This is a genomic window from Acinetobacter bouvetii DSM 14964 = CIP 107468 (genome assembly GCF_000368865.1).
Classification (GTDB): domain Bacteria; phylum Pseudomonadota; class Gammaproteobacteria; order Pseudomonadales; family Moraxellaceae; genus Acinetobacter; species Acinetobacter bouvetii.
Map to the genome: position 1 here is coordinate 542536 of NZ_KB849727.1, position 115343 is coordinate 657878.

110 protein-coding genes (2 of these 110 only partly in view) are annotated in these 115343 nt (G+C 44.6%); 27 read left to right on the forward strand and 83 right to left on the reverse strand.

Annotated features, from left to right (window positions below):
* The 13 genes from F941_RS09630 to F941_RS09690 form a co-directional block, all read right to left on the reverse strand.
* On the reverse strand, nt 1-214 hold the 5' portion of the coding sequence (locus tag F941_RS09630; protein WP_005010592.1) for a GFA family protein. The gene continues 161 nt to the left of window position 1, outside the view; 214 of the gene's 375 nt are visible here — the first part of the coding sequence; it begins with the start codon at nt 212-214; its stop codon lies off the left edge, out of view.
* 111 nt (nt 215-325) lie between these two features.
* Nucleotides 326-1765: a M48 family metalloprotease gene (locus tag F941_RS09635; RefSeq protein WP_026253430.1), complete on the reverse strand. Its 1440-nt coding sequence runs from the start codon at nt 1763-1765 to the stop codon at nt 326-328.
* Nucleotides 1766-1859: 94 nt separating this feature from the next.
* The gene (locus F941_RS09640) at nt 1860-2825 is read right to left on the reverse strand and encodes a 2-hydroxyacid dehydrogenase (protein WP_005010595.1); all 966 of its coding nucleotides are present in this window, start codon (nt 2823-2825) and stop codon (nt 1860-1862) included.
* A 4-nt stretch (nt 2826-2829) separates the two neighbouring features.
* A complete protein-coding gene (locus F941_RS09645; RefSeq protein ID WP_005010596.1) occupies nt 2830-3474 on the reverse strand; it encodes a hypothetical protein in 645 nt (214 codons plus the stop codon).
* A gap of 169 nt (nt 3475-3643) precedes the next feature.
* Entirely contained in the window at nt 3644-5533 is a 1890-nt protein-coding gene (locus F941_RS09650; protein WP_005010597.1) for a M48 family metalloprotease, read from the reverse strand.
* 91 nt (nt 5534-5624) lie between these two features.
* Nucleotides 5625-7166: an amidophosphoribosyltransferase gene (gene purF, locus F941_RS09655; protein WP_005010598.1), complete on the reverse strand. Its 1542-nt coding sequence runs from the start codon at nt 7164-7166 to the stop codon at nt 5625-5627.
* Nucleotides 7167-7190: 24 nt separating this feature from the next.
* Complete coding sequence (locus F941_RS09660; RefSeq protein WP_005010601.1) at nt 7191-7775, reverse strand: CvpA family protein; 585 nt, start codon at nt 7773-7775, stop codon at nt 7191-7193.
* 5 nt (nt 7776-7780) lie between these two features.
* A complete protein-coding gene (locus tag F941_RS09665) occupies nt 7781-8782 on the reverse strand; it encodes a quinone-dependent dihydroorotate dehydrogenase (protein ID WP_005010605.1) in 1002 nt (333 codons plus the stop codon).
* Nucleotides 8783-9331: 549 nt separating this feature from the next.
* On the reverse strand, nt 9332-9811 hold the full coding sequence (gspM, locus tag F941_RS09670; protein ID WP_005010608.1) for a type II secretion system protein GspM: 480 nt from the start codon (nt 9809-9811) through the stop codon (nt 9332-9334).
* Nucleotides 9811-10950: a type II secretion system protein GspL gene (gspL, locus tag F941_RS09675; protein WP_005010611.1), complete on the reverse strand. Its 1140-nt coding sequence runs from the start codon at nt 10948-10950 to the stop codon at nt 9811-9813. The genes gspM and gspL overlap by 1 nt, the downstream gene beginning before the upstream one ends.
* Nucleotides 10951-10980: 30 nt before the next feature.
* Complete coding sequence (locus tag F941_RS09680; protein ID WP_005010614.1) at nt 10981-11436, reverse strand: SixA phosphatase family protein; 456 nt, start codon at nt 11434-11436, stop codon at nt 10981-10983.
* Between the two features lie 88 nt (nt 11437-11524).
* Entirely contained in the window at nt 11525-12598 is a 1074-nt protein-coding gene (locus tag F941_RS09685; protein ID WP_005010616.1) for an NAD(P)H-dependent glycerol-3-phosphate dehydrogenase, read from the reverse strand.
* 37 nt (nt 12599-12635) lie between these two features.
* A complete protein-coding gene (locus F941_RS09690; protein ID WP_005010622.1) occupies nt 12636-13208 on the reverse strand; it encodes a nitroreductase family protein in 573 nt (190 codons plus the stop codon).
* A gap of 215 nt (nt 13209-13423) precedes the next feature.
* Here F941_RS09690 and F941_RS09695 point away from each other — a divergent pair, with 215 nt between their 5' ends.
* Nucleotides 13424-13807, forward strand: a complete 384-nt coding sequence (locus F941_RS09695) for a hypothetical protein (protein ID WP_005010624.1) — start codon at nt 13424-13426, stop codon at nt 13805-13807.
* A gap of 73 nt (nt 13808-13880) precedes the next feature.
* On the opposite strand, the gene rhlB is transcribed toward F941_RS09695, so the two are convergent.
* Both rhlB and F941_RS09705 read right to left on the reverse strand, forming a co-directional pair.
* Entirely contained in the window at nt 13881-15032 is a 1152-nt protein-coding gene (gene rhlB, locus F941_RS09700) for an ATP-dependent RNA helicase RhlB (protein WP_005010627.1), read from the reverse strand.
* Between the two features lie 100 nt (nt 15033-15132).
* Complete coding sequence (locus F941_RS09705; RefSeq protein WP_004648643.1) at nt 15133-15345, reverse strand: cold-shock protein; 213 nt, start codon at nt 15343-15345, stop codon at nt 15133-15135.
* Between the two features lie 384 nt (nt 15346-15729).
* Here F941_RS09705 and F941_RS09710 point away from each other — a divergent pair, with 384 nt between their 5' ends.
* The 7 genes from F941_RS09710 (at nt 15730) to F941_RS09735 (ending at nt 19667) form a co-directional block, all read left to right on the forward strand.
* A complete protein-coding gene (locus F941_RS09710; RefSeq protein ID WP_005010629.1) occupies nt 15730-15966 on the forward strand; it encodes a sulfurtransferase TusA family protein in 237 nt (78 codons plus the stop codon).
* 143 nt (nt 15967-16109) lie between these two features.
* Nucleotides 16110-16979, forward strand: a complete 870-nt coding sequence (gene rpoH, locus F941_RS09715) for an RNA polymerase sigma factor RpoH (RefSeq protein ID WP_005010630.1) — start codon at nt 16110-16112, stop codon at nt 16977-16979.
* A gap of 170 nt (nt 16980-17149) precedes the next feature.
* Nucleotides 17150-17305: a hypothetical protein gene (locus F941_RS16540; RefSeq protein ID WP_018572965.1), complete on the forward strand. Its 156-nt coding sequence runs from the start codon at nt 17150-17152 to the stop codon at nt 17303-17305.
* 158 nt (nt 17306-17463) lie between these two features.
* Complete coding sequence (locus F941_RS09720) at nt 17464-17829, forward strand: DUF423 domain-containing protein (RefSeq protein WP_005010631.1); 366 nt, start codon at nt 17464-17466, stop codon at nt 17827-17829.
* 18 nt (nt 17830-17847) lie between these two features.
* Nucleotides 17848-18045, forward strand: a complete 198-nt coding sequence (gene thiS / locus F941_RS09725) for a sulfur carrier protein ThiS (protein ID WP_005010632.1) — start codon at nt 17848-17850, stop codon at nt 18043-18045.
* An 11-nt stretch (nt 18046-18056) separates the two neighbouring features.
* Complete coding sequence (locus F941_RS09730) at nt 18057-18839, forward strand: thiazole synthase (RefSeq protein WP_005010634.1); 783 nt, start codon at nt 18057-18059, stop codon at nt 18837-18839.
* Between the two features lie 168 nt (nt 18840-19007).
* A complete protein-coding gene (locus F941_RS09735) occupies nt 19008-19667 on the forward strand; it encodes a hypothetical protein (protein WP_018572964.1) in 660 nt (219 codons plus the stop codon).
* Between the two features lie 39 nt (nt 19668-19706).
* On the opposite strand, the gene F941_RS09740 is transcribed toward F941_RS09735, so the two are convergent.
* The 3 genes from F941_RS09740 to F941_RS09750 form a co-directional block, all read right to left on the reverse strand.
* Nucleotides 19707-20021: a putative quinol monooxygenase gene (locus F941_RS09740; protein WP_005010639.1), complete on the reverse strand. Its 315-nt coding sequence runs from the start codon at nt 20019-20021 to the stop codon at nt 19707-19709.
* Between the two features lie 21 nt (nt 20022-20042).
* A complete protein-coding gene (locus F941_RS09745; protein WP_005010643.1) occupies nt 20043-20624 on the reverse strand; it encodes an NAD(P)H-dependent oxidoreductase in 582 nt (193 codons plus the stop codon).
* Nucleotides 20625-20791: 167 nt separating this feature from the next.
* The gene (locus tag F941_RS09750) at nt 20792-21403 is read right to left on the reverse strand and encodes a glutathione binding-like protein (protein WP_005010644.1); all 612 of its coding nucleotides are present in this window, start codon (nt 21401-21403) and stop codon (nt 20792-20794) included.
* A 211-nt stretch (nt 21404-21614) separates the two neighbouring features.
* Here F941_RS09750 and F941_RS09755 point away from each other — a divergent pair, with 211 nt between their 5' ends.
* The 4 genes from F941_RS09755 (at nt 21615) to trmB (ending at nt 26809) form a co-directional block, all read left to right on the forward strand.
* Nucleotides 21615-23060 carry a SulP family inorganic anion transporter gene (locus F941_RS09755; protein ID WP_026253429.1) on the forward strand — a complete coding sequence of 482 codons (1446 nt, stop codon included), beginning with the start codon at nt 21615-21617 and terminating at the stop codon, nt 23058-23060.
* Nucleotides 23061-23153: 93 nt separating this feature from the next.
* Nucleotides 23154-23582, forward strand: coding sequence for an EamA family transporter (locus tag F941_RS09760; RefSeq protein ID WP_005010651.1), 429 nt, complete (start codon nt 23154-23156; stop codon nt 23580-23582).
* Between the two features lie 417 nt (nt 23583-23999).
* The gene (locus F941_RS09765; protein WP_005010652.1) at nt 24000-25943 is read left to right on the forward strand and encodes a sensor histidine kinase; all 1944 of its coding nucleotides are present in this window, start codon (nt 24000-24002) and stop codon (nt 25941-25943) included.
* A gap of 149 nt (nt 25944-26092) precedes the next feature.
* Nucleotides 26093-26809 (forward strand): tRNA (guanosine(46)-N7)-methyltransferase TrmB, encoded by a 717-nt coding sequence (gene trmB, locus F941_RS09770; RefSeq protein WP_005010653.1) that lies wholly within the window; start codon nt 26093-26095, stop codon nt 26807-26809.
* Between the two features lie 66 nt (nt 26810-26875).
* On the opposite strand, the gene F941_RS09775 is transcribed toward trmB, so the two are convergent.
* From F941_RS09775 to F941_RS09820, 10 genes are all read right to left on the reverse strand, one after another.
* The gene (locus F941_RS09775; RefSeq protein WP_005010657.1) at nt 26876-28303 is read right to left on the reverse strand and encodes a coniferyl aldehyde dehydrogenase; all 1428 of its coding nucleotides are present in this window, start codon (nt 28301-28303) and stop codon (nt 26876-26878) included.
* A 71-nt stretch (nt 28304-28374) separates the two neighbouring features.
* Nucleotides 28375-29988 (reverse strand): GMC family oxidoreductase, encoded by a 1614-nt coding sequence (locus F941_RS09780; protein ID WP_005010660.1) that lies wholly within the window; start codon nt 29986-29988, stop codon nt 28375-28377.
* A gap of 133 nt (nt 29989-30121) precedes the next feature.
* Complete coding sequence (locus tag F941_RS09785; RefSeq protein WP_005010664.1) at nt 30122-30793, reverse strand: class I SAM-dependent methyltransferase; 672 nt, start codon at nt 30791-30793, stop codon at nt 30122-30124.
* A gap of 45 nt (nt 30794-30838) precedes the next feature.
* Complete coding sequence (locus F941_RS09790) at nt 30839-31615, reverse strand: Rossmann-like and DUF2520 domain-containing protein (protein WP_005010667.1); 777 nt, start codon at nt 31613-31615, stop codon at nt 30839-30841.
* Between the two features lie 164 nt (nt 31616-31779).
* Nucleotides 31780-32823 carry a hypothetical protein gene (locus F941_RS09795; RefSeq protein WP_005010675.1) on the reverse strand — a complete coding sequence of 348 codons (1044 nt, stop codon included), beginning with the start codon at nt 32821-32823 and terminating at the stop codon, nt 31780-31782.
* A 149-nt stretch (nt 32824-32972) separates the two neighbouring features.
* Nucleotides 32973-34439, reverse strand: coding sequence for an OmpA family protein (locus tag F941_RS09800; protein ID WP_005010677.1), 1467 nt, complete (start codon nt 34437-34439; stop codon nt 32973-32975).
* A gap of 169 nt (nt 34440-34608) precedes the next feature.
* Nucleotides 34609-35844 (reverse strand): dihydroorotase, encoded by a 1236-nt coding sequence (locus F941_RS09805; RefSeq protein WP_005010679.1) that lies wholly within the window; start codon nt 35842-35844, stop codon nt 34609-34611.
* A gap of 9 nt (nt 35845-35853) precedes the next feature.
* A complete protein-coding gene (locus F941_RS09810; protein ID WP_005010682.1) occupies nt 35854-36870 on the reverse strand; it encodes an aspartate carbamoyltransferase catalytic subunit in 1017 nt (338 codons plus the stop codon).
* A gap of 442 nt (nt 36871-37312) precedes the next feature.
* Nucleotides 37313-37696, reverse strand: coding sequence for a hypothetical protein (locus tag F941_RS09815; RefSeq protein WP_005010686.1), 384 nt, complete (start codon nt 37694-37696; stop codon nt 37313-37315).
* 118 nt (nt 37697-37814) lie between these two features.
* The gene (locus F941_RS09820; RefSeq protein WP_005010687.1) at nt 37815-38408 is read right to left on the reverse strand and encodes a LysE family translocator; all 594 of its coding nucleotides are present in this window, start codon (nt 38406-38408) and stop codon (nt 37815-37817) included.
* A 213-nt stretch (nt 38409-38621) separates the two neighbouring features.
* On the opposite strand from F941_RS09820, the gene rlmKL reads away from it, so the two are divergent.
* Nucleotides 38622-40826: a bifunctional 23S rRNA (guanine(2069)-N(7))-methyltransferase RlmK/23S rRNA (guanine(2445)-N(2))-methyltransferase RlmL gene (rlmKL, locus tag F941_RS09825; protein ID WP_005010688.1), complete on the forward strand. Its 2205-nt coding sequence runs from the start codon at nt 38622-38624 to the stop codon at nt 40824-40826.
* A 57-nt stretch (nt 40827-40883) separates the two neighbouring features.
* On the opposite strand, the gene F941_RS09830 is transcribed toward rlmKL, so the two are convergent.
* The 8 genes from F941_RS09830 to crp form a co-directional block, all read right to left on the reverse strand.
* Nucleotides 40884-41321, reverse strand: coding sequence for a hypothetical protein (locus F941_RS09830; protein WP_005010691.1), 438 nt, complete (start codon nt 41319-41321; stop codon nt 40884-40886).
* A gap of 213 nt (nt 41322-41534) precedes the next feature.
* Nucleotides 41535-42827 (reverse strand): DUF945 family protein, encoded by a 1293-nt coding sequence (locus F941_RS09835; protein WP_005010692.1) that lies wholly within the window; start codon nt 42825-42827, stop codon nt 41535-41537.
* 115 nt (nt 42828-42942) lie between these two features.
* Nucleotides 42943-44112 (reverse strand): GNAT family N-acetyltransferase, encoded by a 1170-nt coding sequence (locus tag F941_RS09840; protein WP_005010694.1) that lies wholly within the window; start codon nt 44110-44112, stop codon nt 42943-42945.
* 10 nt (nt 44113-44122) lie between these two features.
* On the reverse strand, nt 44123-45667 hold the full coding sequence (locus F941_RS09845) for a GH3 family acyl-acid amido synthetase (RefSeq protein WP_005010696.1): 1545 nt from the start codon (nt 45665-45667) through the stop codon (nt 44123-44125).
* 2 nt (nt 45668-45669) lie between these two features.
* Nucleotides 45670-46500, reverse strand: a complete 831-nt coding sequence (locus tag F941_RS09850; RefSeq protein ID WP_005010699.1) for a hypothetical protein — start codon at nt 46498-46500, stop codon at nt 45670-45672.
* 233 nt (nt 46501-46733) lie between these two features.
* The gene (clpB, locus tag F941_RS09855) at nt 46734-49313 is read right to left on the reverse strand and encodes an ATP-dependent chaperone ClpB (protein WP_005010701.1); all 2580 of its coding nucleotides are present in this window, start codon (nt 49311-49313) and stop codon (nt 46734-46736) included.
* Nucleotides 49314-49600: 287 nt separating this feature from the next.
* The gene (locus F941_RS09860) at nt 49601-50650 is read right to left on the reverse strand and encodes an NADP(H)-dependent aldo-keto reductase (RefSeq protein WP_005010703.1); all 1050 of its coding nucleotides are present in this window, start codon (nt 50648-50650) and stop codon (nt 49601-49603) included.
* A gap of 218 nt (nt 50651-50868) precedes the next feature.
* Nucleotides 50869-51576, reverse strand: coding sequence for a cAMP-activated global transcriptional regulator CRP (crp, locus tag F941_RS09865; RefSeq protein ID WP_005010706.1), 708 nt, complete (start codon nt 51574-51576; stop codon nt 50869-50871).
* Between the two features lie 147 nt (nt 51577-51723).
* On the opposite strand from crp, the gene F941_RS09870 reads away from it, so the two are divergent.
* Complete coding sequence (locus F941_RS09870; RefSeq protein WP_005010708.1) at nt 51724-52152, forward strand: OsmC family protein; 429 nt, start codon at nt 51724-51726, stop codon at nt 52150-52152.
* A 222-nt stretch (nt 52153-52374) separates the two neighbouring features.
* Here the strand turns inward: F941_RS09870 and F941_RS09875 are convergent, their stop codons facing one another.
* From F941_RS09875 to hrpA, 8 genes are all read right to left on the reverse strand, one after another.
* On the reverse strand, nt 52375-53382 hold the full coding sequence (locus tag F941_RS09875; protein ID WP_005010711.1) for a sensor domain-containing diguanylate cyclase: 1008 nt from the start codon (nt 53380-53382) through the stop codon (nt 52375-52377).
* A 151-nt stretch (nt 53383-53533) separates the two neighbouring features.
* Nucleotides 53534-54454 (reverse strand): LysR family transcriptional regulator, encoded by a 921-nt coding sequence (locus F941_RS09880; RefSeq protein ID WP_005010712.1) that lies wholly within the window; start codon nt 54452-54454, stop codon nt 53534-53536.
* A gap of 191 nt (nt 54455-54645) precedes the next feature.
* Nucleotides 54646-55632, reverse strand: coding sequence for an ion transporter (locus F941_RS09885; RefSeq protein WP_005010714.1), 987 nt, complete (start codon nt 55630-55632; stop codon nt 54646-54648).
* A 93-nt stretch (nt 55633-55725) separates the two neighbouring features.
* Nucleotides 55726-57441 (reverse strand): AAA family ATPase, encoded by a 1716-nt coding sequence (locus F941_RS09890; protein WP_005010715.1) that lies wholly within the window; start codon nt 57439-57441, stop codon nt 55726-55728.
* 139 nt (nt 57442-57580) lie between these two features.
* Complete coding sequence (locus F941_RS09895) at nt 57581-59596, reverse strand: PcfJ domain-containing protein (protein ID WP_005010716.1); 2016 nt, start codon at nt 59594-59596, stop codon at nt 57581-57583.
* Nucleotides 59597-59774: 178 nt separating this feature from the next.
* Complete coding sequence (locus F941_RS09900) at nt 59775-60539, reverse strand: lysophospholipid acyltransferase family protein (protein ID WP_005010719.1); 765 nt, start codon at nt 60537-60539, stop codon at nt 59775-59777.
* Nucleotides 60540-60550: 11 nt separating this feature from the next.
* Nucleotides 60551-61666 (reverse strand): beta-ketoacyl-ACP synthase III, encoded by a 1116-nt coding sequence (locus tag F941_RS09905; protein ID WP_005010721.1) that lies wholly within the window; start codon nt 61664-61666, stop codon nt 60551-60553.
* 30 nt (nt 61667-61696) lie between these two features.
* Nucleotides 61697-65617 carry an ATP-dependent RNA helicase HrpA gene (gene hrpA, locus F941_RS09910; protein WP_005010722.1) on the reverse strand — a complete coding sequence of 1307 codons (3921 nt, stop codon included), beginning with the start codon at nt 65615-65617 and terminating at the stop codon, nt 61697-61699.
* Between the two features lie 411 nt (nt 65618-66028).
* Between hrpA and ahpC the strand changes: the two genes are divergently transcribed.
* A complete protein-coding gene (gene ahpC / locus F941_RS09915; RefSeq protein ID WP_005010724.1) occupies nt 66029-66592 on the forward strand; it encodes an alkyl hydroperoxide reductase subunit C in 564 nt (187 codons plus the stop codon).
* Between the two features lie 115 nt (nt 66593-66707).
* On the opposite strand, the gene F941_RS09920 is transcribed toward ahpC, so the two are convergent.
* Nucleotides 66708-67754 carry a linear amide C-N hydrolase gene (locus F941_RS09920; protein WP_005010727.1) on the reverse strand — a complete coding sequence of 349 codons (1047 nt, stop codon included), beginning with the start codon at nt 67752-67754 and terminating at the stop codon, nt 66708-66710.
* Between the two features lie 498 nt (nt 67755-68252).
* Between F941_RS09920 and F941_RS09925 the strand changes: the two genes are divergently transcribed.
* The gene (locus F941_RS09925; RefSeq protein ID WP_005010728.1) at nt 68253-68459 is read left to right on the forward strand and encodes a hypothetical protein; all 207 of its coding nucleotides are present in this window, start codon (nt 68253-68255) and stop codon (nt 68457-68459) included.
* Between the two features lie 106 nt (nt 68460-68565).
* On the opposite strand, the gene F941_RS09930 is transcribed toward F941_RS09925, so the two are convergent.
* Complete coding sequence (locus F941_RS09930; protein WP_005010729.1) at nt 68566-69156, reverse strand: O-methyltransferase; 591 nt, start codon at nt 69154-69156, stop codon at nt 68566-68568.
* A gap of 49 nt (nt 69157-69205) precedes the next feature.
* Nucleotides 69206-69421 carry a DUF1653 domain-containing protein gene (locus tag F941_RS09935; RefSeq protein ID WP_005010730.1) on the reverse strand — a complete coding sequence of 72 codons (216 nt, stop codon included), beginning with the start codon at nt 69419-69421 and terminating at the stop codon, nt 69206-69208.
* Nucleotides 69422-69643: 222 nt separating this feature from the next.
* Here F941_RS09935 and ahpF point away from each other — a divergent pair, with 222 nt between their 5' ends.
* From ahpF to F941_RS09955, 3 genes are all read left to right on the forward strand, one after another.
* Nucleotides 69644-71209, forward strand: a complete 1566-nt coding sequence (ahpF, locus tag F941_RS09940) for an alkyl hydroperoxide reductase subunit F (protein ID WP_005010731.1) — start codon at nt 69644-69646, stop codon at nt 71207-71209.
* A 477-nt stretch (nt 71210-71686) separates the two neighbouring features.
* Nucleotides 71687-71935 carry a hypothetical protein gene (locus F941_RS09950; protein ID WP_005010743.1) on the forward strand — a complete coding sequence of 83 codons (249 nt, stop codon included), beginning with the start codon at nt 71687-71689 and terminating at the stop codon, nt 71933-71935.
* Between the two features lie 208 nt (nt 71936-72143).
* On the forward strand, nt 72144-72338 hold the full coding sequence (locus F941_RS09955; RefSeq protein ID WP_005010745.1) for a hypothetical protein: 195 nt from the start codon (nt 72144-72146) through the stop codon (nt 72336-72338).
* On the opposite strand, the gene F941_RS09960 is transcribed toward F941_RS09955, so the two are convergent.
* A complete protein-coding gene (locus tag F941_RS09960; protein ID WP_005010748.1) occupies nt 72329-72967 on the reverse strand; it encodes a LysE family transporter in 639 nt (212 codons plus the stop codon). The genes F941_RS09955 and F941_RS09960 overlap by 10 nt on opposite strands.
* Before the next feature lie 140 nt (nt 72968-73107).
* The gene (locus tag F941_RS09965; protein ID WP_005010751.1) at nt 73108-73683 is read right to left on the reverse strand and encodes an FxsA family protein; all 576 of its coding nucleotides are present in this window, start codon (nt 73681-73683) and stop codon (nt 73108-73110) included.
* A 122-nt stretch (nt 73684-73805) separates the two neighbouring features.
* Between F941_RS09965 and ruvC the strand changes: the two genes are divergently transcribed.
* The gene (gene ruvC, locus F941_RS09970) at nt 73806-74351 is read left to right on the forward strand and encodes a crossover junction endodeoxyribonuclease RuvC (RefSeq protein WP_005010753.1); all 546 of its coding nucleotides are present in this window, start codon (nt 73806-73808) and stop codon (nt 74349-74351) included.
* A 91-nt stretch (nt 74352-74442) separates the two neighbouring features.
* Here ruvC and F941_RS09975 read toward each other — a convergent pair whose 3' ends face one another.
* The 3 genes from F941_RS09975 to F941_RS09985 all read right to left on the reverse strand — a co-directional run bounded on the left by F941_RS09975 (nt 74443) and on the right by F941_RS09985 (nt 77149).
* The gene (locus F941_RS09975; protein ID WP_154649282.1) at nt 74443-75300 is read right to left on the reverse strand and encodes a hypothetical protein; all 858 of its coding nucleotides are present in this window, start codon (nt 75298-75300) and stop codon (nt 74443-74445) included.
* A gap of 89 nt (nt 75301-75389) precedes the next feature.
* A complete protein-coding gene (locus tag F941_RS09980; protein WP_005010756.1) occupies nt 75390-75668 on the reverse strand; it encodes an acylphosphatase in 279 nt (92 codons plus the stop codon).
* Between the two features lie 23 nt (nt 75669-75691).
* Entirely contained in the window at nt 75692-77149 is a 1458-nt protein-coding gene (locus F941_RS09985; protein WP_005010760.1) for a bifunctional ADP-dependent NAD(P)H-hydrate dehydratase/NAD(P)H-hydrate epimerase, read from the reverse strand.
* Nucleotides 77150-77171: 22 nt separating this feature from the next.
* Here F941_RS09985 and queG point away from each other — a divergent pair, with 22 nt between their 5' ends.
* Complete coding sequence (queG, locus tag F941_RS09990; protein ID WP_005010762.1) at nt 77172-78260, forward strand: tRNA epoxyqueuosine(34) reductase QueG; 1089 nt, start codon at nt 77172-77174, stop codon at nt 78258-78260.
* 293 nt (nt 78261-78553) lie between these two features.
* Nucleotides 78554-79543 carry a biotin synthase BioB gene (gene bioB / locus F941_RS09995; protein WP_005010766.1) on the forward strand — a complete coding sequence of 330 codons (990 nt, stop codon included), beginning with the start codon at nt 78554-78556 and terminating at the stop codon, nt 79541-79543.
* A gap of 74 nt (nt 79544-79617) precedes the next feature.
* Here the strand turns inward: bioB and F941_RS10000 are convergent, their stop codons facing one another.
* Nucleotides 79618-79845: a hypothetical protein gene (locus tag F941_RS10000; RefSeq protein ID WP_005010767.1), complete on the reverse strand. Its 228-nt coding sequence runs from the start codon at nt 79843-79845 to the stop codon at nt 79618-79620.
* Between the two features lie 557 nt (nt 79846-80402).
* Between F941_RS10000 and F941_RS10005 the strand changes: the two genes are divergently transcribed.
* Together F941_RS10005 and F941_RS10010 are read left to right on the forward strand one after the other, a co-directional pair.
* Nucleotides 80403-80687 carry a hypothetical protein gene (locus F941_RS10005; RefSeq protein ID WP_154649283.1) on the forward strand — a complete coding sequence of 95 codons (285 nt, stop codon included), beginning with the start codon at nt 80403-80405 and terminating at the stop codon, nt 80685-80687.
* 268 nt (nt 80688-80955) lie between these two features.
* Nucleotides 80956-82158, forward strand: a complete 1203-nt coding sequence (locus tag F941_RS10010; protein ID WP_005010776.1) for an MFS transporter — start codon at nt 80956-80958, stop codon at nt 82156-82158.
* Nucleotides 82159-82185: 27 nt separating this feature from the next.
* On the opposite strand, the gene hpaR is transcribed toward F941_RS10010, so the two are convergent.
* From hpaR to F941_RS10065, 11 genes are all read right to left on the reverse strand, one after another.
* The gene (gene hpaR, locus F941_RS10015) at nt 82186-82611 is read right to left on the reverse strand and encodes a homoprotocatechuate degradation operon regulator HpaR (protein WP_005010778.1); all 426 of its coding nucleotides are present in this window, start codon (nt 82609-82611) and stop codon (nt 82186-82188) included.
* A 56-nt stretch (nt 82612-82667) separates the two neighbouring features.
* Complete coding sequence (locus tag F941_RS10020; RefSeq protein ID WP_018572953.1) at nt 82668-83966, reverse strand: OprD family outer membrane porin; 1299 nt, start codon at nt 83964-83966, stop codon at nt 82668-82670.
* A gap of 75 nt (nt 83967-84041) precedes the next feature.
* The gene (locus tag F941_RS10025) at nt 84042-85388 is read right to left on the reverse strand and encodes an MFS transporter (RefSeq protein ID WP_005010787.1); all 1347 of its coding nucleotides are present in this window, start codon (nt 85386-85388) and stop codon (nt 84042-84044) included.
* A 366-nt stretch (nt 85389-85754) separates the two neighbouring features.
* Nucleotides 85755-86525 (reverse strand): helix-turn-helix domain-containing protein, encoded by a 771-nt coding sequence (locus F941_RS10030; protein ID WP_005010788.1) that lies wholly within the window; start codon nt 86523-86525, stop codon nt 85755-85757.
* Nucleotides 86518-87276, reverse strand: a complete 759-nt coding sequence (locus tag F941_RS10035) for an IclR family transcriptional regulator (protein WP_005010791.1) — start codon at nt 87274-87276, stop codon at nt 86518-86520. The genes F941_RS10030 and F941_RS10035 overlap by 8 nt, the downstream gene beginning before the upstream one ends.
* Before the next feature lie 75 nt (nt 87277-87351).
* Nucleotides 87352-88104, reverse strand: coding sequence for an SDR family NAD(P)-dependent oxidoreductase (locus F941_RS10040; RefSeq protein WP_005010795.1), 753 nt, complete (start codon nt 88102-88104; stop codon nt 87352-87354).
* A gap of 30 nt (nt 88105-88134) precedes the next feature.
* Nucleotides 88135-88371 carry a hypothetical protein gene (locus tag F941_RS10045; RefSeq protein ID WP_005010800.1) on the reverse strand — a complete coding sequence of 79 codons (237 nt, stop codon included), beginning with the start codon at nt 88369-88371 and terminating at the stop codon, nt 88135-88137.
* Nucleotides 88372-88456: 85 nt separating this feature from the next.
* Nucleotides 88457-90199 (reverse strand): FAD-dependent oxidoreductase, encoded by a 1743-nt coding sequence (locus F941_RS10050; protein WP_005010802.1) that lies wholly within the window; start codon nt 90197-90199, stop codon nt 88457-88459.
* A 151-nt stretch (nt 90200-90350) separates the two neighbouring features.
* Nucleotides 90351-91292 (reverse strand): p-hydroxyphenylacetate 3-hydroxylase reductase component, encoded by a 942-nt coding sequence (locus tag F941_RS10055; RefSeq protein WP_005010803.1) that lies wholly within the window; start codon nt 91290-91292, stop codon nt 90351-90353.
* A gap of 16 nt (nt 91293-91308) precedes the next feature.
* Nucleotides 91309-92586, reverse strand: coding sequence for a p-hydroxyphenylacetate 3-hydroxylase oxygenase component (locus F941_RS10060; protein WP_005010804.1), 1278 nt, complete (start codon nt 92584-92586; stop codon nt 91309-91311).
* A gap of 299 nt (nt 92587-92885) precedes the next feature.
* Nucleotides 92886-93509, reverse strand: coding sequence for a TetR/AcrR family transcriptional regulator (locus tag F941_RS10065; RefSeq protein WP_005010806.1), 624 nt, complete (start codon nt 93507-93509; stop codon nt 92886-92888).
* 144 nt (nt 93510-93653) lie between these two features.
* On the opposite strand from F941_RS10065, the gene F941_RS10070 reads away from it, so the two are divergent.
* On the forward strand, nt 93654-94790 hold the full coding sequence (locus tag F941_RS10070; RefSeq protein WP_018572949.1) for an MFS transporter: 1137 nt from the start codon (nt 93654-93656) through the stop codon (nt 94788-94790).
* 87 nt (nt 94791-94877) lie between these two features.
* Here F941_RS10070 and F941_RS10075 read toward each other — a convergent pair whose 3' ends face one another.
* The 11 genes from F941_RS10075 to F941_RS10115 form a co-directional block, all read right to left on the reverse strand.
* A complete protein-coding gene (locus tag F941_RS10075) occupies nt 94878-96272 on the reverse strand; it encodes an MFS transporter (RefSeq protein ID WP_005010810.1) in 1395 nt (464 codons plus the stop codon).
* 140 nt (nt 96273-96412) lie between these two features.
* Nucleotides 96413-96589, reverse strand: a complete 177-nt coding sequence (locus F941_RS16625; protein WP_005010813.1) for a hypothetical protein — start codon at nt 96587-96589, stop codon at nt 96413-96415.
* Between the two features lie 207 nt (nt 96590-96796).
* On the reverse strand, nt 96797-96949 hold the full coding sequence (locus tag F941_RS16545; RefSeq protein WP_154649284.1) for a hypothetical protein: 153 nt from the start codon (nt 96947-96949) through the stop codon (nt 96797-96799).
* 68 nt (nt 96950-97017) lie between these two features.
* Entirely contained in the window at nt 97018-98466 is a 1449-nt protein-coding gene (locus F941_RS10080; protein ID WP_005010815.1) for an NAD-dependent succinate-semialdehyde dehydrogenase, read from the reverse strand.
* A gap of 11 nt (nt 98467-98477) precedes the next feature.
* Nucleotides 98478-99281, reverse strand: a complete 804-nt coding sequence (gene hpaI, locus F941_RS10085) for a 4-hydroxy-2-oxoheptanedioate aldolase (protein WP_005010817.1) — start codon at nt 99279-99281, stop codon at nt 98478-98480.
* Nucleotides 99282-99293: 12 nt separating this feature from the next.
* Entirely contained in the window at nt 99294-100097 is an 804-nt protein-coding gene (gene hpaH, locus F941_RS10090; RefSeq protein ID WP_005010818.1) for a 2-oxo-hept-4-ene-1,7-dioate hydratase, read from the reverse strand.
* Nucleotides 100098-100117: 20 nt separating this feature from the next.
* A complete protein-coding gene (locus tag F941_RS10095; RefSeq protein ID WP_005010819.1) occupies nt 100118-100501 on the reverse strand; it encodes a 5-carboxymethyl-2-hydroxymuconate Delta-isomerase in 384 nt (127 codons plus the stop codon).
* A gap of 14 nt (nt 100502-100515) precedes the next feature.
* Nucleotides 100516-101364: a 3,4-dihydroxyphenylacetate 2,3-dioxygenase gene (gene hpaD, locus F941_RS10100; RefSeq protein ID WP_005010821.1), complete on the reverse strand. Its 849-nt coding sequence runs from the start codon at nt 101362-101364 to the stop codon at nt 100516-100518.
* Between the two features lie 53 nt (nt 101365-101417).
* Entirely contained in the window at nt 101418-102878 is a 1461-nt protein-coding gene (gene hpaE, locus F941_RS10105; protein ID WP_005010822.1) for a 5-carboxymethyl-2-hydroxymuconate semialdehyde dehydrogenase, read from the reverse strand.
* Nucleotides 102879-102896: 18 nt separating this feature from the next.
* Nucleotides 102897-103658, reverse strand: a complete 762-nt coding sequence (locus tag F941_RS10110; RefSeq protein ID WP_005010827.1) for a fumarylacetoacetate hydrolase family protein — start codon at nt 103656-103658, stop codon at nt 102897-102899.
* Between the two features lie 3 nt (nt 103659-103661).
* Nucleotides 103662-104321 (reverse strand): fumarylacetoacetate hydrolase family protein, encoded by a 660-nt coding sequence (locus F941_RS10115; protein ID WP_005010828.1) that lies wholly within the window; start codon nt 104319-104321, stop codon nt 103662-103664.
* Between the two features lie 149 nt (nt 104322-104470).
* Here F941_RS10115 and hpaA point away from each other — a divergent pair, with 149 nt between their 5' ends.
* Nucleotides 104471-105367: a 4-hydroxyphenylacetate catabolism regulatory protein HpaA gene (gene hpaA / locus F941_RS10120; protein ID WP_018572946.1), complete on the forward strand. Its 897-nt coding sequence runs from the start codon at nt 104471-104473 to the stop codon at nt 105365-105367.
* Nucleotides 105367-106551, forward strand: coding sequence for a multidrug effflux MFS transporter (locus F941_RS10125; protein WP_005010832.1), 1185 nt, complete (start codon nt 105367-105369; stop codon nt 106549-106551). The genes hpaA and F941_RS10125 overlap by 1 nt, the downstream gene beginning before the upstream one ends.
* A 69-nt stretch (nt 106552-106620) precedes the next feature.
* Here the strand turns inward: F941_RS10125 and F941_RS10130 are convergent, their stop codons facing one another.
* The 8 genes from F941_RS10130 to F941_RS10165 all read right to left on the reverse strand — a co-directional run.
* On the reverse strand, nt 106621-107358 hold the full coding sequence (locus tag F941_RS10130; RefSeq protein ID WP_005010833.1) for a 5'-nucleotidase, lipoprotein e(P4) family: 738 nt from the start codon (nt 107356-107358) through the stop codon (nt 106621-106623).
* 90 nt (nt 107359-107448) lie between these two features.
* Nucleotides 107449-108027 carry a nicotinamide riboside transporter PnuC gene (gene pnuC, locus F941_RS10135; RefSeq protein ID WP_005010834.1) on the reverse strand — a complete coding sequence of 193 codons (579 nt, stop codon included), beginning with the start codon at nt 108025-108027 and terminating at the stop codon, nt 107449-107451.
* Nucleotides 108028-108040: 13 nt separating this feature from the next.
* Nucleotides 108041-110212, reverse strand: a complete 2172-nt coding sequence (locus F941_RS10140) for a TonB-dependent siderophore receptor (protein ID WP_005010836.1) — start codon at nt 110210-110212, stop codon at nt 108041-108043.
* 170 nt (nt 110213-110382) lie between these two features.
* On the reverse strand, nt 110383-111540 hold the full coding sequence (locus F941_RS10145) for a phosphotransferase enzyme family protein (protein ID WP_005010837.1): 1158 nt from the start codon (nt 111538-111540) through the stop codon (nt 110383-110385).
* 276 nt (nt 111541-111816) lie between these two features.
* Entirely contained in the window at nt 111817-112506 is a 690-nt protein-coding gene (locus F941_RS10150) for a GntR family transcriptional regulator (RefSeq protein WP_005010838.1), read from the reverse strand.
* A gap of 521 nt (nt 112507-113027) precedes the next feature.
* Complete coding sequence (locus F941_RS10155) at nt 113028-113513, reverse strand: VOC family protein (RefSeq protein WP_005010839.1); 486 nt, start codon at nt 113511-113513, stop codon at nt 113028-113030.
* 127 nt (nt 113514-113640) lie between these two features.
* Entirely contained in the window at nt 113641-114819 is a 1179-nt protein-coding gene (locus F941_RS10160) for an HlyD family type I secretion periplasmic adaptor subunit (protein WP_005010840.1), read from the reverse strand.
* Nucleotides 114794-115343, reverse strand: partial view of a type I secretion system permease/ATPase gene (locus F941_RS10165; protein ID WP_005010841.1) — the end only. 1598 nt of this gene lie beyond the right edge of the window; the window shows 550 of its 2148 coding nt (coding positions 1599-2148); its start codon lies beyond the right edge, outside the window — the gene reads right to left on this strand; it ends in the stop codon at nt 114794-114796. Before F941_RS10165 ends, F941_RS10160 begins: the two co-directional genes overlap by 26 nt.

Here is a 115343-nt window from a genome sequence, read left to right on the forward strand (position 1 = left end):
AAAATACACGAGCCTTATTAGCTGTATGAAAATATTCCTTTAAAGCCTCACCACCTTGCAGCAGCTGAAACTTGGATTTATCAATTGGAGAGTTCCAGCCGAACAGCGCACCTTGCGCCAGCCTGCAATGCTGACAAAAACACAAAATGCTCCGTTCCAGTTCGGCCTCATACTGATATTTTACAGCACCGCACAAACACTGTCCCTGAATCATTACAGCACTCCATTATTTTGAATTATTATGCTTTAAATTGCGTTTGCTTAATCTTCACCCCTGCTGATCAATGCAGTGAAGACACCTTATGGAGAACTCCAGCGCTTTCACCTAGACAGCCAATTGCCAATCTTTCTGCATTTCTTTTAAGCGCTGGTCTATTACCGTTTCAAGTGACTTGCGCTCTTTGGCTAAACGCTTAGCATGCAATAAAGACTTTATGGCATTTTCTTCATTGCCGGTCCAAAATTCCACTTCCGCACGGTAGCGCAATACATTCACAGACCGCAGCGCAGAAGAATTATCAGCATTTGCAGACTGCTGCATTAGACGCCAGCCGGATACATCACGCGGGTTATTGCGTAAAAATTGACGCACCGTCAACTCCGCTTGAGCCGGCTGCTTATTAAGGATAAGCACTTCTGCATATTTATAATTTAACGCGCGGTTCTCTGGCATAACCGCCGCAGCACTGCTCATTAAACTGAATGCATTTTCAATTTTATTCTGCCCTAAGTAAACATCTGCCTGCAGCAGCGTCATCAGCACATGGCTGGATTTAATATTTTTAGCTTTATCAAGCGCGGTTTGTGCAGCCGAAAAATCACCATGCTGTATGTGAAAAGCAGCCAAGCCCATTAAACCCGCAAAATTATTTTGATTAGCCAACGCCTGCAGCTGCTGTTCGCTGCTCTGGCCAGACAGAACTCGGCTATATTGCTTAATTATTTCAAAATCTTCATTGTCTAAATTTGGCTTTACTTTCGGCAGCTGATTTGCCCTCAGGCGCGCCTCACTCATACGCTGTGTCGTGAGTGGGTGCGTCAGCCAAAAGTCCGGCAAAAAACTGACCTGACTTGTAGCGCGGTTCATGACTTCAAAAAAATCGGCCATGCTTTGCGGGTTATAGCCTGCAGCATACATATACTGCATCCCTATGCGGTCAGCTTCACGTTCTTGGTTTCGGCTATATGTCAGCTGCTTATCCAGCAGTGCCGCCTGCGAACCCAGCATCACAGCAGCGCCCGCATCACCATCCGCCTTGGAAGCAACCAATGCCCCTACCAGAATACCCGCCAATGAAAGCAAGCCCTGCCCCTTAAAGGCTTCTTGAGAGCGGCTATAATGGCGCTGTGTGACATGCGCAATTTCATGCGCCATTACACCAGCCATCTCATCCATGTTACGCGCAGAGTTAATCAAACCCGCATTCAGGGCAAATAATCCGCCAGGCACAGCAAAAGCATTAATTTGCGGATCATTAATAATTAAAAGGCCGACCGGCTGACTGAGCTGTGTCTGGCTTAAAATATGGGAAAATACTGCATACAAACGATCTTCAAGCCAAGGATTTTGCAGAACCGGCATCTGCTTATTGACTTCACGGAATACTTTTTCGCCAATGGCCTTTTCTTTTTGCTGATCAAGCAAACCAACGCCGCTGCCAATATCCGGCACAGCAAATTGAGCTGCCGAATTAAATTCTACCGTTTGACTCTGCGCGAGCATCGAACACAGTCCCAGACTGCAAGCCAGTAAAGTTTTTTTCAATGCCGCGTCCCAATCAAATCTATTTGCTTATCTATTCAGAAATATAGCATTGAAAAATGAGCCATTATGAAAGAAAGTGTTATTAAATTTTTAATTAATCCGCTTTCTTAACAGCGTAGCGAGGCTGCCTGCCCTCCAAAGCATCGACCAAATTCTCATATGCCAATTCAGCCATCCGCTTGCGGGTTTGTGCAGTTGCAGATCCGACATGCGGCAAGGTGACTGCATTATCCAGCTCAAATAACTCTGAAGCCTGCAGCGGCTCCTTTTCATATACATCCAATCCAGCTGCGAAAATACTGCGCGACTTTAAAGCATCAATAAGCGCCTTTTCATCAACCACGGAACCGCGCGAAATATTGACCAGCACCGCATGCGGCTGCATAAGCTGCAATTCGCGCGCGCCAATTAATGATTTGGATGCCGCATTTAAATCAACCGCAATTACAACAAAATCGGAACGGCTTAATAAATCATCCAGACTGCAGAATTCAGCTTTAAACTGTTCGGCTATTTCAAGTTTTTCATGACGGTTATGGTACAGCACATTCATATTGAATCCGTAAAAACCGCGTCTCGCAATCGCAGCGCCGATAGAGCCTAAACCGATAATGCCTAAGGTTTTCCCATAAATATCAACACCAAATTGCTCTGGGCCTGCCGTTCTGGACCATTGCCCCTGCTTCATCCAGGCATCCAATGATGGAACTTTTCTTGCTGCGCTCATTAAAAGCGTAAACGCCAAGTCTGCTGTCGTTTCAGTCAAAACGTGCGGGGTATGCGTCAGCCAAATATGCTTTTGATTTAGATATGACACATCATAATTGTCGTACCCCACACTCACACTGGAAATAATCTTGAGTTTTTCTGCATGTTTTAAATTGCTTTCATTCAGCCTCCGGCCAGCGCCGATCATCCCATCCGCATCACGGCTTTCTTCTAAAATTTGCTGATTGATATCGCCTTTTTTCGGATTAATTTGAACAACATGATATTGCTGTTCCAGTCTCATCAAAATTTCATTATCGATTTGGCTAAAAACAACAACTTTCTTTTTCATGTATTCATGATTCCTTCATTTTATTTTGCATAAATTGCCAAAGGCGTTTTTTCAACAAAGGCTGAATCAGCATTTCCTGCAATGAAGCCAGCTGAATAGAATGGGATGCCTGCAGGTGCGGAATTTCCCCTAAGCACAGCACATTTTTTTCTGTACTGAACACATCTAAAAAGCCTTGTATATAAGATGATGCACCGCGGCCATCCTGCATGTTCTGCCAAGCAAATGGCCATTGCAGATGATGAAATTCTGCAGAAACGGCACGCTGAATATTGCGCCATAATTGCTGCTGATCAGCCGTGATCGCAGTTGCGTCAACCAGCAGCACGCATTGCGGCAACACCATTGCCTCAATTGAAAAAGCGGGAATGTGAACTGCCGAAACTAAGGCTTCTTGCACTGCAGCGGGTGCTGTTTGCTGTTGTTCCGCCTCAGGGGCTGAAAGCACAGGCTCCTGATGGACAGGCGGCTGAGGCCGTTCCGGCTGTTCAGCCACCGCAGGCATGTGCGGCAGGATGATTTCCGAAATAGCTTCTTCAGGCGCCTGATCACGCCATATAGCAGGCTGATGCTGCTGACACAGAGCATCCTTAGGAATCCAAATATCAATTCCCAACGCCGCCATTATGTCACGCTGATGCCCCATCATGCTTTCATCATCACCAAAATTCTAGCCAATATTCTATCGAGATTAGGCGCACTTTGCTGTACTTTTATTTTAATTCAGCTTAAATGGTGCGCATCGTCAATTGTTAAACCGGATCGCCGCAGTCAAAACCCATTTGACGGATACCAACGCCACAGCTTAAACCCATCATTTAGATAATCATCAAGCTGTTTTTCTTTTGCATTAAATCAATCATTTCATCAGTTTCAAAACCTAAGCGCCAATACAGCAGCTCCAGCACATCCAGCTCATCCTGCGTGATAATCCGGTCATTCCATAAGCAAATTTCTGCAACAGCCAAAATACTGAATCGGTCGCGAAGCAAAAGCCCTGCAATATCATTTAGAATTTCCGCTAAATCAATGGGTTCATCTGAAATTTCGCTGTAACGCTCCAGCTCTTTTGAACTTAAAATACGCTTAAGAATTTTTTCACGCACTTCCAGCTGACTGTCACTGTTAATTTGCTGCACATGCAGCAAGGCATCAATCAAACGCACAATACTGGGCTTTACATCCTCTAAAGCTGTCGCTGTATGAATAGGCATCAGGTTCAGCTCAAACTTTACCCGCTCGAGCAGCAAAGCATCCAGCAGCCCAATTTCACCATCTTCCTGAATAATGAGCGCCAGCTTCATAAGGAACTGTCTTGCAATTGTTGCCGGCATACCGCCAATGTTTTTACAGGCTTCTTTAAAAATAGCAATATGGACCCGGCCATCCAAATTCAACAATGAATCGACAATAGCGCGGCTGACTTCCGCTTCCGTCGGAATAAATTCCCGATACTGACGAATCATTAAAATCGCCACCATCACTTCACGCGACCCCGTAGCCGTCTGCATCGCCCGGACAATCAATTCAGGTCGCTGCCAATTGGTGCGGATTTCAGGCTTTAAAGGTTTAATCGCATCTTTAATGGCAAAGCTGATTGGCGACAGCCGCAGCAAAGGCAAAGGCTGAGGTGAACTCCAAGGAATCGTAACATCCGGACTGACTTCTTCCAGCGAACGGAATAAGCTAAACAGCAGCTGATTTTTTAATTTTTTTAGATTTTCCAGCTGTAAATCCTGAATGACACCCGGATTCAACTCAAAAATGCGCTGCGCAATACTGGGATGAATATTCATCCAGTTTTGCGGGCTTAATGCGTTGGCAAAACACATATGAGAGATGGATTCAGCATATTCACTGTGAATTTGAGAACCCGAGTGATGGACATATATCCGCAGCAACGTTTGAATATTGGCATCATTTTGAATTAGACGCTTGGTCTTTTGGTCATTTCGGTATGTGCGCCCGCCCAAGGTAATAAACTTAATAAAGCGGGTAATCAGTATTCCTAAACTCCCTGTAAGCCAAATCAGCGCGCCAATGGCTACAAATACAGTTTCAAATTTATTTTCACGCACATAGCCGTTACGGTAAAAACCGCGTTTCGCAATTTTACTGCCCCACTGGCTGAATGTTGTCAAACCGCTGTATAAAATTTTAAGGCGGGTATTTTCAGCAGCTTCACCCGACAAAATTTTATTAAATTCATGGCTGAGCAAACCATACAACTCCATTTCATCTAAATTCTGCATTGCCCCCCATGTTAAAATGATAGCGGTATCTCGCGGGTAAAAACCCGCAGTTAAGGCATTCACCCCAACTTCATACGGCAGCACATATAAAGCCGGCATATCAATTAAAAATGTATCCGCCAGCTGTTCTGTAATTTTAAGCGCTGCGCTTTCTTCAGGAATGCTTTCTATCAGGCTTAATCGGCGCGCACCCAGCTGCTTTGCCAACGAATGTCCGCCCATTCTAAAAACATAAAATTCATAAATAACAGAAACCGACATGATCAAGATCAGCAGCGCAATTAAATATGGGCTGAGCATATGCCAATAAATTGATTGGGTTGAATCTACATAAAAAACCAATAAGCCGACAATTGTATTAATCAGCACAATCGTTAAAAGCACAGCAACCGCACAAATAGAAGCGGACCAAAACATATTTTTGTTTTTTATAAAAGCATAGCCGACTTTTCTCAATGCAATCCCTTAAAACAACATTGTCTTTTGTTTAACCATCATAAATGAAAAAAGCGGGAAATTCCCGCTTTTCATAGAGTTTTTGAAGTGATTACTCTTCGCGAACCCCTGTTAAGTCAACCGATGCCGCGTCGATATTAACATCAATATACTTGTCATTGTTTTCCAGCTTCGCCGAATCGCTGCGCTGTTTCTCCAATGCGTCCAAGTAAGCTTCATCAATGCCGCCCGCAACATACACGCCATTGAATACAGAACAGTCAAACTCTTGAAGTTCAGGAACTTTCGTCGTGCGCACAGCCGCTTTTAAGTCTTCCAAATCCTGAAAGACCAACCGGTCCGCACCGATAATTTCACGGATTTCTTCAACACTGCGGTTTGATGCAATCAGCTCAGATTTAGCAGGCATATCAATGCCGTATACATTTGGATATTTCACCATAGGCGCAGCAGAGGCAAAGAATACTTTTTTCGCACCTGCATCACGCGCCATCTGGATAATTTCGTTACATGTTGTGCCGCGGACAATAGAGTCATCCACCAGCAAGACATTTTTGCCTTGGAACTCCAATTCAACCGGGTTCAATTTTTGGCGAACTGACTTTTTACGCAGCTGCTGACCCGGCATAATGAAGGTACGGCCGATATAACGGTTCTTCATGAAGCCTTCGCGGAATTTCACACCCAAGGTATTTGCCAGCTCAAGCGCAGAAGTGCGTGATGTATCCGGAATTGGGATCACGACATCAATATCATGCTCTTCACCCCATTCACGCAAGATTTTCTGCGCAAGCTTCTCACCCATTTTTAAACGTGCTTTATACACTGAAATGCCGTCAATGGTTGCATCTGGACGCGCAAAATAAACGTATTCAAAAATGCATGGGCGGTATTCAGGTTCTGATGCGCACTGTTTCGTGAACATCTCACCCTGCGCCGTAATGAAGATCGCTTCGCCGGGCGCAATATCACGCTCAACTTTAAAGCCAAGGGCAGTAATCGCGACCGATTCAGAAGCAATAATATACTCTTTGCCCTGCTCTGTTTCACGAGAGCCATAGATCAGCGGGCGAATACCATTTGGATCGCGGAAGCCCACCAAGCCTTGCCCGGTAATCATCGTGACCACAGCATAGCCGCCCTTGCAGCGCTCATGCACGCGGGAAACCACATCAAAGATGTCTTCCGCTGACGCAGTCAATTTGCTGCGTTTTTGCAGCTCATGCGCAAAAACATTGAGCAGCACTTCTGAATCAGAATCCGTATTCATGTGGCGCAAATCTGTTTTAAACAGGTCCTCATGAATTTCCGCCGCATTGGTTAAGTTGCCGTTATGCGCCAATGTAATGCCGTAAGGCGAGTTTACATAAAATGGCTGGGCCTCAGCACTGCTTGAAGAACCCGCAGTTGGATAACGCACATGGCCAATACCGTAGTTCCCCTGCAAAGCGCGCATATGACGTGTATGAAACACATCACGCACCATACCGGTGTCCTTGCGAAGGAATAAGCGACCTTCATGGCAAGTTACGATCCCAGCGGCATCTTGTCCACGATGCTGTAACATCGTTAATGCATCAAACAACATTTGGTTAACGGGTGATTTACCAGCTATACCAACTACTCCACACATAGCAACCTCGCAGACAAGCTAGGATTAATAAAAAGGATTATTTGTTGACTTAACTTCAGACGGCGTTTTTTTAGCAGCCGCCTCAGATGAAAGTTCCGAAGACTTTGACTGGTCTTCAGAATGAATATGATGCATGGCCTCATTGGCAGCATCTTTGGACATTTGCGCAGCCCAAGGTGCATATGGCAATAATGCTTGAATAAATTTTGATTGCTTCCAGTGCGGTGAACTTTCCACCCAAGGCCCGACGCCTTGAATTGTAATCAGCACCACCAGCAAGCCCTTTAGGCCTCCAAATACACCGCCTGCCAAACGGTTTAACGGGCCTAATTTCAGGCTTTTTAAAATACCGTTCAGCAAGGATGTGGCTATCCATGTGAGGACAACAATCACCAGTACAATAAATGCAAAGGCCGCAATTTTTTGAACCACTGGATCCGAACTGAGCGCAAGCATCGAAGGCGCCAAAATGGATGCATATTTTGCCGCAACAATTAATGCCAGAATCCATCCTGCCAAGTTCGCAAAGGCTTTAATAAATCCTTGACGCAAACCGTTAAGCCCTCCAATGAGCAATATAATCAGTATAAAGATATCAATGGCATTCATAATCTTTATAGCGCGTCGACGCAGTCTTTAACAAGCCTAGGTCCAGTATATATGAGACCGCTGTAGACTTGTACAAGGGTGGCGCCGGCATTCTTTTTCGCCGCAGCATCTTCGCCTGACAAAATACCGCCCACGCCAATTAATGGAATTTGACCTTGCAGCGCTTTCGCAAAAGCCGCCAAACATGCTGTGCTTTTTGCAAATACTGGAGCACCAGATAAACCGCCCGCTTCATCGCCATGTTTCAGGTTTTCAACGCCTTCGCGCGACAAAGTGGTGTTGGTTACAATCAAACCGTCTATTTTAAATTGCAGCAATTGATTGCTGATGAACTGAATATCTTCCTGTTCTAAATCAGGCGCGACTTTAAGCACTAAAGGAACATAATGCTGATATTCTTCAGCCAATTCAAGCTGGCGCTTTTTCAGGGTTTCCAGCAATTCTGTTAAAGCCTCGCCGCTTTGCAGGCTGCGCAGATTTTTAGTATTGGGGGATGAAATATTAACCGTAATATATGATGCGTAATTGTAAACTTTTTCGAGGCAAATCAAATAATCATCAACCGCATTTTCAACCGGTGTCGCTGCATTTTTTCCGATATTAATGCCCAGAACACCTTTAAATTTCGCGGCTTTGACATTTTCAATCAGCTGATCTACGCCATCATTATTAAAACCCATGCGGTTAATGATGGCTTTGGCTTCCGGCAAACGGAAAAGGCGGGGTTCAGGATTGCCAGGCTGAGGCTTTGGCGTAATGGTGCCAATTTCGATAAAACCAAAACCCTGAGCTGCCAAGGCATCAATATAAGCGCCATTTTTATCCAGACCTGCCGCCAAACCGACCGGATTTGGAAACTCGATACCCATGCAGGTCACCGGTTTTGCAGCAACGGCCTGACGCATCAAGCCCATTTTATAGGATGATTTCAAAAGGGATAATGTCAGCTCATGTGCACGCTCTGGTGCTAAAGAAAACAACAAAGGGCGGGCAAGAGAATACAACATATCGGCAAAAGTCTACTGCTTTTTAAGTCGCCATATTATAGGCATAGCCACACTAAAACACCATGCTTGATAAAAGCTTATTTGATAAAGTTCTGATTTTATTGTTTCAATAATATACAACTTCATTCGATATTCTTCGCGGCATAATGCCGGAAAGAATATCCATCCAATTTATCACTGAATCCCAGCCGAGCAGCAGAACTCACACGATAGCTGGCATTTGCTGAAAAACCGCCTTTAAATACGCATTATGATCAATAGTTATACCTGACACATCCGTCGCGATAGCCTGTTCGCCATTATAGATGAATGTGCCGATGGAGAACGACTCTTAGCGGCAAGCAGCTGGCTGCGTAAACTCCTATTGCTAAGGCCTTTGCTGGCTGACTAACACTGGAAAAACGGCTTTCCAGATCAGTCCTGCTGTCAATTTACTTTTGTGATGCAGCCAATGCATCCGCACTTTTCACCGCGGCTTCAGCCGCACCCAGCTCTTTAACCCCAAAAGCAGAAGAACCGTTCATGCACTTGATCAGGCATCAACACGCATTAATGCACAACCGCAGTCAATTTAATCTGACCCGCTTCAGAATTTAACTCCATTTTTTCAATACTCAGGCCCATCTGCGCCATTTGGGTTAAAAAGTTAGCCAGTACAGCATAATTTTCATGCATGGCCGCAATTTGAATTTGATCGCCAGACTGCTGCGATGCAACTGACAGCCCCTGCTGCTGCGCGGCCCGCTGCACCTTATCTGCGGCAGATAAAACAGTATCACCCGCTGGCTTCATCGTCACTGCATTACTTTGCATCCAGACCATCGTATCTTTCAAATCATTGAGGCGCTTTTGCTGATATTCCGCCGCTTTATGCATATAAAAAAGCGCAGAACCCGCCGCCGCAACAATGACAAAGGCCGCTGTAAATACCACCATCACCCGCTCGCGCACAGAAAGGCCATCCAGATAATCCGTAACCTGTTCAACACGCTGATCAATACGGTGCTGTAAATTTTCTAATGCTTTCATTATTGTATTTTCACCAATCCCACCACACCGGAAGCGCTGGGCTGAATATTCCCCAATTCAGCTTTAAAGCCCTGCTGATTCAGCTGCTGGATTAAATTTTGCAGCAGTTCAGCTGAGCCTGCTTTCAGTTCCATATTTAAGGCCGATGCGTCATAAGATACACGGTTTGCCGTAATCTGCTGCTGCATCAGCAAAGGCCCAACGCGGCTAAGCAAAGATAAAGCCTGCGTACTGCCTGTTTGGCTTTGACGCAATTGCGCCTCAAACTGGCTTTTCAAGGTTTGCTCTGTCACCGGATAGCTTTGGCCAAACCAATATTTAAACTGATCAACCGCTTGCACTGCCATCGCATTCGCTACTTTTTTGTTTTGATGCCAGCGCACAGCATCATAACCAAACTGCACCACAAGCAGCCCAAGCAGTACAGCGGCGCAAGCTTTCCAATAACCCGATACTCCCTGCTGGTTTTTCGCTTTCGGCAGCACATTAAATGGATGCTGCTTAGGCTTTTTAATAACCGGGACTTCATAGTGGAAACTTTCTATCTGCTCTGCCGTCACAACCGCCTGCAGGCTATTCATCTGCTCTGCCGTCAGATTCGCAACCTGATATAAAGGCTGGGCTTGCTGATAATCTAAAAACAAGGATAAATCATCGACCGTTTTTCCCAAAAACTCATTTTCACGGACCAGCAAATGACCATTAATATTTGCTAAAACAGCTTGCCCCGCTTTCGGCTCAGGCAGCAGCAAAAAATCTGGCAGCAACGCGGTCACATTCATAGGAATTAAGGTCAAAGCATGCTGCAGGGTTTCTACTTTAGCATTCGCGATGCCAAAAACCGTTAACTGCTCTGGGTTTTGAAAATGGTGCAGCACTTTCATCAAGTCCAAAGGCAAAATAACATACTCTTCCAGCAAGTATTTCACGCCATCTGCGCCGAGTTTTTTATACTGCGCCTTAGGAAAACTCTGCTGAATAATCTGCGCATCCCTGCTTGGAAAAAAAACGACTGCTTCTTTGCCATGATGCTCTTTCAGATCTTGAATTAACTGCTCAAGATTAGAGGACTGTTTCCAGCATTCTCCATCTGACCACTGCCAAACCCCATTGGCTTCAGGTGTCCACAAATACAACATCGGTTTTGCTCTGCCGTTATAATTAATTTATTATGCTGCTGGTATAAAGCTTTTAATTTGTGTCGATAGTCCTGGCGCAATCACCGCCTGCTCATAAATTCGGGCTTCTGCCAGTGCAAAAGGCTGAAATGGCTCTGCCTGCAATATAGATGCAATATGTGCAACTACATTCATGTGGCACACCACAGCAACAGATTCATAGGGCAGATGCGAAAGCCACTCTACAGCCGTGCGCGCATCATCATCGGGTTTAATTGTATTGCAAATCACCACGGGTACATCTGGAAAATGCTGGCTCAAATGCGCAAGTGTTTCCTGCGCGCGAAGCAAAGGACTCACCACAAACACTTCAGGCTGAATCACACCTTTCAAAAAAGCCGCTGTTTGCTCAGCTTGCAGATGCCCTCTCGGCGTTAACGGACGCTTGGCATCATTCCCCATAACCGGCGGCGCTGCTTCCCCATGACGAACTAAAGTCAGTTGCATAAAATTTCCTTTTTTCTATGCTGCATTATAGCTTCTGTGTATGACAATTCATGCTGTCATTCTCAACAAAAGGCATATCACCTTCAAATTAAGCCTGCTGATGCGGCAAGACAAATTCTACATCACTGCGGTGGCCATTTTTCATTAATGACAGCGCAATACTCAGCGGCGGCGCGCCTTCAAAAATCACATTATACAACGCGCTGGTGATTGGCATATATACATTCAATTCTTCTGAACGCGCTTTCACTTGAACAATAGTGTTGATCCCTTCCGCCGTTTGGCCCAATTCCTGCGTTGCCTGCTCCAGGCTTTTGCCCGAACCCAATGCATAACCCACTTGGTAATTGCGGCTCAGCGGGCTGCTGCAGGTCGCAAACAGATCACCCACACCCGATAAGCCCAAGAAGGTTAATGGATTTGCACCAAGCTCGACTGCAAAACGGCTCATTTCAGCCAAAGCGCGGGTTAAAATCATGCTTTTGGTGTTTTCACCGACACCGTAAGCAGCTGCCATCCCCATTGCCACAGCGTAAATATTTTTCAATGCCCCGCCAAGTTCCACACCATTCACATCATCACTGGCAAATACACGGAACAATGCGCTATGCAAAGCTTGCTGCACAGCGTAGCGCACCATTTCCGACTGGCTGGCGATAACTGTTCCCGCTGGCTGCCCTGCAACAATTTCTTTTGCCAAATTTGGTCCAGACAGCACCCCATAAGGCACTTCAGGCAATACTTCGCGGATAATATCACTCATAAAGCTGAAGGTTTTCGCCTCAATACCCTTGGTTAAAGACACCACCGCCTGAGAGGTGATAAAAGGCTTAATCTGCTCCAGAACACTGCGGAAGGAATGGCTCGGAATTGCCACAAAAATTATGTCGCGGTTGCACACGGCTTCTTCTAAATCCGAAGTCGCGCGAAGTCCAGCTTCAAGCTGAAAATCTGGAAGATAGCGCTTATTGATATGTGACGTATTGATATCTGCCGCCGCAGCTTCATCACGAATCCAGATCATGGTATTGCAGCCGTTGCGCACTGCTGTATTGGCCATTGCCGTACCAAAACTGCCGCCGCCCAATACTGTCACTCTCAACGCTGTTTTATCCGCTGGCGCAACTGACTCAACCAAATCTGAAAATTTAAGTTCTGACATTGTTTTTATTTCCCAATACGTTCAATTTAAACGTTTATTACTTCCAATCACTGACAAATTCTGAAACATTAATGGCTGAACGCGGCGGAATCGCCTTGAATGCCGTTCCAATATAAATAATCCCTGCAATTAAATCAGATTCGTTCAAGCCCAACGATTGCTTGAACAGTTTAGACTCAACCACTGCGCCGCTGCGCCACATGGTCGAAAAGCCTTGCGCCTGCAGTGACAGCAGAAAATTCTGTATTGCCGCGCCGGAACTTAAAATTTGTTCAAAATGCGGCACCTTTGGATGATCCTGCAATTTTGTTAAAGCCAGAACCAGCAATGGCGCCCGAAAAGGATGATGCTTCACCCGCTCCAGCTGCGCTTCTTCGGTTTGTCCTGTATCTGCCAGCGCTTGGGAAAGCAGCTCGCCAAATGCCTCACGCTCTGATTCCGCCACCACAACAAAACGGGTCGGCTTTAACCGGTGATGATCTGGCGCTGTCAATGCCGCAGCAAAAGCCATTTCCAGTTGCGCAGCATTGGGTGCAGGCTCAACCAAATGCCCAATGGATTGGCGCTGATGAATATTTTGATGAACTGTTTCAACCGCAATATCTGACATTGATTTTATATATCACTTAAATAAGGCTAAGCTCAAGATTAGCATATTCTCAAGCACTTACTCCATATGGAATAAATCTGTCAGTTTCAAATTTGATAAGCATTTACACCATACAGTTCATCAATGAAAAGCAGCATAATTTATACAGGTTTTATGCATCGTTTTTTCAAAGCTATGTTCAAATAGATAAATTCTTAATCACAACGGGGAAAACAATGAAAAAACAATTCGCCATCTGCTCTTCTATCGCTTCAGCGCTTTTACTCAGCGCCTGCGCATCTAATACGCCAACACAGTCTCTCGCTATTCAAAAAGCCAATAATCAATATGAAGTGACAGGTGTCGGAAAATCCTCACTGATTTCTAAAAATAACGCCATCAGCGCAGCCAACAGCACTTGCGGCAAAAATGCAGTCCCTGTGATCTCTGATGAAAAAAGCGAATACAATGGCGCCTTAAAAGGCGTGCTGGATGAAAAAACGGGGCAAATGGTGCAAGCTGCAGCCAGTGTTTTAGGCACCATTACCGGCAACAGCGGCAATCTCAGCAAAGATGATGATTACCAAACGGTACTGACGTTTACCTGCAAAGCCAAATAATTCAGATACTGCATGTTTCAATGCTTAAAATAAAAAAACCGCTCAATGAGCGGTTTTTTTTACCATTACAGAATCAGCAGTAACCTTCCAAGCGGGTTAATGGCAATTTCTGTCCAATGGCTTTTTCAATTTCCGGCAGGTAAAAAGCATCGTCTTCCGACAAGAAGCTGATGCTGACACCGCGCGAACCAGCACGGCCAGTACGCCCGATACGGTGTACATAATCATCGGACTGTTCCGGCAACGTATAATTAATCACGTGTGAAACACCATCCACATGAATACCGCGGCCTGCAACATCGGTTGCAATCATAATATTGTGCTTGCCATTTTTAAACTGATCCAGCATTTTCAAGCGCTTGTCCTGTGCAATTTCGCCGGACAGCATGACCACTTTATAGCCATCTTTTTTCAAATGATCGTATAGTTTGCGCACTTGATCTCTGCGGTTGGCAAAGATCATCACTTTTTCAATCGGCTCGTCACGCAAAATCTCTTCAAGCAGTTTGTATTTATCTGATTTTGCAACCATATAAACACGCTGCTCCACATCTGCATTGGTTTTCTTTTCAGGTTCAATTTCAACAGTGACTGGCTCAAACAGCCACTGCTGCGCCAAATTCAGCACGTCATAGCTGAAAGTTGCAGAGAACATGAGCGTCTGGCGCTGCTCTTTGCGCGGCGAAAAACGCACGATGCGCTTGACTGAAGGAATAAAGCCCATATCCAGCAGGCGGTCTGCTTCATCAATCACTAAAAATTCAATTTGATCCAGCCAAACTTCTTTTTGCTCGACCAAATCAATCAGGCGGCCAGGTGTCGCCACAATAATATCGACAAAGTTTTTAGCCAGCTGGGCTTTTTGCTTATCAAAATCTACCCCGCCCAGCAAAGTTACTACATGCAGGTCCGTAAATTTTGTTAATTCTTTTGCATCGCTCTCAATTTGCAAAGCCAGCTCACGCGTAGGCGCCAAAATCAGCGCACGAGGTTCTCCGCGAAAGCGCTGCGTCTGAATCGGGTTATTCAGCAGATCATTAATCACACTGACCAAAAATGCAGCTGTTTTCCCTGTTCCCGTTTGCGCACGGCCAATTGCATCATGCCCCGCTAAAGTATATTTCAAAACTTTTTGCTGGATTGGCGTCATTTCCTTGAAACCCAAGGCGTCAATTGCCTGTTTCAACTGCGGATGTAAATTTAAGGTTTCAAAACCAGATGACATATAAATGCGCTCGAACGTTAGTAATCACAAAAAACTTGGAACAGTATAAACAAAAAACGCCCCAATTTACATTGGAGCGTTTTTAAGACCTTTTAGACGATTAGTCTAAAGGCTGAACTTCTTCAGCCTGGAAGCCTTTTTGACCTTTTACTACGCTGAATTCAACGCGTTGGCCATCACGAAGTGAACGGTGGCCGTCACCTTGGATAGCGCGGAAGTGAACGAATACATCGTCGCCGCCGTTACGTTGAATAAAGCCGAAACCTTTAGTGTCGTTGAACCATTTAACAACGCCTTGTTCACGTGCTGTCATAAGTTAATCCTCATTGTATAGCATAAAAAGGACAACCCGGTGTTGCAAACAGCAGAGCAAACAAGTTTAAAAATCTTTTTATTTCTAAGCTTGTAATCATTCTGTAAAACTATTAACAAAATCCCGGTTACATCCATTTGAAATAGGGCGACAAACAACTTTTGCTTATCTGAAATCCTAAATTCGGATCGAGCTTAACATGGGTTACTGACAAATAATAGAATTTTTTTCATCAATCTTAATTTTATCTCATAATTTTTTTCATAAGCTTCGAGTTTATTTTACTAATGAGCCATTTATAAAAAAATTTCAGCCTTATTGGGATTTGGCATTCAATTTGCTAATATTCATGTCCTTTTTTAAAAATCATGAACGGATTTTAAAATGAGTGAAAATTCAGCTGCCTGTATTATTATTGTGGATGCGATGGGCAGACCTTGCCCGATGCCCCTGCTGATGCTTAAAAAAGCATTAAAAAGCAATGCTGGGAAAAATTTCTTATTAATGTCGTCAGATCCGCATAGTCAGCAAGATGTTTCACGCTACTGCCAACTGCACGCATTAAAGTGTCAGCCTAGCAAAATTTCTGATTCTGAATATCACTACTTAATTGAATCTTAAATATTTTCGTTTAGACTAAAAGCTTCCTCAATCGTATTAAAGTTTACATTTCTCTACCCAATTTCCCATAATTCAGGTAAATATTAGATTAAGATAAAACTTAATTATTGGGCGAGAACCCATTTGACTCTTAAGGAGAACACATGCGTGACAGCAGCAATCAATTGATGCCCCTGTCATTATCAGCACCTGGGGTGAATCTTGGTGCTTATATCAGTACTGTCAACCAGATTCCTATTCTTACAGCTGAACAAGAAAAAGAGCTGGCAGAACGCTATTATTATGATCAAGATTTAGACGCAGCTAAAATGCTGGTCATGTCTCATTTGCGTTTTGTTGTTCATATTGCACGCAGTTATGCGGGTTATGGCCTGCCGCAAGGCGATTTAATCCAAGAAGGCAATTTAGGCTTAATGAAAGCTGTAAAGCGTTTTGACCCGAACATGGGTGTACGTTTAGTGTCTTTTGCTGTGCATTGGATTAAAGCTGAAATTCATGAGTACGTGATCCGCAACTGGCGTATTGTCAAAATTGCGACAACGAAAGCGCAGCGTAAATTATTTTTCAACTTGCGCAGCCTAAAAAAGTCATCTAAAAAATTAACATTGGCAGAAGCGCAGTCTATTGCAAAAGATTTAAATGTAACTGCTGAGCAAGTGCTGGAAATGGAAGGCCGTTTAACGGCTTATGATGCTGCATTTGAAGCGCAAGGCGATGATGATGATGAAGGCTCAACTCATGTGGCGCCTGCGCTGTATTTAGAAGACAACCGTTATGATCCAGCGCGTCTGGTCGAAAATGAAGACTATGAAGAACAGAGCACGTCAGCATTGCATGACGCAATGGACCAGCTAGATGACCGTTCCCGCAATATTCTGCAGCGCCGCTGGCTGGACGATGAAAAATCAACTTTGCATGAATTAGCGGCTGAATATAATGTTTCTGCAGAGCGCATCCGTCAGCTTGAAAAAAACGCGATGGAAAAAATTAAAGTCGCGATGTCATCCAACTAAAGAATTAGGCTAATTAAGCTTCTATAAAAAAGCGCTTCGGCGCTTTTTTATTGTCTAAATTTTTCTTATCCTGCGCAAAAAATAATGACACCTGTATGTATTCAATAAAATAAAGGCTGGCTATGACCATTATATATCAACAAAACTCCGCGCTTTAAAAAAAGCATTCAATGCCCCTATGCTATCCGGCGCCCATCTGCAACTTCGATTGGCGGCACTTTGGTGCGCGCAGTCAACAGTCTGACTTAGGCAATGGCTGGAAATCTACCGGCTTAGCGCAAGCGTTGATGCAAATGGCGCAATGTCCTACAGCAATTCCCCTGTGATGGTTTACATCTCTGACCGCTGAATTTCAGCTTTACTGACGATTCCACATTGAATACATGTGCCCAAGCCTAATATTAAAAAATGGCAGTTTTCGGCTTACCCGCCTGCCCTAAATATGCTATGGTTGAGCGCAAATTTTACCAAGGGCATCTTGTGTATGTGGATTGGAATTTCTGCAATTAACCTCGCTCTGGCCGTGATGCTTGGCGCATTCGGCGCACACGGTTTAAAAAAAATTGCATCGCCTGAACAGCTTGCCTGGTGGCAAACTGCAACAGATTATTTCTTTTATCATGCCTTGGGCCTTCTTGCCTTAGCCATCATCAGCAAAATCATTCCGCAGCTTCCCATAAAAGCCAGCTTTTGGCTGATTCAAATGGGCATCCTCTTTTTTTGCGGTTCACTCTATGTCATGGCTTTAGGCCTGCCCCGCATATTAGGCGCCATCACCCCGATTGGCGGTGCGCTGATGATTTTAGGCTGGCTGATTTTGGCTTGGAACGCATTTAAATTCGCAAAATAACCCCGTAGAGATTTTTGCATGCACATCTACCTGAATGGCGAGCCGCAGCAAACTGCTTGCCGCAATTTATTGGAACTCATTCAAGAACTCGCACTGGAAGGCAAGCGCTTTGCCGTCGAGAAAAATGAAATGATTATTCCGAAAAGCAGATTAGAACAGACCGCCATTTGCGATGAAGATCGCATCGAAATAATTCATGCCGTCGGCGGCGGCTAAATGGAGTCCCCATGGAAGACACTTTTAAAATCGGTTCACGTACTTTCAATTCACGCCTATTGGTCGGTACGGGAAAATATAAAGATTTGCACGAAACAGATTTAGCCATTCAAGCCAGCGGCGCTGAAATCGTGACCGTGGCAATCCGCCGTGTCAATATTGGCCAGCATCCAGATCAGCCAAACTTACTGTCCGTTGTCCCGCCTGAGAAATATACAATCCTGCCAAATACAGCAGGCTGTTTTGATGCCGACAGTGCAATCCGCACCTGCATGCTGGCGCGTGAATTGCTGGATGGCCATAACCTTGTGAAACTGGAAGTGCTGGGAGATGAAAAAACCCTTTATCCCAATATCACTGAAACCTTAAAAGCTGCCCGCACCTTAATTGATGATGGCTTTGAAATTATGGTCTACACCTCAGACGACCCTATTGTGGCTCAGGAACTTGAAAGCATGGGCTGCGTGGCCATTATGCCGTTGGGCAGCTTAATTGGCTCTGGCCTTGGAATTTTAAATCCGCACACCCTTTCAATTATTAAAGAAAATGCCAAAGTGCCGGTATTGGTGGATGCTGGCGTAGGGACAGCCAGTGATGCAGCCATTGCCATGGAACTAGGCTGTGACGGTGTACTGATGAATACGGCGATTGCCGCCGCGCAAAATCCAGTGCTGATGGCTTCTGCAATGAAAAAAGCCGTCGAAGCTGGCCGTGAAGCATTTTTAGCAGGCCGCATGCCGCGCAAGCGCATGGCCAATGCCAGCTCGCCAGAAACTGGGTATTTCTTTAAATAATCAGCAAAAATACCAAATAAAAGGATTCTTCGGAATCCTTTTATCCTTGATTGCTTTCAAATTTTATTTCCAGCATTTGATATGCTGCTGCATGTTCTACAAAAAATTTAAAAGGGCCAAAACATGCTATTAAAACAACGACTCTTCTGTTTTATTGCCGCGTCTTTAATGATCAGCAGCATTTCAGCACAAAAGCCTGCTTCAACAAGCTATCAGTCCTTTATTCCTGAACATTGGAAAGTCCTCAAAACAACCCAAGGCGACTTGAATGCGGACGGACTGCCCGATCTTGCTGTCATTATCGAAGATACTGACCCGAAAAAGATTGTCTTAAATGAAAACTTGGGCAGTGACAAACTCAACCTGAATCCGCGGAAATTGATGGTGCTGCTGCAGTCACAGCAAGGCTATCAGCTGGCTGCCAGCAACCAAAGCTTGCCGACCGAAGGTGATGCCGATGCTCCTTGCCTCGCTGACCCATTGGGTGAAGGTGAAACCTTAGTCATTCAGAAAGGCCTGCTTAAAATCAGCTTCCATTATTGGCTCAGCTGCGGCTCATGGTACGTCACTAATCAGACCTATACCTTCAAATATCAAAACCATGCATTTAAATTGATTGGCCTGGACAGCAATGACTTTCATCGCGCATCAGGCGATATCAGCGCACGCAGTATCAATTTCTTAACAGGAAAAATAAAAAGCACATCTGGAGAAAATGAATTTTCAGAAACTGCGCAGCCTGTTAAAGTAGAATGGTCAAAATTAAAAAATAAATATTCACTGAGCCTTGAGCAAATACAATTTAATGAACATGATGAGTTTGAGTAAAATAGCCCTGCGACGGGCTATTTTACAAATGCAATCAACTCATACCACTTGTTCCAGTATGCGCACTTGAACCTGCAATACAGCGCCTTGTATTGCCTCTTGATGCGCTTTCATATTAACGCTGTGCATATGCGTTTCCAGATCCTGCCGCGTTTCCCATTTTTCATACATAATAATGGAATATGGAACTTTCGCCTGCATAGCGCTTTCACCTGACAGATCATCAATATAAATGTCATAGCCATAGCAGCCCGCTTCCTGTAAAACCCGCGGACGGATCTTTTTAAATGACTCAAGCACCCTGACAAAATTAGTTTCTTCAGCACATAGAATTTCTGCAACAACAGTGAGCATAATAGTTTCCTTGATTGCCAATTAAGCAAAAGCCTGTATCAAATGTTCACGGTATTGCGCTTTGTAAGCTTCGACAGCTGGCGCCTTAATGACATCATTTGCAATAAATGTCGGCAGCGCCTGCAATCCTAAAAATTGATTGGCTTTATGAAACGGCAGATACACCCCATCCACACCCGCACCATGAAAGAACTGGTCAGGTTCATTAAATGCCGCCATCGGCGCATTCCAGGTTAATGACAGCATATATTTTTTATGCTGAATTAAACCGCCGGAACCATATTTTTTAGAGGCATCAGAACGCGATCTGCCATCACTTGCATATAAGCTGCCGTGCCCTTCGGTAAAAACATCATCAATATATTTCTTGACGGTCCAAGGTGCGCCCATCCACCAGCCTGGCATTTGGTAAATGACAGCATCCGCCCAAAGAAAATTCTGCACTTCATCCTTCGCATCATAATTGGAATCTGCACGGGAAATTTTAACCTGATGCCCCAAATCAGCCAGAACAGATGCCGCTAAATCAGTCAGGGTATCGTTCAACTCACCATTTGAATGCGCAAATGTTTTGGCGCCATTTACAATTAAGATGTTACTCATGTCTAAGCCTTGAATATTAAGTACTGCAGGCACTATAGCGGCAATGAATGCTGTTAAAAATTCCTGAATGCGCAAAATATTATTGAGTAAAAATCAGCAATCAGAGTAAAGGCATAAAAAAACGCCCAAGGGCGTTTTTTTATCATCTGGCGTTTTAAAGCTATTTTTTAAGGAATTAAGCCTTCGTCCCGCATCGCAATTTGCACAGACTGGCGCGCGGCGACCTTATTGCGAAGTGCAATAATATTTTTATACGGCGTTAAATCATGATGAATCAAATTCGACCAGTTTGTTAATACAAATAGGTATGCATCCGCTGGCCCAAAGTTATCATCCACCAAGTAATCATTGTCTGATTCGCTGATCGCTTTATCGATATAGCTCAACAAGCGGTCAATTTCTGCATAGCCTTTTGCCTTGGCCTCATCATTCAGCGGCGCGCCAAAAAACACCGCATAGGCATCATGCAATTCTGAGTTTAAATAGCCCAGCCACTCCAAAACCTTGGCGCGGCCCAAACCCGACGGCGGAATCAAATCTTGCTTCGGATCATGCTGTGCAAGAAACGGTAAAATTGCAACATTTTCAGTAAGGATCAAGCCTGGATTAATCTCTAAAGCCGGGACATAGCCCTTAGGATTAATTTCATAATAATCTGCGCCCTTTTCTGTTTTATGTGTTTTTAGATCGACGCGAACCAAATCAAAATCAACATTAATTTCATTTAGAATAATATGCGATGCCAATGAGCAAGCGCCTGGAGAATAGTAAAGCTTCATATCTGATCCTTGTTATTACACTATTAACTGTTTTAAATCGCTTCTAACAAACTTTCAAGTGATCACACCTATAAATTGCAAAAAAGCGTAAATGGATAAAAACCTTTACGCTTTGAATATTGTCTAAATTACAGCTTTTTTCAAGTGAATCTGCGATGCAATTTTGCTTCATGATGATTTACCATACGCCTGATTTAATTTTGATGAAAAAATTGTGGTTTTTAAAAAAGAAGAGTGGTTTTCCAATATACGTACAGATGTACTGGCAGGATTAGTCGTAGGGCTGGCGCTGATTCCTGAATCTATCGCTTTTTCCGCTATTGCCGGCGTAGACCCGCAAGTCGGTTTGTATGCATCTTTCTGCATTGCCGTCACCATTGCCTTTTTAGGCGGACGTCCCGCCATGATTTCAGCAGCGACTGGCGCTATGGCCCTGCTGATGATTACACTGGTCAAAGCGCATGGTTTGCAGTATTTGCTGGCCGCTACCGTATTAACAGGTGTGATACAAGTCATTGCGGGGTATTTTAAAGTCGCCAAGCTGATGCGCTTTGTCTCGCAGTCTGTTGTGTATGGCTTTCTCAATGCGCTGGCCATCTTAATTTTTGCGGCGCAGATTCCTGAAATAAGCCAGATGGATAGCTTAGGCTATTTATTTATGGCGCTGGGCCTCGCGATTATTTATCTGTTTCCATACATTCCTAAAATCGGCAAAACCATTCCTTCGCCACTCGTCTGTATTGTTGTTCTAAGCGGTTTGGCGCTTTTGCTGAGCGCTGATATGCGTACCGTCAGCGACTTAGGGCAATTCCCTGATACCTTGCCGATTTTCCTGATTCCAGAAATCCCGCTGAATTTAGAAACCTTACAGATCATCTTGCCTTATTCTATGACCTTGGCCACTGTCGGTTTGCTCGAAACCATGATGACCACAACCGTCATCAATGAAGTGACTGGCACTGAAGGCGACCGCCATCAGGAATGCCGCGGGCAAGGCTTTGCCAATATCATCAGCGGATTTATGGGCGGCATGGCTGGCTGCGCCATGATCGGCCAATCAATTATTAATGTTTCTTCAGGGGCACGCACCCGTTTATCCACTTTAGTGGCAGGCGTTTTTTTACTGTGCCTGGTGGTATTTTTTAAAGACTGGCTGGCCTATGTGCCTATGGCGGCTTTAGTCGCGATTATGGTCATGGTGTCTTTTACCACCTTCCAGTGGGGCTCAATCAAGCAATTCCGCAAGCATCCGGCTTCGTTTAATGCGGTGATGCTTGCCGTGGTTATTGTAGTGCTGGCAACGCACAATTTGGCTTTGGGTGTGTTGGTTGGCGTCTTGCTTTCTGCCCTGTTCATCATTAACAAACTGGAAAGTGAAGTCAAAGTGCAATCTGAGCGCAGCGGCAATATCCGCACATACAGCATTTACGGACAAATCTTTTTTAGCAGCTCAGATAAGTTTTTTCAATTTTTCAATTTTAAAGAAGATCTGCACAAGGTCATCATTGACCTGACTCATGCCCATATCTGGGATATGACTTCAGTGAATATGCTGAATACCGTAATTCAGAAGTTTAAAGATCAGCATATTGACGTTGAAATTATAGGAGTAAATGAAGCCAGCAGCACCTTAATTGACCGCTGCAATCCGCTTTAGTTTTTTACTAAAATAAAAATGAAGCCATTACTGCTATCATAAATAAAACCACCTATGCGATAGCAGTTCAAAACTAAAAATATAGGCAACAATATGAATATGAATCATTGGCTGGTGTGGGCCGCATTTTCTGCCTGCTTCGCTGCCTTAACTGCTATTTTTGCCAAAGTAGGCTTGCGGCAGATTGATTCTGACTTAGCAACACTAATTCGCACCATAATTATTGCATTTGTATTAAGTTTATTGGTTTGGGGCTTTGGTAAGTGGCAGAATCCCTTGCTACTCTCAGGCAAAACGTGGCTGTTTTTAACATTATCTGCTTTCGCCACTGGCGCATCATGGCTTTGTTATTTTCGCGCCCTACAGCTGGGTCAGGTATCGCAAGTGGCACCGATTGATAAGCTCAGTGTCGTGTTGGCAACCCTATTTGCTGTACTTTTTTTAGGTGAACGGCCCAGCGTTCAAGAATATCTGGGGATCATCCTCATTGCCCTTGGCGTACTCACTATTGCATTAAAATAAACGCTCGATATTTTTTAATGCCTCCTATCATCCAAGTTTCCTATAAACTTATGATTACGCCTTACTCATACACGTTATTGTTAATCGGTCAGATGTCTAATCGCAAATTTGGCCAAGCAGCGTTGGTTGCCCTTATGGCAATAAAGCCAGCAGCGCCTTAATTGACCGCCTCCATACTGAGCAAATCCAACTTCACCTTTTTGAAATTGCAAAATAGATGCGCAGAATCCGTTTCCATCCAAGCGGCATCAACAGCCCTGTCTAAGCGCCTTATTGAACGCTCAGGGTAATTATCTATATATTTTTCCTAAAAAAAATTATAAATTAAGCATTTACAGTATTTCATTTGCCGGCTTTCTGATTTCAGCTAAGTGTCATATTTTGTCTAGTTTTAACATAAGGTTTGGGGAAACACCTGTGATTGAGCTGAAAGACTCTGAATATCGTTCCAATCTGATCAAGCATGCCATCATTGCGTGCTTCATTTGGTTTGCGAGTTTCATTGGGGTATCCAGCAGCGTTTTTGCATCCTCGCAGCAGCACAGCGGCGCTGCAGAATGTCAGGCAAAAATACAGCGCATAGAAACCGCGCAAAGCAATCCAAATCAGGAAATACAGCGCCCTGCTCAAGGCTGGGTTACGCTGGAAAAACTGCCTGATCAGTGGGAAAAGCGCTGGCCTGACTATCACAGCAAGGCATGGTACAAAATTATTTTCAGCTATAGCTGTCAAAATCCTGCGCAAAACTCGCCTTTGGCACTGGCCATTGAAAGCATTACACAGACGGGGCAAGTATTTATTAATAATGACCTGCTTTGGCAAGATATTTCAACTGAAGAACCTATTGCACGCAATGCCGTTACACCGCATTTATGGAATATTCCAGCCTCAAGCCTGCATCAAGGTGAAAATATTCTGTGGGTACAAGTACAAGGCAGCTTGACCCAAAAGTCGGGCCTAGGCCAAGTGCTGATTGGCGATTATGCAAGTATTTATCAAGCCTATAGTAAATGGGTCCTTGAGAAGAAAACCTTGCCTTATTTAAACGCAATGCTGAATTTAGTGATTGCCATTATTTGCTTCTTGGTTTGGGTCATAGCGCGCAATGATTCCGCATTTTTATGGTTTGCACTGGTATCGATTGCCTGGGTGCTGTACAGCACACTGGTCGTGTATTCAGAGCCTCTGCCCTATTTGAACAGCACTGATGCAGACCGCCTGCAGAATATTATTTTCTGCTTTTATGTGGTTGCTGGCTGTTTGGGCGCATGGCGCTTTGCACGCAAGTCATTTCCTAAAATTGAAAAAGTACTGTATGCCTTTGCCTTTTGCGGAGCCGCTGTAATTGCCTTTGCGCCTGATGCCTATATCAATCAAACCATGCAGGTTTTTTTCGGCCTTGCCGTGCTGATCTTTTTAGCAAAATGCCTGACTTATCCTTATATCGCCTATAAGTCTAAAATCACTGAAACCTATTTTATGTCTGTGACATATCTCGTGTTTATTCCTATTGCGATTAATGACGCAATATTTATGACCACTTTGCAAGGTCAGCCGCTGTCGCCCTATACTGCGCCCTTTTCATCAATGTCCATCGGCATAATTTTGGCATTCCGCTTAGCCCGTGACTCACGTGAAATTGCGGCTTTTAATAAAACTCTAAATGAAAATATCATTCGCGCCAAAAGTGAACTCACTGAGTCTTTAGGCCTACAGCACAAACTGGCGCTGGAAAATGCCCGCCTGCAGGAACGCATACACCTTTCGCATGACCTGCATGATGGCTTAGGCGGCTCTATTGTCCGTTCCATCATCACACTGGAGCGCAATGAACAAATCAATAAGCCTCAAGTGATGTCTATTCTAAAAATGCTGCGCAGTGATCTGCGCCAAGTGATTGATACAGGATCTAGCCTTTCCGCTAAAGTTCCTGATACGCCTATTGAATGGGCTGCGCCGATTCGCCACAGATTTGTCCAGCTGTTTGAAGAAATAGAGATCCTTTCACAATGGTCTTTTGAGCCAACCTGGAAAAAACTGCCTACAGCGCTGCAGTGCCTAACCTTAACCCGCGTTGCAGAAGAGGCCCTGACCAACATTCTCAAACACAGCCAAGCTTCAAAAGTGTCGGTTTCTTTAACCCAAACAGGCAATCATGAATTGCTCATGCGCATTCACGACAATGGCGCTGGCTTTGACCCGCAAACTGTAGATGCTGGATTGCATGTCGGACTGCAAAGCATGCGCGCCCGCATTAGCCGTTTAGGCGGCACATTCGATATAGCTTCGCAATTCGGCAGCACCAGTATTCAGGTCAGCTTGCCTTTAGCCCCGAAACATAAAGCTTCTGCTGAAGCATGATGAAATAGGCACGCCTGATATTTTGCCAATCCTATCCATCTGCCGCTCAGACAAGAAGGTTTTAAAGATAAAATCAAGGCAAAAAGTTTGACTTGTTCAGCTCAGGACTTAAAATACCGCATTCTGAATTTTTTAGATTTGCCAAAGTTATGTCGAACGATCAATTAGACCAGCAAGTCGTAGAGCTGGACAATTTAAGCGAACAGCGTGAAATCGTGACGTTTATGCGCCGCTCAACTCCGCTGAACACCTCTCAACGTACTGCGCTTGAACAATATGGTCACTTAATTTTGGAATATCCTGTCGGCGATTTACGTCAGCATTTCGAACACCCTGAGCGTCCGCTGACGGTTGAAATTGGTTTCGGTATGGGCCGTTCATTAGTCCTGATGGCTAAAGCAAACCCGGAACGCAACTTTGTCGGCATTGAAGTGCATGTGCCGGGTATTGCACAATGTGTTTTTGAAGCCGGGATGTCTGAGCTGAAAAACTTGCGCGTCTTAGATGCCGATGCCATTCAAGTGCTGCGCGAAATGCCTGACAACAGCATCAATACCGTACAGCTATATTTCCCTGATCCATGGCAGAAGAAACGCCACTTCAAACGCCGCTTCGTATCGCATGACCGTATGCCACTGGTAGAGCAAAAGCTGGAACTCGGCGGCACTTTCCATGCCGCAACTGACTGGGAACCCTACGCTGAATGGATGCTGGATGTGCTGGACAACCGTCCAAATTTAGAAAATGTGGCAGGCAAAGGCAACAGCTACCCGCGCCCGGACTGGCGTCCGCAAACTAAATTTGAACGCCGCGGCTTAGAAGCTGGGCATAAGATTAATGACTTCCTTTTTAAGAAAATCGGTTAATTGCCAAAGCATAAAAAAAAGCGCTCCATTGAGCGCTTTTTTTTATGCTTTAAATGGGAAGTTCATTTAACGGATAAACAAACGGTAAATCAGCTTCTGAATAAATGTTCCATAAGGCGGATAAATCAGCTTCATCAAACTGAATTTGGGCCGTACAAAAACTGACTTGGCATGGCTGAAGGTTTTAAAACCCTCATGTCCGTGATAATGCCCCATGCCTGAAGCGCCAATACCGCCAAACGGCATATCTTCCATCCCTGCAGTCATCAGTGTTTCATTCAGGCAAACGCCGCCGCTGTGCGTTTCATGCAGTACCTTCTGCTGTTCTGCTTTGTCATAGCCAAAATAATACAAAGCCAAAGGGCGTTCACGCGCATTGACATATTCAATCGCCTCATCAATCTGTTGATAGCAGACAATCGGCAAAATCGGCCCAAAGATTTCATTTTGCATCAGCGCCATATCATCATTGACATTCGTCACTACAACATGCGGCATACGGCGCCCATCCGGCGCAGCATGCTCCTGAACAAGCTGCGCGCCTTTGGCATGCGCATCAGTGAGATAATGCTGCAGCCGCTCAAACTGACGCACATTCACAATAGCTGTATAGTCAGGATTGCCTTCAATGCTGTTTGGGTAAAACTGCTTAAGCGCATCCATATAAGCCTGAATAAAGGCATCTTGCTGACTGCTGTGCACCAGCACATAATCTGGCGCCACACAGGTCTGGCCTGCATTCATGGTTTTACCGAAAGCAATGCGGCGGGCGCTCTCTTTTAAATCTGCATTCTGCGCAACAATAGAAGGCGACTTGCCTCCAAGCTCTAAGGTGACTGGCGTTAAATTGTCTGCCGCAGCATGCAATACATGCGAAGCAATTGAAGTCGCCCCTGTAAATAGCAAGTGATCAAAAGGCAAATGGGTAAACTGCTGCGCAATTTGTGCATTGCCTGTAATTACAGTGACATGACTTTCCCTAAAATTGTCCGCAATCAGCCTTTTAAACAGTACAGAAAAGTCCGGGGTAAATTCACTCATTTTCAGCATGACATTATTGCCAGCAGCCAGTGCCTGAGCCAGCGGACCTACAGCTAAAAATAATGGATAATTCCAAGGCACAATCACGCCAACCACGCCCAAAGGCTGATACAGCACATAGCCTTTAGCAGGCTGGAACAAGATACCGACATCGCGCTTGCTGGGCTTCATCCATTTTTTCAAGTATTTCAAGCTGTGCTTAATGCCGTTTAAGCTGGTCATTACTTCAAATAATCGGGTTTCATCGGCACTGCGGTTGGAAAAGTCGCGGCTGATTGCGGCAGCGATCTCGTCTTGGTGATCAACCAGCATTTGGTAAAGGGTCTGTAAATTCTGTTTGCGCTGTTCATAGCTGGGGTAGCTTTGCGCTTTAAATGCCAATTTCTGCTGTGTAAAAATCTGCTCTAAAGCAGCGCTATTCCCTGCTTGCGCCTGCTGCTGTTCCATTGCCATGCATTTTTCCTTTATTTAATCTTTGCAAAATAGGTGTATTTCAATCTTCGTCAGTACCGTGCTTTGCCTGATCAAGCCACATCTTTATAAATCTGGCTCTGACGAATCAAATCCACTGCTTTTTCAGCAATCATCACCACAGGCGCATTCGTGTTGCCATTCACAACTGTGGGCATAATAGAGGCATCAATGACCCTTAACTGGCCAATGCCGTACACGCGCAGCTCCGGATCAACGACCGCCATTTCATCGATGCCCATTTTACAGCTGCCTACAGGATGGTACACCGTATCCACCCGCGCCCTTAAAATATTGCGGATATCATCATCTGTATGCACATCCGCAGTAAATAAATCCTGCTTATACAGTTCAGATAAAGATGGAGACTGCATTAGCTGCTGTGTCAGCTTATAGCCTTGAACCAAGTCCTCCACATCACCGGCATCGCCTAGAAAGTTCGGATCGATTTTTAGCGGATCGGTAATTTTATTGCCGCTCAGCTGCACACTGCCCCGGCTCCGCGGATTCAATAAGCACACATGGCAGGATAAGCCATGGCTGGCGTGGAATTTACGCGCATGATCATCAACAAGCGCCATCACAAAATGCAGCTGCAAATTTGGAATGTCCAATGCAGGATCGCTTTTTAAGAAGCCGCCGCACTCCGCAAAGTTGGATGCAATCATGCCGCGGCGTTCGCTGCGGTAACGCTTAATCTGCTTGATCATCCCCAAGGAGCCAGACATGGACACACCAAATGTATTGGCGGTATCTTTCACGGTATAGCCGAAAATAAAATCAGGGTGATCATGAAAGTTTTTACCGACGCCTGGCAAATGGTGCTTCACTTCAATTTGATGCTCATTCAATTCCGCCTGATCGCCAATTCCTGACAGCATCAGAATTTGCGGAGACTGAATTGCTCCTGCGCACAGCAGCACTTCTTTACGCGCATGCAGCTGTTTGATTTGCCCTGCATGCTGCACTTCCACACCCGCCGCTATTTTGTTCTCGATCAGAATTTTATGTGTTATGGCCTGTGTCAGCACGATTAAATTCGGGCGGCTTAAGTGCGGAAAAAGATAGCCCCGGGCCACACTGCAGCGCTCACCGTTCACATGGGTCACTTGATATACGCCCAAACCTTCCTGTTCTGCGCCATTAAAATCATCCAGAACTTTATAGCCTTGCGCTTCCGCTGCAGCCATATAGCGCTGATGGATCGGATTGTCGGTACGCACATCACTGACTGAAAGCGGCCCTGCATTGCCATGAAATTCATTTTCAATGCGTTCATTATTTTCAGATTTGATAAAGTACGGCAGCACCTCGTCATACGACCAGCCTGCATTTCCCAATGCTGCCCAATGATCATAATCGGCGCGGTTTCCGCGGATGTAAATCATGGCATTAATGCCGGATGATCCGCCGAGGCATTTGCCGCGCGGCTGATAGCTTTTTCGGCCATTCAGGCCTGCCTGAGGCACCGTTTCAAAGGCCCAGTTATTGATTTTTGTTGGCAGGCTTACAACACAGGCCGCAGGAATATTCACCGTCCAGCTGTCGCCTTGCCCCCCAGCTTCCAGCAGGCAAACAGAAATATTCGGGTCTTCCGTTAAACGGCTGGCCAATACACTGCCGGCACTGCCTCCGCCGATAATAATGTAGTCAAATTCCTTTTGCATTTTGTTTTCCTTTGATTTTTATTTTTCATGTCTGTCTTTTATTTTAATAGCATATATCTGTAAAAAACGTCATCACGTATTTCACTTAAAGGTCATTTTTTTATATAAACAGCTGCTGAACCTAAAGATGATTTTACTTACCCGCAATAAAACCCTGATAGCATAAAATTTGCGTAAATGAAGACATCTGCTTAAAGCCGGCTTCTTGCAACAGCGCCAAAGTGTCCAATTCCGTTAAAGCATAAAAATCGTCATTCATCCGATGCAGCATAGCTTGTGTTTGCTTTTCCGCCAAACCGTTCATTTCACACAGCCGCTTTAAGGCCATCGCTTCCTGCTGGTCATGAAACTGCATTAAATCAAATGTCAAAAAAATCCCGCTGGATTTCAAACATTGCTGTGCGCCCTGCAAGAAACCCAGTTTTTCGCAAAAAGGAACGAAGTGCGTTACCAGTACCGAAAGCACGGCATCAAAACCTCCCTGCTCAGTCAATGCCGTATGCGGGCCCAAAACAAAATTTACCCGCTGATCGGCATTCCACGGCGCCGCATAGTGCCGCGCTTTTTCCAGCATCGGCTGGGACAATTCTGTCACGGTAAATCTGCACTTCGGAAAAGCCTGCAGCAGATAACCCAATTCATAGCCAGTCCCTGCACCAATAATCAGCACATTGGATTTCTCTGGCAGATATCCCTGTAAAATTGCCAAGATCTGCTGATGCGCCAGCTCATAGCCCGGAATCAATTTTCGAATATGCTGGTCATAACCATCAACCACCTGCTGACTGCTAAAATCCTTTGCCAAAATCCGCTCCTTCTCAAGCACCTGCCATTAATTGTTTCAATAAAATCATGAGTGATGCCGTTTTAAAATTTGTTCGCTCAGAAGTGCATAAACCGCTTTCAAATCTTGACGCTGTGATTGTTCCAGCATTTCTGCATGCATGGCGATAATATTTTTGTCTCCCCGCATGGCTGGGCCTGTCTGCATTGCCTTAGGATCAGCTGCAGTGGCTTTTTGCGCGGTTTCCAATATCAGCGGATACAGCAGGCTGAAATCGACCTGCTGCGCATCGACAACCTGTTTCGCCATGTCGTAGCAGTAATTGGCAAAATTGCAGGCATAAACCGCCGCCAAGTGCAGGCTCAGGCGCTGCGCTGAAGTGTATTCATATACCCGCTGGCTGAGCTCATTTGCCAATGCATTCAATATGGCTGAATCCTGCAGCTCTGCAGCTTCTATAAATACCGGGGTTTGCGCCCAATCAATTTCACGTTCAAAACTGAAGGTTTGCAAAGGATACAGCACGCCAGCTCTAGGATGAACTGCGGTTAATTTGGCAATGTCTGTGCTGCCGGATGTATGCGCAATCAAGACTTCTGGCGCATAGCGGTGAACAGATTGAATCACGTCTGCAATTGCGCTGTCACTCACGGCAATAATCAATAAATCAATCTCGGCCTTCAAGGCACTGAATGACGTTGCCGCTTCAGCGCCCACCGCCTGCGCCAGCGCGGCTGCATGTTCATATTTCCGGCTGCAGATTTGAACAATTTGGTGCCGCTCCTTTAAAGCCCGCGCCAAATGATGCGCCACCCGCCCTGCGCCAATAAAACTGATCCGCATAATTCCGCTGCATTATTAAAATGATGCCTAAGCATGCCTACAAAAAAAGGACGAATCAATTCGTCCTTCAGATTAATTTACCGCAGCTGCATTCATCCCCGCACTTTTCAATTCAATAAGGCGCTATTGCTTGCCGCGGCAAACAATGCTGCAGCGGCTATAAATTAATTAAACAGATTGTTCAAATAGACCGTGCGCTCTTTGGTTTTTTGGATAAAGCATTTGCTGTATTGAATCGCCTGATTCTGTGCAGACATCGCATCATTCCAATAGTCAGATTTCTTTTGGTAAGTCTCTAACTCTTTGTCATCCACCTGATGTACGCTTTTTTGCGACAGCACTTTACAGTCCACATCACGCTTTTCGAACCAATCTGACTGATCCTGCTGCTGGGAAGTTTTCTGCTCTGCCGTCAAACGGTCCCAAGCAGCGTTCAGCTTCTCTACCGAAGCATTCTGTTCACCATCAATTTCTTTTTGACGCACATCTAAGGCCTTTTGCGCCAGTTCACGCTGCGCAGTATCCTCTTCCACATATTTTTTAGACTCTTCTTTATTTTGTTCATTGGCCTTCATATATGATGCATACTGCACCGCCAATTCAGTCAAATATGCGGACTGGCTGATGACTGAATGATTTTCCATGGTCATGCTGATCTCATCTTTATCAGACTTATCAATATGATAAATAAAATCGATGCCATTCAGACGGTCATTTTTCAAAGTCAGGCCGGCAAACGAACTGCCCAGATAATCTTGCAGCGTCGTCGTGTTATCCGCTGCTTCACCTTCACACTCCTCACACGGCGCATCCATAAACGCATTTTCAGCCCGCTTTTGCAGGCCATTTGGCAAGATTGCTGTCACTAAACTGCTGCAGTCCAAGGTTTTAGCCTGCTCAGGATTTTCCGTCTTTGTGCTGATATGGGTAATTTCAAACTTTATATTTTTGCGGATTTTATCCAATAAGGCCTGATCTGCTTCAAAAGATGACTGGCGCAGGCGCTGATCTAAATCCTTAAGATATTCTTCCTTCAAATAATCCTGCAGCTGCTCTACATTTGCTGGCGCTGTACAGCTGAAATCTGTCACTTGCTGTGTTTTCGGTTCTTCTGAAGCGGCTTTATCTTTTTTATTTTTAAAATAATCACAGCCTGAAAACATTGCAGTACTGCACATGAGGCCGATCATTAAGTTTTTATTTATCATCTTTTAACCATACTGTTTTATAATTTTCGCGTATTAAATCAAAAACTCAGCATCTTGACCATAGCTTCTTGAAAAAACCCTGCAGCCAGTGCAAGGATTTTTCAGAATTAAAGAGCTGCTTAAAACATTACTGCACGGCATGCATGGCGTTAATAAGAATATTCTTTCACACCCTGTTCATCTACTGTACGCGCCACGCCTGTATCTTTATTCAACACTTCAAACTCAATGCGGCGGTTTTTAAACCGGCCTTCCTCTGTGGCATTTTCTGCTGCCGGTTTTTCCTGCCCCATGCCGACAGCCCTCAATTGCGCCGGATCTACACCCTTGCCAATAAGGTAATCCACAACAGCCTGGGCTCTGGCCTGAGACAATTTTTTATTGGCCGCCGCACTGCCTGTCGCATCAGTATGCCCCATTACAGTAAGTTCGACCTGCTTCGCGCGCTGCATTAAAGCGGCAGCCTGATCCAGGATTGATTTGTTGGCTTCAGGAATCTCTGCAGAGCCCGCAGCAAAATTAATAATTTGCATATTCAATGCAGTCGCAACATCCAGTGCGCGAATATGCTCAGGATTAATTGCAGCTAGCGCCTTTTGCGCCTCAGAAATACTATTATTCACGGCTGTATTGATATCAACAGGTTTCTGAACCGAAATATTCATGTTTTTTGCAATTTTCTTAATGTCACCGGCTAACCGTTCAGCATCCTGCGGGTTGGCTGCTTGAATCGACAATTGTTCACCGACCCAATTCAAGGAGACATTGGGTATGCCTTCAATAAGCTTCAATACCGATGGAATGGCATCCTGATCCGTATATACGGTATGGTAGCCAGCGTCCGCCGATGCGCCACAGCCTGCAGGACTGCTAAAAATCTGTTTCACTTGCTGCTGTAAAATATCGATATAGCTGCTGTTGTTGACATATATTTGGCAGCTGGCCAGCGCCCCCTGTTCATTCGTGCTGAGATGCAAAGATGCCGGCTGGGCCGCTGCGCTTTGCACATGAGGCCCTGCATCTTCCACGCTGTTTTTGCTCGAACAGGATTTATACCAAAACGCAGCCAGCAGCCCTAAAATGATAAGGGCTAACACAGGCAGCCATGCGCCGGATTTTTTCTCCTTAACCGCCACTGGCGCTGCAATTTCAGGCGCTTTGTTGGCTGTTTTCCCGATTGCTGTATTAATGCCTAATGCTTCCAGTATTCCAGCAGCCCACACGGGCAAAGCGCGGTGCACTGAATCTTGCTGTGTATTGATTAAATGCACCATTGCATCCGGGTCAGCAGAACCTGCCTGATTCTCCAGTACGCCTAAGACGGGCAGAATAGATTTGGATAATGTGCTTTCAATTTCGGGCGCAGGCGCTGCGCCGCGCAGAGAATCTAAAAACTGGGGCTTTAAGGCTGGATGGCTTTCAAATAAATCATTCAGCCGCGGATTCAGCTGATCCCTCAAACGCTCAATTAAATGGGGCTTTCCTCTTAAAATGCTCAGCAGGATGGGATAGAAAAGACTTAATGCCGTATTTTTTTCCGTAAGAAATGTGCTTTCTCCTTCCAGCACCCTTGCAGAGACTTGCTGTTTCAATATCTCAATTAAATTATTGCTCATCGGCCTGTTCCTTTGCTGTTTATCGTCATTTTTATTTTGCTTATTAATTAAACAGTTTATGCCCAACGAATTCTGCTTCTGTAATTAATTGTATTGCTTCAATAATCGAATTTCACATACAAAAAAAGCCAGCTGATGCTGGCTTTTCATTCAAGGACTTACTGAAGATTTATGCAGTAAATGTCCGTACGGCTTTCCCTGTTGCAGCTTGATTGATCAGCGGTGTATTTTTACCATTGGAAACAATGCTGTCTTTAGTAATGATCCATTCCAACGCAGGATTGACAAGAACCCAGCCCGCTTCCGCCAGCCAGCGATCATACATATTGGCAACTTTTGCAGGAGCAACAGTGACCTTTTCAACCCATTGCAGCGGCTCAAACAAGCCTTCATGAATCAACTGCAGGCCAAAAGGCACAAAGGTATCAAAAGCGGTAAAGCCTGGCAGCGTTTCAGCAAATGGCGCCATTTTTGCAGAACTGCTCAGTGGCTCATGATGCGTGGTAATGGCATCAATCACGCCATCCTTCAACCCCTGACGCAGCAATTCTTTGTCCTGCTCTGAACGCAGCGGCGGGCGCACATGCGCAAGCGAGTTAAAGCCATCAATCAGCTGATCTGTCAAATGCAATTGATGCATGGCAACATCACACGTCACGGGCAAGCCTTTGGCTTTCGCCTGTTTAATCAATTCAACCGAAGCGCCGCATGACAGCAAACCAAAATGAGCGCGTACCTTCGTTGCTTCAATCATCAACAGATACTTGGCGATAGCCACTGTTTCTGCCAAAGCCGGAATCATCGGCAGGCCCTGACGCGAAGCGACAAAACCTTCGTGCACACAGCCATCTTTGGCAATCTGAGGCTCTTCTGCATAGAACACGACTGTCATCTCTAAACCCGCCGCGTATTCCAGTGTGCGGATGACCACATCATCATCGGCAAACGGCGCATTGGCATTCGATACCGCTGTACAGCCGCCTTTTTTCAGACCCGCCATATTGGCCGGCTGATTGCCTTTTAAGCCTTGCGTCTGCGCACCAATCACCTGCAAATAAATGCCGCCATCCAGCATGGCTTTTTCAACCAAGCCATGAATCAGCGCGCCATTGTCCTGAACAATCGGCTTAGAATCCGGCGGCGTGAAGACATGCAGAATCCCATTTTCACGGGCTGCTTTACCTTCTGACTTTAATGTGCCGTGCTGCTGCTGGCCAGGTTCACGCATACGCGCGCACAGGTCAACCATCGTTGGCATCAGCCAAAGGCCTTGGCCATCAATTGTTTCACTGATTTGCGCTGATTCCGCCACCAGTTTGCCATTTTCGATATAAACCGTTTGCACGCCATCTGTTTGACGGATTGGGTCTAAGACACGCACATTTTCAATTTTTACAATAGTCATGACTTTCCCTTAACCCGCAATCGCTTCTAACAAACCTTTTTCCTGCAGCTGGCCTTGCATCGCCAACGCCAGCACCGCCATACGCACCGCAATGCCATTAGTCACCTGATGCAAAATAACCGATTGCGGACCATCTGCAATGCTGGAATCAATTTCAACCCCGCGGTTCATCGGGCCGGGATGCATCACGATGCAGTCCGGTTTTGCCAAAGCCAAACGCTCTTTATTCAAGCCGTACATTTTATAAAATTCAGCTTGCGACGACAGCGCCGGTGAATCAATGCGTTCATTCTGAATACGCAAAGTAATGATCACATCGCAATCTTTAATGCCGTCTTCCATTTTGTTAAACAAACGGACATCACTGCCATATTCTTCAAAACCGAAAGGCAGCAATGTATTCGGCGCAATCACACGGATATCTTTACAGCCCAAAGTTTGCAGCGCAGCCACATCGGAGCGTGCCACACGTGAATGCTTAATGTCGCCAATGATGGCGATGCTGATTTCTTCAAATTTCTTTTTCGTTTCACGGCGGATGGTCAGCATATCCAGCATCGCCTGCGTTGGATGAGCATGGCGGCCATCGCCTGCATTAATAATCGCGACATGCGGACATACATCTTTGGCAATAAAATGCGGTGCGCCTGAAGATGAATGGCGTACCACAAAAATATCAGTGGCCATCGCTTCAAGGTTCCACAGCGTATCTCGCAGTGTTTCACCTTTAGAAGTGCTTGAACGGGCAATATCAATATTCAGCACATTCGCAGAAAGGCGTTTTGCCGCCGCTTCAAAGGTGGTGCGGGTGCGGGTAGAATTCTCAAAAAAAAGATTCATCACCGTCCGGCCTTCTAGCAGATTATTGGTAATGAGCTGATTTTGGTCATTAAAAAAGGACTGCGCTGTGTCCAATATTTTTGTAAGGGTTTCTTTAGATAAACCATCGATGGTAAGAAAATGCTTTAAGTGGCCATCTTGGTTGAGTTGAATCTGGCTCGGTGTATGCAATGCCGCCAAGTGCATGAGAGATTCCTTATCGTTAAGTTAACGCATTATACAGAGAATCCTACGGTTTAGCAGTTGAAGTTTTCAGCGTTTACACAAAACTTATTCAGAAATAAAAAATAGATTCCCAAATTCCTATGCATAAATTCAATTAGATAATTTAAACAGAATCTATATACTCGATACTTTATTCCTATAATTTCATTGCTTTAATTGTCATTACGTTCCTGCCAGGCATCAGCAATGCATGAAAATGAAAATCCGCAGTCAATTCAGCCATCGCTTCAAAATAATTAATTATTTTCAACTCCCCCATTTGTCTACTTCTAAACTGAAAGCTGAACTTCTATTAAAATTTAAATTTTACATTTATTGCTTTAAGCAAATAGACAATACAGGCTTTAAAAAGTGATAGATTTTAAAGCCTGCCCAAAATCGAAAATATGATTTTGGTTAAAACTTAACGCAGCGCGCCAATATAATGATGTGAAACCTGCGCCTTATAAATTTCCTCGTCAGTCACCTCACGCGGCAGGCTCAAATCTTCAGGAGCTTCCGCTTGCTGAACTGCGGCATAGTTAGGCCGATCGATATTTTCCAGCAATGGATTCATGCTGTTTTCACGCTCGATTAGCGTATCTAAACGCATTGCATGACGCAACAAATCTGCGTCATTGGCAGCCAGAGCCAAATCTACTACATATTGTGCATAAACTCGGCTTTCTACCACATACATAACATCAATCAAACGGCCAGTAATGCGCCGTAAACGTGCATAAATTAATGTGGCGATAGAAAATGCTTCACCATGCTCCGAAAAACCGCTATTCATTAAATTATTCATATAAATATTCACCCCTTTAAAACAGTGTCAGCACAAGCTGTGCCCACAATTGCGCAATATGCTGCGTACCCAAGGCACGAACAGATGGTGCAAAACATGTGCCAAAGGCTTATTCAGCTTAAAAGATACCAAAGTGGCGAAGGCACATTTCTACAGAAATAATGATTAATGCCAGGCCCATCATCATATTAAAAATTCGCGCTCGATTTCCAATATTGAGAAAAACAGCCAGCTTTTCACCAGCAAAGCCCCAAATCAAAAGCGATAAATAACACACTGAAAAATAGATCAAAATGAATAAAGCCAATGCAAAAGAATAAGCTGAAGCTGAAAACAAAGCTGTTCCTGCAACGGCTGCGATCCACGCTTTAGGATTCAGCCACTGCATCAAAGCGCCTTGCATAAACGTTGGAATTTTAGATTCATCATTGAAATCAGTTTGGATGGTTTTCCCTTTTGCCCTCAGGATATTAACGCCAATCCACACCAGTAATGCTGTGCCTAAAAGGCTAATGATGTCTAATAGCGCAGGATAAAGCTCAATCACCTGATACAAGCCAAAACAGACTGCAGCCAAAAGCGCCGTGAATCCTAACGTCGCGCCAGAAATAAACGCAAAAGTGGGCTTAGCTCCAAAATTCATACTGCTGCTGAGAATCGTTAAATTTACAGGCCCGGGTGAAATGGACATCGACAATGAAAAAGTGAACATGGAAACAATCAAACTAAGCATATTTAAATATTTTTTTATTCACTCCTGCTTTTAATACGGATATATTGAATATATTTCAAGCAACTTTATACAACACCTCTGCTTTTTTTTAGCATTTTTCAAAATTTTCAGCGCATAAAATTTCAATCCGCAAGTTTTCGTAAGCAAAATACGCTAAAATGCGCGATTGCTTTAATGTCTTTGGAAATATTCATGAATTCGAAACCCCGTCTTTCTTCATATTGGGTCACCTGTGCAGATGGACTTGAAACCTTACTCCGCGAGGAAATTGAGGGTTTAGGAGTTCAAAATATTGAACAATTGCCGGGTCGTTTGATTTTCCAAGGCACACTCGAAGATGCTTACCGCATTTGCATGTGGTCACGCCTAGCATCCCGCGTGTTAATGCCAATACATACCCATGAGCTTGAATTTACGCATGATGCGCGTGATGTTGCGGAAGAACTCTATGAAGGCGCCATCAGTTTTGACTGGTCATTGATCTTTGCGCCGCAAAGCACTTTTGCAGTGCGCTTGCATATTGAACGCGACATTAAGGTGAATAGCCAGTTTGCAACGTTGCGTGTTAAAGACGGCGTGGTAGACTCATTCATGGAAGCTGTCGGCAAGCGTCCGAGCATCGATATTAAGCAGCCTGAAATCACCCTGTATGTGCTTGCAGGTAAAACTGAGCATACTTATTGCTTAGATTTATCAGGTGATTCACTGCATAAACGCGGTTACCGCCGCTTTATGACAGATGCGCCAATTAAAGAAAACTTGGCAGCAGCCATTCTGCAAAAAGCAAAACTGAAAGAACGCAATCCTGAAATTATTTTGGATCCAATGTGCGGTTCAGGCACATTCATTATTGAATCCCTGATGATTCTGACCGACCGTGCGCCGGGCTTAGTCCGCCGTTTTGGCTTTAATGGCTGGAATGGGCATAATCATGAATTGTGGATGGATATTAAAGCAGACGCTGCCGAGCGCCATGCCAAAGCATTAGAACAAGAATTGCCAAAATTCTATGCATTTGATGCAGACTGGGAAGCGGTAAAAGCGACCAAACAAAATATTATTGCAGCAGGTTTTGAATCTGTACTCGATCAAATCAAAATTGAAGAGCGTACTTTAGCCGACTGGCCAGACTTCCACGCTGAAGGAAAACGCGCTTTTGTGGTCACGAACCCGCCATATGGCGAACGGTTGGGCGATAAAGCGTCTAACCGCGCACTGTACTTAGGCTTGTCTGCGCTACTGCAAAAAAATTTTCCAAATCAATACGCAGCGGTCATTGCTGCTGCCGTTGAACAGGCCGATGTGCTTGCCTTTAATGAACCGCAAATTCTGCGCTTAATGAACGGTAAATTGCCAATTTATGTGCGTTTTGGCGTGATTAAGCCTGCGGCCGCAGCGCAGCCGTTCTTAGCCACTTGGCAGCCGCAGCAGTTTGAGGCCATTGAAGGCGCGGAAGACTTTACCAACCGCCTGCAAAAGAATATGCAGAACTTGAAAAAATGGGCCGTCAAAGAAAACATCTTCTGTTTGCGCCTATACGATGCGGATCTTCCAGACTTCAATGTTGCGGTAGATTTATACGGTGACCGCTTGCATGTGCAAGAATATGCGCCGCCAAAAACAATTGATCCAGAAAAAGCCAAAAAACGCTTCAACTTGGCTTTGGCCTCTATCCGCGCAGTAACAGGCTTGCCGCGTGATGCGATCTTTATTAAAACCCGCGCGCGCCAAGAAGGTAAAACCCAGTATTCAAAACAAAGTACAGCGTCAAAACGCTTTATTGTGCAGGAAGGCAAAGCCAAAATCCTGGTTAACTTGACGGACTACTTAGACACAGGCTTATTCCTTGACCACCGTCAAATGCGTTTGCGCATTGCTGCAGAAGCCAAGGGCAAACACTTCCTGAACTTATACAGCTATACGTCTACAGCCAGCTTACATGCAGCTTTAGGCGGCGCAGCCAGCACCACCAGCGTTGACCTTTCAAATACCTATTTAAACTGGTCTAAAGAAAACTTCGTCTTAAATGGCTTAACGGTCGACCATGCAGATGAACAGCACCAATTCTTTGCCAGCGACTGTTTTGAATGGTTAAAAGAAGGCCATGAACAATATGACCTGATCTTTATTGATCCGCCAACCTTCTCTAACTCTAAAAAATTCTACGGTACATTTGATGTACAGCGTGACCATATTTCACTGCTGAAACGGGCAATGAACCGCCTGACGACAGATGGCACGCTGTATTTCTCAAACAATTACCGCGGTTTTGAGATGGATGAAGAAATTGAAGCCATGTTTGATGTCAAAGAAATCAGCAATGAAACCATTGGTTTGGATTTCAAACGCAATACCAAAATCCACCGCGCATGGAAAATTCAGCATTTCCCTGTTTAAGCAAATGAATTGGGCAAGATGATATTTTATTTCCCGGCTTAAAAAAGATGAAGCACATTAATTGTGCTTCATCTCTACCACTAAACCATCAGGATATGAAATTGTGATATTTTCATGCTTCTCTTGATGCACAATTCTTCTCACATCAGGGATATCTGCCGATTTCCCGGCAGGCATAGACTCTCCCACTCTTTTTTTCTGCAGCAGATAGTCACTCATCGCTGAGCCGTCCAAGCTATTTTCCTGTAATTGCTTATTGATGCTGCTGGCTTTTTCTTTAGAAGCCTCGAGTTGCTTGGTCTGGCTTTGTTCAGCGTCTACAGATGCCTGCTGCAATGCATCTTGATTTAAAGTGCCGTTCATCCTCACGGCAGTTTCCAGCTTGTGATCTGGCAAATGCATTTTTGCATCCGCATGTGACACTAGCGGCATCAGCAGAATGCTGCCGATTATGCCTGCTTTGAATTGACCTAATATTTGGCTATAGATCCTCATAATGCTTATTCCTTTTATTTTTATAGCATTACCACGCTAACTATTTTCCAATCCTAAAACAATATCTGCAGTTTAACTCTCCGATAGATAACTGGTTCTCATCAAACATCAAATCATAAATTAATGATTTAAAAATATTTACAGATGCAAGAAATTTCAGCCCAAGAAAAAGCCGCTGAATTTAGCGGCTTTTTCCTGCATGTCATTTCAATATTAATTTTTCTTCGGATCTAAAAATTGCTTTTGACCGAATTGGTAATCCATCAGCAATTGAATGCTGTCGCCAGACCGCACAGCATGCCCGGACGTTTCCATACTGCTGAACATTGCTTCAATATCCTGTTCTGACATCATTTTATCTTCAGTCGCTTTCGCATAACTGTTGGTAAGAACCCTGAAAAGATTCTTATCAAATTCCAGCTCAGCTTTGAAGGTCAGTAGGCTCGGCAGCATTTTTGCAAAGGCCTGAACAGAGCCATGATGCCCCGGCATCATTTTGCCTGCAATATTGGCCGTTGCTAAGCCGTCCCCCATGCGCATCTGATTCTTTGATTCGAAATCAAGCCCATCATTTACAATATTCAGGAAAGCATTCGATGCATCCTCTTGCAGAAATTCATTGCTGGCACAGCTGTTTTGAGCCTTTTGCAAAATAGCCGATAATTCCTGCATGCGCTGCAAACTGATATTCTGCACGTCCAAATTCATCACAATATCTTTCGTCAGCGGTGAATTTGGCACATTCAGCTCGCCGATTTTAAAACTGCCATCAAATGAAACTTTGCCTTCTTTGACTTTGGTATCCAGCTGCAAATCTATATTTTTAATGCCGCCCGACAAATTAGAGTCTAAACGCTGAAAAGCGCCTATTGTAAACCGGGTATAGCCCGACTCAATTTCTGCCTGATTCAGGCCTTGCGTGGTTTCCAGCTGAATTTTTTGCGCTAGGATTTGACTTGGCCCTTTAACGACCGTAAACGCGGGAACATCCATAATCAGTTTGGAAACCTGAGACTCACCGTTGGCAGGTGAAGCCGCATAAATATGAACTTGGCTGGGATCAATACGGATTTTGAGTCCTTCCGCCTGCGTATCAATCCTTGGCAAATGCACTGTTGTTAAGGATTTCCCCAGCCAATTAATATGAGTTTCCGCATGCTGTTCGCCGCGCAGTGCCGCTTTGACTTTTTCATTGCCTGATTTCAGTGTATAGATGGAATCGATAGCATAGCCATTCCATTTCTTGTGTATTTTATCCTGCCCATGCAGCACAATAACGTCATTTGATTTGCATGGATCTGGCGTAATTGTCATCACCCAGTCTGCGGTGCCGCTGAATGGCCCTAATTGAATATTGCTGTATTTTATATTCGCCTCATCAACGGATTTTGCCAGTTGCGCCTGCTCATAATACGATGTTAACTTTTGATCTGCATACCAATTCGCCGCAGTGCCTGAAGCCGCCGCAGCTAAAAGAAAACCTGCACCCCAAATAATTTTAGACATTATTTGACTCTTTTTGATTATTCTATCAGTGCAGTATATTTAATTTATGTTTACAAAAAAATACATTTTTAAATAAAAAGTATAGTTTTTTCATATTTTCAGGGGATTTTGTGAACTAAATTCGACCGCTTTCAAAATAGCTGATTTTCGAACGGTCAAAATATCCGCAAGGATCTCCCTGAAAACTATGAAATGCATGTATTGCATGAATGACATGCGAACGGGTATTGTGCATGAGCTTAATTCTAGGATCATTCTTCGCTAAAGTGATGCAAAATGCGTATTTTCTATAATATTTTATTTGACTTTTGGCATGATACAGAAGGCTGCCAAACACTTGGGTGTACTGTGGATGGCATAAGGCGCTATGCAGCACTAGATAATCAATCGCGTGATCTTTTTTCGGTAGCAGCAGCGCGCCTTGAAATTGTGCATATACATTATAAAACGGCTTGGCCAGCGTCAAAGGCCACGAATAATGTACAACCCGTGTTTGCTTAAATGGCTTCTGATCCCATAACCCATATATGCCGACAATTTGATTTTCCAAATTATAAATAAGATGAAAATCATCCAGCTTTAATCCGCGCCAAAATGGATGATGCCCAGTGATCAGGTTAGAAAAGTCATAATTCGGCAAAAAATTATAATGCGCTTTCATCGCATCCGCAAAAGCGTTCGCTGCGGCAATCTTCTCGGGGCTTAAGCACTCAAAACGATACTGCTCATAGGTTTGTGGCTTTTTCATCTGAGACACCATAAAAGTCTGAATATCATCATAATGATATGGCACAGGAAAGCCCTTCCGCTTTTCGTGCAAAATTTGGCGCGCAGGCGCATTTCCTTCAAGCACAATACTTTCCAGCAGGCTGTCTGCCGGCAATTTATCCTGCAGATAATCCATCAATAACCGCAGAATTTTCTGTCCGCGATAGTCCCGATCTAAACGCAAATCTGAAACATAGCGAAGGACATCCGGTTTGCCATTGATAAAACAATATTTCCAGCCTAAATTCATCATGCCAACCACTTTGTCCGGCTGATTCTCTGGAACAACCACCCTGATATCTGGACGGTTGTACTGGGTATGCGTTGCATGTAAATAACTTGGATTACGCTCGAATGATAAGACCATGCCGTTGCTGGGCATATTTTCGGAAATTAATGTTCTCAGCTGCACATCATCTTCCCCCGTTGCAGCCCTTACATAAAAATGCGGCACTCTTTCGGAACGGTATATTTTTTCAACATTGTCTTCTAAGGCATTAGATATTTCTGCATTCATGACAACCTACTCAATCTATTTTTATTTTCATTTTCTTTAAAGGTTCTGGCTTGATATTGCCCTCTATCATGCCGTTATGCATCGCCAGAGTTTTATAATAATGCCATGCATCATCTACATGCTTAATTTCAGGCTCATCCAGTTGGCCTAAATTTCTTGCAAGTTCATAATGAAAGTTTTGTTTCAAATGTTCATCTAACTGCGCGGCTGAAGGCTGATGCTGCCCATTGCCTTCACTCAAGAGCACATAGTGCGGCTTTTTATCTGAGCATTGCTCTATGCCTAATAAACTGATAGGCACATAATCTTCTATTTGAAATTGGCTGAGCACATTGACTGCAACACTATGATCCAGTTTTTCACCCACCAAATCCACTGTCAGTTTGCGGCCCAAGAATTTAAAGCAAGGGACTTGCTGATAAAAGCCTGTAACCTCTAATTCATCATCAATAACATAGCGCATTAACCCTGAACCGGTTGTAATAACCGGGCTGACAATATCGCCTTGCTTGAGCTGCCAGCTTGGAATGGGCAGTTCTGCATCTTGAAGCAAAAATTCATAAAAATGAGATTGATAGCTCAAGGGGTATTGGCCATCGAAAGGCAGCGTCACTATACCTTCAGTCGCCCATAAGCCTTTGCCTTCAAAGCTGACTCCCGCAGCCCGCTTTTGCAGCTGAATTGCCCATTGTTCAGCGCTGGCAGTATCCCAGCTGGAAATTAACGTCAGTTTCGGCCACAGCTGCTTCCACACGTCTGAACTTTGAAAATCCAGCCCTCTTAGCTTGTAACTTTGCTCACAGGATTTAGGCGCTTCAAGAAAGTCCAGGCTCTTGCGCTGCCATTTTCCAGTCCTTAAGATCATCGAAATTTCTGCTTGATTTTGCTCAATCATGTCAAACAGCTGCAAAGCGAAAGTTGGGCTCCACACCGAAATCATGCCCAGATGCTTATCTGCGGCCAAATAAGTAACCGTCGCGAACATGGCGTCTTCTGCCGATTCTGCCAATGCAATCTCAGCTGGCACAGACTGCGTAATTTTGCTCAATATGCGCTTTGACACATTCAGCAATGCGCTGTCATCATTGAGGTTGTCATTTTCCAGCAGCTTCCGCTGACTTTCAGGCAGCCATGATACAGACCAGTAATGTGTTGAATTTCTCAGCTTAGGGTATTGGCGGTATAGGCTTCTTAGCCAGAGTCCTATCGCCTGATCCAATTCATTTAAAAATGTTTGGGTATAAGGAATAAATTTCAGCGCTTCACTTGAGCCGCTGGTCGGCTGAAACCGGATAATTTTTTCTGCGCTTAAATAGTTTTTCCCGCTGCGGCGGGACTGTTCAATGTTGGATTTCCAATCCGCATACCGAGTCAGCGGGTACTTTTTAGCGAATTGCTCATAGCTTAACTGCTGGCCAGTATGCAGCAGCACCAAATGCTTCAGTTTTTTACGCTGCACCCATTCCAGCTGAGACGCTTGCTGCCGAAAACGCTGAAAAGCGCTTCGGCATGCGGCCTCTAGGACGCGGTGGGAAGCGGCCAGCAATATCCCCATTCTCAAGCCACCTTTGAATTAGTAGTTGCAGATTCAATATGCAGTGCCGGCTTTATTTTCTTTAAGCTGTCCCGTTTTCCTTTACTGTCCGATTTGGATAAGAATCGCTGAACATAACGGTACAAATCCAACCATGTCAGTTCGCCAATACAAGGCAATTCCGTTCCATCAACCCATGTCGGGTTCATGTCTTCAAAAAATGCAATCTTGACATTTTTTTCGCGCATTTCATGTGTAATCGGCGCAACATCTGCCTTCAATGGCTGATATTCTTCGCCAAAATTCAACAGCCCTGAGTTTTGGTCAAAATATTCACTGAAATACTGTTCACAATAGGAATTAATGTATTTTTCCAACCGCTGATGCTTCTCTCCATAATGCGGAAAATAGCTGTAATAATTATTGGCCAGCAGCAGGTAGGTTTTGAACCCTTTAGAAATGAGAATCCAATAGCATGGCGCAAAAGGATGGCGAATTTTATAAGTGATAATGTAGCGGTACATAGCCCGCTGCAGCGCCCTGCTGCCCCAGTACTGCTGCTCAATGATCGTGTCGCCGCTGAAAAAAGCATGATGCGCTTTGCCATCGACAATAAAATCACGTTCTAGAACTGTTGAAAATCCGACAATCTCTTTGGACTTAGGATCTCTGATTAAAAATACACCCGTCTTTTGCATGAAATCTTTTTCAAAAATTTCATATTCAGTATTGGCATAATATTTTTTATAAATGCTGTACATCCGTTTGAGTTCGTGAACTGAAATATCTGCAGCCAGCTTATACTCACTGTATGGCTCATTATTTAAACGGCGTAAAAGCTTAAATTCGATCATTGTATTTATTCCCTGTTGCCCTTTAGGCAGTATTTTTTTTGTTTTAACAGCCAGATCAAAGACCCTGTTCTCTTTGGAACGGTGGTCATATTAATTGCATCATTCAAAAAAATGCAATCTGGTTTACGTATTGAAACGAAAAATACGACAAGCGTTAAATAAATACACCTATAAAAAAACCTAGCCGAAGCTAGGTTTTTTTATGAAACATCAATGAATATACAAGGTCAAAATTAACTTAATTTCAGCTTTTCAAAATTAAGATGTCCATCTCCGCCTTTAATCACAATAGTATCTCCAGCTTCAAATTCTCCCGATAAGATCTTCTGAGCTAAAGGATTTTCAACTTGCTGCTGTATTGCGCGCTTCAATGGGCGGGCGCCGTATACTGGATCAAATCCTGCATCAATCAATTGATCAAAGGCACTGTCATCTACAGTTAAACTCATATCTTTTTCACTTAAACGTGAACGTAAGCGTGCCAATTGAATATCAGCAATACCGCGAATTTGATCTTTTTTAAGTGAATGGAAAATCACCAACTCATCGATACGGTTAATAAATTCTGGACGGAAGTGCTGTGTGACTGCGCTCATGACAACTGCCCGCATTTCAAACTCTGTTGCATCTTCACCCAATTCACGCACATCATTTGAGCCCAAGTTTGATGTCATGACAATGACCGTATTTTTAAAGTCAATGACACGGCCTTGCGAGTCCGTTAAGCGTCCATCATCCAAAACTTGAAGCAAGATATTGAATACATCCGGATGAGCTTTCTCAACTTCATCAAACAGCACAACGCTATAAGGTTTACGGCGCACCGCTTCGGTCAACACACCGCCTTCTTCATAGCCCACATAGCCTGGAGGCGCGCCCACCAAACGGCTGACCGAATGCTTCTCCATAAATTCTGACATGTCGATGCGGATCATGGCGTCATCACTGTCAAACAGGAAGTTTGCCAAAGCTTTGGTTAATTCAGTTTTACCTACACCTGTTGGGCCTAAGAATAAGAACGATCCGCTTGGACGGTTCGGGTCTGACAGGCCTGCACGTGAACGGCGCACCGCATTGGATACAGCCACAACAGCTTCATCCTGGCCCACAACACGGTTGTGCAGAAAGTCTTCCATATGCAGCAGCTTCTCACGCTCACCCTGCAGCATTTTCGCAACAGGGATGCCTGTAGCGGCACTGACCACTTCAGCAATTTCGTTTTCAGTCACTTTGGTCCGAATCAGTTTTGGCTCTTCATTGATTTCCGCAACTTCTTCTTCATTCAAGCGTTTTTGCAATTCTGGAATAACGCCATATTGCAAACGGCTCGCTTCTGCCAAGTCGCCTTCACGCTGGGCTTTTTCAAACGCAGTCCGCGCTTTATCCAGTTCTATCTGCGCTTGGTTTGTACCATCAACCAAACGCTTTTCCGCAATCCAGACTTCTTCCAAGTCACTGTATTCTTTCTGAACTTCAGCAATTTGCTTTTCAAGATGCTCAACTTCCGCCTTGCTTACAGAATCAGCATCTTTTTTCACCGCTTCAAGCTGCATTTTTAATTGAATCAGGCGGCGGTCAAGACGGTCTAACGGCTCTGGCTTTGAATCAATTTCCATCTTAATGCGTGAAGCGGCTTCATCAATCAAGTCAATGGCTTTATCAGGCAACTGGCGGTCAGTGATATAGCGGTGCGACATTTTTGCCGCCGCGATAATCGCAGAGTCTAAAATTTGCACACCATGATGGGTGGCATATTTATCTTTGAGTCCGCGCAAGATTGCAATGGTATCTTCTACACTCGGTTCATCAACCATCACTTTTTGGAAACGGCGTTCAAGCGCAGCATCTTTTTCAATATACTGGCGGTATTCATCCAAGGTGGTGGCACCGACACAGCGCAATTCACCGCGGGCTAATGCAGGTTTCAGCATATTGCCGGCGTCCATTGCGCCGTCGCCTTTACCGGCACCCACCAAGGTATGCAGCTCATCAATAAAGAGGATGATCTCCCCATCATATTTAGCCAAATCTTTCAGCACGGCTTTCAGGCGTTCTTCAAATTCACCGCGGTATTTAGCGCCAGCAAGCAATGAACCCAAATCAAGCGACAGCACCCGTTTTCCTTTTAAGCTTTCAGGAACCTCACCATTCACAATGCGCTGCGCCAAGCCTTCAACAATGGCTGTTTTCCCGACACCCGGCTCACCAATCAGCACAGGGTTATTTTTACTGCGCCGAGACAATACTTGAATCGTGCGGCGAATTTCTTCATCACGGCCAATCACAGGGTCAAGTCTCCCCTCTAAAGCGCGCGCATTCAGATCCAGTGTATATTTATTGAGTGAATCACGCTGATCTTCATGGTTATTACTCATTACTTGTTCACCGCCTCGTATATTTTCAATGGCTTTACGCAGCTTATCTGAAGTTACGCCTGCACTATTTAATAAAGACTTTGTTTTGCCTGTTTCAGCCAAACCTAAAATGACCCAATCGGTAGACAAGAACTCATCTCCAGCTTTTTGCGCAAAACTGTCTGCCAGGTTAAGCGCCTTTACGGCTTCTGGATTTAAATTAATATCTCCTGTTGGATTGGCGATGGTTGCTGTATCTGTTAATGCTTGCTGAAGCTTAGTTTTCAGCTCCGGCAGATTTGCGCCCGCCTGCTGCAGCAAACTTAGATTAGATGGCTCTTCCAGCAAAGCCGCCAGGATATGAATCCCCTCAATCGCAGTATGGTCTTTTCCCATTGCTAAAGATTGGGCGTCTGAGAGAGCTTGTTGCAGCCGGTTTGTAAATTTTTCAAAACGCATTCTTGTTATTCCTCACAACAAATTGTGTACTTAATGGATATATGGGAACGGTTTATCATTTTTCAAAGCAATATTTTGATATATTTTTCAAAAACTTAAATCAGCTTAATATTAAACCTTATATATAATATGGGTATAAAGAAAAATTATTTCAAGTGACGAATAGTTTTTTTTTCAACAAGTTTTGTATTAAGCCCTTGCACCATTAAAAACGATAATAATCATGTTTTTTATACAAAAAAAAGCGCTCATCAAAAAGCGCTTTTTTCTCATTTCAGTAAGATAAATTAAGGTGCAGGATTGGGCTGTTTTTGGTGAATCGCCTGAATGCCCTGTAAAACATCTTGAGACAAGTTAATTTCAAAAGCATCAATGTTTTCTTTCAGCTGATTCAAACTGGTTGCACCGATAATGGTGCTGGTGACAAAGAACTGCTGCTTAATAAACGCCAGCGCCAGCTGGGTTAATGTCAAATTATGCTTTTCTGCCAGCTGTGCATACTGTTCTACCGCCCACTCGCTTTCAGGATTGCTGTAGCGGCTGAAACGGCTATATAAAGTTACCCGGGCATTTTCTGGACGCGCGCCATTGCGGAATTTCCCTGTTAAATAGCCAAAAGCTAACGGCGAATAAGCCAGCAGGCCCACACCTTCATATTTCGCAATTTCAGACATGCCAATCTCATAAGTGCGGTTCAGCAGGCTGTAGGGATTCTGCACACTGACGACTTTTTCTAAACCCAGCTGTTCGGCCAAATGCAAAAATTTCAGTGTTCCCCATGGAGTTTCATTAGATAAGCCTATATGGCGGATCCGGCCTTTTTTCACTTCATTGCTGAGTGCAGTTAAAGTTTCGGCTAAATCAGTCACTTCACGCTCATTGAAAGCTTCTGCATTGTCATAGCCCAGCTTGCCGAAAAAGTTTACTGGACGCTGCGGCCAGTGCAATTGGTATACATCAATATAGTCCGTCTGCAGGCGTTTTAAATTGCCATCTAAAGCAGACTCAATGTCTGACGCAATAAAGCGGGTTTGCCCATTTCGGATTTGACTGCCGCCTTGAGATGGCCCTGCAATTTTAGAAGCCAAAATGATTTTGTCCCGCCCGCCGCGCGATGCCAGCCAATTGCCAATTACGGCTTCTGTTGATCCTTGGGTTTCAGGCTTGGGTGGTACAGGGTACATTTCGGCAGTATCCCAGAAATTCAGTCCGCGGTCTAAAGCATAGTCTAGCTGTGAAAAGCCTTCATCTTGGGTATTCTGCTCCCCAAATGTCATGGTGCCTAGACAAATTTCCGGCACTTGAATTCCTGAATGTCCCAGCGTTTTAAATTGCATATTTCTTCCATTCCTTTTTACTTTATTCAGATATATCAAAATGCATTTAGACTAACCAAATCTTATCATCAGGTTAAATCATTATTTCATGATAGTTTGTTCCTAAATATGAGAAAGGCCGCCATAAAAAAAGCAAATCCTAAGATTTGCTTTTTTGTCAAAACGCTATCTGGCTAAATCGCGTTTTGGCTTAACTATTCATCATTAAAATCGAAAACCTATTCTTCTTCAAATTCCTCAGAAGAGAATTCACTGTTTGCCTCTAAAGATGCATCAAAGATCAAGATTGCTTTACCGTCAGTCTCAATCATGCCCTGTTCTTCTAAAGTTTTCAGAACACGGCCAACCATCTCGCGCGAACAGCCTACAATACGGCCAATTTCTTGACGGGTAATGCGGATTTGACGGCCATTTGGCAGAATCATTGCTTCTGGCTGCGATGACAAATCGATTAAGCAGCGGGCAATACGGCCTGAAACATCTATAAACGCCAAGTCAGTCACTTTGCGTGTTGTATTTTTCAAGCGGCGCACCAGCTGAGCAAATACCGCATAGCTCAGGTCTGGATATTGCTTGCTTAATTCATGGAAGTTTTCGTAGGTAATTTCAGCAATTTCACAGACATCACGTGTGCGGACTTCCGCTGTGCGCTGTGCATTGGTTTCAAATAAACCCATTTCCCCAAAAAAATCACCCGCGTTTAAGTACGCTACTACGATTTCTCGCTCATCATCTTCACTTAAGATGATTGATACAGACCCCTTCAGAATCAAATATAAAGATTTTGACTCTGACCCTGCATCCACGATAGTCGTGCGTTTAGGATAACGATTAATATATGCACGTTTTAATAATGCTTTAACTGACTCAGGGAGTTGACCAGGAGACAGCGCATCAGTGCTTAGTTGTGAAAAGCTTGAAGTCATGCTAACAATTCCGATTATGGATAATTTATAGATCGCACAAGACCTAAAATGAACTTGTCACACGAAAGAGGTGAAATTCCTTATCATCTCAATTTATGTTAGTGTACAGGTACTGCGTAAATTTATAGCTTTTTTTAAGGACTTGCAATGCAATCGAGTGTTCATTGGCTAGAGAATGTCGCTTTTGAAGCAAAAACTCAAAGCGGCCACACTATAATCATGGATGGATCGCCTGAATACGGCGGTGAAAACCGCGGTGCACGCCCAATGGAGCTTATCCTGACAGGGCTTGGCGGCTGCGCTTCTTTTGACATTGTGACCATTCTGAAAAAAGCACGCCAAGATATTACCGATGTGCGCTGTGAACTTAAAGCTGACCGGGCAGACACAATTCCTGCTGTATTTACCAAAATTCATCTGCATTTTGTGATTACAGGCAATGGTGTTAAAGAAAAGCAAGTGTCAAAAGCCATCGAACTGTCTGCAGAAAAATACTGCTCTGCCAGCAAAATGCTGATGGATGGCGGTGTGGAAATTACCCACGATTTTGAAATTTTAGAAGCTGAAGCGGTTTAAAATTTTAATTTTAGCCGCTATAAAAAAAGTCGCATTTTATGCGACTTTTTTATAGCTTATCCTTCACATTAGATCTGCATGAGCACCGGCTTAAACGTCCACGTGTAGTCAATATTTACCCGCTGTTCTTTCGCAGATTTAAACGCGGCCAACGGTCCAAATTAAAGTTTAAAAATTAGACTTTAAAATTCTGCCGACAAGCATTTGCCAGTTCTGCCGTCTCTAGGCATCAGCCATTTTACGCTGGCGTTTGTTGTCATACATTTTTAAATCAGCAGTTTCCATTAATTGATCAATCGATTGCGCATCTTCGGGAAATACCGCCAGACCTATACTTGCGCCTATTTTCAAACTGACATTCTCAAAAGCAAAAGGCAAGCCGCAAGTTTCCGCAATCCGGTTCATCGCTTTAGTCGCCAAATCCAAATCGGCAATATTCGTCAGAATCACGGCAAATTCATCGCCACCCAAACGCGCCACTAAATCGTCATTACGGGTATGGCTGGCAATCCGCTGACCGATTTCTTTTAAAGCTGCATCCCCTGCGCGATGTCCATACCGATCATTAATCGGCTTCAGGCCGTCCATATCAATCATTAAAATGCCGATGACTTTTTTATTTTTCTTGGCGCTTTCCAAACCTTGACGCAAACAGTCTAAAAATAACGCGCGGTTGGCCAAGCCCGTTAAATTATCCTGAGTCGCCAGCTTATACAGCTCCTGCGCGCCATATTTGGTGGCATGGTACATGGCTGCTGCAATCAGTTCTGACATTAGGCCTAACAGCTGCAAATCACCTTCTTTAAAAGCATCAGCGCGTTCTGAGTATATTTTCAGTACACCAATCGCCTCATCACAATGCACAAGCGGCACCACTGCCATTGAACGCAGCCCAACCTTTCTGCAAGCCTCACGGTCAACCCGCACATCTGATTCTGAATCTTGGCAATAAAGTGTTTTGTTTTCTTCAATGCACAAGCCAGACAAACTGTTTTTCTGGCTCAGGCGCAAACCCAGCAAATGGCTTGCACCGCCCGAAACCGCTCGGTATACCATTTCGCCATCTTCCGCCAGTTCAACAACCGAACCTTCCGCATGGGTTAAAGACTGCGCCTGCTCAGCCACCAAAGTCATCACGGCATTCAAATCCAGACCCAATTTCGCAATAGCTGTTTGCGTTTGAATGACAGACATTAATTGCTTCGGCGTCGGCTGCTTAGACTTAGGCATGAAAGGCTCTTGAAAACTCAGATTGATTTAATTTTAAAAATTATTTGCAACCCTGTATAGGCTCAAAATCAATAATTTGATAACCCTGTCAAAAAATACAGACCGCATATGTGATGCAGTCTGCATAATTATCCATCCAGACCAAGGTACATTATGAAGAATAATATGTAGCGCGCTTTTGAGAAAATTTTTCCAGCTGCTTCAAGAAACCTTCAAAATAGCTTTTGTCTTTCTCTTCTGTTCTAAAACCGGCATATAAGGTACGGCGCAGGCCATTAGGCGACACGCAGGACAAGCGGCGAGACGTTACCCAACCCTTCTGCTCATATTCATTGACCACCCAGTCCGGCAGAGCAGCAATGCCCCGGCCGCTGGCCACTAGCTGAATCAGCATTTGCGTCAAATCTGTCGTGCGGATATGTTTAGGCTGAATATTCGCAGGAATAAACAGCTTCGCCATAATATCCAATCGGTGCTTATCGACAGGATAAGTAATTAGCGTTTCATTCGCCAGATCCTGCACAGTAATATTGTCCGCGCGCACCAGCGGATGTGTATGTGAAAGCACCAGTCTGGATTCATATTCAAAAATCGGAAAATATTCGATGCCTTTTAAGGTAATCGGATCTGCCGTAATCAGTAAATCAAATTCTGCATTTTGCAGCAGCTCGTGCGGATTGGCTTCAAAACCAGAGGCGAAATCTAAATCAACATCAGGATATTGCTGGCGGTAAGCATTCAGCAGCGGCATCAGCCAGTCAAAACAGCTGTGGCATTCTGAAGAAAAAGTGATCCGACCAGTTTGACCATGCACAATGCGGGTGATGTCCGATTGCGCAATCTGCACTTGCGGCAAAACATCATCAGCTAATTTCAGCAAACGCTGTCCAACATTAGAAAAAGTCACAGGCCGGGTACGCCGATTAACCACTTCCACCCCATACCAATGATCCAATTCTTTCAATTGATGTGAGATCGCAGATGGCGTTAAGCATAAATCATTGGCAGCAGAAACCAGTGAACCATGCTCTCTCAGTGCAGTTAATGTTTTTAAATGACGAATTTCCAGCATATCTGCTCTTTCCCGCGCAACGAATAGACTCTTAATGAAAAGTATACAGCTTTTCACTTAATTATTGAATATAATTCATTTTAACATGATTTAGGATCGTTTTTATTCATCTTCGGGTTTAATTGCTGGTAAATAGGCCATTCTTTCGGCGTTTAATACATCTGATAGCACAGTTCTAAATAAAACCCAATTTACAATTCTGGCAATTTTTTCCCGCAATGCGGACAATATTCATATAGATCCCGTTCTTGCTTCAAGGCCTCTTCACGCTGTTCGCGCATCAACTGCAAAAGAATATCCTGTGTCTGCTCTTTGGTGAGGCCTACATCTTTACGTATTTCTTCTATTTTTTCCTGATCAGCAACTAAATCAATTTCCGAATGCTGTAAAAGTTCCCTAAATTTAAGCTCCAGAAATTGTTTGCGCTGTTCCAATTCATTGGCCAGGCCATTAGCCAAAATACCCGCAGGCAAGGCTGCCAGCCCGACGCCCAGTATCGTAATCAGGGCGCCTAAAAACCGGCCCAAAGGCGTGATCGGGGTAACATCGCCATAGCCGACTGTCGTCAACGTTACCACCGCCCACCACATCGAGGCAGGAATAGAGGTAAACACATCTGGCTGCGCTTTATTTTCTACCACATAAATACAGGCAGCAGCCATCACAATCATAATGCTGAGAATAAAGATAACCGCTTGAAAGGAACCTTTTTCACGCTCTATGACCCGAAGCAAAATTTGCAGCGAGATAAAGTAACGCGTCAGCTTCAGCAGGCGCAATAAACGTAAAATTCGGAGGAATCTTAAATCAATAGGCACAAAGAAGTTAATATAAGCCGGTAAGATCGCCAGCAAATCAATAATGGCTCCGCCGCTTTTAATCCACTTCAGCCGGTTTTTCCAGCCTGATTCAAAGGGTTCCTGTTCTGCAATAGACCAGAGCCGGAGTAAATACTCCATGCTGAAAATGAAAATTGAAAGATGTTCAAAGCTGTCAAACAGCAGCTGGTAAGATTGATAGATATCATCAACGGATTCAAGCAGCACGGCTGTGGCATTGCCTAGGATCAACAGAATAAGAAAATAATTGACTGCACGGCTAAAGGCCGTTTCGTATTCATCATTATGCAAATTATTATAGACAAACTTTCGAAGCGTATACCAAGCCGTAAATGCCATAGCGATTGGATTTAATCTAAAAATTATGCATCAGTTTAACTGATATTATTAAAAAAAAACCAGCAGCTGCGGCATTCTATGCCCAAATCCTCGTCACTCTACAAACAGCAGCGCTAAGCGGACTTGATCATAGCCCATGCGCGGGCTGGTCAGCTCCACAATCGGACGCAGCTTAATGCTGCCGTCATCATTAAAATGCTCCGCATCATTGCGTTTAGTTAAGCGCTTATAAATCTTGCGGACTTGCTCGACGGATTCTTCGCCTGGGCTCGCAACAGAAATATCCAGCCCCTGCTCTTTGCGCAACCGGCCTAAATGATTAATGATGGTTGCTGGCGTTAAACCACGCTCTACAGCTATATCCTGAATTTCATAGCCTTCTTCAAACAAAGCGCGGGTTTCATCTAAGGTTGCAGATGCAAAGCTTTGCTTGCCGCCTGATTTTGCCAGTTTTTTCTCATTGCGCTCAATTTCATATTCATTCAAAGTGCCGCCGCAATGGCGGATAAACGCTTTATGCTGCACGGTAAAATCTGCATTTTCAAAATGCACATCTGCTTCTTCAGAAAGCTCTTGAAAACGGCGGTCTGCTTTAATGGCTAAACTGTCCAGCTGCAGCGCTTGCTCATTCATACCCAGCAATCTTAAACCGCCCAAACTTTTTAAGCGTGATAAAGCCACATAGCCCTGACCTTTTTCAAAGGTATGCGCCAAATTAATTTCCGCCGCTTCCAGCGTCATGCCCTGAGATTTATGAATGGTGATGGCCCAAGCCAAGCGCAGCGGAATCTGCTGAAAGCTGGCAATGGTCTTGCCTTCATCATTATCTACCGACCATGTTTCCGGCTCCACAATTAAGGTGGTTCCATCCGTCAGTTTCACCTTCGGCAGTACGCCATATTCATCATCTTCTTCAAAGGCAATCACCTCACCTAAGCTGCCGTTGATATACCCTAAGTCAAAGTTGTTTTTCACAAACATCACTTTGGCATGTTTCTTTAAGGTCAGATTTTCCGGCGCGCGCACAGACGACTTTAAAGTTTCGATCAGTTTTTCATTGCCGTCGCACTGCGCATCAAATTGACGGGATTCCTGATCAATTTCATTCAAGTGCTTAAAGTTGATGCTGTCCACATCCATATTATGGGTATACAGGCGGGTAAAGGTATCTCCGACATCTTGATTGCGGGTTTGTTCTAAGGCCTGCAAATGCGCCTCTGCAATGCTCTGCCCGCGAATCGCATTCAGGATATCATTTAAATAATCATTCCCCTGACGGTGCTGCTCAGTCAAATAGCACACGCGGAATTTTGCTTCCACCCAAGCCTCAGACATAAAGCAGAATTTGTCGCGGTTGCTTTCCTCTTTTTTGCCCACAGGCGGTAACTGGAAAAAATCTCCAGCCGCAATCACTTGAATGCCGCCAAAAGCCTCATCGCTCTCTTTAAAATATTTCAGCACTTTATTGACTAAATTCAGTTGCTTGGCATGTAGCATTGAAATCTCATCAATAATCAGCACTTGCGCGTTTTCCAAATGTTCCTTGAGGTACTTGCGCTCTTTCATGCGTTTCAGTTCATCTTCTGAAATTGCATCTTTAATGCCAATGCCTGCCCATGTATGTATGGTCATGCCATTCATATGGGTCGCCGCAATCCCAGTGGATGCAGTAATGGCGACCGTCACTTTGCGCGCTTTTAGATAATTGATGTATTGATTCAGCGTATAGGTTTTCCCTGCACCGGCTGAACCTGTCAAAAAGACATTTTCGCCCGCTTTTAATAACTTGAGTGCAGTTTCCTGTTTCATATGACCTAGACCGTGAAAGAACGGCTATAGCCTACCGAGTTTTGGCTAAAAAGTTAAGCGCGCAAAGAAATTTCCAATACGGCAAAGCAACCATCCGCAATTCAACGCTATAAATTTTAAAAAGTTTTACCCTGAATTTTTATTTATCGATTTCAGCATTCAGCCATTGAATAAACTGCTGGGCTGCCTGTACCAAATGTTCAGCCGCTTTTTCATTATTCGGCAATTCCAGCTGATCAAAACTCAGCTGCCCATTTTGACGGATACAGCCTAAAGTCATCCGCAGCGGATGCAGCAAATGTGACATGTGAAAAGCCGCATATTCCCCCTCTATAATGCGCTGCGCATAACTGGCAGCAAGGCAGTGCTGAAATTTTTTTGACTCTTCGATAATACGTTCCACACTTTGCAGCTCCTGAAAATGCCACTGCTCAAAATACACATCAGCCGCTGCACAAAACGGTTTCCAATCGGCTAAAGAAAACTCTTTTTTTAATTTTGCCAGTATTTCCTCTTTCTGATTATTTTCGTGCCAAGCCACTGATTGCTGAAACAGCCCTGACCATGTCACAGTTTTTGGCACCGCTTTGGTTTCTGCAAAATACGCGCTTAAATAGTCCCGCACATAAGCGTCGAAAATACTTTTGCGTATTGTGCCGCTGTTCTGCACATAAAATTGCTGACGGAATACATCCTGCGGCATTTTATGGCGCTGCAGTACTGTATAGAAGTCTCTGTCCCGCTGCGTTTCGGGCAAAATAAAAGCCATCAGATCTTCTGGAAAATTCAGGGTGACTTTCTGCAAATGCAGCATGAAAGCCTGCATGACACGGCTCAAGCGCAGATAAACTTTTTTCATGGCTAAATCATCATGCTTGGCAATATTGCTGGCCAAAGCCATCCATTCATCTAAATACAGAATAGAGGGGCGGATGGCCACGCGGTGATCATCCATGGCTTGCTTAGTCCCCTGCAGCACAACCGTTTTATTTTGCGGGTGTTCAAACCAGTTCTGCTCTATCGCGATGGCATGGCAGCTTTGTATAAATAAGCGTGCGCACACATGCTGAAAATATTGCAAGACGGCGAGAATAATCTGCGGGTGCATCTGACTGCAATCCACAAAGCTTAGCGCAGTCACCGCAGTGCGGATGTTGCTATGCTGAATATTTAGGCTGATCCAATCCAAGACCTCAGCGGATTGCTTAAACAGCCAATTTACAGCGCGCTTGCAGTCAAATAACGGCAGCAGCGCTGCCTTCTTTTGCCAAATCCGGTGGTTTGCCGTTAAGAAATACTGCTTAGACAGCAGGTCAGAACGGTGCCACACTTCACGATTCATCAAGCGCACAAAACCTAAAAGATGCGGCTGTTCCTTGGCATGCAGATAGAGCAAACGGATATCATCTTCCAGCTCTATCAGTTCATTCAGATTAAATTGCTCGCGATAGAACAGCGATACAATTCGATAAACTGAAGGATCTAAAAATTGCGCAGCGCTGAAGCAAAACTCATCAAAACTTTCCATTAATGGCTGCAAAGGCAGAAAATCATGCGCCAAGACCGTATCTAAGCGGCACAGCTGTTGAAAACACTGCAAAATATTTTTATCTATGGGCGTTTGATCAACCAAAGAATTCTGAACCGCCGGCACATGATAAAATTGTAAATCCATCATCAGCTGATCGGTAAACTGCGCTTGAGACGGATTCATGCGCTGCAGCGCCGCGGTCAGCTTTTGTTCCCCCAATACCCGATTGAAAATATCATCAGCCAAGATCTCTCTTAACTGCTGCGCTTTCCCGCGTAAAAAAAGCGGATGCTGCGCTTTTAAATCACCAGTTTGAAAATGAATATCTTGCAGAAAAAAATCTTCCAGCTGTTCCGACTTGTGATGCTGATAATCAAAATTGCTGCGGACCAAACTGTCAGCTGCATATTCTGCAGCGGGCTGAGGTGTGAAAAACTGAATATCAAAAAATGGATATGCAATGTGAATTCGGCGCTGTTCTTGATTGATTTTAAACAGCTGATGCGCAGTGATTTGAGACGCTAAATCCTGCTGATCCTGAATCAAATAACTCAGCTCAGGAGAAATGCGCAAAAGCTGCTGCGCAGCATTCGCCAATTCGGAAACTGACCGCTCCTTGTGCATAACGCCTCCTGCATCTTCAATGCACTTTCAATTTACCCAATATAATCAAACTAAATCAATGCCTCTATACTTTTTATCTAATTTTGGTCTCAAGCGCCGCCGCTGGCGCACGTCTTCAAGAAAAGTCTTTATGCGCTACCCATGATGAACAGCCAGGAAAAATGACTTTGCTAATTTTTTACAGCTTATCAGCCCTGCCGTTTCTTAATTCTTTTAAGTCGTCTAATGAATAGTAAATTGCTTGCTGAATTTGCAATCTGAAAGCGCTCAACTGTTCCATGTTTTCAATCTGCTTGAGGCTTTGCCGTGGCATAAACTGAAAATAAAACGGTATCCGCTTCGGAATCAGGTGGCTCGGCAATGACGGAATGACATCGCCATGACGCAGCAGTTTGCCTAGCTTAGGAATTTTCAGCAATTTCTGAAAGTATTTATTTTGAACAATATGGTTAGCATCAAAACCCAAATCAAAAACTTCATCACCGCCTAAGGCCGCAAAAGGCACAATGTCATAGCCAAACTCTTGCGCGAGTTTTAAAAAACCATAACGCTCTTTCCATATCAACTGATAGGCTTCGCCTTTACGTTTCAGCACTTCACGGCCCCCGCCCGGAAAAACCAGGATGGAATACCCCTGTGCCATTAAAGTTCTCGCATACTCCCGCACGCCATCCACAGCGCCAAACTTTTTGACAATACTGCGCCAAACCGGCAAATAAAAATGGCTATGGTCAGCCAAGCTCACCACAGCCACTTTATGTTCATTGAACAAGTAATCAATAATCATCGGCGCATCCAGCACACCGTAAATCGTATGATTGCCGACATACATTGCAGGCTTAGATGCGTCTAAATGCTCCGCGCCTAAAAATGTTGGCCTGAAATACAGTTTGGATAAAGCACTAACGCGCTTTATCCATTTTGCATCATGCTCAACCTGCAATGCTGTTTTCCTTAAGCTGCAACGTGTTTTTGCACAAGGATTGAACCCACAGAATAGCCCGCGCCAAAGGAACACAATACGCCAAATTCACCGTCATCCACTTGGTCTGCGGTACGGTGCAATGCAATAATGACACCTGCTGAAGAAGTATTGGCAAATTCATCTAAAATAATCGGCACAAGGTCCGGCTGTGCATTTTCTTTACCCACCACCAGTTTTAAAATGAGTTCATTCATGCTGGCATTGGCTTGATGCAGCCAGAAACGCTTCACGCTTTGCGGCGCAATTTCGTTTTTCTCAAGCTGCTTGGTAATCATTTTGGCAACCAGCGGGCAGACTTCTTTAAACACTTTGCGCCCGTCTTGACGGAAGCGGTTGTTGTCAATATCCGCATCCACTTCACTCAGATTCAAGTAACCGAAGTTGTTGCGGATATTGTTAGAAAACTGCGTAAACAGGCTGAAATCCAGCACCTCAAAGCCCGTCTTAGTTTCTGTGTCTTCAATAATCGAAGCTGTAGCAACATCACCGAAGATGAAGTGGCAGTCTCGCGAACGGAAGTCTGTATGGCCAGAAGTAATTTCCACATTTACCAATAATACGCGGCGGGCGCCAGCCTTAATGGCGTCATACGCCTGCTTAATGCCGAAAGTTGCTGCAGAGCATGCAACATTCATATCGTAAGCATAGCCTTCAATGCCAAGCGCTGTTTGAATCTCAATGGCTACAGCTGGATATGCGCGCTGAATATTTGAGCAAGACAGAATCACGACATCAATATCAGCCGCAGTGACGCCTGCATTTTCCATCGCTTGCTTCGCTGCGGCAACGCCCCATTCGGCTTGAATAGACAACTCGTCATTGGAACGCACATGCAACAGCGGACGCAGGCGTTTTGGATCTAAAATACCGGTCTTTTCCGCCACGTAGCGCCGCTTTACGCCAGACGCTTTTTCAATGAACTCTGCGCTAGATCCGCGGCGCGCTTCTAATTCGCCTGAGGCGATTTTTTCAGCATTCTCTGAGTTGTACTGTTCCACATAGGCATTTAAACCTTCAACTAACTCTTCGTTGGTAATAACATCTTCTGGATGATATAAGCCAGTACCTGTAATGCGGATGCCCATGTAAAACTCCTGTTTCAAATTACCTGTATTTTAATTGATTCCAAGTTTTTCCCATGCTTTCTGCAAGCGGGAAGGAGAAATCGGCATCTTGGTTTTCATCGGCTGGGAGAATAAAGAGATACGCAACTCCTCGACCATGAAATACAATTCTTTAAGGCGAGTGTCATTTTTAAACTTAAATAATTTTTCCATCCACGGATCTACTTGATCAATGGCAGAATTGTCCCTTTGAAGGTTATTTGGTAAGCGCTCCAAACGCAAGACCAAGGCTTTTAAATAACGCGGAAATTCTTGCCAAATATCGGAAGATTTGACATAGACAAAATCCGAAAGGCTCATTAAGTCAAGCTGATCTTCGACATCATCAATATTTTTTCCAAACACAGAATCGTCTAAAACCAGCAGTTTGCGCCGTATATCCTGCCATTGAATGAAGATATCGCTGAGCATTGCCAAAGCGTTTTGCCCATGCGTTAAGAAAGATTTTTTTACATTTAAAACCAAGTTTTGGTATTCATTAATATTGACAGGAAGCTCATTTATTGCCATCTGCAGTGTGGCATAAACTAACATTTGCTCTAATTTAGCTCGGTCGCCCAGCGAAGAATAAGCCAATGCCAGCGGTTTTGAAATCTGTTTTTTCAGCTGGCGCACGAGGTCGCCCAGCTGCAAATGCACTAAACGGATGACCCCTTCACGGTGCTGCTTCACCGCTTCAAATTGATCATTAAAGGTTTGAATCACGACGCCCGATTCATCTTTTTGCTCCAGTGAAGCAAAATCTTTCACAGGTACAAGCGCCTGATACTGCTTCACCACCACACCCGTGACTTTTTGCGATGCTTCAAAAACAAAGTTTTCAGGGAAAGTCTGGAACTCCCCTTTCAATTGCTTGACTGGACTGTGAGTCTCTGTGCGGCAGCGCGCTTTTAACTCCGATAAATCACGGCCTTGTTCAATCACACGGCCCTTTTCATCGATTACTTTAATCAGCGGCAATAAATATTGTTCAACCCGCTCAAAGCTGAAATCTTTTTCAGTAATTTGTTCGCCACGCAGCTGGAAGGCTAAAAAACTAAAAATATGCTGCTGCAGATGCACCGCATCTATTCGCTCAGACAGCTTCCGTGCAGTATCTGGGATAGGCACCAAGTGACGCCGCTTATCTTTAGGCAGCGCTTTGAGTAAGGCTTCAATTAAATCCTGACGCCAGCCGGGAATGCCCCACGACCAGATATTTTCATCTACCTGCGGCAGCGCCTGAACTGGAATTTTCATAGTTGCGCCATCTTCATCATGGCTTGGATCAAAACGGTAACTGGCAGCTAAACGCAACTCGCCATTGCGCAAATAATCAGGAAACTGCTGCGTGGCTGGGCGGTCATTCAGCCACAGCGCATCATCATCGACAAATAAATAGCGCGGCTCTTTAGACTCAACCGTAGCGCGCCAATCCTCAAACGAACGGCGGCTGGCCACCTCTTCCGGCACTTTAGACGCGTAGAATTGGTAAATGGTTTCTTCATCCACCACCAAGTCACGCCGGCGCAGCTTATCTTCTACCCGCTCAACTTCTTCCAGTTTCAGCAAATTGTGCTGCAAAAATGGCGGTGAAATTCCAAGATTCCCAGTCGTCAGCGCATCACGAAGGAAAATTTCATGCGCCGCAGGCTGATCCACTTTTTCGTAATTGATCTGACGTTTCGGCTCAATAATTAAGCCAAACAATGAGATTTGATCATAGGCATTCACCACCCCGGCTTTTTTCGACCAATGCGGTTCAAAATAGTGATGCTTCAGCAAATCGCCTGCGGCAAGCAAAATCCACTCAGGTTCAATTTTAGCCAAAGTCCGCAAATACACTTGAGACGTCTCAACCATTTCAAAAGCCATCACCCAGGGGGTATTACTCTTGTGCAGAGTCGAGGCCGGAAATACCCGGGCCTTTTGCTGGCGCACCGCCATAAAGACATTGCGCTCATCGGTCTTATTGGCAATAAACGACAATAAGCCTGTAAGCAAAGCGCGATGCAGATTTTCATAGTTGGCTTTCTTTTCATTAAATGAAAGCTTTAAGCCTTTTGCCAAATCGACCAGCTGTTCATGGGTTTTTTTCCATTCCCGCAACCGCAGCCAGCTTAAAAAGTGATTGCGTGCAAATGTGCGGCGTTTGTTTTCACTCATGTCACGGTTGGCAACCAAGGCTTCCCAAAGCTTAAGATAGAACAGAAAATCTGAATCTTCTTCGCGGAATAAAGCATGCTTTTGATCGGCCTGCATTTGCTTATCCGCAGGGCGTTCACGCGGGTCTTGCACCGCCAAAGCCGCGACAATCACCAAAACTTCATTCAGCACGCCAAAATGCGCGCCGCCTAAAATCATCCGTGACAAACGCGGGTCAATCGGCATTTTCGCCATTTGCTGACCGATTTTGGTTAAAGCGCCATCATTATTATTGGAGTGCCGCTGACTATTTTTTGATGAACTTTGTGCACTCGCTTGATCTGCTTTTGCTGATTTTTCTTTTAAAGCGCCCAGTTCAATTAAAAGCTTACGGCCATCATTGACTAAGCGATGATCAGGCGGCTCAATAAAGTCAAAGTCTTCTAAAGTTCCCAAACCCAAACTTTGCATTTGCAAAATAACCGAAGCCAAGTTGGTCCGCTTAATTTCAGGTTCGGTGAATTCAGGGCGGCTTTGGAAATCGTCTTCGCTATACAGGCGGATACAGACACCTGGGGCAATACGGCCGCATCGCCCTTTACGCTGATTGGCTGCCGCTTGCGAGATGGCTTCAATCGGCAGGCGCTGCACCCGGGAACGGTAGTTGTAGCGGGAAATACGGGCGAAACCGCTGTCAATCACGTAACGGATATTGGGTACGGTTAAAGCCGTTTCCGCAACGTTAGTCGCAATAATAATACGCCGCCCGCCGCCGGTGGGATTAAAGATTTTTTGCTGTTCTGCAAGGGCTAAACGCGCATACAGCGGCAAGACTTCAGTATGGCGCGGGCCATGCTTAATTAAAGTCTCTTGCAGTTCACGGATTTCCTGTTCCGTACTGGCGAAAATGAGGGTATCCGCATATTCAGGATGGCCTTTTTCCTGTGCGTCCCGGAAGCATTCTTCGACAGCCTGTACAACAGCGCGCGGCAGATTTTCCTCAAAATCATCAAACTCATCGTCATCACTGCCGCCGATATTCAGTTCTGAAATCGGACGGTAACGCAGTTCTACAGGAAAGCTGCGGCCTTCTACTTCAAAAATCGGCGCGCCATGAAAGTAATTGCTGAAACGGTTTACATCGAGTGTTGCAGACGTGATGATGACTTTTAAATCTTTGCGGCGCGGCAAGAGCTGCTTCAAATAGCCCATAATGAAATCGATATTCAGCGAACGTTCATGCGCCTCATCAATAATAATGGTGTCGTATTTGGTTAAAAAGTAGTCATTTGAAAGCTCTGCCAATAAAATACCATCCGTCATTAAGCGGAGTATTGAATCCTGTGAACCCTGTTCATTAAAGCGGACTTTAAACGAAATGGATTCGCCAAGCTTTTCACCCACTTCTTCTGCAATACGCTGTGACACGCTGCGCGCAGCCAGACGGCGCGGCTGCGTATGGCCAATCAATCCGGTTAAACCGCGGCCTGCCAGCATGGCAATTTGCGGCAGCTGCGTGGTTTTACCCGAACCGGTTTCACCTGCCACAATAATCACTTGATGCTTTTGAATCGCTTCAATCAGCTTGTCTGCATATTGAGTAACGGGCAAATCTTGATTGAGCTTGATGTTTGGAATGCGCTGAATCCGCTCACGGACTTTGGCATTGGATTTTTCGAATAATTCCTGATGCTGTTTTTGATCTGCATCTTTGCCCTTTTTCAGTCGGTTTAAACGGTGAAGGTCACGCGCCATCACAAGCTGATCTACATTTAAACGACTCTGCACAGAACAAGATTCCTAATAAAAACAACAAAGCGCTATTTTACGCTGTAATGACATGAAGCGGAAGAACATCTCAGCCCCGATCAAGTAGATAAATTTTGTTTAATTTTAACTTTTTTTTAATTTAGCCTTGAATTTTAACAGCAATGGCATCATGTTCTAAGCGAAGTTGAGGAACAGATGTTTTTTTACTGGTTTTTTCATTTCAGCATCATATGGCTATGTTAAAACAGCTTTGCTGGAACGGCGTCATAAAAATGGCTGAAACGTTTAAAATCATGATTTTGATGAGATGGCATTTTGGCTTAGTTCGGTTTTTCCGATCTATTTAATGTAAAAATACCATTTCAGCAATAACAAGAAGTCCTATACTCTATTGGAAATTAAATACAAACCTCAATCATGGAGACAATGATGAGCTTAATTAATACTGAAGTTAAACCATTCAAAGCACAAGCATTCCAAAACGGTAAATTCATTGAAGTTACCGAAGCCGATCTTAAAGGCAAATGGTCAGTTGTATTCTTCTATCCAGCAGACTTCACTTTCGTTTGCCCAACTGAGCTTGGCGACCTTGCAGACAACTACGCTGAATTCCAAAAATTAGGCGTTGAAATCTACTCAGTTTCTACTGACACGCACTTCACTCACAAAGCTTGGCATGATTCTTCAGAAGAAATCAAAAAAATCCAATATGTAATGGTGGGTGATGCGAACTGGACTCTTGCTAAAAACTTCGACGTATTAATTGAATCTGCTGGTCTTGCTGACCGCGGTACTTTCGTTATCGATCCAGAAGGCAAAATTCAAATCGTTGAAATCAATGCTGGCGGTATCGGCCGTGACGCTCAAGAACTTCTTCGCAAAGTTAAAGCAGCGCAATACGTTCACGCTCACCCAGGCGAAGTTTGCCCAGCTAAATGGAAAGAAGGCGACGCAACTCTTGCTCCTTCAATCGACCTAGTTGGTAAAATCTAATCTGCATTAGATTGAAGTGATCAAAAAACCGCGCAAATTGCGCGGTTTTTTTTGCTTCACGTTAAAGTCGAGAATCCGCCCGTAAAGCTGGCTGATTCAGCTCTTCCGCTTTACATTAACTAATGCCTAAAAAGACAAAAGGCTTCGTTTCTACAAAAGATGCTGTTGCATCCCCTGCATAAGTATTGCTTTGGTCTTTGCCTAAATTCAGCATTTTTGTTTTGCCGTCTTTAAAATTGATTTTGTTTAAATCAACCCAAAACACATTTGGTGAAACAGCAGACTCAAAGAAATAAAGATTGCGCTTATGATCCACCACCGTTCGCCAGCGGGTAGATGAAATATTCGGCTCTTCTTCCGTGTTCAGGCCGAATGGAACGGAAACATTGCGGATTACACTGAATACGCTGGCTAGACTGCTGTTGGAATCAGCTTTATTTGGAATGGCTTGAATATAAAAAGAAGCGCGCGCAAAACGGTCAGCCGCACGATTCGTTCCCGGAAGGAAGGTTGTGCCGCCAATTTGTTTCCAATACTGATTTAATGCCAGCTGCTGATCGAAGGTCGGAGAATTGGTCATGACCTGATAAGCTTTGCTGTGATGAATCACCTGCTTGCCACCAATATATTCAACAATTGCACTATCGCCGCTTTTATCCGAAATAGACAAATGCAGTGTAGCAAGGCGCTTTTCGCCTGGAACTTGATCTGTAATCACATCAAATGGTTCTTTTTGCAGAAATTTTATGGCTTCATCCACAGTTGAAAAATTATCTAAAACATATTGAGCCCATAAGGAAATACTCAATTTCGGTTTTTTTGATTTTCCAGTTTGCGGATATTCAGATTCTACCAGCCACAGCAGATTCGCATTCAGGCCGGCTTCATTTACACCATCCGTAGTAGAAATATCATAGCCCGTTGCAACAACACTGCCGTATTTCGCAGTCCAGCTTGCAGATTGAGGCCCTGCCTGTCCAGTGCGCTTTACACCGCTGGGCAAAATCCAAAGATTAGTCCCTACATCAGATTTCCAATCCATAGAGCGGGCTGTCATGACATTATTATTTTCACCATGAAAAACCACGCGCGTACATGCCTCAGCCAACGATGACAGCATAATTCCAGAAGCCGCCAATACGCAGCAAATCGTCTTTTTCATACCTGAAACCTCTCTAAAACCTAAAAAATACAAATTTGTTATAAAGTCTATTGATGTAAAATATGTAAAACTGCGCAGCTATATTATCGGACTCAAGCGGTCCGAAAATTCACTCAATCTCCTATCCAGCGGTAACCTAAAACCAGCTAAAAGCACGGCTGTTCGAGTTAAACCCTTATCCAAAGCGTAAAATGATTGTTTTTCCATTCAGATTGGCCTTTATTTTTATAACATGCCCTCTGCAAAATTAATAATTGTTAAACTTTTAGATTTCTTAACATATACGGCATTTACGCCGGCTCATATATTGCCGTTTTATTGGGCCATCCGCACTTCAGCGCCAAATCATAAAAGCGGTTTTAACAGCTGAAAAACATTTAAATATTCGATTTATTTTTACAATTCTGCTACATCGCCCCACCCAGATTTATCATAAGTTCAAATGAAGCCTGCGATAGTTTCAGCAGCTGAAACATAATAATTTTAAGGGGGTTGCTTATGGGAACGCCGCTTGCTGTAAAAACTTGGAAATACAGCGCTTCTTCACGCTATCTAAAAATTTTTTACACCAATGGAACAGGTGATTTATTCCACCCTGTGCCTGAATTTATTTATAACAACATGATGCGATGTAATGACAAAATGGCCTTTGTGCATAAATATTTAGAATATGATCTTCACTTTACCCGGGTCAGCATTCAGTAATTAAATTCTTTCGCTGATCAAAATACATGCTTTGAAATTGTGCTGAATTCTAAAAGCCATCAACCATTCAAATTGATGGCTTTTACATGAATAATACAGAATTATTTTAATTGGCTGTGACCAAGAGCAATCCAGCGCCTACAGGCAGTGTGACACACATGAATTGCTTACTCTCCTGCACCAAAGCAATAAATTCCGCCACTTCGGATGCATGCGACAGCACATTATCTACCACGAGCAATCCGCCTTTCTTTTTCAATAGATTCGGCAGATACTGCCAATACTCAACATAGGCATCGCGCTCTGCATCCAGCAGAATAAAATCATATATTTCATTGCATTGCTTTAGAAAATACAAAGCATCTGCAACTTGAAAATCAACCAGATTGCGCAGCTGAAGCTGTTCTGCATATGACTGGGCTTGCTTTGTGCGCTCGGAATCAATTTCAATAGTCGTAACATGGCCCTGTGTACTTTGCGCAGCATTGGCCAGCCACAATGTTGAATAGCCGGTCGATGTGCCAATTTCCAAAATGTTCTGCGCCTGCTGGGCACGGATCAGCACAGCCAGTAGATGCGCTGACTCCGGTTCTATATTGCGGTAACGGTTTAAACGGTCTGACTGCTGTGCGTCATGCGCTTGAAATTGCTGATACAGCGCATTAACTTGCTTTAAAAATTCTTCCGGAATGCTCATCAGCCCTCCTGCCTTAGTGAATACATTTGCAACAGTAGAACAGCAATGACTATTCCACTTCCTGAATCAGCTTAAAACGCTCAACTGTTTTGCCTTCATGCTCTACCGTCTCGCTAAACATCGTTAAAGGCCGCACCCACAATGAATAATCACCATATAAACATTGATATACCACTAGCTTTTCTTCTGTTTCACTATGCGTCGCCACATTAAACACTTGATACAGCTGACCCTTATAATGCTGATAAATACCTTTTTTAAGCATAAACTTACCCAGAGATGGTGATGAATTTCTGCATAAAGCATAGCACGGAGCATTCCAGTGAACAGACAAATTCCTTTAACTTTCAAAGCAGGCTTTGCAGTAAGCAATAAATAAATTCAATAAAACGATTAATAATATAAAAACAAACTGTTTTACCTATTTATTAAAATCTCCTATTATTCACTTATCAAGTAAATATTTACTCCTTTGGAGGCGTTAGCAATGTTGGATCAAAATACTTCTGCTCAATTAAAAACTCTGCTTGAACGTTTAGAAAGCCCAATCGAAATTGTGGCTACCTTAAACGCTTCTGACAAATCAGACAAAATCAAAGAATTGGTGACTGAAATTGCCGCACTTTCTGATTTGGTGACTGCACGCTTTGACGGCACAAATTCACGTGCGCCAAGCTTCGGCATTGCAAAAAAAGGCGAGCAGCCGCGTGTCAACTTTGCTGGCTTGCCGATGGGCCACGAGTTCACCTCTTTGATTCTGGCCTTGCTTCAAGTTTCCGGCTATGCGCCGAAAGTGTCTGATGAGGTGCTGGCGCAAATCAAGGGCCTGAACTTAACGGCGGACTTTGATGTCTTTGTGTCTTTAAGCTGCCATAACTGCCCTGACGTGGTTCAGGCGCTGAACCTGATTGCGATTTACAACCCGGGCGCCACAGCAACCATGATCGACGGCGCATTCTTCCAGGACGAAGTGGAAGAACGCAAAATCATGGCGGTGCCGATGGTCTTCCAAAACGGCGAGCATATCGGCCAAGGGCGCATGACCTTGGAAGAAATCATTGCCAAGCTGGACAGCGGCGCAGCAGCCAAAGATGCTGAGAAGCTGAATGCCAAAGGCGCGTTTGATGTGCTGGTGATCGGCGGCGGCCCTGCAGGCAACACCTCTGCGATCTATGCCGCGCGTAAAGGCATTAAAACCGGGATTGTGGCTGAGCGCATGGGCGGTCAGGTCATGGATACCATGGACATTGAAAACTATACCTCTATTCAAAAAACCCAAGGCCCTAAATTCGCAGCGGCGATGGAAGAGCATGTGCGTGAATACGGTGTAGACATCATGAACCTGCAGCGCGTATCAGACATTAAAGGCGCAGACCAAACGGCGAACGGCCTGGTGGAAGTGACTTTAGAGAACGGCGCGAAACTGCAGTCCAAAACTGTGATTCTGTCGACTGGCGCGCGCTGGAGAGAGATGAATGTTCCGGGCGAAAAAGAGTACAAAACCCGCGGCGTGGCTTACTGCCCGCACTGTGACGGCCCGCTGTTCAAAGGCAAGCGTGTTGCGGTGATAGGCGGTGGCAACTCCGGTGTGGAAGCGGCAATTGACCTTGCGGGCATTGTAGAGCATGTGACTTTGGTTGAATTTGATACCAAGCTGCGTGCAGACCAAGTGCTGCAGGACAAGCTGAACAGCCTGCCAAACACCACGGTGATTCTGAATGCTTTGTCTACTGAAGTGGTGGGTGACGGTTCACAAGTGACAGCGCTGAAATACAAAGACCGCGCAACAGATGAAATCAAAACCATCGAGCTGGCAGGGATCTTCGTTCAAATCGGCTTGCTGCCGAATACCGACTTCCTGAAAGGAACGGGCGTGGAACTTTCCAGCCGCGGCGAGATCGTGATTAACGAGCGCAACGAAACCAATGTAAAAGGCGTATTTGCAGCCGGTGACTGCACCACAGTGCCGTACAAGCAAATCATCATTGCAACGGGTGAAGGCGCGAAAGCTTCATTGTCCGCTTTTGATTACATCATCCGTTCTGGTCAATAGCTTTAAATCAATATTGGCAAAAGCCAGTCTCTATGACTGGCTTTTTTTATGCTGCCGATTTTATTTTATGTCAAATCAGGGGCAGAAAAAAGTACCTGTCCGCTGCCCCCCCTTGTTTTAGACATGCTGATCAAGAGCAATTTATAAACCTTGATCTTGTTTCAGCTCCTTTTAAACTCCTGTTTCAGCGCGGCATTCTCCTGACACCTGAATCAGGTTGACTTGACTCCCAAAGATGAATGCAAATCATTTCAGCACAGCCGATATTTGTAAGAATTTTTTAAATCATGTCTGTATTTAAATATGAAAAAACATGATTTTAGAAACAATAAGGTCATTCCAAATTCACTGTGACTGATCAAGGTGACGTTCAAACCTTGTCTATCTGCATGTCATCAAATATGATAAATAATCGGTCATTAAAAGATGACTGAAAATAAAAACAACAGACGTTGTCAGGAAAACAAGGAGAAGAAAATGCACTATCAGTATCACTGTGCCTGCTGCAATAAAGTTGTTGCTTCTACTGACAAAGAATGTGCCAATTGCGGCTCTCACACGATAAAAAGCCCATACGGATTCTGGATTTTTTGTATTTTGACCTGCCTTATTGCAGCAGCCGTATTTAAAACAGTCCATGTGTACCTGCAAGATCATCAGGAAGTACCGGTACAGCAATCACTGTTTGAGGTTCTGCAGCAAGACAATAAAACGGCCGATAAATAGCAGGTATTTAATTTCGCGGTTCAGGACCAACGCCTGAAACTATTTTCAGGCTTTGGTTCATAGCATGCGCTGCATCTGCAGCGGCTTTGACTCAACACAGCGTCTTTAAGACGAAAATCATTGCATGCCATCAGTATTCTTTTTGATTTACCTGCACCCAAGTACTCAAAGTCGTTTAAAATAGCCTGCTAAACCACAGGGTGTAAATATGGTTCAATTGATTAAAAAAGGCGGCTTGCGTGAACGCGCTAACCGCAGCCGAAGCTACAAAGGCTCGGAAAATACTGAAACAACCTTAAAACCAAACCGTTACCGTACTGATGAAAAAAAAGAGGAACCCGCAGCTTCCTCTCCTCACCTTGATCCATCTGAATCTAGAGCATCTGACACCAATCAAGCGTAAAACATTTTGATGGCGTCATACCAAAGCCAAACCGCAAAGGCTAAAAACAGTCCGCCCGAGATAATATCGATATAACTGCCTGCACGCTGATACAGCACCTTAATTTTTGGCATTGAGACAATCATCATCAGCAGGCTGAAGACCAGAAACGTCTGTATCGGAATAATAAAAGCCAATTGAGTTTTTAAATCCGAACCCGCGGATGAACTCAAAGCCAAAGAAAACACACTGCTGAAATAAATCAGTGTTTTAGGATTGGATAAATTGGTCAATAAGCCCTGTATAAAATAATTCTGAGGCTTTTCAATTTCCTCTGAGCTGTCCAAAGCCACTTCTTGCTTGAGCAATTTTAAACCGCCGTTCAGCATACCCCAGCCCATTTTTGCCAAAAACAATCCGCCAACCATCATCAAAACTTGCTGAATCCATGGAAATTGCTCCACCAATACAGTAAAGCCCATCAAAGTCAGGACTACCCAAACCACAATTCCCGCAGAAATGCCGGCAATAATTTTTAATGTATTGAGCCGGGTATTCGAAGCCGCGCTTTTTGCAATAAGCAATACATCTGGCCCTGGGCTAAGCTGCGCCACAAAGTGCAGCAGGCAAATGGTCAAAAGAAGTGACATAAAGGCAGAAAAGAAATAATAAAAATCACATTATATCGCTTGTTCAAATCAAATGTGCAGGCAGATAGAATTTCGGGAATAAAAAAGCCGAATCATTTGATCCGGCTTTTCATCACTTCAAATTCATCACTTCAAAAAAATTATTTTGGATGAATATCTTTCATTTCAATTTTCTTCGCTTCCGGCGAAACTTCACGCGCTTCACCATCAATGATACTTGAATCTCGGCTGCCGCCCTGCTGATTCTGCATGTCCTGCATTTGGCGCATCATGTCTGCAAATGGATTTTGGCCCTGAGCGCCGCCCATGCCATTCATATCTCCCATCATGCCGCCCATCATTTTTTCCATCATAGCTTGCTGACGCTTCATCATCACATTCATCATGGCGGCTTTTAATGCATTTTGCACGGGCGGAATTAAAATCAGGACTGCCAGCAGATCAGAAATCAAACCTGGAACCATCAATAGAAAACCGGCAATAATCTTAGGCAAATTACCGGAAAGCGTTGGATCTGCACTCATTTGACCAGCTTGCATTTGCTGCATTTGAGGCATTAAGCCTGATGCATGCTTGCGCACGATATTCAGTCCGATGAAAAAAGCAGCAATAAACCAGAAGAACACATACCACATGCTGCCAACGAGGTCGCCCACGCCGATCCATACAAAGACTTCAAGAATTAAGCCCGCAAGGACAATTAGAAATAATTTCATGAAAACTAATCAAATCTCTATTAAATAAATAAGGTGCATCAATCAAGCGCTTAATCCGTATCAAGCTTTTTTGATCCGCTTATGTAACAATATGGGCGTTATTCAATTTTTAAAGGGTCAGCATGTCATTAATTATCGGTATTGACCCGGGTTCCCGCCTGACCGGCTACGGCATTATTGAACATGAAGGTTCTAAGCTGCGTTTTGTAGATGCTGGCACCATACGCACTGAAACGGCTGAGATGCCGGAGCGCTTAAAGCGGATTTTTGCGGGTGTAGACCGTATTGTAAAATTTCATGGACCGACTGAAGCCGCAGTTGAACAAGTCTTTATGGCGCAAAACCCTGACTCTGCATTGAAATTAGGGCAAGCGCGCGGAGCAGCCATTGCAGCATTAACTAATTTAGATTTACAAGTTGCAGAATATACAGCACGTCAGATCAAGCAATCCGTTGTTGGTTATGGCGCAGCCGATAAAGAACAAGTGCAGATGATGGTCATGAAGCTGCTGAATTTAGAGATTAAACCGCAGCAAGATGCCGCCGATGCCTTAGCCGCTGCCATCTGCCATGCGCATGCCTCTGGCAGCATGAGTAAAATGGCGGTACTGAATGCCCTTGGCGGTATGGCGCGCGGACGCAGCCGTTACAGCAGCAGACGGCGTTAGGTTTAATTCAGCCGAAACCGCCTTGATGTTCATTTAAGCGTCTGATTTTAGAGTCTGCCTTATCAAAGATATGGGGTAAAATCAGCGCACATCATTTCTTCAACAGATACTGCTGCTTCTTGGCATTGTATTGATAGCGATGCACAGCATTAACCGGCACTGCTTTCTGCTTTCCACCATGCTCTTTTAATTCTGTCCCGCTGTATTGAATTTCTATATCGTATAAGCCGTCATGTTCGCTTTTGTCTGATCCGCTGTTTAGCAACTTATACTGTGCCGTCTTATGGTAAGTTTCATCCTCACCAGAATCTTCATTATCATTGCCCAAATTCAGCGCATTTGATTGCTTCAGCGGCTGATCATCTGTAATCGGCATCACGTAGAGTTGGCTATGACTCTCACCATGACTGGATTCTGTAATTTCTTGAAGTATGCCTTGCTGTGCCGTTCCCAGCTTGCGCATATTTTTAACAATCTGAACGGGGTAATACATTTGCCGTTCATATGCTGGCGCATACCAGCCCTGATTTTCTGGCGAACGGGTCGTCAGTTGAAATTTTCCATCTAATGATTTTTTAAATAAAAAAACATCCGTCAGCTGATAGCAGGCGCCGCAATATGCAATTTCTTTACGATCCTCATCAATCACGGTATGAGTGACTGTTACAATATAGCGCTCCTCACCTTTTAAATTTTTGAACTTCTGCGCAACGTCAAATAACAGCACCTGAGATCTACCCTGATTATCCGGCAGGCTGCCAGTATATTGCTGTTTATTTTTATGTAACTCTGGAATATTCACCTGCCGGATTTGCTTTGAATAAAATCGCATCATCACAGTTTTAAAATCTAAATTAAGCAACGCAGCATCTGTTTCTGCATGCACCAATGATGCTTGAGCGGCACATAGTAACACCGCAGCAAATCCTGCATAATTTTTTTTAGTCATATTATTGATCATTTTCTATCTTTATTTTTTGCAGCAAGTCTAAGCAGAATTCTTCAAAATAGCCAATAAACCGCATAAAGCCATGCCGTTTAGTCACGAATCATTTTAAAGTCAGCAAAACCTGCATCATCCAGCTTTAATTCTGTTTGCTCAATAGAAGTAACATTGGCATGTGCAGGCCCAGCCAGACTCAGCTGAAGCATGTGATTCACGTTCAGTTCAGATCCAAGAATGACCGCCTCAACGTCACCGCTGGATAAATTCTTTACATAGCCTTTCAGCCCCAAATCCAAGGCTTGCTGTTCAAACCAGCGGCGGTAACCCACCCCTTGAACTTGGCCCTGAATCCGCAGTTTTAAAGCTTGCATAAACGGCCTGTCTTGCATCAATGCTATAGATTAACAGCGTGATATACCGCCTGCGCCATATCCTGCGCCTGCAGGCCACGCATGCCCCGCTGCGCCAAATAATCCCCTGCCAAAGCATGCAAAGTGACAATTTCATGCAAATGGATCATGTCATGAAATTGCGCTTTTAAACTGGAGATCATGCCTGCCAGCACATCGCCCATGCCGCCTGTCCCCATGCCGGCATTGCCTGCTGTGCAAATCCACAGCTCATCTTCCAAAATCAGGCTGCCTGCACCTTTCAGCACCCATTGACCTGCATATTTTTCCTGCAGAAAATGAATGGCCTGCACACGGTCTGCTTCTACTTCCTGCGTTGAGATGCCTAACAGCTTTGCAGCTTCCCCTGAGTGCGGTGTGGCATAACTGTGCGCTTTCAGCTTTTCTGGAAATTCGGCAAGGAACCACAAAGCATCTGCGTCTAAAACCGCTTCAACATCTGACTGCTGAATCAATGGGAACCACGTTTTAAATTGCTGCTCTGCCCATGCATCACGGCCTAAGCCCATACCAAAACTGACGGCATCTACATGCTCCAGCAAAGCCTGAATATCCGCGGCAGATAAGGCATTAATATCGCGCAGCATAATATTTGGCGCACGGGATAAAATTGCAGTATGGTGTTTTGCATCGCATGCACAGGTCACTTTGCCAGCGCCTGCGTGAAATGCCGCTTCAGCCGCCATAATGACTGCGCCCCCCATAGTGGCATGGCCGCCAGCAATTAAAACATGGCCATAGCTGCCCTTATGCCCAAAGGCCTGCCGCTGCGGCAATGAAATTTTATTTGGAGAAATCCGCGCAATCGGCTGCAATTTTTCATCCGCCGGAATGACATCAATAACCTGCACTTTACCGCAGAATTCTTTGCCCTGCCCCGTGAACAAGCCAGCTTTTAAGCCTAATGCGGTGAACGTATAATCCGCTTTTACTGCACAAGGCAAAGGCTGGCCGCTATTGGCTTGCAAACCGCTTGGAATATCAACAGCAATCCTCAAACCCTGCCGCCCATTAATCTTTTGAATAATGCTCTGCCAGTCAGTATTTAATTCCCGATTCAGCCCAATGCCAAATAAAGCATCTATATAGGCATCATATTCAGAAACAAATGTAAAATCTGAATAAATGGTTAACCCAGCCTGCTGCGCTTCTGCTGAAGCCAGATGCAAATCCTTCGACGCTCCCAATTCGGCCGCGTAAATATCAACACTGAAGCCCGCTTGAGTTAAGTATTTTGCCGTGAGATAGCCATCGCCAGCATTATTGCCCTGACCGCAGCAAACCGCTATGCGCTGAATGCCTTGCTCATGAAATATTGGAATTAGCCGCTGCGCAATAGTCCATGCAACTTGCTTCATTAAGCCATAAGAACTGTTTTGCTGACTAAACCAGCGCTGTTCCCATGCTTGAATACTTTGGCTATGATAAACTTGCGGCTGCATTCTTCTTCCTTCCAAATGGTTTATGGCAACTTCTGCTCAGTCAAAAATTCAACTTAATCAAGATGATTCCGAGTCACTCAAGACTTGGATTAAAGCCCAAGCTTTAGCTTTGGGTTTTTCTGATTGTGTCATTGCCAAACCGGATGCTCAAGAAGAATTACCGCGTTTTAAGGAATATTTGAAACGCGGCTATCATGGCGATATGAAATTCTTAGAAGAAAACCTAGAAAAACGCGCTGACCCAACGTTGCTCATCCCGGGGACAAAAAGCATCATTTGCGTACGCATGGACTACCTTGTAGAAACACCTAAGCCCCGGTATGTGCCGCATCAGCCTAATGCGGCCATAATTGCCCGCTATGCGCGCGGCCGTGATTATCATAAAGTCATGCGTGGGCGCCTGAAAACATTAGCTTCCATCATTCGCGAAAAAGTGGGCGATTTTGAGGCGCGCCCGTTTGCAGATTCTGCGCCTGTGTTTGAAAAATCTCTGGCTGAAAATGCAGGCATGGGCTGGACAGGCAAACACACCTTGCTCATTCATAAAAAATCGGGCTCATTCTTTGTGCTCGGAGAGTTATTCACCTCTTTAGATCTGCCTTTTGACAGCCCTGCCACCAAGCATTGCGGTTCCTGCACCGCCTGCATCGATATTTGTCCCACACAGGCTATTGTAGAGCCGTACATGCTGGATGCCCGCAAATGCATTGCCTATTTGACCATTGAATACAAAGGCATCATTCCTGAAGAATTGCGCAGAGGCATTGGCAACCGGGTATTTGGCTGTGATGACTGCCAGCTCATTTGCCCTTGGAACAGCTTTGCCAAAAAAACAACCATTGAAGATTTTAATCCGCGCCATGGTTTAGACCATTTGAACTTACTGGACTTGTGGCAATGGGATGAAGAAACCTTCTTATCCTGCACTGAAGGCAGTCCAATCCGCAGAACAGGCTATCAAAGCTTTATGCGCAACATTGCCATTGGCCTAGGCAATGCAGATTATTCAGATGAAATTTTGTGTGCATTGCAGCAAAAGCGTGTCCTGCATGATGAGATTGTGCAAGTCCATATTGATTGGGCCATTGCGGAACAACTAGCTAAAGCCTGATATTTTTTACGGTTCTTGCAGACATCTTGCTTTATCCAGTTTAAAGTCAAGTTTGCAGAATTTTAAAACCGAACTTGCCAGTTGTCTGCAAAGTTAAAATTAAGACAAAAAACTTTGCAATGATTTTTCAGAAAAAACAGCCAACTTTGCAGCCAAATATACAATCTTATATTTCCATATTTATGCATCTTTAATCGATAGATACTATCAAAGTTGACATATATTGCCTTTGGAAATGGCATGCTTTCTGTATGATAAACAGCACAAGATAACAATGATGATGGACAGCAATCATGAACTTACGTAATGACTGGGCTCGTGAAGAGATTCAGGCTTTATATGAGCAGCCTTTTTTAGATCTAGTGTTTGAAGCGCAGCGCGTACACCGTGAACATTTCACAGCTAATGCCATTCAGGTCAGCACATTGCTGTCTATCAAAACCGGTAAATGTCCGGAAGACTGCAAGTACTGCTCACAGTCAGCGCGCTACGATTCAAATTTAGAAGCAGAAAAACGCATTGCTGTGGATAAGGTTATTTCAGAAGCCAAAGAAGCGATAGCTTCCGGCTCTTCACGCTTTTGCATGGGCGCCGCGTGGCGCAACCCACATGAGCGCGATATGCCTTATGTTTTAGAAATGGTCAGAGAAGTCAAAGCGCTAGGCCTGGAAACATGCATGACTTTGGGCATGCTGAACCAGTCACAGGCGGAACGCTTAAAAGATGCAGGACTGGATTACTATAACCACAACTTAGACACGTCGCGTGAATATTATTCACACATCATCAGCACCCGCACATTTGATGACCGCCTGAATACACTCGAATATGTCCGCGGTGCGGGGATGAAAGTCTGCAGCGGCGGTATTGTCGGCCTGGGTGAAAACCGCAATGACCGCATTGGGCTATTGCAGGAATTAGCAACACTGCCAATTCACCCTGAATCTGTTCCGATTAATATGCTGGTGCCCATTGACGGCACACCGCTGGCTGACGTAGAAAAGCTGGATGTCACTGAGTGGATCAGAACCATTGCTGTAGCGCGCATTATTATGCCTCAGAGCTACATCCGCCTTTCTGCTGGACGCGAATCCTTGTCTGATTCAGATCAGGCCTTAGCCTTTATGGCAGGCGCCAACTCTTTATTTTCCGGCGAAAAACTGCTGACTACGCCAAATACCGGCGCAGGTAAAGATAAACAGCTGTTTGACAAGCTTGGATTAGTTGCAGAGAAAGCCAAACCTAATGCTGCATCACTTTCTGTAGATGCTATGGCAGTCTAATTAGAGAATTGATAAATAAAGCCCCGAATAATGGGGCTTTATTTATGTCTGCTCATTAGCAGTCTGATCCTATATTAGGGCTTTGCAAAATTATGCGCTGTAATTAAAATGCCGTAATTGGCATTTAGATAATCGCCTTCCCTAATGGTGTCTTGCCCATTGGCATGCATCACGCGCAGTTCCTTTTGCAGCGCATCATAGTGAAATGAATCAAAACAGTCTTGATGGCAGCAAAGCCAGGCCAATGTATCTTGAAGCTGATCATCAACAATGTAAGTATCAGCCAAAAAATCTTTAGACATATAAATATTTAAAATTTGTGTCAGATATTGGCATTTTAAACACTTTCTATATAAGCGGAAAGTTCAAATAAAAAAGTGAGCTTTCGCTCACTTTTTTCTATTTTGACACACCGCACTTGCGGCATTCCTTGTGTGCACCAATTTCTTCCATTTGCTCATATTCATAAATATGCATGCAGAAAAATTTTCTAAACAATTGAAGCATGTTGTTAAAACTCCCGTTTAATTTTTAAGATTGCTTCTTCAATATTTCTTCCTGAAATACGATGAAACCCTTAAAGGATCTCACACTTATTTATTAACATATTTTTCTTTTTAGTCAAATAACTTTCATCTGAATTAAGCCGAATTTTAATGTGTATATATCGACATTTTTAAAATATAAATGCTAATTTATTGACAAATTTGTTGAAAACTTAAACGCTAAAATTTATCATAACCTCAGAATGTTTTTCTCAATGTGCTGGAAAACCATTTTTCAAAAACAACAATTTATGAAAAATATTGAACAATTATCTGTCTCACATAAAAATCCAAATACACATATTGAGCAAGACATGACAATTTACTTGATTAGCCTGGAACAGTGCACTAAACGCGACATTACAGGCCTTGAAAAAAAAATCCTGCAATTAGGCAGTGTAACAAACAGTCCGCTAAAAAAAATGTGGCTGATTCAATCTGACTTAAATGCAGAAGAAATCCGGGATCAGCTCTTAACCTATGTGCATGCCAAAGATTCACTCTTGGTAATCCGCATTGATGCGGATCATTGGGCCTCTTGGAATGTGCATAAGAATACAGCGCTTTGGCTCAATCAGGCCAGTATCAAAATAGTCTGAATCCGATCAATGCTGAGGATTTTTTACTGAACCCTGCCCAATTTCTTCAGTTATCAAAAAGCACCTTTTTAAATTCACATGTAAATGGCTAATTAAGGTGTCCATTTGAGTTGATCACTCAATTGCCCAGCTTTATCACCGGTGTTATTTTCTCAAAAAATAAAGGCACCTGAATATTTAACAGCAATGAATCCCGCTTTTGACAAAATTGTTTGCTAATATAGTTAACATATTAATCAACTGAATAACCGCTGTGAAAACAAGCCGCATGTTTCAATCACTGCATTACAGAAATTTCCGCAATTACTTTATTGGCCATGCGCTTTCCACCTTAGGAACATGGATCCAGCAAGTCAGTTTGGCATGGATTATTTATGAGTTAACCAACTCGACTGCGCTGCTCGGTATCATTGGCTTTTGCGCACTCATTCCTCAGTTGTTTGTCAGCCCTTTTGCAGGCGCTTGGATTGATAAAATCGACAAACGCAAAACTTTGATCTTCATTCAAATTTTGCTGTTCTCCCAAGCCATCTTATTGGGTATTGCCTATCATTTTCACTGGCTCACTCCGTCTATACTGATTGGACTTTCCTTACTGCTAGGCATACTGAGCGCTATTGATACCCCGCTTCGCCAGTCCTTGCTCAGTATGATTATTGACGACAAAGCAGCGCTACCCAATGCATTAGCATTGAATGCTATGGTCTTCAATGCTTCCCGTTTTGTTGGCCCGCCTATTGCTGGACTCTTGCTGGCCACAATAGGAGCCGAATTATGCTTTTATTTAAATGGCCTGTCTTACTTAATGCTGGCTCTTGCTGTTTTATGCATGAAACAGGTTCAATCTTCAATCGCCAAAGGCAATATCAAAAATGTGCTCAGTGAAGGCTTTCAATTTGTGCGCCATCATGAAATTTTCAAATATCTCATGCTGACTGTTTTTGTTTTAAATATGACTGCATCCAGCTATGTCGCACTGCTGCCGGTATATGCCAAGGACATTTTGCATGGCGATGAAAAGACTTTAGGCATGCTGTGGGGGGCAGCAGGCATCGGTTCGCTGCTCTCCTCAATGCTCTTGGCAAGCCAAAAAAGCTTTCAAAATGTGCATGACAAAATTCTGCGGAATATCCTGTTCTGCGGCGTTGGCCTGATGCTGCTGGCGCTGTCTGCCAGTTTTCTGCCCTTAATGCTGGGCATGTTCCTATTGGGCTTTGGCATTTCAACCTCCAATATTTCCACCAATATTATTTTGCAGCAAGATACGCCGGAAGCTTTGCGCGGCCGCGTGGTATCCATTTACACATCCACCCGCTTTGGTTTTGATGCGCTGGGCGGCTTATGTGCAGGCTTGCTGGCCAGCCTGATTGCGCCGCAAAATGTCATGCTGCTTTCCGCTTTAATCTTGCTGAGCTATGCCCTCTTCAATTGGCTGAGGATTCTTCCCCGCATCAAAAAAGCGCCTCATTAATCAGGCGCTTTTCTTTTACAGTCTGAACTAGTCTTGCTTTAAGCTTTGAACCTCTTTCAGCAGCTCCATGAGCTGCTTCATTTTTTCTTCGCCTAAGCGGTCCTGAATTTTTTGATAGCGGCTTTCCATGCGTCCGCGCATTTGACTGAAAATCTTCTCGCCGTCTTCACTTAAAGAAATAAATGAAAAACGCTGATCTGCGTCCGAACGGCGGCGCACAATTAAGCCGGTTTCCAGCATGCGGTTAATAATGCCGGTCAAGCTTGGCTTTAAAATGCAGGCTTTTTCTGCCAGTGTCGTGCTGTCCAGTTCCTGATATTGCGCCAATGTCCGGATAATCCGCCACTGCTGTTCCGTTAAACCCATTTCATTCAATTCAGGACGGAAATGAGTCATTAATGCTTCACGTGCTTCCAGCAAAGCAAGCGTCAATGATGGGCGAATATTTTTCATATAAGGCGATGGCATAAATATTAATATATTAACTATTCTACCAACATTATGAAAAATTAAAATGATAATGGATATTCAATAATGACCCGCAATTCATCAATATCATTATATCGGTAACCATCTACAGCGCGGTGCGTCGCTTGTCTTAACTTGATATCCATGCCTTTGGCAAAGCCTGCAGGCACTTTATACGCCAGCTGAATATCCCGTTCCCAATGCGTTGTATCAATATTTTGATCATATACATGGCGCTTGGTATAAAACGGGTTATTGCTGCGGGTATTGTCAATATCCCAGCCATAGAGATAGCGCGCCATCAGGCTGAAGCCCGGCAATCCGTATGGAGCAAAATCGGCTTCATACTTAATTTGCCAAGATTTTTCTTTGGCTTCAGAAAATGTTGCAAATTGCGCTGCATTTAAAATGGATGAATTGCCACCAATGGTCGAAAAGCCAACCCAGTCAAAAGGCTCATTGCCAAATACCTGCTGGTAGCCGGCAGAAATCGTATGATTCTGATATTGGTAACCCAGCAATGCCGATGCAATGTGCGCATCAATATCGCCGCCTGCTTTTTTGCCGGTATCATTATTGCTGTAGCCTGCAAATGCGGCTTTAATTTTTTGATCAGGATCGCTCAGCGCCTTTTGGTATGTTGCGCCTAAAAAATACTGATTCCACACATCTTCCAGTTCTGAAGCATACACTGTCACTGACCCGACAGGCAGTTTATAAGTTCCGCCCAAAAAGCTGATGCTGTCCGCTTTAATGCCAGCGGCATAATCTGTGGTGAAATAACTCAGATCATGCGTCGAATCCAGCGGATTCATGCTGTAAAAATACCCCGCATTAATCAGCAGATGATCCAGCGTTTTATCCTGCAGGCTTAAACCAGTACTGACCGTTGGCAATAAGCGCACTGTGCTTGTCGCGATGACTGGCACATTTGGAAACTGATTGCCGTAAGCCAGCACCGTATCTTTATACTTGACTTTGACCGCACCACCTATTTCACCATAAGCATCTCTAGCCTCACCTGTTTTAGGATCAAAGGTAATTAAGTTTGTCCCTGTTTTATATTCATCACTGTACAGCTTAATGCCAACCATGCCGTAAGCATCAAAACCAATCTGCACTGCGCCATCGGTAAATCCTGAGCTGTACTGACCGATAATGCCGTGCGCCCATTCACTGCGGTAGCCTTCTCTTTCGGAAACAGGCAGCTGGGAATTTGCGCCTGATGGGTTGGAGCCGCCATTTCTAAAATCGCGGTAAAAATAGAAGTTCCGGTTCATCAAATCAAATTTGCCGTCTTCAAAGATGTTATTGGCAAAAATTTCTGGTGATAAAGGCATGAGCATCCCTATCACCAGTGAAAGTCTCACTGGCGTGTTCATTCAATTGTCCTTAATTTAAAAAGTTGCGAGGCTTTATTTGTCGCTGACAAATACGGCTTTGGCTGGAATCAGGAAGATCATAATTAAAGCAGCTGCCACCATGACACCCGCAATACTGAGCAGGGCTGCAGCATTCGTTCCTGTGCTTTCACGCATAATGCCAATCAGCCATGGGGCAAATAATCCGCTCATGGTTGCCAATGTACTGACCATTGCAATACCTGCTGGCGCAGTCTTATCTTTCAGATAAGCCGCTGGCAAAGACCATGCTACGACTACGCCGCCGCTGAATCCAAACCCGGCCAGACCTAAAATAATTAAGCGTGTGACCAACCCGCCTTCCCAGAAGGCAGCCAATGCCATCATGGCGGCGCCAAAAAGCATGCTGAAGGCATAATGCCAGCGGCGTTCACGGCGTTTGTCTGAACTGCGTCCAACAGTGATCATACCCACGGCAGCCAATGAAAATGGAATCACAGCATAAAAAGAAATCTGTGCAATATCGGTCACACCCATTTCCTTGATCATGGTGGGCAGCCAGAAATTGAAGCCGTAAGATCCGCAATAGGCGGCAAAAGCCAGTGACGCCAGCAAATACACCCGGACATCTTTGAGGCAGCTCAGCACGGCAGTACCGGTGTGGCCCGATGATTCTTCGGGTGCATCCTTTTTATCTTCCTGCATAATCTGCTTATGCAGCGCGCGTTCAGAGCTATCCAGCCACTTTGAAGATTGCGGTTTATCTGTTAAATACAATAAGCACAGGAAACCGATCACAATAATGGGCATAGCTTCAAGTGCAAACATCCACTGCCAGCCGCCTAGGCCATGCACACCATTCATGTGCGTCATGATTAAGCCTGAAATCGGGCCGCCAATAATGGGCGCCGCCAAAGTCGCTAAAATCAAAATAGATGTTACACGGCCGCGCATATAGCTTGGGAACCAGAAGCTGAGATATAAAATGACACCGGGAAAAAAACCCGCTTCAAAGATGCCCAGCAGCAAGCGCAAAAAATACAGCTGTGATGCAGTGCTGACAAACATGGTCGCAGCAGAAGCCAAGCCCCATAAAATCATAATGCGCGCCAAGGTTTTTCGCGCGCCAATTTTACCCATCAGAATGTTGCTTGGAATTTCAAAAAAGGCATAACCGATAAAGAAAATGCCTGCGGCCATGGCATATTGTGAATCTGTAAAACCGATAGCTTCCTGCATTTGCAATTTCGCATAGCCAATATTCACACGGTCTAAAAACGAAAAGAAATAAGCAATAAACAGTATCGGTAAAATTTTCCAAAACAGTTTAGTCAGCAGCTGCTGCTTTTCTAAATCACTCGCATTGGAAAGCGCAATGTTCGACGTTAGTTGGTTATCCATACCAAACCCCTCATCTTTAGCTTCTCAGCTAAAACAAAAAAATATTGTCCAATTAGCAAATCATTTGCCAATGAATAAAAATTAATATATTAACTAATATTAATCAATATCCAGAACAATAAAATTTTCTTATGAATTTTATAAATAAAAAAATAGAAGCAGCGCACATAAATTTGATCAATTCTGCAGTCACAGCACCGCCGCTCCAGCACTCGAATTGCCGAAGCTTATAGATAAAATAAAATAGCGGAGTGCGCAGTCCAACCCCTCCAGAAAAGGAAATCTTAGTGCGCAATCATAAGAAAATTGGAACTGCCATACGGAGCTGCCTGTTTAAGTATCAGACGATACAGAGGTAATATCCCGCTAATTTGCGCCGATGCTTTTAGACAATTCTAAAATTTTAGCGGAGAGGTACGCTTGCACCTGATCTTGCTGTTCCAGCAAAAGATCACTGATGTGAAAAATGGTAATGACAAACTGCACTTCTTCAGAAATGCTGAACACAGGGATACTGATGGAGCTTAAACCGCGGCTTGGACGGTCAATCATGACGGTCAGCTGTTCCGAACGCTGTTCCTTCATACGCTGCATAAAATCCTGCTTATCTTTTTGACTGAGCTTTTGCCCAGAACTTCGCATGCTGTCCAGCTCTAAAGACTGTTTCAGCAAATGTTCGGGAATGTACTTGGCAAAGGTATTGCCAATCGAGCTGTTCACTAAAGTCATCACTGAACCGACACGGATTTGCGAATACACACTGCGTGAAGGATCAAAAGTTTTAATGACTGTTGGCCCCAATGAGCCCCAAATGCTGACAGCAGTGCCATAGCCTGTTTCATAATTGATGGCTTTTGCCGTTTTGCATGCCTCTTCTACAGGGTCTAATGCATTCAGCGCGCGGAAAGATAAATTCAGCGCCAAAGCACCGACTTCATATTCATTATTTTCTGTTTTGTGCAGCAGGCCAATCCGTGTCAGGCTGACCAGATAACGGAAAATTTTTGCAGGGCTTTCACCCAGCTGCTGCGCAATCTCTTTCAGGCTTAAACGGGCTCGAGTTTTACAAAAAAGCTCCAGCACTTGCGCAGTGTAATCAATACTTTGAATGCCTGCATTTTCATTTAAATCATGCATGGCTGTTCTCCTGCAAATCACGCGCTGCAGCTTTTAGCTCAGCCAAAATCTGCTGAATTTTTTCCGGACTCAAATACTGGGTTTTGGCGAAAGCTGTAATGGCAAAACTGATTTGCCCCATTGCATTAAAGACGGGAACTGCATAGCTGCTGATACCGGGTGTCGGCGTATCAATTAAATCAGAATACCCCAAAGTGCGGATATCGGCTAAGCTGCGCTGAAAATCGGCGTTTAGAAATTGCTCATGCTCTTGTTGGAAGGCTTTCTGCAGGGACAGATTTTCTTCCGCCTGTACCGATTTATAGGCGGCGAAGAGCCTGCCCGTTGCGGTGCTCAGCGCCATTTTATTGCCCAAGCGGAAGCCTAGATTGAAAAACCCGGCAAATTCTTTATAGAACACAACCGTAGGGCCGTTTAAATCTGACCACAGTGAAGTAAACACATTCACTTCATGCTTTTCTGCAATTTGCATCAGCAGCTGCCGTGACTGCGCCACAACCTCATTGTGATTGATTTTAGCAATGCCTAAACGCAGGCTGAGTGCGCCTGCTTCAAATTCCAGCGTACTTTCATTGCGCTTTAATAAACCCGTCCGCTGCAGGCTGATCAGGTATTTATAGGCTGAGCCCGGAGCCAGTCCCAGCGCTTCAGCAATTTCGCTTAAGGAAAGTGATTTTGGCGAGCCGCATATCAGGTGCAATATTTCACCTGATAGATCAACTGTCTGAATCCCTCTTTGCTGACCAGCCATCCCTGCCCCTCTATCCAATATCACTTAAAAATTAAGCCCATACTAAACAGATCAAGCCGGAAAATAAATAGCCTTTTACACAGTCAAATAGCCGCCGTCTACGGGTAAAATGCAGCCTGTGACATAGCTGGCGGCATCGGAGCATAAAAATGCCGCCGGCCCGGCCAATTCTGCGGGCTGGCCCATGCGGTTCATCGGCACATGTCTTAAATACCCTTCCAAAGCGGCCGGATTAGCCCGCGTTGCCTCAGTCATTGGCGTTTCAATTACACCAGGGGCTATCGCATTGACACGAATATTGTATTTTGCCAATTCTGCTGCCAGTGTACGGGTCATTTGCGCCACTGCGCCTTTAGAAATGGCATAAGCCGTCGCACCCGTTGCAGCCACAAAAGACTGAATAGACGCCACATTGACAATATTGCCTTGGGTCTTTTTCAGCGACTCCAATAAAGCATTGATCAGGTAATAGCTGCCTTTAACATTCACATTGATGGTGTCGTCCAAGTCCTTCACCGCGCTTGCCGATTCGAAATTACTGCGGCGTAAAATACCTGCATTATTGATCAGCACATCAATATCCCCAATAGTGTCATGCACTTCTTTGGCAAAGTTTTGACAGCACTGCTGCTCCGCCACATTTAAGGCAAAGGCATAGGCGCGTCCGCCTGCTGCCTCAATGTCATTTTTTACATTTTGCAGTTTTTCAAAATTCATATCGGCTACAATCACCGTTGCACCCAGCGCTGCTAAGCTTTTAGCAATGGCTTCACCATTGCCTTGCGCCGCGCCAGTCACCACAATTTTCTTTTGCGTTAAATTAAACATTACACCCATCCTTGTACTTTTTAAGCGCCGTTACCCGCTTTCATTTTTAAATATGTCCTTTACCCAAAAGCGCATCGCTATTTTGAATGAAAAACCAATATCGTGTGAAATATCATCCTGCCACTCTTCACGGCCAAGATCGCAGTTTTGAATGCTCTTCAAATTTTGGACCTGCAGATCTGCCAGCCCGCGGATTTGCCGCAAATCATCCTGCCGGAACAATCCGCGCAACATTTTGATACCTTCTGCTTTTGCCGCACCTTGCATCAAAATCTGACTGCCCAATTTGATGATCCATTAGGCGGTCAATAAGGGCTTTCAGCTACATCCTTTGCATACAGCGCCTGCCCGTTTAGACTTCCGCTGTATGTCTGGCCGCTGGCGCTGCTGCAGGATTATTGTCTTTTCCTGTGGCAATAAAGAGCCCTGTTTGATAGCCAAAAACCAGCGCTGGCCCAAGCGTAATCCCTGCACCTGGATAATTGCCGCCCATGATGCTGGTCGCGTCATTGCCTACCGAATATAAGCCCTCAACTGCTTTTCCGGATTGATCCAGCACACGGCTGTGACGGTCGACAGGCAAGCCTGCATAAGTGCCAATATCGCCTGGATGCAGTTGCACTGCATAAAATGGGCCCTGCTCAATGGGTTTTAAGCATGGGTTTGGCATGTGCAGCGGATCGCCTTGATAGCGGTTATAGGCTTTTGAGCCTTTGCCAAAATCCGGGTCTTGACCGATTTTGGCCAATGGATTGAATGTCTTAATTGTCTCTTCAAGGCCTTTAGCGTCTATACCGCAATTTTTTGCCAGTTCAGCAACCGTATTGCCTTTCTTTAAATAGCCTGATTGCAGATGCTTGCCAATGGGCAGCGGCTGCGGCGGCACAGAGCCCAATCCATACATCCGTAAGGTTTTACGGTCACAGATCAGCCAGGAAGTAATTTGACCATCAATGTTGGCGCCATTCATCATCCCTTGAACAAAATCATGATAAGAATTGGCTTCATTGACAAAACGCTTGCCCAGCTTATTCACTGCAATCACCCCCGGCTTAGCGCGGTCAATAAAATGCGGCATGACGCCTGTTGTGCCGTCTTTGCGCTTAACCAATGACACTGGCGCCCAAGCAGCAGCATTCGGCAAATCAGTATCTACAGCAACATTTAATTTTTCCGTCATGGCAATACTGTCGCCTGTATTGGTTTCAGTAGTCGGCGACCAATGTTCTAAACCTGTCGGCGTATGTCCATACAGGCGTTTTCGCAATTCAACATTGTGCGGAAACCCGCCTGCGGCTAAAACTACAGCCTTAGAGGCATTCAGCCTAATCTTCTGATCGCCGGACTGGGCAATAAGCCCTGCAATTTTACCGTTTTCCAAGATCAGTTCTTTAGCCGCGGTATCTACCAATACTGGAATATTTAAATCTAATGCTGTTCTCGCTAAACGTCCTGCCAATGCATTGCCATTGGTCAGCAGCATGCCGCGTCCATACTTCATGCATTCGGCAAAGTGCGTTGAAAAGCGCTTGATGGTATAAATAGCCGACTCTAAAGAACGCGTGGCTTTCATAAAGTGGCGCAAGTCTGCACCTGAACCAATCATCATGCCAAAGACCGTCAGTTCTGGCAAAGGCGGTTCCAGCAAAGCCAAACGCTCACCTAGCTCACGCGCATCAAACGGGCGTGTCACCATAGAACGTCCGCCCTGCATCGCGCCCGGCGCTTCTGCATGATAATCAGGAAAAGTTAAAGGCATATCAAACTGTACAGCGGTTTTCTTGGTAAAAAAATCTACAGCATCAAAACAGTGATGAACAAATGAATCAACTCGGGCTTCGTTATAAGCAGCGCCGCCTTCATGCTTTAAATATGCTTTGACCGCTTCTGGAGAATCCTCATGACCATAGTTTTTACCCAGCTGTGTGCACGGCACCCATAGCCAGCCGCCCGAGCGCGCCGTTGTACCGCCATAATTTTTAGACTTTTCAATGACTGCGACATTTAAACCCAATAGTTTTGCTGTAATTGCAGTTGCCATGCCTGATGCGCCAGAACCGACCACCACGACATCAAAATCAAAATTCTTTTCCATGTTCACTCCCGAGAACGCTGCTTGATCCTTTAAAGCATTGCTTGCCATATAGTTAAGATATTAATTATAAATTATCCTATTAGCAAGTATTTTACTTTTGTTTAATTTGTATAAAAAAACTGCCGCAGCAGTTTTTAGCTAAAATCAATTTTCAAATGCCGATTAAATCTTTCAGCATTTTTTTGAACAGCGCCTTGTCTTGATCAGAGTATGCGCCAAACACATCCTGCTGATGGCTTTCTGCAATCTGATACAGCATTTGCGCACTATGCACACCCTGCTCAGTCAACTCATAAGAATGGCCTGTATCCACCATTAAGCCTTTGCGCACCAAAATTTCTGCTGCCTGTTCAATTTCACGCGCCGGCATGGCAACTTCACGCTGCAGGCACTCTTTAGACGTTGCTGTTTTACTTTCCAGCACCAGCAGCATACGCGCCTCACTGGTACGGAAGCCTGAAGCCAGCTGTTTCGGCTGATAATCATTGGTATAGGCGCGCACGGCCTGCGTCAGCAAGTAGTACATATTGTCATATAAGCGACCGGGAAAAATTTCTGCAGGGGTTGCCGCTTTTGCATTTAAGCTGGGATGCGGCAAAACAGATGAATACGCGCCTTGATGATACAGCAGCGGTGAACGGCCATTGTCTTGAAAATTGACCACACGGCCAAGAATGATCCAGTGATCGCCGCCCTCAAGAATACTGTGGCGCTCACATTCAAAAACGGCCGAGCATTCTTTTAGCAAAGGGGCATTGCCTTCGCCTAGATCAAACACTACATCGGCGTATTTGTCATCTTTAGAACGGGCAAATTTATTGGATAATTCAATTTGATCCGCCGCCAAAATATTGACTGCAAAATGCGTGGCTTCTTCAAATACCGCATAGCTTGAAGAACGCTTGTCTATGCTCCACAAAATCAGCGGCGGATCTAAAGATACCGAGTTAAAACTGTTGGCGGTCACACCGACTTTTTCGCCTTTGCTATTTTGCGCGGTCATAATGGTTACGCCTGTCGCAAAATTGCCTAATGCACGGCGGAAAGCTTTTGAGTCAAAACCGATTTCCGGCTGAATATTCATCGAATTCATTGCGGCTCTCCTTGCCTTATACCATGGTTGGATCGGGTTCAAGACCCATTAATTCACGTCCTAAAATTTGCGCGCAAACATCATAGTCCGTATACGCATGTGCGCCTGTCATATGTGAATCCCGGAATAAACGCTGCATTTCCTGACCATCCAGCCAGCTGGTTGCACCTGCTGCTGCAAATAAGCGGTCGACTGCTTCAATGCACATTTTGACGGCATAAGCTTGGTTAGTGCGCCAAAATGCCAATGTTTCCTGTGATGGATAAACTTTGTTTTCACCATGGATGCGGTGGTCTTCCCATGTTTTTTCTAAAAACGCGCGGGCTGCCGCCACTTGATGCGTCGATTCAGCTAAACGCATGAGTGCAGGTGTAGATGCGCCTAAGTTAGCGCCTGTATAAGCGCGAATACGTGTTTTTTGCTTTTCCTTAAATGCTTCCAGCATGCGTTCTGCTACGCCCAAACTGACTGCAGAGAAACCGCTGGCAAAGTATGGACGGTATGGCGAATAGAAAATCTTACTGTCTGGATATAAACCGAAGCCTGCTGATTTTCCTTCCATCATGTCTTTGGCTTTTTGGATTTGATATTCAGGAATAAATAAGTCCCGAATTTGCAATTGTTTTGAACCGCTGCTCTTGATGGCACCGGCAAACCAGTTGTCATGAATGACATAGTCTTTACGCGGAATCACGCCAAATGAATAGATTTTTTTGCCTTCAGCATCAAAACGGTTAAAGCCGACAATGGCATATTCGGCATGGTCACAGCCGCTGCTCCAGCCATAATCACCGCTTAATTTAATGCCGCCTTCGACTTCTTCCACTTTGCCAAAGGGCGCAATGGAACTGCTGGCTGTCGCATCTGGATTATTCAGCCAAATTTCGTCTTGCAGCTGTTTAGGAAATAGCGCAATTTGATGACTATGCGTACAGAGCAAGCTGAATGCCCAAGCGGTGCCGGCACAAGCACCTGCAAGGGTTACAATGCAGTTGGCAAAATCTGGCAGGCTCATTTCCAAACCGCCATAAAATTTTGGCTGAAATGCGCGGTGGAAACCAATTTCTTTCAGCAGCGTAATATTTTCATCCGGCACTTTGCGCAGCTGTTCTGCTCGTTCTGCATTGGCTGCAATTTTCGGCAGAATTTCTTTAATTTTCTCCAGCATGCTGCGCTCTTGCGCTGCTGAATGTAATGTTTTCGCTTCTACATAAGACATTCTGAATTGCCCTGAATCTAATTCATCCTGACCCGTTGAAACATCATTTGCATTAAAATCGATGGTATTTTCCATATCAAACTTTCCTTTTTACTTTATGTCTTCATCAATGAGGACACTGAGCGCTTCAATTCCTTACATAGCAGGAAATACTGCTGGGCTGACCTTATTATTCAAGAATGTTCAGCAAACTTTAATGTATTTTCCCGACTTTAATTGGCACTTTTCAAATTATACATATAATAATTATTTTCCAATAGGATAATTTTATACTTTAGCCGCAACAGCAAAAAAGCCTCTGAATATTCAGAGGCTTTTTAGTCCGGATATAGGCTTTATACCGGTTTAATGGGGCGATATAAGCTATGCAGCAATCAGCACGGCGTAGATGCGCTGCAGAAAATATTGCGGATATTGATTTCAAACAGCGTACGGATATTCTGCGCCTGATGCGGTGACAAGATGCCGTTATGCACAATCCCCATCCAAATGGGCGCAAGAATCAGCACGGTTAAAATTTCCGGCTGGCTGTCTGGCGGCAGCTCTTTACGGTCGATGGCGATCTGAATTAATTTTTGCAGCTCAACTTGACCGGGCTGATAAATTTTCTGTTCATATAATTCACGGATATGTTCAAAATTTTTGCCCTCACTTAAAACCAAACGGGCAATATTGGCGCGCCCTGCAGATTCGATATTGTCAATCGCAGGCAGCATTTGCTGCAAAATAAACGCAGCAACACTGACATTATCTGTCAGCTCATTGCTTTGGATCGGGTGATAAGTATCTTCAATCAGATAATCAATCACCCCTTCAAACAATTTTTCTTTGGTTTCAAAATATGAATAAATCGTGCCTTTGCCCACACCTGCAGAAACCGCAATTGAGGCAATTTTACTGTTGGCATACCCCAATTGATTAAATTCATTTAAGGCTGCAAGCGTAATTCTTTTACGGGTTTCAGCGGTTTTTTCTACTGAAGGGCTGCGTTTTTTCATGCCTTAAATCATCCTGAAGCAAAAAACAAAATTGACCTAAAAGTCATTTTTAAATAAAATCGACCCACTGGTCACTTTAAAGTATCTCTCATGCAGCCTTCCGCCACATATTTGGAATACATCATACTGTGTTTATGCCTTTGTTTGGGAGCTTTAAGCACGGCGCTTGCCAGCCCGCTGTATTCAATTTATGCAGAAACATGGCATATCAGCACCACAGAAATTGGCTATGCGTTTATTGCCTATATGTTTGGTGTCGTCTTCAGCTTATTATTTTTAAACAGCCTCAGCGCAAAATACGGCTATAAAAAAACCGTGATGGCTGGCCTTGCCATCAGCATCGCTGCACTGGCGTATTCAGCTTTAGCGGACAGCATTGTGCATTTATGCGCTGCCCGTTTTCTGATTGGCATTTCATCTGGCCTGCTGTCTACTGCCACCCTTATTGGCCTTGCACAAAAATATCCTTTTAAGCGTAAAGAAAATGCTGGAAAAATCGCCTCCATGCTGACTGTCTTTGGCTTTGGCCTCGGCCCACTCATTGGCGGACTGCTCGCAGACCATACCCATTCTCCACTTAGCACCCCCTATTGGATGATTGCCGCCGCCTCCATCGCAGTACTTTGCACCTGCCCGCTCATAAAATACCGCCACCAGCCGCCTGCAGCTGAGAAAAAGGCATCGATTTGGAATATTCCAGCCATGCCGCTGCATCAAAAAATTTTCTTTCCGTGCGCAATGACGGCAATCTGCTGTTTTAGCATGTTTAGCCTCTATGCTGCGCTTGCAGGCACATTTATGAAAGAACTTCCTCTGCCGCAATCTGCGACTTTAACCGGTATATCTATATCCATCATTCTATTCATTTCCACTTTGACCCAATTCATGTTCAAAGGCTTGAAAGAATCTACCAGCATGATGATTGGCTTGGTATTAACAGCGTTCGGCTGCATCTCCTTAATGATGGCGCAGTATACGCATCTGAACTTCTGGCTGATCAGCAGCATTTTATCAGTCGGCATTGGCCATGGCCTGTCTTTAAGCCCATCCTACTATTTGGTTGGATTAATTTCTCAAAAAGAAAAACCGGCGATATTCTCGACCTTTCTGCTATTAGGCTACCAAGGCACTATTTGGCCGGTGCTGCTGTCCAGCATGCTGATTGACCATTTCGGCATTATGGTTTCGCTGGCGGTATTTTCGCTGCTGATCATCTTTGCTGTAATTTGGGTGCTGACTCATCTGCAGTCGATTCAGCAGCGCAAGACCCAAAGCGCTTAATCATTCACTTTCATAGACTGAAGCGTAAAAAAACTGGGACTGGCCCAGCTTTTTTAGATGTGCATATCACATTGAAATAGTGCCGATTTACTTGCTATAGGCATGTTCACTCTTATTTTTCCCGATGCTGAATGCCGATTCGTTTTGCAAATCTTCATATTCAGGCCCCAAAGGAATACCGGAACGGTCGCGCAAAATTAGGGTAGCTCCTAATCCAATCAAGGTCATTGCGGCTAAATAAAAGGCAACAGCGGCCGTACTGCCAGTCATGCTGATCAGCCAAGATGCAATGAGCGGAGAAAATGCGCCGCCCAAAATCGCGCCTATGGCATAAGAAATGGAAACGCCAGAAAAGCGGATGGATGCAGGAAATAATTCTGAATAAAACGCAGCCTGAGCGCCATAAGTCATGCCAATACCAATAGACAAAAAGCACAGCCCGAAAGAGACCGACCAAATAGTGCCCATATTGACTAAAGGAAATAGCGCCAGCACACCGAACAGCTGCACAATAAAACCAATAATATAAGTATTGCGGCGGCCAATTTTGTCCGATAAACCGCCTGAAATCCATGTAAACAGCAGCCATACTGCAGCGGAAACCGTGACGCTGATTAAAATTGGCGTTCTTGGCAATGTCAAAGGCCCATCTGGATTGGTGGTATAGTTTTGAATAAAGCCGCCTGTGGTCATATAGCCAATCGCGCTATTGCCAGCAAACACCAGCGCCGCTGTAATCACCAGCCAAAAATGGTTTTTGAATAAATCCATAACTGGGGTTTTAGACGCTGAGCCGCGCTCTTTAATTTCTTCAAAAACTGGACTTTCTTCAACTGCCTTGCGCATCCAATGCCCCACAAACAGCAGCACAATGCTGAACAGGAAAGGGAATCGCCAGCCCCATTCTAAAAAGGCATCACCAGGAGCAATCACACCGCTCATCAATGCAAACATGCCTGATGCTAAAAGCAGGCCCAATGGAACACCTATTTGCGGAAATGAGCCAAAACGTCCGCGCTTATGTACTGGCGCATGTTCAACCGCCATTAATACGGCACCGCCCCATTCACCGCCTGCAGACAGACCTTGAATAATCCGCAGCAGTAAAAGCAAGATGGGCGCCCACAATCCAATGCTGTCATAGGTTGGCAATAAGCCAATCAGCGCTGTAGACAATCCCATGCAGATAAGCGTGACCACTAAAATTGCGCGGCGGCCGATTTTATCGCCAAAATGTCCCGCCAAAAATGCACCCAGCGGCCGGAACAAAAAGCTCAATCCAACCGTGGCAAAAGCCAGCAATGTGCCCAGCGTATGGCCTGCTGGCGCAAAAAATAATTGAGTAAATACGAGGCCTGCGGCCGCCGCATAAATAAAAAAGTCATACCATTCAATGGTCGTGCCAATAATTGTTGCAAAGGCAACTTTACGGTCATTCGCAGACATTTTGCCGCTATCTTGAACAGCATGTGCTGTAGACATGAGATGTCCCTCTCGAAAGGCTGATAAAGATCAGGATGAGAAAATCCATCCAGCAAAAATGAATCTGCCGGCTCATCACTGTTTTAATTCGGATTCTATGCGGGATAAGGAAATCGCTTTCCTTTAAAAGAAACAGCGGCTTAGCGCATTTTAAGCTGTGAGCTGACCCAGCGTTTAACCGCTGCATATAGGCTGGCCAGCGGATAAATAGCTGGAAATGGCGCATCAGGATAATAGTGCCGCAGCAGCTCTGGAGTTAATGCTTCATGCATGCGGACCGTTTGCGCTGCATCAAAATCTGTAATGTGATTTTCCATAATCAAATCCCTGCTTTTTCCTTGGATAACCTTATCCATGTCTATTTTTTAAATGATCTTCGATGTGCAATAAAGGTACTAAATTCAGTTTAAATTGCACTTTCCATGATCCGTATTTATCTCATTTTAAATCATCAAGTTGCTGACAGCTTAAAGGATAATTTTGTATTTAAAATAACACATATATCAAGTGAAACTTATAGTAAATTAGCGCACTTTAAACGGATGCACCAGCATCAGCACAACCCGCTGTATCTGTTGAAAATGCGTCTGATAAAACTGCTGCCAGCGATCTGCTTGGAAATCTGCCAATACACATGCATATTGCTCAAACCAAATGCTGAAAAACTGCTGCGGCACATGCAGTGAAAGAAAAAAAGGACCCGAAGATCCTTATTTTGAATATCAATATGAAATGCAGTTCAGGCTTAGATGCCCATGCACATGTATTTAATTTCCATGTAGTCTTCAATACCGTATTTCGAACCTTCACGGCCTGAACCAGATTCTTTAATCCCGCCAAATGGCGCGACTTCTGTTGAAATTAAACCTTCGTTAATCCCGACCATACCGTACTCAAGCGCTTCACCGATTTTCCAAGCGCGGCTCAGGCTTTCAGTATAGATGTACGATGCCAAACCAAATTCTGTGTCATTGGCCATCTGAATTGCTTCGGCATCTGTACTGAATTTAAAGACTGGTGCAAGCGGTGCAAAAGTTTCATCTTTCGCCACCAGCATGTCTTGAGTTACACCTGACAATACGGTTGGTTCAAAGAAAGTATGCCCCAAGACATGACGCTTGCCGCCAGCAACAATTTTGGCGCCTTTGCCAACAGCATCAGCAATGTGCTCTTCAATTTTATCTACCGATTTTTCATTAATCAGCGGGCCTTGTTCCGCACCCTGTTCAAATGCTGGCGCAACTTTCAGCTTGTTCACTTCTGCAACCAGCTTTTCAAGGAAGGCGTCATGAATGCTTTCATGCACCAATACACGGTTGGTGCATACACAAGTTTGGCCTGAGTTACGGAATTTAGAAGCAATCGCGCCCTGCACCGCTTTGTCCAAGTCAGCATCTTCAAACACAATAAATGGCGCGTTGCCGCCCAATTCCATGCTGACTTTTTTCATGGTGCTTGAGCACTGTTCCATCAGCAGTTTGCCGACTTGCGTTGAACCTGTGAAGGATACTTTTTTCACCGCCGGATGCGTGGTTAATACGCCGCCAATTTCACGAGAACTGCCTGTTACCACATTCACCACGCCTTTAGGAATGCCAGCCTGTTCTGCCAAAGCCACCAACGCCAAAGCTGATAAAGGTGTTTCAGACGCCGGTTTAATAATCACCGTACAGCCTGCAGCCAATGCTGGACCCACCTTACGGGTAATCATGGCGTTGGGGAAATTCCACGGCGTAATGGCTGCCACAACGCCCACAGGCTGTTTAATCACAACTAAGCGACGGCCTTGTTTGTCATGGGGAATCACATCGCCATAAGTACGTTTTGCTTCTTCTGCAAACCATTCAATAAAGCTTGCGCCATACAAAATTTCACCGCGGCTTTCGGTAATAGGCTTGCCTTGCTCTGTACTTAAAATGATAGCTAGATCTTCTTGGTTTTCCACAATCAGATTGAACCAAGTACGTAACAATGCTGAGCGCTCTTTCGCTGTTTTTTGTTTCCAGCCTTCCAGTGCAGCTTCAGCAGCTTGTACAGCCTGCTCGACTTGTGCAGCAGATACGCTTGGCACACGGCCAATAATTTCATCTGTTGCTGGGTTGGTGACCGGCAAACTTTTACCGTCATCTGCATCCAGCCATTGGCCGTTAATATAAACTTGCTGTTTCAGCAATTCAGAATTTTTGAGCTGCATCTATGTTCTCCTTAATAGACGCTTGGCGCAGCGCTGCTTTGTGGCGCTGACCCGTCTTTAAATTTTGCCAACAGCTGATTCATGGATTTCATGAGCAAACTAGTGTCTACGCCTACAGCAACAAATTCAGTTCCTAGCGCTAAGTATTGTTTTGCCAGCTTTTCATCAGCAGACAAAATACCTGCAGCTTTACCAGCAGAACGAATCTTCTGAATGCTGGAAATAATAATCTCCTGCACATCAGGATGACCCGGATTGCCACGATGGCCAAGCGCCGCCGATAAATCTGCGGGGCCAATAAATACGCCATCGACACCATCTACTTGTAAAATTGCGTCTAGATTTTCCAAGCCTTTTTTAGACTCGATCTGCACAATGACACAAATTTGCTCATCGGCATCGTTCAAATAGGTTGTTAAATTGTTCCAGCGTGAAGCGCGCGCTAAAGCTGAACCCACACCGCGAATACCTTCTGGCGGATAGCGGGTTGCACTCACCATCAACTCTGCTTGTTCTGCAGACTCGACCATTGGGATAAGCAATGTTTGCGCACCAATATCCAGCAGCTGCTTAATCAATCCTACATCACCCGTGACTGGACGGACAACCGCTTGGCTTTTATAAGCCGCAATAGACTGCAATTGATGTAAAATTGTGCGCAAATCGTTTGGCGCGTGCTCACCGTCAATCAGCAGCCAGTCAAAATTGGCATTGGCTGCAATCTCTGCCACATAGCCATCCGCCATGCCCAGCCACATGCCAATCTGCTGCTGTGTTTTCAGTTTTTGCTTAAAGTAATTGGTCGTATCTAACATTGCCCTTTCTCCTTAAACAAAACGGAACGCGATTGAACCCAGCTGATCATAATCAACATGGAACGTATCGCCTGGACGGGCAGCTACTGGACGCGTGAACGAACCGCCCAAAATGATTTGTCCGGCTTTTAGCGTTACACCGTGCGGATGCAGTTTATTGGCTAACCACGCCACGCCTTTGACAGGGTTATTCAATACAGCTGCCGACACACCTGATTCTTCAATCACACCATTGCGGTACAAAATTGCAGAGATACGGCGCAAGTCCAGCTCATGCGGCTTGATTGGGCGGCCGCCTAAAACGATACCTGCATTGGCAGCATTGTCAGAAATAGTGTCAAATACTTTACGAGTAATGCCCGTCTCAGGATCTGTATTATGCAAGCGCGCATCAATGATTTCGACCGCAGGAATAATGTAATCCGTTGCATCGAGCACATCAAAAATCGTGCAGTTTGGACCTGTTAGGTCTTTACCTAAAATGAAAGCCAGTTCGACTTCTACACGCGGTACAATAAAACGCTCGAATGGAATATCTGAACCTTCTTCAAAAACCATATCATCCAGCAATGCGCCATAATCTGGCTCTGTGATGTTCGACGATACTTGCATTGCACGTGAAGTCAGGCCAATTTTATGACCGATTAATTTGCGGCCTTCCGCAATTTTATGCGCAACCCATGCTTTCTGAATGGCATAAGCATCTTCAATGGTCATTTCAGGGTACTGCAGCGAAAACTGGCGCATTTGCGTATTGTTTTTTTCAGCATCATCCAGCTGCAGCGCTAAGGCTTTAATTTTGTCTTGATCTAGCATATGAGAATCCGTTCTTATTTCTATGCATTTAAGAATTGATGGATATTGTTCGACTTAAAGTTCAATACCGAATCAAGTTCTGTCATTTCAAAAGAGACCGCCAGCAGGCGCTTGTCTTTTAATGGCTTAAAGTAAGCATCGATCAGCGCGAAGAGTTCTTCTGCTACACGCTGACGGGTTTCCAAATCACGCCCCGCCCCAACCTTTAAGGTCATATGAATAAAGGCATAATCGTGCTTGGCATCTGCAATCACATAATCATCCATGCGGATGGCGCGGCTGCGGATGCCGCCTAATGGGAAAACACCGGTATTGCCTAAAAATGTATTCACCTGTCCAAAGAATTCTTGGAAGTCGATGTCATCCTTAATATTGGCGCTGTATTCAGCAGTAAAATGAGGCATGATTTGGACTCCTGTTATTCCACTGGGAAAATCGCGTTAATTTGACCTGTGCCTGAGCTTGGAAAAGCTGGCGTCACGATTTCAACTGGCTTGCTGTAGCTATCCCAACCCAATAGACCAAGCAGCATCGCAGTGTCGTGCATACCACCTTCGCCATAACAGTACTCTGCATATTCAGGCAGCATCTCTGTGAATTCTTTCCACTCAGCGCGTTCCCACATACCTACTACGTGCTTATCGACCTGACGGTCCCACTCACGTGTGTATGAGTCCATACCGCGATGCGCTTCACGATCCCAAATAAAGCGATGTGACAATGAACCGCTGGCAAACACAGCAACAGTACCATCGTATTTTTCAATCGCGTTTAATAAGCCTTCGCCAAATTTACGGCTGTCTTGCAGTTCATGCGACGTAAGGAACGCAGATACAGAAACCACTTTAAATTTTTTGTCTTGGTTCATATAACGCATTGGAACCAATGTGCCATATTCAAGATGCAAGCTTTCAATGTTATGCGCCTGAACACGAATACCCGTTTTCGCAATCTCTTCTTGCATCAATTGTCCGAATTCAGGGTTGCCGTCGTAATCAAACTCCATATTTTTAATGAAGTGCGGCAATTCATTACTGGTATACACGCCTTCAAAATGCGCGCCGCAGTTAATATGAAATGCGCTGTTGACTAGCCAATGACTGTCAAACACTACAATGGTATCTACACCCAGTTCACGGCAGCGGCGGCCGATTTCGATGTGCCCGTCAATTGCAGCCTGACGGCAGCCATTTTGCGGGCCCGGCAGTTCAGATAAATACATCGATGGCACATGCGTAATTTTTGCAGCTAAAGCGAGCTTACCCATATTCTTTCTTCCTGAAATTTTAAAATTCTTTATTCATTTCCCGAAGGGAGCGTTTAAACGCCCCACTTTGGAATATGGTGTGAACCCATTGAGATACATACGTTTTTCAGCTCAGTGAACACTTCTAAGCTGTACTCGCCGCCTTCACGGCCCGTACCAGAACCTTTAATGCCGCCAAATGGCTGACGCAGGTCACGCACGTTTTGACTGTTGATGAACACCATGCCTGCTTCAATGCCTGCAGCAATACGGTGCGCTTTACCAATGTCTTGCGTCCAGATGTAAGATGCTAGACCATATTCAGTGTCATTTGCCAAACGAAGCGCTTCAGCTTCATCTTTGAACTTGATCAAACATACCACTGGGCCAAAGATTTCTTCTTGGGCAATACGCATACGGTTATCAACATCAGCAAATACGGTTGGCTGAACGAAGTGACCATTTTTCAAATGATCCGCTAGACCTGCTGGACGCTCTAAACCGCCTGCAACTAAGTTTGCGCCTTCTTCCATACCAATTTTGATATAGCCCGTCACTTTATCGTAATGCGCCTTGGTAATCATTGAACCGACTTGGGTTTTCGGATCTTGCGGGTCACCCACCAAAATGTTTTTTGCGCGGCGTGCAAATTCTTTTACGAACTCATCATATACAGACTCTTGAATGAAGATACGGCTGCCTGCAGTACAACGTTCGCCATTTAAAGAGAAGATTGTGAATAATGCAGCATCCAATGCGCGGTCAAGATCAGCATCTTCAAAAATCACTACTGGAGACTTGCCGCCAAGTTCCATAGAGTACTTTTTCAGACCAGCACCAGCCATGATTTTTCGGCCAGTTGCTGTACCGCCTGTGAATGAAATTGCGCGTACATCAGGGTGTTTTACAAGTGCATCGCCTGCATTTGCGCCATAACCTTGAACAACGTTAAATACGCCTTCAGGAATACCGGCTTCAAGCGCCAAACGGCCAAGTTCGTTCGCTGTAAGCGGCGAAAGCTCAGACATTTTCAATACAGCAGTATTACCCAATGCTAAACATGGGGCAGTTTTCCACGTTGCCGTCATGAACGGTACGTTCCACGGCGAAACCAGACCGCATACGCCCACAGGCTGGTGCAGTGTGTAGTTCAGCATTTGGTCATCTACAGGGTAAGTATGACCATTTAGACGTGTACATACTTCAGCAAAGAAATTGAAGTTATGCGATGCGCGAGGAATCAAAACATTCTTGGTTTGGTGAATAGGCAAACCTGTATCTAAAGTTTCCAGTTCAGCAATTTTCGCCACGTTTTGGTCAATCAAATCACCCAAATTGCGCATTAAACGCGCACGTTCTTTGGCAGGTGTTTTTGCCCAGCCCGGTGCTGCGCGTTTCGCCGCTGCAACTGCCAAGTCAATTTCTTCTTGACCGCCGCTGGCCACTTCACCAATCGCTTGATTAGTTGCAGGGTTGTAGTTGGTAAATGTTTCTTTGCTTTCGACTTCTTTGCCGTCAATCCAATGCTTAATCATGCTGTTAATCCTTTAACCTTATGCTGTTTTAAAAAATTCTGATTCTGAAACAATGAAGTTGCGCAGTTTGCCTACACCTTCAATTTCCACGATAACTTCATCACCTGGCACAACGTCAGATAAGCCTTCTGGTGTACCTGTTGCAATCATGTCGCCTGGCTGTAAAGTCATAAATGAAGAGATGTATTCAATTAAGAACGGCACATCAAAAATCATGTCTGAAGTCGTGCCTTCTTGACGAAGCTCACCGTTCACCCAAGTTTTTAATACAAGGTTGTTTGGCGATGGAACCAATGATTTATCAATAATATATGGACCTACTGGTGTCGTAGAATGACGGTTTTTCACACGTAAATTCGGACGGTAGTAGTTTTCTAAGAAGTCACGGATTGCGTAGTCGTTACATAGTGTGTAACCCGCTACATAATCCAGAGCATCTTCACGTTTTACATTTTTCGCCGTTTTGCCAATTACTGCTACAAGCTCACACTCATAATGCATGTATTCAACATTGTCGGGACGCCAAGTATTTTCGTTATGGCCTGTATATGTATTTGGCGCTTTAATAAAAATCAACGGTTCTTTTGGCGGTTCAAATGCCAGCTCGCGCGCGTGGTCTGCATAGTTAAGACCTAGCGCAAACATGGTGCCGTTTGCAGGCGGCAGCCATTCTACATCTTGCTCATTGAGTACTTGGCCATTCGGAAGCGTCACCTGAAGCTGATCATTCACTTCAACATTGAAAATTTCACCATTGTGGCGGATGCGTGCAGTTTTCATTAATTAGTTCCCTTCTTCCTGAATTGTATTTGTCACTGAACCGAGCTGATCAATTTCCACACGAACTTCATCACCTGCATTTAAGTCCACACGGCCAAACGGTGTGCCCGTCAAAATAATGTCACCTTCATTCAGCGGCATATATTCAGAAATTTCTTCAATAATTTGCGCAGGTGTACGAATCCAATTGGCTGTTGTGCCTTCTTGTTTCAGTTCACCGTTGACAAATACACGCAAAGCTAAATTGTTCAAATCTGTTACCGCATCTGTAGCCACAGGTGTACCTAATACACAAAAACCGTCTTGGCATTTCGCTTTAATCGCAGGACGATAGTAACTATCTTCTGGTAAGCTCAATTCATTCACTGCAACAAAACCCGCCACATGCGATAAAGCATCATTTTCCGAAACGCGGCTGGTACTTTTGCCGATCACGATGCCAAGCGCAGGGCCTGCTTGCAAAATCTCGCCTTTTTTCTTAATGACAATATTTCCAGATGCATTGCGGGTATTTGGTGTTTTAATAAACAAAACTGGCTTCTTTGGCTCATTCACATATGGCTTTTCATTAAACTGAGCTTGAAGTTTTTCGTATAAGCATTTGTAATTCAATGCGATACCAAAAATATTTCCATCCATGCTGATCTTATTTAACTCACTCATTTGAGACTCTCTATCTATGATCTGATCAATTATTGACTAGACATTTTGCAAATTAGTTAATATATTAACTTTATAATTAACATATTAACTTTTTTCAAGCACTTTTTGCAGGTAAAGTTAAAAATTATACTTTTCATGGACTAGAAGGTATGAATCCCATGCAGATTCCAAATATCAAATTAGGCGAAGTCTACGATCAGCGCTATATGGATTCGGAAATTCATTATGATGCGCAAGGCAAACTGGCTGACTTCTTTGGCGTGAACATGCCCGCGCACCGCCATGACGGTTTTTTTCAAATTCACTTTTTTACTAAAGGCTCAATCCGCATCTTTTTAGATGATGTGAAATATGTCTGCAAAGCGCCCGTGTGCTTTTTGACGCCGCCGTCTGTTGCGCATGCCTTTATTACTGACCCCATGTGTGAAGGCCACGTGCTGACCGTACAGCAGAATTTGGTCTGGCCTTTATTGCAGGTCGATTTAAAAGTGCAGAATATTGTGCCGCTGTGCATTTCACTCGACGGCTTAAAAAATAAAAACACCGAAGACCTGATGCAGCTGGAACATTACTTTGATGATTTGCAGCGAGAGTTCCAGTCCAACAAGCCGCATCGGCAAACGTCTTTAAGAAATCTGGTGACCTTAATTTTTATTCAAATGATCCGCCTTGGCGATGTTACGGCGCCGCGCATTAACAGCTGCAGCGGCGACTTAGCCACTTTCCGTTCATTTAATGAATTGATCGAAAATCACTTTTTAGAACATTGGCCGCTGCATGAATATGCCCAAGCGCTGAATGTAACTGAGACCCGTTTAAATGACATTTGCCGGCGCGTAGCGGATATCTCTTCAAAGAAACTGATATTTGACCGTCAAATGCAGGAAGCCAAACGCTTGCTGATTTTTTCGGATTCAACCATCAACACCGTGTGCTACCAGCTGGGCTTTAAAGACCCTGCTTATTTCAGCCGCTTTTTTACCCGTCATGCAGGTGTCCGCCCATCGGACTACCGCAGCACGCATATGAATACGGTAAGAATGTAATGTCTAAAACAGAAAATGCAGTTCCTAAATCCATCATAGTTTTACTCAGCGCTTTGGTGGCTTTTGGCCCCTTATCCATAGATATGTATTTGCCCAGCCTGCCTTTAATCGCACAGGATTTGCAGACGCAAGTCAGTGAAGTACAAAAAACTATTACCTTATTCTTAATCGGCTTCAGCGCCGGCATGCTGGTCTACGGGCCGCTCTCTGACCGGTTTGGACGCAAAAAGCTGCTGCTGATTGGCATGGTGATTTATATCTTAGCGACACTGGGCTGTGTGTTTTCCAGCCAAATTGAACATCTGCAATTCTACCGCCTGCTGCAGGCGATTGGCGGCGCCAGCGCTTCCGTGCTTTCCCGCGCCTTGGTTCGCGACTTATTCAGCAATGATGAAATTCCTAAAATTCTGTCGCTGATGCATATCATCACCATTATGGCAACGCTGGCTGCCCCAGTATTTGGCGCGATGATCGCGGAGCATTTCAGCTGGAACAGCATATTTATCTTCTTATTCATCTATGCGCTGCTGTGCCTGATTTGGAGCAAAATTGCCATTCATGCGCCGCCCAGCACGCATGTCCCCGCAGGTATCCTCAGCAACTACAAAACCGTATTGAGCCAACGCTATGCTTGGGGTTTAATGCTCAGCAACAGTTTTTCTTTTGGCGGCATGTTTGCCTACATTACCGCTTCATCTTTTGTCTTTATTCAGCATTATGGCTTTAGCCCAACCCAATATGGCTATCTGTTTGCCTTTAATTTGTTTTCAGTTTTAGTCTTTACCAGCATCAACACCCGCACTTTAAAATATATTTCTTCTCTAAAACTGCTGAAGATTATGGCCTGCATATCCTGCATTTCCGGCCTGTATTTAGCCGCCATTGGCAGTTTAGATTTAACCTCACCTGTTTGGCTGATCATCGGGTTGGCGTGTTTTGTCGGTGTAACCGGATCTATCGGCGCAAACTCGATGGCAAATTTACTCAGAATTCTGCCGCAGCAGGCAGGTACAGCGTCTGGGCTTTCTGTCTCGATGCAGTTTGGCATGGGCGCAATTATGAGTTATTTGGTCAGCCTATTATTTTCCAGCTATGGCGCTGCATCCATGAATGCGGTGATTGGCATCAGCGCCAGCCTGTGCTTAATCAGCCTGCTGCTGACCAAAGGCATGCATGAAAGCTGATGATTTTATCTCAAAGAATCTCTCAAAATAAAAAAGAGCGGATGACCGCTCTTTTTTATTCGTTCAATATTACTGGGTTTTAGACCATGCGCCATAACTGACATTGGGCAGCACAATAAAACGGTCACCGAATTTTTCTTTATTGCTTTTAACGGCTTCTGCGCGCTCTTGAGGTGTCTGCTGATTGCTGAAAGCTGCTGAAAAATCATGCAGCGTATCACCCAGCAGCATCACAACATCATAGTCCGCACTGACCGTTTGACGGCGCTGTTCTTTAGACGTGCCATACAGCAAAATCTGCTGGCTGTGCACTTGCGGCAGATTCAGCTGTTTCATGGCGTGCATTGTCGATGCTCTGAATTTTTCGGAGCGGTCCGAAACATAGAAAATTTTTACCCCATGCTGGTCGGCATAGTTTAAAAAATCCAGGCTGCCTTCAATGATCTGCGGCTGCCCTGATTTTTCCCACTCATCCCAGGACTTCCAGTTGGTATAGTCTTCACAGCGTTTTAAATCCTGCACAAACACATCCGTATTATCCAAAATAGTTTCATCTAAATCAGTCACAATCGCCAAGTTTTTAGCATTCGGATGTTCCTGCAAAATTTCTTTTAAACGATGTGTTGCTACATTAAAAGCCTGCAGCTGCAAGGCCTGTACTTCTGCAGAACGGTTTTGAAATTTCAGGCTCATGCCGTATTGCTGTACAGCTGCACAATTCGGATATTCTTTCGCCTGAAGGTTTGCAGCGCCTAAAACAGCGAGCATCGCTAATACTGAATTCAGGCTGTTTTTTTTCATATTCATATTTAAACTCATTTTTTGGCAGCACATGAAATTGCCTTTGCAATAGCTGGCCGCATCTCATTCAATCACCGAATCATTTTAAAGATGTCATTACAATGTCACTGTATTTTGCTGCTCTGCTTTCCATTGCTGCTTCCACATGCGCCAGCCATTCAATGCCAGCAGAATAAAAAGGAAATATAAGAGCGCAGTCAAATTCAGTGATTTATACAAATACATCAGCACATAAATGGCATCTAAAATGCACCACATGGCCCAGCTTTCAATATATTTTTTGGCCGCCCAATAGCTAGCCACTAAACTGAATGATGCCAGCATTGAATCCAGCCAAGGCAAAGACGCTTGGGTATAGACAGAAAACAGCAGGCCTAAAAACAAGCCGCCTGCAGCGCCAACAGCGATGCTTTTCGCCATCATCGGCCTATGCATATAGCCAGCAAGCAAAGGCCGATCCGCAGAAGCTTTCGACCAGCTGTACCAGCCGTAAATTTGCATAATGACAAACACCCCTTGCAGCGCAGCATCGGCAAATAAATGCACTTGGTAAAAAAGAACCATGTAGAGAATCACCGCAATAATATTGACGAGCCAGCACATGCGGTACTGCTTGGAGGTCAGCCAGACCCCCAAGACATTCAAAATAAAGGCGGCGATTTCTAAATGCGACATAGCCAAGACCTGCTTAGAAATTTAATTTCAGGGCAACATTGGCAGTACGCGGCGCGCCTAAGAACATATAGCCGTCGCCATCTGACTCACCGACATCTCGCCAATATTTTTTATTTAACAGGTTGTCTACATTTAGACGCAGTTCTGCATCAGCTTTATTCCATTTAAAGGCATAGGCAGCGCCTGCATCAAAAACACTGTAACCGCCGACTTTTGCTGTGGCTTCACGGTTGGCAAATTTGCTTGAGCTGTAGCGTCCGCCCGCCATCAGTTTGAGCCCCTCAACTTGCGGCAGATCATAAGCAATAAAGCTGGCAGCGCGGAATTTCGGCGCATTTTGCATTTGATGGCCTGAGTAAGCAGTATTGGATACATCTTCCAAACGGGTGCGGGTAAATGCCATTGTGCCGTTCATGCTTAAGCGCGGGCTTAAATTGCCCGACACGCCAAATTCTACACCGCGGCTATGCTGTTCGCCTTCTTGAATAAAATAGTACTTATTATCTGCTGGGTTCAGCGCTGTATATTGATTGTCCTGACGCAAATCAAACAGCGCCGCGGTTAACAAAAACTGATTGATTTGCTGTTTATAACCCAACTCATACTGTTCAGATTGAATAGGCGCCAAAATATCATCGCCATTTTCTGCATACCATGCTGCTGATCGGCCATCCGACAGTCCTTTTGCATAAGAGGCATACAGTGTTGCATCAGCTGTTGGGCTGTAACTGATCGCCAATTGCGGTAAAAATTTATCTAAATTGGTATCGCGGGTTTGTACGCCTTTTCGGCTATACGCCTGCTCATCTAAATCTATCCATTTAGCGCCTAATAACGCTGACCATTGTGAGCCCAATTCAATACGGTCAGAAACTGTTAGCGCAAGCTGAGAACTGTCCAGCGCCTTAGTACGCACACCCACCTGTTCTGAGGTTGGATTAAGATCAACCGTATCTTCATAAATATTGCCATAGCCGATATATTCATTGACACGGTCAGAGCGCTTGCGTGATTTATCCGTTTGCGCCAGTTCAACATTTAAATGATGCAAGGTATTGGCTAAGGACCATTGCCCTTGCAGCTGCGCTTTCAGCTGGCGTGTCACATAGGTATCATCTGGGTTTTGATAGTCATAAATATCATAATTGCCATTGGCATCAAAACCATTGCCTAGGCCGCTATACTGACAGACACTGCTGTAACAGCCCCATGCAAATGTAGAGTAATCATCAATTTTTACCCGGCTGTAAGCGCCCACCAGATTTGCTGTCCAGAGATCATTCAAGGCATAGCTGTATTTTAAGCTGCTGTTGATGCTGTCCATCGTAACTGGCTTGCCCCAGCTCTGATAGGCCAATAAGCGGTCTGCTTGCACATTTTGCGGCACTTTGCCATCTAAAAGCTGATAGCCAGGCACTGAACGCTGCTGCTGGCGCTGCGATTCAAAATCAAACTGCAATGCGGACTTGTCTGTGATATTCCAGTCCAGCGCCGCAGAACCCATATAGCGCTTGCCGCCCACATGATCGACATAGCTGTTGATCTGCTCGCCGACCAAATTCACCCGGTAACCGAACTGCTGTTCATTGCCTGCAAAACCGCCCAAGTCTGCTGCAACAGAAAACCGCCCATATTCATCTGCATTAAAACTGACCGACTTCACATCCGCTGGGCGCTTAGACACATAATTCACCACACCGCCCGGAGTCGACATGCCGCTTTGAATCGCAGAAATGCCTTTTAAAATTTCCACCCGCTCTTTATTTTCTAAAGACAGATTTTGCTCACCGCGCACCACGTTGCCATTCAGCAGATAGCTGGAACCTAAATCCAGCGCAAAGCCGCGCGATACAAAATTGGAGTAATAGCCGATCGGCGCATAGCTGTCGCCAACTGAGGCGTCATTTTTCACAACATCGGTAAGAATGCGGGCATGCTGATCTTCGATCAGATCTGCATTAAGCACAGTAATGGATGCTGGCGCCTTTTTTAATTCTTGTGTGCCAAAGCCTTCCAATGCCACGGATTTTTTATTAACCGAAGCCTCTTGCGGCGCTGCGACCACAATGGTCTCCAATGTCTTGACCGCATCTTCTGCAAATACTGCCGGCGCAATACAGAACTGTGACAACACAGCCGCTTTCACCGCCATAACCAATGGATTCTGCTTAAATTGAAGATTCATGCTTAACTTTTCCGCCTTTCCCTAAAATGCGGTGCATTCTGTATCTTGCGAATACACCAATGCTCCTGCGATAAAATGAATAAATTTAAATAAATGAAGTGCAGTACAAGACAGCCTGCTGAAAGATTTCTTGCAAGCTGTGCTGATCTGATTGGGCATGAAATCATCAATCATGCTTTGGCCTGCTGAATCAGCTTTGCCAGCAGCTGGCAGAATTTCTGCCCTTGCGGCTGAAAAAACCAAGCGGTATGTGCCCGCAGCCAGCCATAGTAAGCCGCATCTGCATGCTTGAAATTACGGGTGATGCCGGCAAAATATTCCAGCTCTGACAGTGCAAAATCGGTATGCACAATTTTGATCAGCTCAGGCAAAATTTCGAGTTCCTTTAAGGGAGCAGCATTTGCCAAATAAGCCCGAATAAAAGCACTCAGCCCTGCAGTATCAATATGAAGGTCAGCAGTCTGCTCTAGCGCCAGCCAGTCAATAAAATTGCGCTCAATCGTGACCGCTAAATCATAAACAGCGGAGTTATAATCAGCTAAGCCAAAGTCAATTACCGTGCTGATTTCGGCCTGATCGCCGCTTTCTGTCCACAGCAAATTTGAGGCATGCAGGTCATTATGCGTCCATATTTTTGACGCCTGCTGCATGGCATTTTTTATGTTTCCGTGTACCGCTTTCAGCTGATCCAGCCAAACCGCATCCAGATCTTTATCTGCAAAATATGCGCTGAGCGCTGAACTGCTTTTAATGCGCTGCTGTATGGCTGCTTCAATATCGTGACTTTCTAATATGTCTTGATTTGAAATCAAATATTTTGCGCTGCGGCCATGCTGTACAGGATAGTTTTGAACGGCCTGATGCAGCTTTGCCAGCATCTCTCCCGCTTTAGCTGCATGCGATGCAGAGAAAAAAGGCTTCCAAGACAAGTGATCTGCATAGAGGTCAAAGCCTTGCGCCTTTTCATGCACCTCACAGCTCCAATCCCCCAGCTCTGCCGCCGTCGCCCCATCTTTTGAGCAGAGCAGTACAGGAACAGAAATGCCTTGAGCCGCCAAATGCTGAATCAGCTGGTGTTCTTGCTGCAAATCTGATGCGCTGCGGAATGAGCGGTGACTGCGCTTAATAAAATAGCTGCGGTGTTCTGTTTGAATCAATACAGCAGATGAAAATGGCCGCGGACTGCGCCACAGCACCGTGAACTTGCCCTGCAATTGCGGATAGACCTGCTGCAGCAGGCGAAAATCATCTGCTGAAATGTCCTGCCAGTCTTTGGCTTCTGGACTTTCCCCCATGCCATGGCCTAGGTTTGCGGAAGACTCAGCCATGAGCATACCCCTGAGTCTTCTGACTCTGGACGCTCCAAATAGGCAATAAAAAAAAGCACTCGCTGCGAAGCGCAAAGCATAGAAAATCTTGCTTCTTTTTACTGCAACCGCAAAAATTCGCCATACATCACTCCGCAACCATTTTAAACAGTGCGAAATTTAGTAGATATAAGTGGTACATACCAATATTATTTACTGATTAAATTATTTTTTTAAACTATTTATTCGATAATTAATTTATTTCTAATTTAAAAATACTTTTATTCGTCCAACACCTTAAGCATTAACATCTAAAATCATTTCTATTTTATCTTCAGGCCAGATTTCAATATCAAACTCAATCACCTGATCATCTGACTTCGAAATCCGCTCAATCCGGATTGCGGTTTGGCTGGATGGAATGCCCAGCTGTTTTCCATCAAATTCATCAGCAGCGGTATTTTTAATCTTTAAACGGCTGCTGCTGTATTTAACATTAAACTGATTTTTAACCACCTCTTCCACAGATGGAATGATTTCATAATTGATAAAGCCAGGAAAAAATGAAACAGGCAGATAATTATATTCCAATAGGACGGGCACATTGTCTGCGTAACGCAAGCGGATAATTTCATAAAAGCCCTGTGCGCCGATGGCTGCATCAAATAAATCTGAGCCTGCAAAAACATCCACCTGCTGTGCTGAGATCAATTCAGTTTTGGCGCTAAAACCCTGCGATTTTAGATAACGGTTAAAGTTTTCAATAGATGCCGGGTAATACTGAATTTTTTTATTGCTGGCAAACCAGCCGACATTTTGCACTTTGTATATTTTATCTTCTGCCCGCAGCTGCTCATAGGCTTTACGTACCGTTTCCCGGGAGCAATTGTATTTCAGCGCCAGATAGCGCTCTGATGGAATCAGCTGATTGGGAGCATAATTTTTTAGCTCCTGCCCAATCAAATCTCTGATTTCCATATATTTCATTTATTCAGTCCTCTATAACAGTGCATTTTGCCTAGATATTCGGCTCAGAAAGCCTCTTGCTTACAGCCTTAGATATCCGCAATGACAGCATCGGCAGCTCAACTCAATTCTAGATTAAGAATTATAGGACATGCCATTTGATTTATTAAGAATAAACATCAACTTTAACCATCGCATCCTTTATCCAGCTGATTGGCCGATCTATTGATAAGCCATTATAGGCTGACCGATGAACTGGCTTGATGCTCCGTTTCCCCCTATCTTTCGCGGATAATCAGTCATTGCTGCAATGAGCTCCATATCCAAACAAAACTATAGGAAAAATCAAATAATCAATAAATAAACTGCCTGAAAAAATACCCATCAAGGATAAGTTAAAGGGCATTTTTTTCAGGTTCATCCTTTGTGATTAAACCACCGAAACAGCTACTGTTTTGTTTTTCTGTTTCAGATTCCGGTTGAGCAATACGCGCCTTGATGTGCGGGCTTGACTTCATATTAACCATGTTTTGAGACTGTATTTAGCCTCGAAATGCCGCCTCAATTGCCGCGACATCAATTTTCTTCATGGTCATCATCGCGTCAAACGCCCGTTTGGCAGCTGCGCGGTCTGGACTTGTAAATGCCTTTGTTAAAGCAATCGGCGTAATTTGCCATGAAATGCCCCACTTATCCTTACACCAGCCGCAGTCACTTTCCTGACCGCCATGGCCGACAATTGCATTCCAGTAACGGTCTGTTTCATTTTGATCTTCGGTGGCAACTTGAAATGAGAAGGCTTCGTTATGCTTGAATGCCGGGCCCCCATTGAGTCCAAGGCATGCCACCCCCAGCACAGTAAATTCAACGGTCAGCACATCCCCTTCTTTTCCTGAAGGATAATCTCCTGGCGCGCGGTGAACTGCACTGACAAAAGAATCGGGAAAGGTCTCTGCATAAAATTTTGCAGCCTCCTCAGCATTGTCATCGTACCAAAGGCAGATTGTGTTCTTTGCTATTTTTGTCATTTCACATCTCCTAACAAGACTAGATTCAGACTATTTTGCATGACTTTAACGCGGTACGCATATCTGCCTAAAGATCTTTTACAATTTGATTTTTACAACGTGGCTATCTGACTGAATTAATAATGGACTACCTTTCTCTTAAGGCTTCCTGCGCCTTATTGAATGGTTTAATTAAATAATCCAGCACAGTTTTTTCACCGGTTTTAATATCTACCGTTGCCACCATGCCGGGGGTAATTGCAAACTTTTGGCCGTCTTTATTCTGCAATTTATCAGCATCAGTGCGGATATAAACACGGTAATAAAATTGATCCTGCTTTACTTCATCACGCAGCGTATCCGGCGAAATCACCGTAACTTTGCCTTTGAGTCCGCCATAAATGGAATAATCATATGCTGTAATCTTCACCAGCGCTTCCTGCTCCGGATGAATAAAAGCAATATCGCGCGGCGAAATCCGCGCTTCGACCAGCAGCTGTTCATCTAAAGGCACGATGGTCATCAGCTTGCCGTTTTGCGCAATGACGCCGCCAATGGTCATGACATCAATTTCTTTAATAATGCCCCGCACCGGTGATTTAAAGACTGTACGGCTCAGTGAATCTGACTTGCCTTTCACTACCTGTGATTGCGTTTCAATATCGGTATTGGCCTTTGCCAGTTCTTCACGCGCTTTTACAAGATATTGGTTTTGCGCATCATTCATCTGGTTGCGCAGTTCATTGGCTTGACGCTTTAGGCGCAGCACTTCGACTTCACTGGCTGCGCCCTTGGCGACCAAGGGTTCAGTCATTCTCAATTCCTGATCGACTAAAACCAGCGCTTGCTTTAGCCCCGCCAAAGATTCCTCCAAATTGGCGCGGCGCGAGTGATACAGCGCAGTTTCTTCTTTCACCAAAGCTGGATCTTTCAGCACTTCCGCAGGAAATTTCAATGATGCGCCATTCACTTCTGCCCGCAGCCGCGCAGCAGTTGCTTGAGAAGACAGCAGCAATGAAGCGGACTCGCCGACATTCGATGCAAAACGCGTTGGATCGAGCAGAGCCAGCACTTGCCCCTGTTCGACAATTTGCCCTTCATGCACATTTAATTTGGTCAAGATCCCGCCTTCCAGCGATTGAATCACTTGCTCCTTGGAAGATGGAATCACCTTGCCCGTGCCATTGGATACTTCTTCCAGCTTAAACAGCCATGCCCATATCAGCAAAGCCAGCAGCCCAAGGCAGATGATCCAAATGAATAGGCTTGGTTTTGGCAAACTTGGCTCTGTTTCCCTTAATTTACCCGACTTGCCGTGCTGACTCATTCTTCTGCCCCTGATTCAATGTTGACTGTTTTAATACTTGTTCTTTTGGCCCATCCATCACAATTCTGCCCTCGTGCACCACAATAATGCGGTCAACCAGTTCCAGCACTGCCCGGCGGTGTGTGGCAATCACTAAGGTTTTTTGTCCAAGCCATGATTTTAGCTGATCGATCAGTATTTTTTCTGACACATCATCAATAGCCGCTGTCGGCTCATCCAGCAAAAGAATATTCGGCTGGCGCAGCAGCAAGCGGGCCAGCAGCAAAGCTTGACGCTGACCGCCAGAGAAACCGATGCCGCCTTCTAAGATTTGGTAATCCAGGCCTTCTTTCTTATCCATGACAAAATTTAAAGCGCCTGTAATTTTCAACACATGCAGAATTTCATCGTCATTCGCCAAAGGTGCGCCCAATTTTAAATTTTCCCGCACAGAACCAAAAAACAAATGCGCATTCTGATTCAGCAGCCCCATGTCCCGGCGTACATCCGATGGGTCAATTAACCCTAAATCAATGCCATCCAGT

Excerpts from the sequence above, each read along its gene's own strand:
- F941_RS09640 (WP_005010595.1), bottom strand. The coding sequence starts at position 2,825 with ATGAAAAAGAAAGTTGTTGTTTTTAGCCAAATCGATAATGAAATTTTG.
- F941_RS09645 (WP_005010596.1), bottom strand. The coding sequence starts at position 3,474 with ATGATGGGGCATCAGCGTGACATAATGGCGGCGTTGGGAATTGATATT.
- purF (WP_005010598.1), bottom strand. The coding sequence starts at position 7,166 with ATGTGTGGAGTAGTTGGTATAGCTGGTAAATCACCCGTTAACCAAATG.
- F941_RS09660 (WP_005010601.1), bottom strand. The coding sequence starts at position 7,775 with ATGAATGCCATTGATATCTTTATACTGATTATATTGCTCATTGGAGGG.
- F941_RS09665 (WP_005010605.1), bottom strand. The coding sequence starts at position 8,782 with ATGTTGTATTCTCTTGCCCGCCCTTTGTTGTTTTCTTTAGCACCAGAG.
- gspM (WP_005010608.1), bottom strand. The coding sequence starts at position 9,811 with ATGAAAGCATTAGAAAATTTACAGCACCGTATTGATCAGCGTGTTGAA.
- gspL (WP_005010611.1), bottom strand. The coding sequence starts at position 10,950 with ATGTTGTATTTGTGGACACCTGAAGCCAATGGGGTTTGGCAGTGGTCA.
- F941_RS09680 (WP_005010614.1), bottom strand. The coding sequence starts at position 11,436 with ATGCAACTGACTTTAGTTCGTCATGGGGAAGCAGCGCCGCCGGTTATG.
- F941_RS09685 (WP_005010616.1), bottom strand. The coding sequence starts at position 12,598 with ATGTCAGAACTTAAATTTTCAGATTTGGTTGAGTCAGTTGCGCCAGCG.
- F941_RS09690 (WP_005010622.1), bottom strand. The coding sequence starts at position 13,208 with ATGTCAGATATTGCGGTTGAAACAGTTCATCAAAATATTCATCAGCGC.
- F941_RS09695 (WP_005010624.1), top strand. The coding sequence starts at position 13,424 with ATGAAAAAACAATTCGCCATCTGCTCTTCTATCGCTTCAGCGCTTTTA.
- rhlB (WP_005010627.1), bottom strand. The coding sequence starts at position 15,032 with ATGTCATCTGGTTTTGAAACCTTAAATTTACATCCGCAGTTGAAACAG.
- F941_RS09705 (WP_004648643.1), bottom strand. The coding sequence starts at position 15,345 with ATGACAGCACGTGAACAAGGCGTTGTTAAATGGTTCAACGACACTAAA.
- F941_RS09710 (WP_005010629.1), top strand. The coding sequence starts at position 15,730 with ATGAGTGAAAATTCAGCTGCCTGTATTATTATTGTGGATGCGATGGGC.
- rpoH (WP_005010630.1), top strand. The coding sequence starts at position 16,110 with ATGCGTGACAGCAGCAATCAATTGATGCCCCTGTCATTATCAGCACCT.
- F941_RS16540 (WP_018572965.1), top strand. The coding sequence starts at position 17,150 with ATGCCCCTATGCTATCCGGCGCCCATCTGCAACTTCGATTGGCGGCAC.
- F941_RS09720 (WP_005010631.1), top strand. The coding sequence starts at position 17,464 with ATGTGGATTGGAATTTCTGCAATTAACCTCGCTCTGGCCGTGATGCTT.
- thiS (WP_005010632.1), top strand. The coding sequence starts at position 17,848 with ATGCACATCTACCTGAATGGCGAGCCGCAGCAAACTGCTTGCCGCAAT.
- F941_RS09730 (WP_005010634.1), top strand. The coding sequence starts at position 18,057 with ATGGAAGACACTTTTAAAATCGGTTCACGTACTTTCAATTCACGCCTA.
- F941_RS09735 (WP_018572964.1), top strand. The coding sequence starts at position 19,008 with ATGATCAGCAGCATTTCAGCACAAAAGCCTGCTTCAACAAGCTATCAG.
- F941_RS09740 (WP_005010639.1), bottom strand. The coding sequence starts at position 20,021 with ATGCTCACTGTTGTTGCAGAAATTCTATGTGCTGAAGAAACTAATTTT.
- F941_RS09745 (WP_005010643.1), bottom strand. The coding sequence starts at position 20,624 with ATGAGTAACATCTTAATTGTAAATGGCGCCAAAACATTTGCGCATTCA.
- F941_RS09750 (WP_005010644.1), bottom strand. The coding sequence starts at position 21,403 with ATGAAGCTTTACTATTCTCCAGGCGCTTGCTCATTGGCATCGCATATT.
- F941_RS09760 (WP_005010651.1), top strand. The coding sequence starts at position 23,154 with ATGAATATGAATCATTGGCTGGTGTGGGCCGCATTTTCTGCCTGCTTC.
- trmB (WP_005010653.1), top strand. The coding sequence starts at position 26,093 with ATGTCGAACGATCAATTAGACCAGCAAGTCGTAGAGCTGGACAATTTA.
- F941_RS09775 (WP_005010657.1), bottom strand. The coding sequence starts at position 28,303 with ATGGCAATGGAACAGCAGCAGGCGCAAGCAGGGAATAGCGCTGCTTTA.
- F941_RS09780 (WP_005010660.1), bottom strand. The coding sequence starts at position 29,988 with ATGCAAAAGGAATTTGACTACATTATTATCGGCGGAGGCAGTGCCGGC.
- F941_RS09790 (WP_005010667.1), bottom strand. The coding sequence starts at position 31,615 with ATGCGGATCAGTTTTATTGGCGCAGGGCGGGTGGCGCATCATTTGGCG.
- F941_RS09795 (WP_005010675.1), bottom strand. The coding sequence starts at position 32,823 with ATGATAAATAAAAACTTAATGATCGGCCTCATGTGCAGTACTGCAATG.
- F941_RS09800 (WP_005010677.1), bottom strand. The coding sequence starts at position 34,439 with ATGAGCAATAATTTAATTGAGATATTGAAACAGCAAGTCTCTGCAAGG.
- F941_RS09805 (WP_005010679.1), bottom strand. The coding sequence starts at position 35,844 with ATGACTATTGTAAAAATTGAAAATGTGCGTGTCTTAGACCCAATCCGT.
- F941_RS09810 (WP_005010682.1), bottom strand. The coding sequence starts at position 36,870 with ATGCACTTGGCGGCATTGCATACACCGAGCCAGATTCAACTCAACCAA.
- F941_RS09815 (WP_005010686.1), bottom strand. The coding sequence starts at position 37,696 with ATGAATAATTTAATGAATAGCGGTTTTTCGGAGCATGGTGAAGCATTT.
- F941_RS09820 (WP_005010687.1), bottom strand. The coding sequence starts at position 38,408 with ATGTTCACTTTTTCATTGTCGATGTCCATTTCACCCGGGCCTGTAAAT.
- rlmKL (WP_005010688.1), top strand. The coding sequence starts at position 38,622 with ATGAATTCGAAACCCCGTCTTTCTTCATATTGGGTCACCTGTGCAGAT.
- F941_RS09830 (WP_005010691.1), bottom strand. The coding sequence starts at position 41,321 with ATGAGGATCTATAGCCAAATATTAGGTCAATTCAAAGCAGGCATAATC.
- F941_RS09835 (WP_005010692.1), bottom strand. The coding sequence starts at position 42,827 with ATGTCTAAAATTATTTGGGGTGCAGGTTTTCTTTTAGCTGCGGCGGCT.
- F941_RS09840 (WP_005010694.1), bottom strand. The coding sequence starts at position 44,112 with ATGAATGCAGAAATATCTAATGCCTTAGAAGACAATGTTGAAAAAATA.
- F941_RS09845 (WP_005010696.1), bottom strand. The coding sequence starts at position 45,667 with ATGGGGATATTGCTGGCCGCTTCCCACCGCGTCCTAGAGGCCGCATGC.
- F941_RS09850 (WP_005010699.1), bottom strand. The coding sequence starts at position 46,500 with ATGATCGAATTTAAGCTTTTACGCCGTTTAAATAATGAGCCATACAGT.
- clpB (WP_005010701.1), bottom strand. The coding sequence starts at position 49,313 with ATGCGTTTTGAAAAATTTACAAACCGGCTGCAACAAGCTCTCTCAGAC.
- F941_RS09860 (WP_005010703.1), bottom strand. The coding sequence starts at position 50,650 with ATGCAATTTAAAACGCTGGGACATTCAGGAATTCAAGTGCCGGAAATT.
- crp (WP_005010706.1), bottom strand. The coding sequence starts at position 51,576 with ATGACTTCAAGCTTTTCACAACTAAGCACTGATGCGCTGTCTCCTGGT.
- F941_RS09870 (WP_005010708.1), top strand. The coding sequence starts at position 51,724 with ATGCAATCGAGTGTTCATTGGCTAGAGAATGTCGCTTTTGAAGCAAAA.
- F941_RS09875 (WP_005010711.1), bottom strand. The coding sequence starts at position 53,382 with ATGCCTAAGTCTAAGCAGCCGACGCCGAAGCAATTAATGTCTGTCATT.
- F941_RS09880 (WP_005010712.1), bottom strand. The coding sequence starts at position 54,454 with ATGCTGGAAATTCGTCATTTAAAAACATTAACTGCACTGAGAGAGCAT.
- F941_RS09885 (WP_005010714.1), bottom strand. The coding sequence starts at position 55,632 with ATGGCATTTACGGCTTGGTATACGCTTCGAAAGTTTGTCTATAATAAT.
- F941_RS09890 (WP_005010715.1), bottom strand. The coding sequence starts at position 57,441 with ATGAAACAGGAAACTGCACTCAAGTTATTAAAAGCGGGCGAAAATGTC.
- F941_RS09895 (WP_005010716.1), bottom strand. The coding sequence starts at position 59,596 with ATGCACAAGGAGCGGTCAGTTTCCGAATTGGCGAATGCTGCGCAGCAG.
- F941_RS09905 (WP_005010721.1), bottom strand. The coding sequence starts at position 61,666 with ATGGGCATCCGCATTACAGGTACTGGCTTATATCATCCAGAAGATGTT.
- ahpC (WP_005010724.1), top strand. The coding sequence starts at position 66,029 with ATGAGCTTAATTAATACTGAAGTTAAACCATTCAAAGCACAAGCATTC.
- F941_RS09920 (WP_005010727.1), bottom strand. The coding sequence starts at position 67,754 with ATGAAAAAGACGATTTGCTGCGTATTGGCGGCTTCTGGAATTATGCTG.
- F941_RS09925 (WP_005010728.1), top strand. The coding sequence starts at position 68,253 with ATGGGAACGCCGCTTGCTGTAAAAACTTGGAAATACAGCGCTTCTTCA.
- F941_RS09930 (WP_005010729.1), bottom strand. The coding sequence starts at position 69,156 with ATGAGCATTCCGGAAGAATTTTTAAAGCAAGTTAATGCGCTGTATCAG.
- F941_RS09935 (WP_005010730.1), bottom strand. The coding sequence starts at position 69,421 with ATGCTTAAAAAAGGTATTTATCAGCATTATAAGGGTCAGCTGTATCAA.
- ahpF (WP_005010731.1), top strand. The coding sequence starts at position 69,644 with ATGTTGGATCAAAATACTTCTGCTCAATTAAAAACTCTGCTTGAACGT.
- F941_RS09950 (WP_005010743.1), top strand. The coding sequence starts at position 71,687 with ATGCACTATCAGTATCACTGTGCCTGCTGCAATAAAGTTGTTGCTTCT.
- F941_RS09955 (WP_005010745.1), top strand. The coding sequence starts at position 72,144 with ATGGTTCAATTGATTAAAAAAGGCGGCTTGCGTGAACGCGCTAACCGC.
- F941_RS09960 (WP_005010748.1), bottom strand. The coding sequence starts at position 72,967 with ATGTCACTTCTTTTGACCATTTGCCTGCTGCACTTTGTGGCGCAGCTT.
- F941_RS09965 (WP_005010751.1), bottom strand. The coding sequence starts at position 73,683 with ATGAAATTATTTCTAATTGTCCTTGCGGGCTTAATTCTTGAAGTCTTT.
- ruvC (WP_005010753.1), top strand. The coding sequence starts at position 73,806 with ATGTCATTAATTATCGGTATTGACCCGGGTTCCCGCCTGACCGGCTAC.
- F941_RS09975 (WP_154649282.1), bottom strand. The coding sequence starts at position 75,300 with ATGACTAAAAAAAATTATGCAGGATTTGCTGCGGTGTTACTATGTGCC.
- F941_RS09980 (WP_005010756.1), bottom strand. The coding sequence starts at position 75,668 with ATGCAAGCTTTAAAACTGCGGATTCAGGGCCAAGTTCAAGGGGTGGGT.
- F941_RS09985 (WP_005010760.1), bottom strand. The coding sequence starts at position 77,149 with ATGCAGCCGCAAGTTTATCATAGCCAAAGTATTCAAGCATGGGAACAG.
- queG (WP_005010762.1), top strand. The coding sequence starts at position 77,172 with ATGGCAACTTCTGCTCAGTCAAAAATTCAACTTAATCAAGATGATTCC.
- bioB (WP_005010766.1), top strand. The coding sequence starts at position 78,554 with ATGAACTTACGTAATGACTGGGCTCGTGAAGAGATTCAGGCTTTATAT.
- F941_RS10000 (WP_005010767.1), bottom strand. The coding sequence starts at position 79,845 with ATGTCTAAAGATTTTTTGGCTGATACTTACATTGTTGATGATCAGCTT.
- F941_RS10005 (WP_154649283.1), top strand. The coding sequence starts at position 80,403 with ATGACAATTTACTTGATTAGCCTGGAACAGTGCACTAAACGCGACATT.
- F941_RS10010 (WP_005010776.1), top strand. The coding sequence starts at position 80,956 with ATGTTTCAATCACTGCATTACAGAAATTTCCGCAATTACTTTATTGGC.
- hpaR (WP_005010778.1), bottom strand. The coding sequence starts at position 82,611 with ATGAAAAATATTCGCCCATCATTGACGCTTGCTTTGCTGGAAGCACGT.
- F941_RS10020 (WP_018572953.1), bottom strand. The coding sequence starts at position 83,966 with ATGCCTTTATCACCAGAAATTTTTGCCAATAACATCTTTGAAGACGGC.
- F941_RS10025 (WP_005010787.1), bottom strand. The coding sequence starts at position 85,388 with ATGGATAACCAACTAACGTCGAACATTGCGCTTTCCAATGCGAGTGAT.
- F941_RS10030 (WP_005010788.1), bottom strand. The coding sequence starts at position 86,525 with ATGCATGATTTAAATGAAAATGCAGGCATTCAAAGTATTGATTACACT.
- F941_RS10035 (WP_005010791.1), bottom strand. The coding sequence starts at position 87,276 with ATGGCTGGTCAGCAAAGAGGGATTCAGACAGTTGATCTATCAGGTGAA.
- F941_RS10040 (WP_005010795.1), bottom strand. The coding sequence starts at position 88,104 with ATGTTTAATTTAACGCAAAAGAAAATTGTGGTGACTGGCGCGGCGCAA.
- F941_RS10045 (WP_005010800.1), bottom strand. The coding sequence starts at position 88,371 with ATGCAAGGTGCGGCAAAAGCAGAAGGTATCAAAATGTTGCGCGGATTG.
- F941_RS10050 (WP_005010802.1), bottom strand. The coding sequence starts at position 90,199 with ATGGAAAAGAATTTTGATTTTGATGTCGTGGTGGTCGGTTCTGGCGCA.
- F941_RS10055 (WP_005010803.1), bottom strand. The coding sequence starts at position 91,292 with ATGAATTCGATGAATATTCAGCCGGAAATCGGTTTTGACTCAAAAGCT.
- F941_RS10060 (WP_005010804.1), bottom strand. The coding sequence starts at position 92,586 with ATGGAAAATACCATCGATTTTAATGCAAATGATGTTTCAACGGGTCAG.
- F941_RS10065 (WP_005010806.1), bottom strand. The coding sequence starts at position 93,509 with ATGAAAAAACGCAGCCCTTCAGTAGAAAAAACCGCTGAAACCCGTAAA.
- F941_RS10075 (WP_005010810.1), bottom strand. The coding sequence starts at position 96,272 with ATGTCTACAGCACATGCTGTTCAAGATAGCGGCAAAATGTCTGCGAAT.
- F941_RS16625 (WP_005010813.1), bottom strand. The coding sequence starts at position 96,589 with ATGGAAAATCACATTACAGATTTTGATGCAGCGCAAACGGTCCGCATG.
- F941_RS10080 (WP_005010815.1), bottom strand. The coding sequence starts at position 98,466 with ATGCAGCTCAAAAATTCTGAATTGCTGAAACAGCAAGTTTATATTAAC.
- hpaI (WP_005010817.1), bottom strand. The coding sequence starts at position 99,281 with ATGTTAGATACGACCAATTACTTTAAGCAAAAACTGAAAACACAGCAG.
- hpaH (WP_005010818.1), bottom strand. The coding sequence starts at position 100,097 with ATGCTAGATCAAGACAAAATTAAAGCCTTAGCGCTGCAGCTGGATGAT.
- F941_RS10095 (WP_005010819.1), bottom strand. The coding sequence starts at position 100,501 with ATGCCTCATTTTACTGCTGAATACAGCGCCAATATTAAGGATGACATC.
- hpaD (WP_005010821.1), bottom strand. The coding sequence starts at position 101,364 with ATGGGTAAGCTCGCTTTAGCTGCAAAAATTACGCATGTGCCATCGATG.
- hpaE (WP_005010822.1), bottom strand. The coding sequence starts at position 102,878 with ATGATTAAGCATTGGATTGACGGCAAAGAAGTCGAAAGCAAAGAAACA.
- F941_RS10110 (WP_005010827.1), bottom strand. The coding sequence starts at position 103,658 with ATGAAAACTGCACGCATCCGCCACAATGGTGAAATTTTCAATGTTGAA.
- F941_RS10115 (WP_005010828.1), bottom strand. The coding sequence starts at position 104,321 with ATGAGTGAGTTAAATAAGATCAGCATGGATGGAAATATTTTTGGTATC.
- hpaA (WP_018572946.1), top strand. The coding sequence starts at position 104,471 with ATGAATCCCATGCAGATTCCAAATATCAAATTAGGCGAAGTCTACGAT.
- F941_RS10125 (WP_005010832.1), top strand. The coding sequence starts at position 105,367 with ATGTCTAAAACAGAAAATGCAGTTCCTAAATCCATCATAGTTTTACTC.
- F941_RS10130 (WP_005010833.1), bottom strand. The coding sequence starts at position 107,358 with ATGAATATGAAAAAAAACAGCCTGAATTCAGTATTAGCGATGCTCGCT.
- pnuC (WP_005010834.1), bottom strand. The coding sequence starts at position 108,027 with ATGTCGCATTTAGAAATCGCCGCCTTTATTTTGAATGTCTTGGGGGTC.
- F941_RS10140 (WP_005010836.1), bottom strand. The coding sequence starts at position 110,212 with ATGAATCTTCAATTTAAGCAGAATCCATTGGTTATGGCGGTGAAAGCG.
- F941_RS10145 (WP_005010837.1), bottom strand. The coding sequence starts at position 111,540 with ATGGCTGAGTCTTCCGCAAACCTAGGCCATGGCATGGGGGAAAGTCCA.
- F941_RS10150 (WP_005010838.1), bottom strand. The coding sequence starts at position 112,506 with ATGAAATATATGGAAATCAGAGATTTGATTGGGCAGGAGCTAAAAAAT.
- F941_RS10155 (WP_005010839.1), bottom strand. The coding sequence starts at position 113,513 with ATGACAAAAATAGCAAAGAACACAATCTGCCTTTGGTACGATGACAAT.
- F941_RS10160 (WP_005010840.1), bottom strand. The coding sequence starts at position 114,819 with ATGAGTCAGCACGGCAAGTCGGGTAAATTAAGGGAAACAGAGCCAAGT.